Annotated in this window: 97 protein-coding genes, 4 pseudogenes and 1 riboswitch (2 of these 102 cut by a window edge); of the genes and pseudogenes, 37 read left to right on the forward strand and 64 right to left on the reverse strand. The window is 58.1% G+C overall.

Going from position 1 to position 115,343, the window contains the following annotated elements:
- The 6 genes from scpA to C1713_RS06675 form a co-directional block, all read right to left on the reverse strand.
- On the reverse strand, nt 1-1,025 hold the beginning of the coding sequence (scpA, locus tag C1713_RS06645; RefSeq protein ID WP_009753793.1) for a methylmalonyl-CoA mutase. 1,174 nt of this gene lie to the left of the window's left edge; 1,025 of the gene's 2,199 nt are visible here — the first part of the coding sequence; the start codon lies at nt 1,023-1,025; its stop codon lies beyond the left edge, outside the window.
- A complete protein-coding gene (locus C1713_RS06650) occupies nt 1,025-3,208 on the reverse strand; it encodes a methylmalonyl-CoA mutase family protein (RefSeq protein WP_102493400.1) in 2,184 nt (727 codons plus the stop codon). The genes scpA and C1713_RS06650 overlap by 1 nt, the downstream gene beginning before the upstream one ends.
- A 436-nt stretch (nt 3,209-3,644) precedes the next feature.
- Nucleotides 3,645-3,872: riboswitch (cobalamin riboswitch) on the reverse strand.
- 98 nt (nt 3,873-3,970) lie between these two features.
- Complete coding sequence (locus C1713_RS06655; RefSeq protein WP_009753791.1) at nt 3,971-4,780, reverse strand: G5 and 3D domain-containing protein; 810 nt, start codon at nt 4,778-4,780, stop codon at nt 3,971-3,973.
- 325 nt (nt 4,781-5,105) lie between these two features.
- On the reverse strand, nt 5,106-5,861 hold the full coding sequence (gene pflA, locus C1713_RS06665) for a pyruvate formate-lyase-activating protein (RefSeq protein ID WP_102493401.1): 756 nt from the start codon (nt 5,859-5,861) through the stop codon (nt 5,106-5,108).
- The gene (gene pflB / locus C1713_RS06670) at nt 5,848-8,097 is read right to left on the reverse strand and encodes a formate C-acetyltransferase (protein WP_102493402.1); all 2,250 of its coding nucleotides are present in this window, start codon (nt 8,095-8,097) and stop codon (nt 5,848-5,850) included. The genes pflA and pflB overlap by 14 nt, the downstream gene beginning before the upstream one ends.
- A 285-nt stretch (nt 8,098-8,382) precedes the next feature.
- A complete protein-coding gene (locus C1713_RS06675) occupies nt 8,383-9,549 on the reverse strand; it encodes an MFS transporter (RefSeq protein WP_102493403.1) in 1,167 nt (388 codons plus the stop codon).
- 115 nt (nt 9,550-9,664) lie between these two features.
- On the opposite strand from C1713_RS06675, the gene C1713_RS06680 reads away from it, so the two are divergent.
- The 9 genes from C1713_RS06680 (at nt 9,665) to C1713_RS06720 (ending at nt 15,507) form a co-directional block, all read left to right on the forward strand.
- A complete protein-coding gene (locus C1713_RS06680; protein ID WP_050341710.1) occupies nt 9,665-10,222 on the forward strand; it encodes a flavodoxin family protein in 558 nt (185 codons plus the stop codon).
- A gap of 59 nt (nt 10,223-10,281) precedes the next feature.
- Nucleotides 10,282-10,548, forward strand: coding sequence for a DUF4160 domain-containing protein (locus C1713_RS06685; RefSeq protein ID WP_039981324.1), 267 nt, complete (start codon nt 10,282-10,284; stop codon nt 10,546-10,548).
- 10 nt (nt 10,549-10,558) lie between these two features.
- Nucleotides 10,559-10,903, forward strand: a complete 345-nt coding sequence (locus C1713_RS06690) for a DUF2442 domain-containing protein (protein ID WP_009753784.1) — start codon at nt 10,559-10,561, stop codon at nt 10,901-10,903.
- Nucleotides 10,904-10,914: 11 nt separating this feature from the next.
- Entirely contained in the window at nt 10,915-11,283 is a 369-nt protein-coding gene (locus C1713_RS06695) for a nitrous oxide-stimulated promoter family protein (protein ID WP_009753783.1), read from the forward strand.
- Nucleotides 11,280-12,227 (forward strand): asparaginase, encoded by a 948-nt coding sequence (locus tag C1713_RS06700; protein WP_102493404.1) that lies wholly within the window; start codon nt 11,280-11,282, stop codon nt 12,225-12,227. Before C1713_RS06695 ends, C1713_RS06700 begins: the two co-directional genes overlap by 4 nt.
- A gap of 284 nt (nt 12,228-12,511) precedes the next feature.
- A complete protein-coding gene (locus C1713_RS06705) occupies nt 12,512-13,444 on the forward strand; it encodes an NAD(P)/FAD-dependent oxidoreductase (RefSeq protein ID WP_102493405.1) in 933 nt (310 codons plus the stop codon).
- A gap of 36 nt (nt 13,445-13,480) precedes the next feature.
- Entirely contained in the window at nt 13,481-13,711 is a 231-nt protein-coding gene (locus C1713_RS06710; protein WP_006690279.1) for a glutaredoxin family protein, read from the forward strand.
- 10 nt (nt 13,712-13,721) lie between these two features.
- The gene (locus C1713_RS06715; RefSeq protein ID WP_009753780.1) at nt 13,722-13,958 is read left to right on the forward strand and encodes a glutaredoxin family protein; all 237 of its coding nucleotides are present in this window, start codon (nt 13,722-13,724) and stop codon (nt 13,956-13,958) included.
- Nucleotides 13,959-14,115: 157 nt separating this feature from the next.
- Nucleotides 14,116-15,507: a GntP family permease gene (locus C1713_RS06720; RefSeq protein WP_102493406.1), complete on the forward strand. Its 1,392-nt coding sequence runs from the start codon at nt 14,116-14,118 to the stop codon at nt 15,505-15,507.
- A gap of 346 nt (nt 15,508-15,853) precedes the next feature.
- Here C1713_RS06720 and C1713_RS06725 read toward each other — a convergent pair whose 3' ends face one another.
- Nucleotides 15,854-17,113, reverse strand: coding sequence for a diaminopimelate decarboxylase family protein (locus tag C1713_RS06725; RefSeq protein WP_102493407.1), 1,260 nt, complete (start codon nt 17,111-17,113; stop codon nt 15,854-15,856).
- 181 nt (nt 17,114-17,294) lie between these two features.
- Here C1713_RS06725 and C1713_RS06730 point away from each other — a divergent pair, with 181 nt between their 5' ends.
- The 6 genes from C1713_RS06730 (at nt 17,295) to C1713_RS06755 (ending at nt 22,620) form a co-directional block, all read left to right on the forward strand.
- Nucleotides 17,295-18,470 carry an ABC transporter substrate-binding protein gene (locus tag C1713_RS06730; protein WP_050341725.1) on the forward strand — a complete coding sequence of 392 codons (1,176 nt, stop codon included), beginning with the start codon at nt 17,295-17,297 and terminating at the stop codon, nt 18,468-18,470.
- Between the two features lie 66 nt (nt 18,471-18,536).
- The gene (locus C1713_RS06735; protein WP_102493408.1) at nt 18,537-19,421 is read left to right on the forward strand and encodes a branched-chain amino acid ABC transporter permease; all 885 of its coding nucleotides are present in this window, start codon (nt 18,537-18,539) and stop codon (nt 19,419-19,421) included.
- A gap of 12 nt (nt 19,422-19,433) precedes the next feature.
- Nucleotides 19,434-20,384: a branched-chain amino acid ABC transporter permease gene (locus C1713_RS06740; protein ID WP_006690286.1), complete on the forward strand. Its 951-nt coding sequence runs from the start codon at nt 19,434-19,436 to the stop codon at nt 20,382-20,384.
- On the forward strand, nt 20,384-21,154 hold the full coding sequence (locus C1713_RS06745; RefSeq protein WP_102493409.1) for an ABC transporter ATP-binding protein: 771 nt from the start codon (nt 20,384-20,386) through the stop codon (nt 21,152-21,154). Before C1713_RS06740 ends, C1713_RS06745 begins: the two co-directional genes overlap by 1 nt.
- Nucleotides 21,155-21,156: 2 nt before the next feature.
- Nucleotides 21,157-21,900, forward strand: coding sequence for an ABC transporter ATP-binding protein (locus tag C1713_RS06750; RefSeq protein WP_102493410.1), 744 nt, complete (start codon nt 21,157-21,159; stop codon nt 21,898-21,900).
- Between the two features lie 75 nt (nt 21,901-21,975).
- Nucleotides 21,976-22,620, forward strand: coding sequence for a CBS domain-containing protein (locus C1713_RS06755; RefSeq protein ID WP_009753773.1), 645 nt, complete (start codon nt 21,976-21,978; stop codon nt 22,618-22,620).
- Nucleotides 22,621-22,678: 58 nt separating this feature from the next.
- Here the strand turns inward: C1713_RS06755 and C1713_RS06760 are convergent.
- Nucleotides 22,679-23,251, reverse strand: a pseudogene (locus tag C1713_RS06760) (FAD:protein FMN transferase); the annotation flags it as partial.
- A gap of 211 nt (nt 23,252-23,462) precedes the next feature.
- Nucleotides 23,463-24,074, reverse strand: a pseudogene (locus tag C1713_RS06765) (FAD:protein FMN transferase); the annotation flags it as partial.
- A gap of 96 nt (nt 24,075-24,170) precedes the next feature.
- On the opposite strand from C1713_RS06765, the gene C1713_RS06770 reads away from it, so the two are divergent.
- The 6 genes from C1713_RS06770 (at nt 24,171) to C1713_RS06805 (ending at nt 31,345) form a co-directional block, all read left to right on the forward strand.
- Nucleotides 24,171-24,551 (forward strand): GtrA family protein, encoded by a 381-nt coding sequence (locus tag C1713_RS06770; protein ID WP_102493411.1) that lies wholly within the window; start codon nt 24,171-24,173, stop codon nt 24,549-24,551.
- Nucleotides 24,552-25,033: 482 nt separating this feature from the next.
- A complete protein-coding gene (locus tag C1713_RS06780; protein ID WP_102493412.1) occupies nt 25,034-26,881 on the forward strand; it encodes an FAD-binding protein in 1,848 nt (615 codons plus the stop codon).
- A gap of 1 nt (nt 26,882) precedes the next feature.
- Nucleotides 26,883-27,839: a succinate dehydrogenase/fumarate reductase iron-sulfur subunit gene (locus C1713_RS06785; RefSeq protein ID WP_006690293.1), complete on the forward strand. Its 957-nt coding sequence runs from the start codon at nt 26,883-26,885 to the stop codon at nt 27,837-27,839.
- Entirely contained in the window at nt 27,839-28,708 is an 870-nt protein-coding gene (locus tag C1713_RS06790) for a CoB--CoM heterodisulfide reductase iron-sulfur subunit B family protein (protein ID WP_006690294.1), read from the forward strand. The genes C1713_RS06785 and C1713_RS06790 overlap by 1 nt, the downstream gene beginning before the upstream one ends.
- A 354-nt stretch (nt 28,709-29,062) precedes the next feature.
- The gene (locus tag C1713_RS06795; RefSeq protein WP_050341740.1) at nt 29,063-29,830 is read left to right on the forward strand and encodes a DeoR/GlpR family DNA-binding transcription regulator; all 768 of its coding nucleotides are present in this window, start codon (nt 29,063-29,065) and stop codon (nt 29,828-29,830) included.
- A gap of 627 nt (nt 29,831-30,457) precedes the next feature.
- On the forward strand, nt 30,458-31,345 hold the full coding sequence (locus C1713_RS06805; protein WP_102493413.1) for a radical SAM protein: 888 nt from the start codon (nt 30,458-30,460) through the stop codon (nt 31,343-31,345).
- Between the two features lie 87 nt (nt 31,346-31,432).
- Here the strand turns inward: C1713_RS06805 and C1713_RS06810 are convergent, their stop codons facing one another.
- The 29 genes from C1713_RS06810 to C1713_RS06950 form a co-directional block, all read right to left on the reverse strand.
- On the reverse strand, nt 31,433-34,090 hold the full coding sequence (locus C1713_RS06810; protein ID WP_102493414.1) for a cation-translocating P-type ATPase: 2,658 nt from the start codon (nt 34,088-34,090) through the stop codon (nt 31,433-31,435).
- Between the two features lie 46 nt (nt 34,091-34,136).
- Nucleotides 34,137-35,432: a PepSY-associated TM helix domain-containing protein gene (locus C1713_RS06815; RefSeq protein ID WP_102493415.1), complete on the reverse strand. Its 1,296-nt coding sequence runs from the start codon at nt 35,430-35,432 to the stop codon at nt 34,137-34,139.
- 103 nt (nt 35,433-35,535) lie between these two features.
- Nucleotides 35,536-36,081, reverse strand: a complete 546-nt coding sequence (gene hpf, locus C1713_RS06820) for a ribosome hibernation-promoting factor, HPF/YfiA family (protein WP_006690299.1) — start codon at nt 36,079-36,081, stop codon at nt 35,536-35,538.
- A 191-nt stretch (nt 36,082-36,272) separates the two neighbouring features.
- Nucleotides 36,273-36,473 carry a cold shock domain-containing protein gene (locus C1713_RS06825; RefSeq protein ID WP_006304954.1) on the reverse strand — a complete coding sequence of 67 codons (201 nt, stop codon included), beginning with the start codon at nt 36,471-36,473 and terminating at the stop codon, nt 36,273-36,275.
- Nucleotides 36,474-36,696: 223 nt separating this feature from the next.
- Nucleotides 36,697-39,435 carry a glycosyltransferase gene (locus C1713_RS06830; protein WP_102493416.1) on the reverse strand — a complete coding sequence of 913 codons (2,739 nt, stop codon included), beginning with the start codon at nt 39,433-39,435 and terminating at the stop codon, nt 36,697-36,699.
- Nucleotides 39,432-40,349, reverse strand: a complete 918-nt coding sequence (locus C1713_RS06835) for a tetratricopeptide repeat protein (RefSeq protein WP_102493417.1) — start codon at nt 40,347-40,349, stop codon at nt 39,432-39,434. Before C1713_RS06835 ends, C1713_RS06830 begins: the two co-directional genes overlap by 4 nt.
- On the reverse strand, nt 40,336-41,697 hold the full coding sequence (locus C1713_RS06840) for an O-linked N-acetylglucosamine transferase, SPINDLY family protein (protein ID WP_420852650.1): 1,362 nt from the start codon (nt 41,695-41,697) through the stop codon (nt 40,336-40,338). The genes C1713_RS06835 and C1713_RS06840 overlap by 14 nt, the downstream gene beginning before the upstream one ends.
- 88 nt (nt 41,698-41,785) lie before the next feature.
- Entirely contained in the window at nt 41,786-44,503 is a 2,718-nt protein-coding gene (locus tag C1713_RS06845; RefSeq protein WP_102493418.1) for an O-linked N-acetylglucosamine transferase, SPINDLY family protein, read from the reverse strand.
- Nucleotides 44,500-47,733 (reverse strand): O-linked N-acetylglucosamine transferase, SPINDLY family protein, encoded by a 3,234-nt coding sequence (locus tag C1713_RS06850; RefSeq protein WP_102493419.1) that lies wholly within the window; start codon nt 47,731-47,733, stop codon nt 44,500-44,502. The genes C1713_RS06845 and C1713_RS06850 overlap by 4 nt, the downstream gene beginning before the upstream one ends.
- Entirely contained in the window at nt 47,730-49,208 is a 1,479-nt protein-coding gene (locus tag C1713_RS06855) for a glycosyltransferase family 2 protein (protein ID WP_102493420.1), read from the reverse strand. Before C1713_RS06855 ends, C1713_RS06850 begins: the two co-directional genes overlap by 4 nt.
- On the reverse strand, nt 49,205-53,122 hold the full coding sequence (locus C1713_RS06860; protein WP_170950790.1) for a glycosyltransferase: 3,918 nt from the start codon (nt 53,120-53,122) through the stop codon (nt 49,205-49,207). Before C1713_RS06860 ends, C1713_RS06855 begins: the two co-directional genes overlap by 4 nt.
- A 114-nt stretch (nt 53,123-53,236) precedes the next feature.
- Entirely contained in the window at nt 53,237-54,568 is a 1,332-nt protein-coding gene (locus tag C1713_RS06865; protein ID WP_102493422.1) for a flagellin N-terminal helical domain-containing protein, read from the reverse strand.
- Nucleotides 54,569-54,834: 266 nt separating this feature from the next.
- Nucleotides 54,835-55,179 carry a flagellar protein FliT gene (locus C1713_RS06870; RefSeq protein WP_102493423.1) on the reverse strand — a complete coding sequence of 115 codons (345 nt, stop codon included), beginning with the start codon at nt 55,177-55,179 and terminating at the stop codon, nt 54,835-54,837.
- Nucleotides 55,169-55,585 carry a flagellar export chaperone FliS gene (gene fliS, locus C1713_RS06875; protein ID WP_102493424.1) on the reverse strand — a complete coding sequence of 139 codons (417 nt, stop codon included), beginning with the start codon at nt 55,583-55,585 and terminating at the stop codon, nt 55,169-55,171. The genes C1713_RS06870 and fliS overlap by 11 nt, the downstream gene beginning before the upstream one ends.
- Nucleotides 55,586-55,603: 18 nt before the next feature.
- A complete protein-coding gene (fliD, locus tag C1713_RS06880; RefSeq protein ID WP_102493425.1) occupies nt 55,604-57,247 on the reverse strand; it encodes a flagellar filament capping protein FliD in 1,644 nt (547 codons plus the stop codon).
- 18 nt (nt 57,248-57,265) lie between these two features.
- Nucleotides 57,266-57,691 carry a flagellar protein FlaG gene (locus C1713_RS06885; RefSeq protein ID WP_102493426.1) on the reverse strand — a complete coding sequence of 142 codons (426 nt, stop codon included), beginning with the start codon at nt 57,689-57,691 and terminating at the stop codon, nt 57,266-57,268.
- Between the two features lie 84 nt (nt 57,692-57,775).
- Complete coding sequence (gene csrA, locus C1713_RS06890) at nt 57,776-58,000, reverse strand: carbon storage regulator CsrA (protein ID WP_009753750.1); 225 nt, start codon at nt 57,998-58,000, stop codon at nt 57,776-57,778.
- Nucleotides 58,000-58,443 carry a flagellar assembly protein FliW gene (gene fliW / locus C1713_RS06895; RefSeq protein ID WP_050341782.1) on the reverse strand — a complete coding sequence of 148 codons (444 nt, stop codon included), beginning with the start codon at nt 58,441-58,443 and terminating at the stop codon, nt 58,000-58,002. Before fliW ends, csrA begins: the two co-directional genes overlap by 1 nt.
- A gap of 15 nt (nt 58,444-58,458) precedes the next feature.
- Nucleotides 58,459-59,046 (reverse strand): DUF6470 family protein, encoded by a 588-nt coding sequence (locus C1713_RS06900; RefSeq protein ID WP_050341784.1) that lies wholly within the window; start codon nt 59,044-59,046, stop codon nt 58,459-58,461.
- A 32-nt stretch (nt 59,047-59,078) separates the two neighbouring features.
- Complete coding sequence (locus C1713_RS06905) at nt 59,079-60,413, reverse strand: flagellin N-terminal helical domain-containing protein (protein ID WP_009753747.1); 1,335 nt, start codon at nt 60,411-60,413, stop codon at nt 59,079-59,081.
- A gap of 10 nt (nt 60,414-60,423) precedes the next feature.
- Nucleotides 60,424-62,148 (reverse strand): flagellar hook-associated protein FlgK, encoded by a 1,725-nt coding sequence (gene flgK, locus C1713_RS06910; RefSeq protein WP_102493427.1) that lies wholly within the window; start codon nt 62,146-62,148, stop codon nt 60,424-60,426.
- 47 nt (nt 62,149-62,195) lie between these two features.
- Nucleotides 62,196-62,687, reverse strand: a complete 492-nt coding sequence (locus C1713_RS06915) for a hypothetical protein (protein ID WP_009753745.1) — start codon at nt 62,685-62,687, stop codon at nt 62,196-62,198.
- A 6-nt stretch (nt 62,688-62,693) separates the two neighbouring features.
- Entirely contained in the window at nt 62,694-63,182 is a 489-nt protein-coding gene (locus C1713_RS06920; RefSeq protein ID WP_102493510.1) for a flagellar protein FlgN, read from the reverse strand.
- An 11-nt stretch (nt 63,183-63,193) separates the two neighbouring features.
- Nucleotides 63,194-63,475 carry a flagellar biosynthesis anti-sigma factor FlgM gene (flgM, locus tag C1713_RS06925; RefSeq protein WP_102493511.1) on the reverse strand — a complete coding sequence of 94 codons (282 nt, stop codon included), beginning with the start codon at nt 63,473-63,475 and terminating at the stop codon, nt 63,194-63,196.
- Between the two features lie 148 nt (nt 63,476-63,623).
- A complete protein-coding gene (locus C1713_RS06930) occupies nt 63,624-64,043 on the reverse strand; it encodes a flagellar protein (protein WP_102493428.1) in 420 nt (139 codons plus the stop codon).
- A 116-nt stretch (nt 64,044-64,159) separates the two neighbouring features.
- Nucleotides 64,160-66,283, reverse strand: a complete 2,124-nt coding sequence (locus C1713_RS06935; protein WP_102493429.1) for a heavy metal translocating P-type ATPase — start codon at nt 66,281-66,283, stop codon at nt 64,160-64,162.
- The gene (locus tag C1713_RS06940) at nt 66,271-66,942 is read right to left on the reverse strand and encodes an HMA2 domain-containing protein (protein ID WP_102493430.1); all 672 of its coding nucleotides are present in this window, start codon (nt 66,940-66,942) and stop codon (nt 66,271-66,273) included. The genes C1713_RS06935 and C1713_RS06940 overlap by 13 nt, the downstream gene beginning before the upstream one ends.
- Nucleotides 66,939-67,250: an HMA2 domain-containing protein gene (locus C1713_RS06945; protein WP_061945956.1), complete on the reverse strand. Its 312-nt coding sequence runs from the start codon at nt 67,248-67,250 to the stop codon at nt 66,939-66,941. Before C1713_RS06945 ends, C1713_RS06940 begins: the two co-directional genes overlap by 4 nt.
- A gap of 82 nt (nt 67,251-67,332) precedes the next feature.
- Nucleotides 67,333-67,533 carry a 50S ribosomal protein L9 gene (locus C1713_RS06950; protein WP_050341801.1) on the reverse strand — a complete coding sequence of 67 codons (201 nt, stop codon included), beginning with the start codon at nt 67,531-67,533 and terminating at the stop codon, nt 67,333-67,335.
- A 378-nt stretch (nt 67,534-67,911) separates the two neighbouring features.
- On the opposite strand from C1713_RS06950, the gene C1713_RS06965 reads away from it, so the two are divergent.
- Complete coding sequence (locus tag C1713_RS06965) at nt 67,912-69,045, forward strand: YibE/F family protein (RefSeq protein WP_245871015.1); 1,134 nt, start codon at nt 67,912-67,914, stop codon at nt 69,043-69,045.
- A gap of 52 nt (nt 69,046-69,097) precedes the next feature.
- Here the strand turns inward: C1713_RS06965 and C1713_RS06970 are convergent, their stop codons facing one another.
- The 6 genes from C1713_RS06970 to C1713_RS12435 all read right to left on the reverse strand — a co-directional run bounded on the left by C1713_RS06970 (nt 69,098) and on the right by C1713_RS12435 (nt 76,949).
- Nucleotides 69,098-71,419, reverse strand: coding sequence for a glycosyltransferase family 2 protein (locus C1713_RS06970; protein WP_102493434.1), 2,322 nt, complete (start codon nt 71,417-71,419; stop codon nt 69,098-69,100).
- Entirely contained in the window at nt 71,416-73,272 is a 1,857-nt protein-coding gene (locus tag C1713_RS06975; protein WP_245871016.1) for a glycosyltransferase, read from the reverse strand. Before C1713_RS06975 ends, C1713_RS06970 begins: the two co-directional genes overlap by 4 nt.
- Before the next feature lie 73 nt (nt 73,273-73,345).
- Entirely contained in the window at nt 73,346-74,233 is an 888-nt protein-coding gene (locus C1713_RS06980) for an NAD-dependent epimerase/dehydratase family protein (protein ID WP_102493435.1), read from the reverse strand.
- Between the two features lie 64 nt (nt 74,234-74,297).
- Nucleotides 74,298-75,632: a lipopolysaccharide biosynthesis protein RfbH gene (gene rfbH, locus C1713_RS06985; RefSeq protein WP_102493436.1), complete on the reverse strand. Its 1,335-nt coding sequence runs from the start codon at nt 75,630-75,632 to the stop codon at nt 74,298-74,300.
- Nucleotides 75,629-76,714: a CDP-glucose 4,6-dehydratase gene (rfbG, locus tag C1713_RS06990; protein ID WP_102493437.1), complete on the reverse strand. Its 1,086-nt coding sequence runs from the start codon at nt 76,712-76,714 to the stop codon at nt 75,629-75,631. Before rfbG ends, rfbH begins: the two co-directional genes overlap by 4 nt.
- 91 nt (nt 76,715-76,805) lie before the next feature.
- Complete coding sequence (locus C1713_RS12435; RefSeq protein ID WP_138774481.1) at nt 76,806-76,949, reverse strand: alcohol dehydrogenase catalytic domain-containing protein; 144 nt, start codon at nt 76,947-76,949, stop codon at nt 76,806-76,808.
- 267 nt (nt 76,950-77,216) lie between these two features.
- Here C1713_RS12435 and iolG point away from each other — a divergent pair, with 267 nt between their 5' ends.
- Nucleotides 77,217-78,242, forward strand: coding sequence for an inositol 2-dehydrogenase (iolG, locus tag C1713_RS06995; protein ID WP_102493438.1), 1,026 nt, complete (start codon nt 77,217-77,219; stop codon nt 78,240-78,242).
- 129 nt (nt 78,243-78,371) lie between these two features.
- Nucleotides 78,372-79,211, forward strand: a complete 840-nt coding sequence (locus C1713_RS07000; protein WP_245871018.1) for a helix-turn-helix transcriptional regulator — start codon at nt 78,372-78,374, stop codon at nt 79,209-79,211.
- An 80-nt stretch (nt 79,212-79,291) separates the two neighbouring features.
- On the opposite strand, the gene C1713_RS07005 is transcribed toward C1713_RS07000, so the two are convergent.
- From C1713_RS07005 to C1713_RS07015, 3 genes and pseudogenes are all read right to left on the reverse strand, one after another.
- Nucleotides 79,292-80,809 carry a CoA-acylating methylmalonate-semialdehyde dehydrogenase gene (locus C1713_RS07005; protein ID WP_102493439.1) on the reverse strand — a complete coding sequence of 506 codons (1,518 nt, stop codon included), beginning with the start codon at nt 80,807-80,809 and terminating at the stop codon, nt 79,292-79,294.
- 213 nt (nt 80,810-81,022) lie between these two features.
- Entirely contained in the window at nt 81,023-81,349 is a 327-nt protein-coding gene (locus tag C1713_RS07010) for a PTS lactose/cellobiose transporter subunit IIA (RefSeq protein ID WP_102493440.1), read from the reverse strand.
- A gap of 118 nt (nt 81,350-81,467) precedes the next feature.
- Nucleotides 81,468-81,716, reverse strand: a pseudogene (locus C1713_RS07015) (sugar phosphate isomerase/epimerase); the annotation flags it as partial.
- 134 nt (nt 81,717-81,850) lie between these two features.
- Between C1713_RS07015 and C1713_RS07020 the strand changes: the two are divergent.
- From C1713_RS07020 to C1713_RS07050, 6 genes are all read left to right on the forward strand, one after another.
- Entirely contained in the window at nt 81,851-82,588 is a 738-nt protein-coding gene (locus C1713_RS07020) for a sulfite exporter TauE/SafE family protein (RefSeq protein WP_102493441.1), read from the forward strand.
- Between the two features lie 33 nt (nt 82,589-82,621).
- Nucleotides 82,622-83,560 (forward strand): Gfo/Idh/MocA family oxidoreductase, encoded by a 939-nt coding sequence (locus C1713_RS07025; RefSeq protein ID WP_102493442.1) that lies wholly within the window; start codon nt 82,622-82,624, stop codon nt 83,558-83,560.
- A 474-nt stretch (nt 83,561-84,034) separates the two neighbouring features.
- On the forward strand, nt 84,035-85,423 hold the full coding sequence (locus C1713_RS07035) for a sugar porter family MFS transporter (protein WP_102493443.1): 1,389 nt from the start codon (nt 84,035-84,037) through the stop codon (nt 85,421-85,423).
- A gap of 164 nt (nt 85,424-85,587) precedes the next feature.
- A complete protein-coding gene (locus tag C1713_RS07040) occupies nt 85,588-86,262 on the forward strand; it encodes a helix-turn-helix domain-containing protein (RefSeq protein ID WP_102493444.1) in 675 nt (224 codons plus the stop codon).
- Nucleotides 86,263-86,467: 205 nt separating this feature from the next.
- A complete protein-coding gene (locus C1713_RS07045; protein ID WP_102493445.1) occupies nt 86,468-87,301 on the forward strand; it encodes a sugar phosphate isomerase/epimerase family protein in 834 nt (277 codons plus the stop codon).
- 253 nt (nt 87,302-87,554) lie between these two features.
- Nucleotides 87,555-88,565 carry a Gfo/Idh/MocA family protein gene (locus C1713_RS07050; protein ID WP_102493446.1) on the forward strand — a complete coding sequence of 337 codons (1,011 nt, stop codon included), beginning with the start codon at nt 87,555-87,557 and terminating at the stop codon, nt 88,563-88,565.
- 68 nt (nt 88,566-88,633) lie between these two features.
- On the opposite strand, the gene C1713_RS12070 is transcribed toward C1713_RS07050, so the two are convergent.
- The 4 genes from C1713_RS12070 to C1713_RS07065 form a co-directional block, all read right to left on the reverse strand.
- Nucleotides 88,634-88,786: a hypothetical protein gene (locus tag C1713_RS12070; RefSeq protein WP_170950791.1), complete on the reverse strand. Its 153-nt coding sequence runs from the start codon at nt 88,784-88,786 to the stop codon at nt 88,634-88,636.
- Between the two features lie 117 nt (nt 88,787-88,903).
- On the reverse strand, nt 88,904-89,182 hold the full coding sequence (locus tag C1713_RS07055) for a type II toxin-antitoxin system YafQ family toxin (protein ID WP_102493447.1): 279 nt from the start codon (nt 89,180-89,182) through the stop codon (nt 88,904-88,906).
- Entirely contained in the window at nt 89,175-89,444 is a 270-nt protein-coding gene (locus C1713_RS07060; RefSeq protein ID WP_102493448.1) for a type II toxin-antitoxin system RelB/DinJ family antitoxin, read from the reverse strand. Before C1713_RS07060 ends, C1713_RS07055 begins: the two co-directional genes overlap by 8 nt.
- Nucleotides 89,445-89,508: 64 nt before the next feature.
- Nucleotides 89,509-90,279, reverse strand: coding sequence for an AraC family transcriptional regulator (locus C1713_RS07065; protein WP_102493449.1), 771 nt, complete (start codon nt 90,277-90,279; stop codon nt 89,509-89,511).
- Between the two features lie 24 nt (nt 90,280-90,303).
- Here C1713_RS07065 and C1713_RS12675 point away from each other — a divergent pair.
- The 4 genes and pseudogenes from C1713_RS12675 to C1713_RS07085 form a co-directional block, all read left to right on the forward strand.
- Nucleotides 90,304-90,387, forward strand: a pseudogene (locus tag C1713_RS12675) (hypothetical protein); the annotation flags it as partial.
- Nucleotides 90,388-90,443: 56 nt separating this feature from the next.
- On the forward strand, nt 90,444-90,788 hold the full coding sequence (locus C1713_RS07075; RefSeq protein ID WP_102493450.1) for a sugar phosphate isomerase/epimerase family protein: 345 nt from the start codon (nt 90,444-90,446) through the stop codon (nt 90,786-90,788).
- Between the two features lie 86 nt (nt 90,789-90,874).
- Complete coding sequence (locus tag C1713_RS07080) at nt 90,875-92,266, forward strand: MFS transporter (protein WP_102493451.1); 1,392 nt, start codon at nt 90,875-90,877, stop codon at nt 92,264-92,266.
- 89 nt (nt 92,267-92,355) lie between these two features.
- On the forward strand, nt 92,356-92,928 hold the full coding sequence (locus tag C1713_RS07085) for a cytidylate kinase-like family protein (RefSeq protein ID WP_338063641.1): 573 nt from the start codon (nt 92,356-92,358) through the stop codon (nt 92,926-92,928).
- 291 nt (nt 92,929-93,219) lie between these two features.
- Here C1713_RS07085 and C1713_RS07090 read toward each other — a convergent pair whose 3' ends face one another.
- The 7 genes from C1713_RS07090 to rpoB all read right to left on the reverse strand — a co-directional run bounded on the left by C1713_RS07090 (nt 93,220) and on the right by rpoB (nt 106,099).
- Nucleotides 93,220-93,792 carry a hypothetical protein gene (locus C1713_RS07090; protein WP_102493452.1) on the reverse strand — a complete coding sequence of 191 codons (573 nt, stop codon included), beginning with the start codon at nt 93,790-93,792 and terminating at the stop codon, nt 93,220-93,222.
- Nucleotides 93,758-93,940: a hypothetical protein gene (locus C1713_RS12075; RefSeq protein ID WP_170950792.1), complete on the reverse strand. Its 183-nt coding sequence runs from the start codon at nt 93,938-93,940 to the stop codon at nt 93,758-93,760. The genes C1713_RS07090 and C1713_RS12075 overlap by 35 nt, the downstream gene beginning before the upstream one ends.
- A gap of 122 nt (nt 93,941-94,062) precedes the next feature.
- Nucleotides 94,063-95,652: a solute:sodium symporter family transporter gene (locus C1713_RS07095; protein ID WP_102493453.1), complete on the reverse strand. Its 1,590-nt coding sequence runs from the start codon at nt 95,650-95,652 to the stop codon at nt 94,063-94,065.
- A gap of 193 nt (nt 95,653-95,845) precedes the next feature.
- On the reverse strand, nt 95,846-96,457 hold the full coding sequence (locus C1713_RS07100) for a cytidylate kinase-like family protein (protein ID WP_420852648.1): 612 nt from the start codon (nt 96,455-96,457) through the stop codon (nt 95,846-95,848).
- 41 nt (nt 96,458-96,498) lie between these two features.
- On the reverse strand, nt 96,499-97,839 hold the full coding sequence (locus tag C1713_RS07105) for an MFS transporter (protein ID WP_245871020.1): 1,341 nt from the start codon (nt 97,837-97,839) through the stop codon (nt 96,499-96,501).
- Between the two features lie 469 nt (nt 97,840-98,308).
- The gene (rpoC, locus tag C1713_RS07110) at nt 98,309-102,313 is read right to left on the reverse strand and encodes a DNA-directed RNA polymerase subunit beta' (RefSeq protein WP_170950801.1); all 4,005 of its coding nucleotides are present in this window, start codon (nt 102,311-102,313) and stop codon (nt 98,309-98,311) included.
- A 45-nt stretch (nt 102,314-102,358) separates the two neighbouring features.
- The gene (rpoB, locus tag C1713_RS07115) at nt 102,359-106,099 is read right to left on the reverse strand and encodes a DNA-directed RNA polymerase subunit beta (RefSeq protein ID WP_102493457.1); all 3,741 of its coding nucleotides are present in this window, start codon (nt 106,097-106,099) and stop codon (nt 102,359-102,361) included.
- 367 nt (nt 106,100-106,466) lie between these two features.
- Here rpoB and C1713_RS07120 point away from each other — a divergent pair, with 367 nt between their 5' ends.
- Genes C1713_RS07120 through C1713_RS07130 form a run of 3 tightly spaced genes read left to right on the forward strand, consistent with a single transcriptional unit; the run spans nt 106,467 to nt 108,995 of the window.
- Nucleotides 106,467-107,519, forward strand: coding sequence for a methionine ABC transporter ATP-binding protein (locus C1713_RS07120; protein WP_050341812.1), 1,053 nt, complete (start codon nt 106,467-106,469; stop codon nt 107,517-107,519).
- Nucleotides 107,488-108,141, forward strand: a complete 654-nt coding sequence (locus tag C1713_RS07125) for a methionine ABC transporter permease (protein ID WP_040572534.1) — start codon at nt 107,488-107,490, stop codon at nt 108,139-108,141. Before C1713_RS07120 ends, C1713_RS07125 begins: the two co-directional genes overlap by 32 nt.
- Nucleotides 108,142-108,176: 35 nt before the next feature.
- Nucleotides 108,177-108,995, forward strand: coding sequence for a MetQ/NlpA family ABC transporter substrate-binding protein (locus C1713_RS07130; RefSeq protein ID WP_050341816.1), 819 nt, complete (start codon nt 108,177-108,179; stop codon nt 108,993-108,995).
- 167 nt (nt 108,996-109,162) lie between these two features.
- Here C1713_RS07130 and C1713_RS07135 read toward each other — a convergent pair whose 3' ends face one another.
- The 6 genes from C1713_RS07135 to C1713_RS07160 form a co-directional block, all read right to left on the reverse strand.
- Nucleotides 109,163-110,263 (reverse strand): DUF2939 domain-containing protein, encoded by a 1,101-nt coding sequence (locus tag C1713_RS07135; RefSeq protein WP_102493458.1) that lies wholly within the window; start codon nt 110,261-110,263, stop codon nt 109,163-109,165.
- Between the two features lie 144 nt (nt 110,264-110,407).
- Nucleotides 110,408-111,754 (reverse strand): adenosylmethionine--8-amino-7-oxononanoate transaminase, encoded by a 1,347-nt coding sequence (gene bioA / locus C1713_RS07140; protein WP_102493459.1) that lies wholly within the window; start codon nt 111,752-111,754, stop codon nt 110,408-110,410.
- A gap of 112 nt (nt 111,755-111,866) precedes the next feature.
- A complete protein-coding gene (bioA, locus tag C1713_RS07145; RefSeq protein ID WP_102493460.1) occupies nt 111,867-113,213 on the reverse strand; it encodes an adenosylmethionine--8-amino-7-oxononanoate transaminase in 1,347 nt (448 codons plus the stop codon).
- A gap of 129 nt (nt 113,214-113,342) precedes the next feature.
- A complete protein-coding gene (gene bioD, locus C1713_RS07150; protein ID WP_102493461.1) occupies nt 113,343-114,023 on the reverse strand; it encodes a dethiobiotin synthase in 681 nt (226 codons plus the stop codon).
- A 17-nt stretch (nt 114,024-114,040) separates the two neighbouring features.
- Nucleotides 114,041-114,649 (reverse strand): biotin transporter BioY, encoded by a 609-nt coding sequence (locus C1713_RS07155; protein WP_102493462.1) that lies wholly within the window; start codon nt 114,647-114,649, stop codon nt 114,041-114,043.
- Between the two features lie 204 nt (nt 114,650-114,853).
- Nucleotides 114,854-115,343 carry the end of a purple acid phosphatase family protein gene (locus tag C1713_RS07160; RefSeq protein WP_102493463.1) on the reverse strand. Its footprint extends 821 nt past the window's final position, so only the last 490 of its 1,311 coding nucleotides appear in the window; its start codon lies beyond the right edge, outside the window — the gene reads right to left on this strand; its stop codon occupies nt 114,854-114,856.

The raw sequence follows: 115,343 nt of genomic DNA on the forward strand, positions 1-115,343 counted from the left end.
GCTGTGAGTGACCACCCCGAGGTCTGGCTGTGCGTGCGGAGCGCCATCGATTTGTTGTTCTTCGCGCCGAAGGACTTGACAATCTTCGCCCAGAGAACGCGCGCCGCACGCATCTTGGCAACCTCCATAAAGTAGTTCTTGCCGATCGCCCAGAAGAATGAGAGACGCTTCGCGAAGTCGTCAACGGCAAGTCCCGCCTTGATGCCCGTGCGGATGTACTCAAGACCGTCCGCGAGCGTGTAGCCCAGCTCGATGTCCGCCGGCGCACCAGCCTCCTGCATGTGGTAGCCGGAGATGGAGATGCTGTTGAACTTCGGCATATACTTCGTCGTGTACTCGAAGATGTCGCCGATGATGCGCATGGACATCTCCGGCGGGTAGATGTAGGTATTGCGCACCATGAACTCTTTCAGAATATCGTTCTGAATCGTGCCCGCCATGATCTTCTTATCGACGCCCTGTTCTTCGCCCGAAACGATGAAGAACGCGAGGATCGGCAGCACTGCGCCGTTCATCGTCATGGAAACGGACATCTGGTCGAGCGGAATGCCCGAGAACAGGATGTTCATGTCCAGCATGGAGCAGACCGAGACGCCTGCCTTGCCCACGTCGCCGACCACGCGCGGATTGTCCGCATCATAGCCGCGGTGCGTCGGGAGGTCAAATGCGATCGAGAGTCCCTTCTGCCCGGCGGCGAGGTTGCGCCGATAGAAGGCGTTCGACTCCTCGGCCGTCGAGAACCCCGCGTACTGGCGCACCGTCCACGGACGGAACACGTACATCGTGGAGTAGGGCCCGCGCAGGCAGGGCGGAATCCCGCTCGCAAAGTCGAGGTGGTTCATGTGCGCATAGACATCGTGATCGTAGAACGGTTTCACGGGGATGCGCTCCATCGTCTTGTGTGTGAGTGCCTCAAACGTCCGTCCCGTACCGCCTTCGAAAAGGGCGCGCCATTCCTTGGAGTCTGCGGACGGGCTTTCGCCGAGGCTCATGCCCGTGAAATCCGGGTTCGTAAAGCCTGCCATTACGCAATCATCCCTTTCTGTTTCTGGAGACCCTCAAGGATCTCATAGCAGTTCGCGCGGACGGAGATATATTCGTCAATGCCCGCTTCCTTGTATGTCTCAAGCAGATCCTTCGGCGCGGCGCCCGCGAGAAAAACGCGTGCCTGCGGCAGCACCTTGTGGAGCTTTGGTGCAAGGGCAGGGACGATCTCGGGATAGGTCGCATCCGTAGAGCAGATGACGACGGCATCCGCACCGCTTGCACGCGCCGCCTCCGCTGCCTCATCGACGGTCTTAAAGCCGTCGTTGCCGAGTACCTCGAATGCACCGACCTGCAGGAAGCCTGTGGTAAAATCTGCGCGCGCCTTGTGCTGCGGGATAGGGCCCATGTTCGCGAGGAAGATCTTCACATTGTCATCCTTCGCTGCCTTATAGTCCTCTGTGCGCCGGCGCAGCGCCTCAAAGCGTTCGCTCCAGCGATGCGGGGCAATCGCCGCGACCGTCTCCGCACCTTTCCCCGCCGTGAGCGCCGCCATCAGCTCGGCAATCGTCGCCCCTGCAAGCGCCGCCTCAACAGCATTCTGAACGGAACCATCTGCCTTGAACGCCGCAAGTGTCTCGTCGCGGTGCTTTGTGTCGATGTCGGAGAGATATGCTTCGATATCTTTCGTGCGCTGTGCCTTGAGCGCTGCCGTATCCTCGGCGCGTGTCTCGAGCAGCGTCTCCGTCATGTTCGGATACATGTTGTTGCCGACAATACGGTCACGGCGCAGGTCGGCATTCTTAAAGCGGTCGGCGAGCACCTTCGCGATGCCCTCCTGAACCGTGCCTGCACGCAGTGCCGCAGCGATGCCGCCCTCTTTCTCGATGCCTTGGAACGCCGCCCAGATTTTTTCCTTCATCTGGCGCGTCAGCGTCTCAACCGCCCACGAACCGCCGGCGGGGTCGATCGGCTGCAGGAGACCGAATTCCTCCTGGAGCATGATCTGGACGTTGCGCGCAATGCGGCGCGAAAACTCATCGCCCTTGCGGATGGGTTCATCAAACGGCGCACTCTCAAAGGAGTCGATGCCGCCGACAACGCCTGAGAAGATCTCCGTCGTGTTGCGGAGCATGTTGACATACGGATCGTAAACGGTCTTGAAGAAGAGTGCGGGGCGCGCATGGATACGCATCTTCTGCGCCTCGGCATTCCCGCCGAAGGCCTTCACGATCTGTGCCCAGAGCGGGCGCACAGCGCGCAGCTTAGCGATCTGCAGGAAGAAGTTTGCCCCCATTGAGAACGCAAAGGCAATCTGCGATGCCGCCGCATCGATCGTGAGGCCCCGCTCACAGAGGGCGCGCAGATACGCCGTCGCCGCGGCGAGAACTGCCGCGACCTCCTGTACATCGTTCGCTCCGCCGCTGCTGTAGACATCGCTGCGCACGAATACCGTACGCAGATGCGGTGCGTTCACCGTCGCCCAGCGCGCCGCCGCCGCGAGACTGTCATAGTATGAGTCAAGGGACGCAGGCAGTTTTCCGTCTGTCACAAGAGCGCCGATGGGATCTGCACCGACAATGCCACGCACATTCTTCATATCCTCGCCTGCTGCACGGCGTGCCGCCGCGACGAGCGCAAGCAGAGGCACGGCGTTCGCACCCGCGTAGACGTAGAGGGGGAACTTCGCGAGGTCAAGTCCCGTGAGGAGCACGTGCATGTCCTCGACCGTCGTCACACTCGTCCCCGTGTCGCCGACCTTCTCCGCCTGACGCGCATCCACACCGGCGCGCGACGCCGTATCGAGCACAATGTGGTAGATCGTTGCGCCCTTGTCGTTCTCATGGCGCAGGAGCTCGTTGTTCTCTGCCGGGAGCGTCTCGTCACACGCCTGCGCGATGCCCCACGGCTTGCCGATGTAGCCCGCCGCATCCACGCCGCGGAGATAGTCCCCCATGCCGGGCATAACTCCCTTCGGCAGGATGTCCTCCGTATGCTTCCGCGTGTACATGGGGTCAAAGGTGATCCCCTCATAGGTCTTCGTGAACATCTTCTTTTCGAACGGCGCGCCCTTCAGGAGTGCCTCACAGGCGGCTTTCCACTCCTCATCCGTAGGCGGCGTGAATTCATCGAGCGGAACATCGGGGAAATCCTCAACATCCGCCGATTTCTTCAGAAGCTTCTGAAGTTCCTCGTCGCTCGACCGCTCTTTTTCTTCCGGCATATTACGTCCTCCTTTAATTTATTCCGGGAAGGCTCTGTCAGTTCAATGGATAAACTGACATTATGATAAAGCAACCAATGCAAGTTTTGCACACGATTGCTAACCCTAAAAAAAATCGCCCTGAGCTTCCACCCTCAGAGCGTTCCCTCATCACGAGGGAAAAACGAGAACTGAAAAGATGAGCAATGTTTCCCCAAGGAGCAATGCTCCTTCATCCCGGGGAAATCTCTGCGCATGTTCCCATACGTGCGCACAGATCTCCGCAGGATCGCGCAGGGAATCGAGCCTTGCATAGAAAAAGCCCATCCCGCAGCAGCAGAATGGGTCTTTTTCGGTATCGTCACTCAGTTCTCGTGTCGTTTGGTCGCGGCTGCGCCAAACTTTATATCAAGCGAACGAATCCGCAAAATCTCCATCCCCATCACTCGCAGGTCAATCGGTGATTGTTAATCAAGCAGGTCTCCTGGCTCCAGTTCATCGCTCCTTCGCATCTTCCCGGGGGGCTTCCCCAGTGACTGCCGGCTCGCGCTGGCGTGCGAATTTGCTCACTGTTACAGTGGCGTGACCGCTCCGGCTTACGAGATCATATCTCCCTACCGGATTCCCTATGAAGCATTAAGGCTTTGCACAGCAAAACCTCTACACTTGATCCAATTTCTATATGTAATTTTTATGGTACGATAGAATAGTACCACTGAAAGCACTTCTTGTCAATAAAAAAGAATCACTGTGTGAATAATTCCACAGTGATTCTCTCTTTTGTTACTCGAGGACGTAGACCTCAACCGAGCGCCGGCCGAACTGGATTGCCTCGTCATAGCTCTCCATGCAGAGGTCAATCGTGTTGCCGACGATCGCCCCGCCCGTATCCGCAGCGATTGCCTCGCCGTAGCCCGGGATATAGAGCCGCGAGCCGAGCGGAATGACGTTCGGATCGACGGCGACAACACCGCGGCGCGCCGCCATGCCGGTCGCCGTAATGCCGCTGCCGCCCCCGTCACTCGGGAGATAGGCGGATGCGTGCATTGTATAGGCTGCACGATAGCGGGGAATCCCCCGACTTACGCGTTCGGCCTCGCGCTCACGCGCGCGCCGCTGCTCCGCCGCCTGCTCATTCTCTGTGAGCTGTATTGCAAGGTTTGCGGTGACTGGTGTATCAACACCGGGGTTCACATCAACCTCGTTCATATTGTAGCCATACTCTGCCACAACGTCGCCGACGGTATGTCCGCTCGTCATAACCTGCTGCGTATCGCCCCAGAAGGAGATGGTGACGGGCACGGCGCGCCGTACGGAGATGTCCGTACGCGGCGGATCCTTGCTCTCCTGCACCTCGTAGGTGTCCTTCTCGCCGAGCGTAACGCCAAGTTTTGCAAAAATATCGTTAGGCTGCGTCTGCACCGTCATGTCGTTGATCGTCTCTCCATCGACATGCACACTCACGCGGTGCATATTCTTCGGCAAGCCGTTCATCGTGAAGCCGCTGGACATCAGCATCATGCCCGCCAGCGCCGCACAGAGCACCGTGTTCTGCTTCTTTCTCACAAATGTTCCTATGCTTTTCCACTGCATAGAATCCCCCCTTTGTTGGAGGTATTTTCCCACTTTGACCTGAATTTTTCATGAAGAATGGGATGTGAGTTAAAATTGAAAGCGATTTTCCGAGTTTGCGCGCCACTTTGCTAAAAAATGCAGTACAGAGCATCGTGCTCCATACCGCAGTTTTTTTATGGAATCGCTGATAAAATGAAGTCCGTCAGATTGGCGTAGATTTTTTCGTCCGAACGAGGTGGAAAACCGGACGCAGAGTGGTGCTCTGTGGAGGATTTTCCGCTGAAGTGCGGGCAAAAAAGATGCGCTAAGATGGCGGTGCTGAATTTATCAGTGCTTCCATTATTTATCCTCTGCGCGGCAGGTCATTTCCCCCGCACAGGATTGCCTCGGCGCGCGCGATCTCCTCTGCCGTCGGCACGGGCGTATCCCCGAGCGGGTACGGCAGATGAAGTGCCTCATATTTGTGCCGCGCCATCGCATGATAGGGCAGCACCTCCACGCGCTCGACCGTTCGCAGCGTCCCGATGAAGTCCGCCAGCCGGTGCAGGTCATCGGCATCCGTCGTCCACCCCGGCACGAGCACGTGACGGATCCACATGCTTTTCCCCTGCTCCGATAGGTACCGCGCGAGTGCCAGTACCGGTGCATTGGACGTGCCCGTCAGCGCACGATGCTGCGCGGGGTCGATGTGCTTGATGTCGAGGAGAAAGAGATCGGTGAGCGGCAGCAGCGCCCGAAACGCGCTGAAGAATGGCTCATCCTCGGTAAAGGGGCCGCCCGCCGTGTCGATGACCGTGCTGACCTGCTGCTCCTTCGCCAGGCGAAAGAGCTCCGTCACAAACGGAAGCTGCAGCAGCGGCTCGCCGCCGCTGACGGTGATGCCGCCGCGCTCCTTCCAGTATGGACGATAGCGCAGTGCCTGCCGCAGCACATCCGCCGGCGTTCGCTCCTCGCCGCCTCCTAGCCCCCATGTCTCGGGGTTGTGGCAGTACTGACAGCGATAACAGCAGCCCTGCACAAAGACGATGAAGCGGATGCCGGGGCCGTCGACCGAGCCGAAGCTCTCCGTGGAGCTGATCCGACCGTTACATCCGGTCATGGAAGGTACGCGAGATCACATCCTGCTGCTGCTCACGCGTCAGGCTGATGAACTTGACGGCGTAGCCCGAAACGCGGATGGTGAAGTTCGCATAGGCGGGATCCTCGGGATGCTCCATGATATGCTCGAGAGTCTCGCGCCCAAACACATTCACGTTCAGATGATGTGCCCCCTGATCGAAGTAGCCGTCCATGGCGCTCACAAGGTTCTGCACGCGCTCGTCCTCGTTGTGGCCGAGCGAGGCTGGTGTCATACTCTGCGTATTCGAGATGCCGTCGAGTGCCCAGTGGTACGGCAGCTTTGCCACGGAGTTGAGCGAGGCAAGCAGCCCACAGCACTCCGCGCCGTAGCTCGGGTTTGCGCCCGGCGCAAGCGGCGTCCATGCCCTTCGTCCATCCGGCATCGCGCCCGTGTACTTGCCGTAGACGACGTTCGACGTGATCGTGAGGATCGAGGTCGTCGGTTCGGAATGACGGTAGGTGTGGCGCGCCTTGATCTTCGAGAGGAAGGTCTTGAGCACCCATTTCGCAATCTCGTCCGCGCGGTCGTCGTCGTTGCCGTAGCGCGGGAAGTCGCCCTCGACCTCGTAGTCCACGACGATGCGGTCATTGTAGATCGGCTTTACTTTCGCGTACTTGATCGCGGAAAGCGAGTCAACAACATGCGAGAAGCCCGCAATGCCCGTTGCGAACGTGCGGCGCACATCCGTGTCGATGAGCGCCATCTCTGCCGCCTCATAGTAATACTTGTCGTGCATATACTGAATGATGTTCAGCGCGTTCACGTAGACGTGCGCGAGCCAGTCCATCATGCGCTCGTACTTGATGATGACGTTGTCATACTCAAGGTACTCCGTGCGGATCGGGCGGTAGGCAGGACCGACCTGCACGCCGCTCTTTTCGTCCATACCGCCGTTGATCGCGTAGAGGAGACACTTTGCAAGGTTCGCACGCGCACCGAAGAACTGCATCTCCTTGCCCGTCTGCGTCGCGGAAACGCAGCAGCAGATCGAGTAGTCGTCCCCCCACTCGGGCTTCATCACATCGTCGTTCTCGTACTGGATCGAGCTTGTACGGATGGAGATGCGCGCCGCATAATTCTTGAACGTCTCGGGCAGGCGCGAGGAATAGAGGACGGTGAGATTCGGCTCGGGAGAGGGGCCCATGTTCTCAAGCGTATGAAGGAAGCGGAAGTCATTCTTCGTGACCATGTGGCGGCCGTCCATGCCGATGCCCGCCATCTCAAGCGTCGCCCAGATCGGGTCGCCCGAAAAGAGCTCATTATAGGAGGTGATGCGTGCGAACTTCACCATACGGAACTTCAGCACAAGGTGGTCGATCAGCTCCTGCGCCTCTTCCTCGGAGAGGAGGCCGCGTGCGAGATCACGCTGAATGTAGATGTCGAGGAAGGTCGAGATGCGTCCGACGCTCATCGCTGCGCCGTTCTGCGTCTTGATCGCCGCGAGGTAGCCGAAATAGAGCCACTGCACTGCCTCACGTGCATTCTGCGCCGGCTGCGCGATGTCGAAGCCGTAGCTCGCCGCCATCTCCTTCATGCCCTTCAGCGCACGAATCTGCTCCGCGACCTCCTCGCGCTGACGGATCACATCGTCGCTCATGATGCCGTCGCCATAGTTCAGGAGATCCTCCTGCTTGAACGCGATGAGGTGATCGATGCCGTAGAGCGCGACGCGGCGGTAGTCGCCCACGATGCGCCCGCGCCCATAGGTGTCGGGCAGTCCCGTGATGATGTGGCTGCGGCGTGCCGCGCGGATCTCGTCCGTATACGCGTCAAAAACTGCCTGATTGTGCGTCTTATGGTACTTTGTAAAGATCTCGTGAAGCTTCGGGCTGACCTTGTAGCCGTAGTTCTCAAGAGCCTCCTCCGCCATGCGGATGCCGCCGTACGGCATAAATGCCTGCTTCAGCGGTTTGTCTGTCTGGAGGCCAACCACCTTTTCAAGGTCTTTATGTGCGGGATCGATATAGCCCGGGCCGTATGCCGTCAGCCCCGAAACGACCTCCGTCTCCATGTCGAGAACGCCGCCCTTGGCACGTTCCTCCTTCTGGAGTTCCTGCACGCGTGCCCACAGACGATTCGTCGCATCCGTCGGCGGCGCAAGGAAGGACTCGTCGCCGTCATACGGTGTATAGTTGCGCTGGATGAAGTCACGGACATTGACCTCCTCCTGCCACACGCCGCCTGTGAATCCATCCCAATGTTTGCTGTGCAGCATAATATACCTCCTGTTATTTATTATTGAGAAAATCCCTCATTCGGTACTTTTATGATACTTGAATCGCATTCACTTTTCAATATCTTTCAGAAGATAAACGATATCAATATTTTTCATGAAAATCATAAAAAAATCATATAGGTTCTGCAGCAAAAAGGCAGACAGCATCCGCCGTGCAAATTTCCCGACGCAGGCAGTTGTATGCCTGCCCCACGAAAGGCTGCTGCGGAGTATCGTCGCCGTCCGCTATGGCCGCAGCATTCCTCATGAGCTCATAAGATAGAGCTATTCCCGCTCCGACCCCGGCTCCGGCGTCACGAATGCGAGAAGAGCCGCCAGCGGCAGTGCGATGACAGAGACGAGGAGCGCAGGCGCGAGCCCGATGTGGTCGCCGAGTGCCGCCGTCGCCGCGACACCAAGGCTGCCGAGGCCAAACGACATGCCGAGCATCATCCCCGACGCCATGCCCGCGTTCTCGGGGAGTGCCTGTTGTGCCCAGATGATTGAGCTCGGCTGCGGTGCCATCAGCATAAAGCCCGCCGCAAAGAGGACGGCACCGCCCAGTACGTCCGCGCTGACATGGGTGAAGTAGTAGGCAGACGGCAGGATGCCGAGGAGGAGCGCCCCCACGATGATTCTGCGCCCCGAGAGAGAATCGGCGAGGTTGCCGCCGACGAGTCCGCCGACCATGCCGCCGACCATGAAAATCATGAGAAAGAGCCCCGCTGCGTGCGTATCCTCGCCGCTGCGGACGAGGAGGAGCGGGAGGAACGTCCCGAATGCACCGTGTGTCCAGCAGCGCAGCCCCATCGCGAGGTTCAGCGTGATCGTCGTACGGGCAAAGAGAACGTGCGAGAGCTTCGACGGATGTGCGGGTGTGTGTTCGGGCAGCGAGGAGACGGCGCAGAGCCCCGAGTGCAGAAACAGCACAGCGATCAGGATCGTCGGGAGGAGCAAAAGAGGCAGAGCACGCAGCGGAAAGAAGTCGAGGAAGGCGACGAGGATCAGCGGGACAAACGCCATGCCCGCGTTCCCCCCTGCGATGAAGTAGCTCATCATCCCGTTTCCGCGCCCCTCCGCCGCTGTCCGTCCGATGAGCATGGAGGAGAGCGGATGGTAGGCCGCAACAGCGATGCCCGTCACGGCGACAACGAGGAAGAGAAGTGCCGTATGCGATACGTACCCCACCAGACACATGGGAGCAGCGGCGGCAGGCACGAGCCACGGGAGGAGCGGGCTGAAGTTCCGCCGATCCATCACGCAGCCGATGACGGGCTGGAGCATATTCGTCGTCACCGACGAGACCATGACAAGCACGCCGCACATCGTCAGGGACAGACCGAACTGCGTCATGAGCAGTGGGAGCAGGATGGGCAGAAAGTTTCCATAGAAATCCACCATCCCATGTCCCGTCGAGAGCAGTGCCGCCGCATGACGTATCTCATATTTCATCTCATATTGCCTCCTGTGATTGATTTCCTTGCACAATACGCAAAAGTATGTTGTAATAATTCCAACAGAATATAATTTTAGCAAACCGCAGGGAAATGTAAAGGAGTATTGTCACATGAGAAAATGGGCCGTCATCTATTCGTCCGCCTCTGGAAACACCAAAACGATTGCCGAGGAGATCGCCGGGACGGCAGGGGCTGACCTCTTCCCCATCCAGAACGCGCCGACGGATCTCTCCGCCTACGAGGTTGTCGCCCTCGGCTACTGGATACGGCGCGGCGGTCCCGACGATCGCATGAAGGCATACCTGCCGCAGGTCGCAGATGCGCGCGTTGTCCTCTTCCAGACGCACGGAACGGACGTCGGCTCAGAGCACGCCGTCACCTCCTTTGCGCGTGCCGCCTACCTCCTCGGAAAGGGCTGCGAAATCCTCGGCACATTCTCCGCGCAGGGAAAGCTCGCGCCCGCCCTCATCGAGCGACGCAAGAAATCCGATCCCGACGACACCCACAACAGCCCCGAGGCGCAGGAGCGCTGGGTGCGTGCCGCCGAGCATCCAAACGAAGCGGATCGCGCTGCCGCACGTGAATTCGTCCACAAAATGGAGCACAAAATGGATCTGCTCGAAAAATTCCGCCGTGCGCAGGAGGAAAAGAAAAGCGCACACGCTTGAATGCTTTACAGCCCCACGCTACCGCTTTATACTATTGATATAGAAAGATGCATTTTCTTATGCCCGAACTCAGTCGTTTTATGGGTATGGTCATCAAGATGATCTTTTTCGATGATGACCGCCATCACAAACCACACGTTCATGTATTCTACGGTGACTTCAAGGCATCCGTCGCCATCGACGGAGAACTCCTTGCTGGCAAACTGCCGGACAAGCAGTTAAAGCTTCTCACAGCATGGCTCTATATCCACGAGGATGAACTCTATGCTGCATGGAACAACGCCGTACGCGGGATGCACTTTGACAAGATCGAACCGCTCAGATAGGAGACACATCATGTATATTCGAGATGGGATTGCCTATGCCTCAGAGCCTTATGAGGATCTGACCATCACCGGTTTTCGCATCATTGACGACCTTTACATGGTCGTCACATTTTCAACAGGCGAGGAGCGTATTTTCGATGTTTCGGGACTTCTACGCTATCCTGCATTCGCGCCGCTGTCCGATCGCAGCGTATTTGATACAGCACGCTTGGAGCACGGATTTCTCACATGGCAGAATGGAGCAATTGACATTGCTCCTGAGGCAGTTTATAAGGAAAGCTACCCTTACAGTACACACACTGCCAATCGTCTGCCAAGCAGCAATACCCTCCCGCCTCTGGCATATTCTAGCTAAGGTTACGCTACATGGATACCGAAAAAAAACGCGCGATGGAAGCCGAGGTGATGTCGATGATGATCGGCATCTACTGCCGCGGACACCATCACGCGAATCGCAGTGCTGCATCTGAGAGCGAGCCCTCGCTCTGTCCCGACTGCCGCCGCCTCCTCACCTATGCCCGCAGCCGTATCACGGCATGCCCGCGCATGGATGTCAAGTCGTTCTGCTCTGCCTGTCCCGTCCACTGTTACAGCCGAGAAATGCGGGAGAAAATCCGTGAGGTGATGCGCTGGAGCGGACCTCGCATGCTCCTGCATCACCCGCTCATGACCCTGCATCACATGTGGATTGACTACCGTTCACGACGTCGCGAGAAAAAGGAGCAGCATCCATGAAAAAAATCCTGCTGATCGCCACGGGCGGCACCATTGCTTCGCGGGAAACGGAACACGGTCTGCGTCCCGCACTCTCCGCAGATGACCTGCGCGCTGCGATGGGCGTGAAAGACGCCGCCGTGGATACACTCGACCTCCTCGCCCTCGACTCGACCAACATCGCCCCGCCGCACTGGGAGCGGATCGCCCGGTACGTTGCCGACTGTCGTCAGGCACACGACGGCATCATTATCTCACACGGCACAGATACTATGGCGTACACCGCCGCTGCCCTCTACTATATGCTCGAGCATATCGACCGCCCTGTCGTCCTCACGGGGGCGCAGCGGCCACTCGGCACGGCGGACTCGGATGCGGGGGCAAATCTGCGCCTCGCTGCACGCGCTGCGCTCAGCGGACATGCGGGCGTCATGATCGCGTTCGGCGGACGCATCATTCACGGCAACGCCGCAAAGAAAGTTCACTCCCTCGCCGACGATGCCTTCCGCAGCATCGGGCGTACAGAGATCGACCTCGATGCCGCGCCCGTCCCGCCATCTGCCCCCTTCTGTCTGCATGGGACACTGGAGCGGCGCGTCGCCGTCCTCCGTCTCTACCCGGGGATGTCCCCCGACGCCGTCACAACCTGCATCAAGGCGGGCTGCCGCGGCCTCATCATTGAGGGCTACGGCCTCGGCAGCGTCCCCACAGGGGATGCGGAGGCGAGCTTCCTCCCCGCCCTGCAGCTCGCGCGCGAGGCGGGCTGCACCGTCGTCCTCACAACGCAGTGCATTGAGGGCGGCGCGGACATCCGCCGCTATGAGGTCGGCGTGCGGGCGGCAGAGCTCGGCGCTCTCTCGGGCGGCACACTCCCCATCGAGGCACTCTATGCCCTGCTCCTGCAGCGTCTTGCCGAGAGTCCCGCGGGGACGCCGCTCACCTCTCTCGATGTAGCTGAGAAATAAAAAACGCTTACCCTAAAAAATTATTGAAAATTTTTCTCAAATACCTATTGATTTTCTTTCTCACATGTGCTATATTCTATACAAGCTTTCGTTGAGGAAACATCCTCGGATGTTTCCAAAGCTCTCCTAAAATATAATACACAGCAAAGATAGTCCACAGTGGAGTGTGGGCTATTTTTGTGTCATCTTTTAACAATGACTCTTCAAAAGCAGAAATCCCCTATTGACAGCCATGCTATAATAAATCAAAAGGTCAATATCGTGGATCACAGGGAGATGAAGCTATGGCAAAAGAACATATCGAAAAGGATATTATCATCATCGGCGCGGGCATGGCGGGGCTGACTGCCGCACTCTATGCGGGGCGCATGAATCTCAGGACGCTCGTCCTCGAAAACGCGCTCGTCGGTGGTCAGATCGCCACGGCGGCGGATATTGAGAACTTCCCGGGCTTCGAGCGCGTGAGCGGGATGGAGCTGATCGGCACGCTCGAAAAGCAGGCGATGAATTTCGGTGCGGAGATCGACGAGTTCGACCGCATTGAGCGCGTCGATCTAAAGAGCACGCCGAAGATTGTGGAGACCGAAACACGCGTCTACGAGACGCCCGTCGTCATCATTGCCTCAGGCATGAACCGCCGCAAGCTCCCCCTGCCGCAGGAACCTCACTACTTCAATCGCGGTGTGCACTACTGCCATATGTGCGATGGGCACACGTATCAGGGCAAGGTGATCTCCGTCATGGGCGGCGGCAACGCGGCAGTCGATGCAGCGAACTTCCTCACGAAGTACGCCAAGCACCTCTATCTCATCCACCGCTCCCAGCTGCGCGCGGATAAGACCTCACAGGATGCGCTCTACGCCAATCCAAAGGTGACGGTTATGCTCGAGACGGAGATCACACATCTGAATGGCGAGGATCGCCTCACGTCCGTCGATCTCCTGCACAAGGATACGGGCGCGAAGGAGACACTGCCGGTCGATGCGATTTTCGTCAACATCGGCGTTATCCCGAACACGGAGCTCTTCAAGGGGCAGCTCGCCCTCACGGAGGCGGGCTACATCCCGGCGGGTGAGGACTGCCGCACGGAGATCCCGGGGGTCTTTGCCGCCGGCGATATCCGCGTCAAGGAGATCCACCAGCTGACGACCGCCGCCGCCGACGGCACGACCGCCGCCCTCCACGCGGAGAAGTATCTCGCGGCTTTGAAGAAGTAATGAACGATTTGATATAAACAACAAGGAGGAATTCCCATGATTCAGGTTTTCTCGTTCGACGCGTGCCCGTGGTGCACGAAGGCAAAGAAGTATCTCGACAAGAAGGGCGTCGCCTACAAGGTGCGCGACATTGAAAAGGAGCCCGCCGCCTACGACGAGCTCGTGAAGCTCACGGGCGAGGCTGCATGCCCCGTCATCCTCGCCGACAACGGCGAGTACGTGCGCGGCTTTGATCAGCCCGCCATCGACAAGCTCATCGGCGCATAAGGAGGGCTTCATGGTAAAGGTTTACTCCATCACGGTCTGCCCGTGGTGCACGAAGGTGAAACACTACCTGAAATATCGCGGCATTCCCTATGAGGAGCATAACATCGAGCACGACCCTGCCGCCCTCGCGGAGTGCAAGGCGCTCTCCGGCGACACGATCGTTCCCGTGACGACGGCGGACGGCAAGGACTTCGCCCTCAGCTATGACCGCGAGAAATTGGACAAGATCCTCGGAATCACAGGATAAACAAGATAAGCAAAGACGACGGATGCAGGAAATTGCATCCGTTTTTTATTTTTTCACACTTGCCAAACGCTTCTAATAGGATTAAAATAAAAGTGCATTGATATTTTATTTGAACGGGAACCGTTTTCTCGGTTTCTCGCAGTAAGGAGGTATTGCTATGACCGGATTACCGCTGATTTTCGCTTTTTGGCTGGCGATCGTCATCATGATCGTCATGATCTCAAAGCTGCGTATTCATCCGTTCATCTCCATCATGCTTGTCTCCCTTGGGCTGGGACTTGCTGCCGGCATCCCGCTTGTCGATCACAAACTCGATAACGGAACGGTGCAGCATGGTCTTGCCACTGTCATCGGACAAGGCTTCTCGGGGACCTTCACAAGCATCGGCATCGTCATCATCCTCGGTGCGATGATCGGCACAGTGCTCGAAAAAACGGGCGGCGCATTGAAGCTCGCAGACATGATGATCCGCCTCGTCGGCAAGAGCAAGCCTGTCCTTGCCGTACAGCTCATGGGCTGGGTCGTCTCCATCCCCGTGTTCTGCGACTCGGGCTTCGTCATCCTGAACCCCATCCGCAAGGCACTCGTCCGCCGCACGGCAGTCTCCGCCGTCGCCATGACATTTGCCCTGAGCTCGGGACTCTTTATCTCACACGTCTTTATCCCGCCGACCCCCGGCCCTATCGCTGCGGCAAGCACACTCGGCATCGGCGACTATCTCCTGCAGGTGATCGGACTTGGTCTCCTCTGCTCGATCTTCCCGCTGATCGCAGGCTACTTCTATGCACGCTGGATCGGCACAAAGGTACAGTCGAAGGACGAGGCGCAGCCCGACGAGGTGACGAAGAGCTACACAGCGCTCATCGCCTCCTACGGCAAACTCCCCTCCGGATTCAGCACACTTGCCCCGATCGTCGTCCCCATTGCGCTCATGGCGCTGTCTTCCATTGTCACTATGGCGGGCATGACCGGTCTCTCTGCCGAGGTAATCAGGTTCCTCGGTACGCCGATCATCGCCCTTGGCGTCGGCATGGTATTCGCAACGATGCAGCTCTTTTCCGTCGGACGGTCGGAGGAGTTCTACGCCATCTGCAATGACAGCCTCATGACCGTCGGCCCCATCCTCTTCATCACGGCGGCGGGCGGCGTGCTCGGCAAGGTAATTGCGACCTCCGACATGGTGAAATACATCTCGGCACACGCAGATGTGTTCGGCGGTCTGGGCATTTTCTTCCCATTCCTGCTCTCTGCGGTGCTCAAGACCGCGCAGGGCTCGTCCACCGTTGCCATGATTACGACGGCGGGCATCATTGCACCGCTGCTCACGGTGCTCGGCTTCGATACGCCGCTGCAGGCGACGCTCGTCTGCATGGCGATCGGCGCAGGAGCAATGACCGTCTCTCATGCGAACGACTCGTACTTCTGGGTTGTCTCCGAGTTCAGCGGGCTCACCCCCGATCAGGGCTACCGCGTCCAAACGATGGGCACGCTCGTCCTCGGCATCGCCGCCATGGTCGAGATCGCCCTCCTGAGTATGGTGCTGCGCTGACGCATAGAGAGAAATATTTACATAAAAAGGCTGCTGCACGAAGCTTCGAATTTCGTGCAGCAGTCCTTTTTTTGCCCCTTCCACCGCTTACGCGGTCCCCCTTCCCCGTGATAACGGGGAAGGCTTAGGATAACGGTATATAAGCGTTACGTAGAGGCGTAACTGCAATACTCCTAAGCAAACCTTAGTGGAGCAAGCGGATATAGTGCGCGGTACGCCCCGACGGATTTCGCCCGTTCAAGCGAAGCGCGTTAAGAAATTCGTCGGTATTTAAGCGTACAAGCGCACGACCGCTTGCGAACGAGGTGTTTGCGTGGAGTGTGCAGTCCTAGACCCCTTCACCGTCTCACTTCATCAGTGAGCCCTCATATTTCAGCGTAGCAAAATAATCGTCGATGGTCTGCGGGCGTCGGATTAGCTCGATGGAGCCGTCCATGCGGCGCAGCAGCTCCGCGCAGTGGAGCTTTGCGTTGTAGTTGAATCCCATCGCACTGCCGTGCGCCCCCGTGTCGTGGATGATGAGGATGTCTCCGATGTCGATTTTCGGCAGGGCGCGGTCAATGGCGAATTTATCGTTGTTCTCGCAGAGCGAGCCCGTCACATCATAGACGTGGTCGGCAGGTGCATTTTCCTTGCCGAGGACGGTAATATGATGGTAGGCGCCGTAGATCGCAGGGCGCATGAGGTTCGCCATGCAGGAGTCGAGGCCGATGTACTTCTTGTACGTGTCCTTCTCATGGAGCACGGTGGAGACGAGCCAGCCCGCATCACCCGTGATGCCGCGTGCACTCTCCGTACGGATGCCGACATCGCCGAGCCCGGCGGGGCGCATGATCTCATTGTAGAGCCTTTCGATGCCCGCACCGACGGCGTCATAGTCGATGCCGTCCTGCTCGGGGCGGTACGGGATGCCGAAGCCGCCGCCGAGGTTGACAAACTCAACGTGGATGCCGAGTTTTTCCTTCAGCTCCGCCGCCAGCTCGAACATGAGACGCGCCGTGAGGAGGAATGCCTCCGTGCGCAGCTCGGCAGAGATCACCATCGTGTGCACGCCGAACCGCTTCACGCCCATCTCAAGGGCGCGCCGATAGCCCTCGAACATCTGCTCACGCGTGAGCCCGTATTTTGCCTCGACGGGCTTTCCGATAATATCGTTGCCCTCGACGAGGTTGCCGGGGTTGTAGCGGAAGCAGAGGAGGTTCGGCAGGCCGGCGTGCTCCGCCATATAGTCAAGGTGACTGAGGTCATCGAGGTTGATGACGGCACCGAGCTCGATCGCCTTCTGGAACTCCTCATACGGCGTATCGTTCGAGGTGAGCATGATCTCCTCGCCCTTGACGCCCGCTGCGGCAGAGATGATGAGTTCGGGGGTGCTGCTGCAGTCCGTGCCCGCTCCGTCCTCATGCAGAATCTGAACAATGCGCGGATTCGGCAGTGCTTTTACGGCAAAGTGCTCACGGAAGCTCGGCGCCCATGCGAATGTCTCGCGCAGACGGCGGAAGTTCGCACGGATCTTTGCCTCGTCGTAGAGATGAAACGGGGTCGGGTACCGCTCGATGAGACGCAGCGTCTCCTCCTTCGTGAGCGGAAATTTCTTCTCATTCATATTATTCTCCCTTGGTGTAAATCCCTCTTCCCCCATAGCTGTGAGAAAGATATATATATGAAGTTCCGTTATTATAGCAATGAAAAATCCTCTCTGTCAAATGTATCCCTTGACGAACGGCGTGCGCTCCCGTATAATGTGGACTATGTTTTTCATAGGCATTATCTAAGGGGGTATATCCATGAGATTCGGAGGAAAAGCCTTGCGTCTTGCCGCTGCACTCGTCGGCACAGCTCTTCTTGGCTCGGCACTTGCCGGCTGCGGAGGAAATACGGCGAACTCGGACGAGATCCGCATCGGCGCAAACTTTGAAATGACCGGCAACACGGCGAACTACGGCACATCGACGCTCGAAGGGCTGAAGCTCGCGATCAAAGAAGCCAATGATGCCGGCGGCATCAATGGCAAAAAGATCACCCTCGTTGAGGCGGACAACAAGTCCGAAGCGGCAGAGTCCGTCAATGCAGCGACAAAGCTGATCTCCGACGATCATGTCCGCGCCATCGTAGGCCCTGCGACAACCGCAAACGTCATCGCCGAGTCACAGATTGCGGCGGACAACAAGATCCCCGTCATCGCCCCGGATGCAACGGCAGTGGACGTCACGGTCGAGAAGGGTCAGGTAAAGCAGTGGATCTTCCGCAGCTGCTTCATCGACCCGCAGCAGGGCGATGTCATGGCGAAGTTTGCCCTCGATACACTGAAAGCAAAGACGGCGGTCATCTACCTCGACAATTCGACGGACTATTCCAAGAGCCTCGCACAGGTCTTTGAGAAGGTCTTCACCGCCGGCGGCGGCAAGGTGCTCATGACCGAGGCATTCCTGGGCAAGGATCAGGACTTCAAGGCGACGCTGACGCGTCTGCGCGAAGCGAATGCAGATGTGATCTTCGTCCCCGCCTACTATGAGGAAGTCGGCAAGATCGTCAAGCAGGCGCGTGAGATCGGCATCACAGCACCCATCATCGGCACGGACGGCTGGGATGATCCAAAGGTCGCCGCACTCGCAGGAGCGGATGCGCTGAACAACACGTACTTCAGCACACACTACTCCGACAAGGATGAGTCAGTGCGCCCCTTCATCGATGCCTATCAGAAGGAATACGGTCACATGCCGAACGTCTTTGCTGCCCTCGGCTATGACGCCGGCAAGCTGCTCGTTGATGCGCTGAAGCGTGCAGGCTCCGACGATCCCGAGGCGCTGCGCAAAGCCCTCGAGGAGACAAAGGACCTCATCGTCGGCACGGGCACGATCACGATGGATGCAAACCATAACCCGATCAAGCAGGCAGTCATCCTCGAGAATAAGGATGGCGACCGCGCGGTGGTCGCAAAGATCATGCCGAGCGCAAACTAATCTGCACAGAAACGTTCAAAGAGCCGCATCCTGCGGCTCTTTTCATCATCTCAGGGAGGTTTTTCTATGGAGGTACTGCAACAGATTCTGCAGCAGCTCATCAACGGGATTTCGCTCGGCAGCATCTACGCGCTGATCGCTCTCGGCTATACGATGATCTACGGCATCATCAAGCTCATCAACTTCGCCCATGGCGATATCTACATGGTCGGGGCATACCTCGGCTTCTACGCGATCACGCTCGGGATCCCCGTTGTGCCGGCGATTCTCATCTCCATGGCGATCACGTCTCTGCTCGGTGTCGTGGTGGAGCGGCTGGCCTACCGTCCGCTGCGCCACGCGCCGCGCATCTCCGTGCTCATCACGGCAATCGGCGTGTCCTTCCTCCTCGAGTACGTGATGATGGCGATTGTCTCACCGACGCCGCGCACGTTCCCCGCCACACTCAGCGACGTGTCGTTTGACCTCGGCGGGCTCATCATCAGCGGTCAGCAGATGCTCATCATGGGCGTCACCCTCCTGCTGATGCTCATCCTCACCTACATCGTCCGCTCGACAAAGATCGGCAAGGCGATGCGTGCCGCCTCCTACGATACGGAAGCGGCACAGCTCATGGGGATCAATGCGAACCGCATCATCTCGATCACGTTTGCCATTGGCTCGGCGCTCGCCGCTGTTGCGGGCGTACTCATCGGCATCTACTACAACTCGATCGATCCGCTCATGGGCATCATGCCCGGCATCAAGGCGTTCGTCGCGGCGGTGTTCGGCGGCATCGGCATCCTGCCGGGCGCCGTCGTCGGCGGCATCGTTCTCGGCATTGTCGAGGCGTTTATCTCGGGGCTCGGCTTCTCCATGTTCCGCGATGCGGCGGCTTTCGCCATCCTGATTCTCGTCCTGCTCATACGCCCTGCGGGCATCTTCGGCAAGAATGTTAAGGAAAAGGTCTAAGGAGGGGTGACGATGAATCCATCAACGAAAAATGATCTCAAAATGCTCGTCTTTGCCCTCATCATTTACGCCGTCATCATGGGGCTGACGAGTGCGGGGATGCTGAACGCCTTCTGGCAGCTCAATCTCATCTTTGCGGGCATCAACATCATCCTTGCGGCGAGCCTCAACCTCATCAACGGCTACACGGGACAGTTTTCCCTTGGGCACGCGGGCTTTATGGCGATCGGTGCGTATGTCGGCGTCGTGCTCACAACGAATTTCCACCTGCCCTTTGCGGCGGCACTTCTCGCGGGCGGCGCTGCGGCAGGACTGCTCGGCGCGCTGATCGGTCTGCCGACGCTGCGTCTGCGCGGCGACTATCTCGCCATCGCGACCCTGGGACTTGGCGAGATCGTCCGCATCATCATCATCAACGTTCCCTATGTCGGCGGTGCGGCAGGATTCAAGGGCATCCCGCACCTCACGAACTTCACATGGGTGTTCTTCCTCATGCTGGCCACGCTCTGCATCATCAAGAACTTTGTGAACTCCCGCCACGGCCGTGCCTGCCTTGCCATCCGCGAGAACGAGATCGCGGCGGAGTCCATGGGCATCAACACGACGAAATACAAGGTGCTTGCCTTTACCATCGGCGCATTCTTTGCGGGCGTGGCGGGCTGCCTTTTCGGGCACAACATGTACATCCTCAGCCCCGCATCCTTTACCTTCATGCAGTCGTTCAATATCCTCATCATGGTCGTCATGGGCGGTCTCGGCTCGATGACGGGCTCGATCGCGGGCGCACTTGTCGTGACCTTCCTCTCGGCGGCTCTCGCGAGCTTCCCGAATGCGCGCATGATCATCTATGCGCTCGCGCTCATCCTGCTCATGTTCTACCGTCCGCAGGGTCTCTTCGGCTACGTTGAGATCACGGCGATGCAGCCGCTGCGCCGCTTCTTTCGGAAGGGAGGAGAAGCATAATGGCAAAAAACCTGCTCTCAGCAACGGATGTCTCCATGGTCTTCGGCGGACTCAAAGCGGTCGCCGACTTTAACATGCACATCAAATACGGTGAGCTGATCGGACTCATCGGACCGAACGGCGCCGGCAAGACCACTGCGTTCAATCTCCTCACGGGCGTCTACCATCCCACGACAGGCGAAATCCTATTCAAGGACAAGAGTATCGTCGGACTATCTCCCTACCAGATCACGGCACGCGGCATCGCCCGCACGTTCCAGAACATCCGCCTCTTTGGTGAGCTCTCCGTCCTCGACAACGTCAAGATCGCCTATCACTGCCACATGAACTACGGTCTCATCGAGGCGATACTGCGCGTCGGACGCTATCGCACGGAGGAGGATAAACTCACAGAGGAGGCACATCGTCTGCTCGAGATCTTCCATCTCGACGGCATGGCGCAGGAGAAGGCGAAGAACCTCCCCTACGGAGCACAGCGCCGTCTCGAGATCGCGCGTGCCCTCGCGGCACAGCCGTCCCTCCTGCTCCTCGACGAACCGGCGGCAGGCATGAACCCGCAGGAAACGATCGAACTCATGGAGATGATCCGCTGGGTGAAGAGGGAGTTCGGCATCACGATTCTCCTGATCGAGCACGATATGTCACTTGTCATGGGCATCTGCGAGCGCATCTACGTGCTCGAGTACGGCGCAATTATCGCAAACGGCACGCCGGACGAGATTCGGAAAAACCCCGAGGTCATTCGCGCGTATCTGGGGTCGGAGGAATAATCATGGCAAACGAAGCAACACAGCCGCAGAACGGCATCCCCATGCTCCGCATCGCGGATCTCAACGTCTACTACGGTGCAATCCACGCACTGAAGGGCATCTCGCTTGAGGTGCATCAGGGGGAGATCGTCACCCTCATCGGTGCGAACGGTGCGGGCAAGTCCACGACGCTGCGCACGATCTCGGGGCTGATCGCTCCGAAGAGCGGCGCCGTCGACTTTGAGGGACAGGGCATCGCGGGGCTCGGCGCCCACGACATCGTACGCCGCGGCATCTCACAGGTGCCCGAGGGGCGGCGCATCTTTGCCGATATGACCGTCCTCGAGAATCTCGAACTCGGTGCCTTCATCCGCAATGACAAGGACGGCATCGCGAGCGACATGGAGATGGTCTTTACGCGTTTTCCGCGTCTGAAGGAGCGCATCTCCCAGCAGGCGGGCACGCTCTCGGGCGGTGAGCAGCAGATGCTCGCCATGGGACGCGCACTCATGAGCCGTCCGCGTCTCCTGCTCCTCGATGAGCCGTCGATGGGGCTTGCGCCGCTCCTCATCAAGGAAATCTTCTCCATCATCGTTGACATCAACAAGGCGGGCACGACCATCCTGCTCGTCGAGCAGAACGCCAATATGGCGCTCTCCATCGCAAACCGTGCCTACGTTCTCGAGACGGGACGCATCACGCTCTCGGGCTCCGCAAAGGATCTCGCGGCGAGCGAGGAGGTACGCAAGGCCTATCTGGGCGGATAAGAAAAGAAGGAAAACACGCCCTAAAGCGCGAATATTACAGTAATATACAAATTCATCCCTGCAAGGAGGAGCATTATGTTTGTTGCCAACTGCATGACCAAGAACCCCATCACCATTGCCCCCGATGTGGGGATCGACGAGGCGGCAAAGATCATGGACAAGGGGCATTTCCGTCGCCTGCCTGTCGTCGAGCACGGAAAGCTCGTCGGCTTCTTCACAAACCGCGACCTCCTGCGTGCCTCGCCTTCGGCAGCAACCACGCTCGACCGCTTTGAGCTGCGCACCCTGCTCTCGAAGATCAAGGTCGCTGACGTCATGCAGAAGAACGTCATCACCGTGACCGACACAACGACGATCGAGGAAGCGGCGCTCATCATGGCGCGCGAAAAGATCGGCGGCATGCCCGTCCTCTCCGAGATCGGCAAAGTCGTCGGCATCATCTCCTCCACGGATATCTTCCGCGCCTTCGTCACCATCATGGGACTCGACAGCGGCAAGACGCGCCTGACCATCGCGGTCACCGACCGCAAGGGCGTCCTCCGCGACATTGCCACCATACTCGCCGATCTTGACATCAGTATCGACAGCATGGTCACCATCCCCCAGCCGAGCGGCACCTACGACATCATCATCCGCGCCGACATACCGGATGTGGAGACAGTCAGGGAGCGTCTCGCGGCAAAGGGCTTCAACGTCAGCCACGTCACACAGATCGGGTGACCTTCTCTGCAGCAAAGGCCTGCCTTCGGAATACGCTTCCGAATGGCAGGCCTTTTTGTCACTCGATCACATGTCCATCTGTCCCAATCAAGATGAGCTGTGCACCCGGAATCTCCGAGAGGAGGCTGCGCCCACGCTCCGCGCCCATGACGAAGATTGCCGTCGAGAGCATATCCGAGAGCTGTCCCTCATGCCCTGCCCACGCGGTCTCCTCCATCGCATTCTGCGGCAGAATGACGGTGACGGACGCGAGTCCCGTCTCTGCGGGACAGCCCGTGCGCGGGTCGACGAGATGGTGATACCGCCGCCCCTCGCAGAGGAAATACCGCTCATCGTCGCCCGATGTGGAGAGCATGGCATCCGAGAGCTGCGCCGCCGCAGCGAGATCGCTGCGGCTTTCCCCGCGCGGATTGCGGATGCCGATATGCCACGGCTCCCCCTCCGCATTCACGCCGCACGCGAGAATCGAGCTGCTGCCGAGATCGGCAAGAGCATTCACTGCGCCGCCTGCCGCCCAGCTGCGCGCGATGCCGTCGAGCGCCAGCCCCTTGATGAGTGCGCCGCGGTCGATCTTCATCCCCGCGCGCAGAAGCCGCACCTCCGTGTGATCTCCATCATCAGCGGCACGCATCCGACTCCAGCGCGGAGGCCGCGATGAGGAATGACGCGCGCGGCTGGGTACTCATGGAGGCAGTGATCCTCGGCTGCATTGTGCTTTCCGCCGCCGCCGTGCTCGGAATCTTTGCCCGCAGTGCGCTGCTCGCAGAGCAGTCCGCCGCGCGTATGGATGCGGCGTTCTTGGCGCGGCAGGAGCTCTCTGGAATGGAGNTGATGAGTGCGCCGCGGTCGATCTTCATCCCCGCGCGCAGAAGCCGCACCTCCGTGTGATCTCCATCATCAGCGGCACGCTCTCGCAGCTCAAGCGCATGCCAATCGACGTGTGCGCGCGCCGCGGCGACCTCCTCCGCCGTCGGCGGATACTGCGCGGCGCGCGCCGCATCCCACAGCTCCGTCAGCGTGCCCGAAGTGATATCAAACGCGCCGTCCGACTGGCGCGCCATCTCCTGCGCAAGGGCAAGCGTCTCATAGAGCCCGGACGGCACCTCCGTCCATTCCCCCGTTCCTGCCGCCGCCTCCACACGGGCGAGCACCGCACCGTCCGCATCCTCCTCCGTCGCCGTGAGCACCGCCATCCCGTCCCGCAGCGCCGCCTGCGACGTGATCTCATCCGCACGCACGGTCAAACGTGCCACCGTCCCCATCACGATCCGCGTCTCCTCCGCCGTCACATCCCCCCCGCACCCGCCGAGGAAGAGTGCCATGCCGAGCAGAAGAACAAGGGGCGACTTGAACAACCGGAAAAACTTTTGTATCATATATAGGATTCCTTTCTTCAGCGGCGATATCGTATGATCATCCTTCTGCACCAATATATCGAAGCAAGAGAGCACCATGTTCCTAAGTGAACCTTAGCAGAGCAAGTGCCTCTGTGCAGCATGCAGAAACAGCAGACGATATTCACGCCGCAGTTCAATCCTCCGAGGTGACCCATGCCATCCAGATTTCATGAAATTCTCCGTTTCCTCCTCGTCGGGGGCGGCTGCTTCCTGCTCGACTACGGGCTGCTCTACATCCTCACAGAGTATGCAGGGCTCTACTATCTCCTCTCGTCGGGGATCTCCTTCAGCATCTCCGTCTTTGTCAACTATCGTCTCTGCCTCATCTACGTCTTTCATGGCGCATCCGCCGAAACGCGCCGCGCGAAAATCCTCTTCTTCGGCTCGAGCATCGCAGGACTTGCCCTCAACCAGCTCCTCATGTGGGTACTCGTCGACGGACTCAGCGTCTACTACATGCTCGCCAAGATCATTGCCGCCGGCATCGTCACCGTGTGGAACTACGTCCTCAAACGCCGTGCCCTGCGCAGCTAAGGAAGTACTGATATCTTGGGAAGCACTGATAAATTCGGCACGACCATCTTGACGCATCTTTTTCGCCCGCTTATCGTTAGCAAATCCTCCACATAGCCCTCGCTATGCGTCCGGTTTGCTGCCTCAATCGGACAAAAAATCTACGCCAATCTGGCATACCTCATTTTATCAGCGATTCCCTTGTATTCTAACAACATCCCGCGCGCTGCGCAAGCACGGGAATGCCGGCATACTGTCAGTTCTGATGCAGCAGCACACACGCAGCCTCCGTTCACAGCACACCCGCCACCGAATAGCCCCCTCCCCCGCTTCGTCAGGGGAGTTTTTTTGTGCCATTTTAGCCCTTATACTCCGCAATATTCAGTAAAGTACTTCTTTTATCCAAAAAGAAGGAGTTCTTTCTCCAAGAACGAAATAGGAACCTATTATAGGATTTATTTATAATTGAAATAGATTCTATGTATCATTAGGAGGGAAAAGCAATGGCAATGGAAATCTCACGCCGCACCTTTATCAAGGGAACAGCAGCGGCGGGCGTTGTCCTCATGTCCGGTGCCTATCTCGGCTGCGGGGGAAAGAACATCCCGGAGCAGGTACGGCGCGGCGACGTGACCTATGACGTGCTCGTCATCGGCAGCGGCGGTGCAGGGATGCGTGCAGGACTCGCGGCAGCTCAGAACAAGGATCTGAAGGTCGCTGTCCTGACGAAGCTCGTCCCGACGCGCTCGGCATCGACGATGGCGCAGGGCGGCATGAACGGCGTGACGGGCGTCACCGACCCTAAGGACAGTATCGAGTCGCACACATTCGACACGATCAAGGGCGGCGACTATCTCTGTGATCAGGACGCAGTCGAGTATTTCGCGGAGAACGCGGGCAAAACCATCTTCGAGATGGACTACATGGGCTATCCGTACAACCGTCAGAAGGATGGTCACTTCCATCAGCGCAAGATGGGCGGCTCATCCTATCCGCGTGCAGCATACTTCGAGGATCGTGCGGGACACGCCATGGTGCACGCACTCTTCGAACAGTGCCTTGCACACAATATTGATTTCATCTCCGAGTGCCAGATGCTCGAGATCAGCATGACGGACGCCGGCAAACTCGCGGGCATTGTCGCGATGGATATGCGCTCGGGCGACCTCATCGGCATTCCCGCGAAGACGATCATCATTGCCACAGGCGGCTACGGCCGTGCCTACTGGGTGCGTACCTCCAATCCGTACAGCTCGACGGGCGACGGCATCGTCGCAGGCATGAACGTCGGGATCCCGTTCAAGGATCCCGAAATGGTGCAGTTCCATCCGACAGGTCTCTCCGTCAACGGCGTTCTGCTCTCCGAGTCCAGCCGCTCCGAGGGCGCACAGCTCTTCAACAAGAACGGCGAACGCTTCATGTCGAAATATGCCCCGGAGAAGATGGAGCTCGCGACGCGCGACATTGTCGCACGCGCCATCGCTACGGAGATCGAACAGGGACGCGGCATCGGCGAGGGGCTGACCGCCGGCGTCTACCTCGACTTTACAAAGATCCCGCCCGAGCGCATCCACGAACGCCTCGGGCAGGTCTACGGCCTCGCAAAGCGTTTTGCGGGCGTTGATATTACGAAGGAGCCTGTCCTCATCAGCCCGACCTGCCACTACTCCATGGGAGGCCTTGAGATGGCCGACTACAAGACGGGCGCGACGCGCATCCCCGGCATCTTTACGGCGGGCGAGTGCAGCTGCGTCTCCGTCCACGGTGCGAACCGCCTTGGGGCAAACAGTCTCTCCGAGGTGCTCGTCTTTGGCAAAACGGCAGGCGAGGGTGCCGCCGCTTACGCCAAGGAACACAGCTACGAGGGCACACAGGATCAGCTCGCCGCAGCGTGCACGAAGTGGAAGGATCACTTTGACAAGGTGACCGCACGTCCGCACACGACGAACCGCACGGTTCCCGAGATCCGCGATGCCATGGTCAACACGATGTGGTACAAGGCGGGCGTGTTCCGTGACGGTGCGCAGCTCGAAGCGGCCTCGAAGGAACTGCGTGCACTCGAAGAGGATTACAAGAACTGCTATGTCGGCGACAGCTCCCATGTCTACAACACAGCATTCGAGCAGTATGTCGAGCTCGGCAATCTCCTGCAGATCTCCCATGCCATCGTGCAGGGCGCGGCGGCACGCAAGGAGAGCCGCGGCGGACACTCGCGCCGCGATTTCCCAAAGCGCGACGATGTGAACTTCCTCAAGCATACGCTGATCTACAAGCAGCCCGACGGGAAGTACACGGCGGAGTACAAGGACGTCGTCATCACGAAGTATCCGCCAAAGGAAAGGAAGTATTGACATGGACGCAACACTCAAAATCCATCGCTATGTCGAGGGCAAATCGTGGGTGGACACGTTCACCGTGCCGCGCTCCACAGGACTTACTGTTCTCGGCGCACTGACCTACATCAAGGAGCAGCAGGATCCGACGCTCTCCTTCACCTGCTCCTGCCGTTCGAGCATCTGCGGCGCATGCGCCGTGCGCGTCAACGGCAACGCCGAGCTCTCCTGCGAGGTGCTGATTGACGACCTCACGGCACGCTATCAGAGCGATGAGCTCACGATCGAGCCGCTCGGCAACTTCCGCGTGATCCGCGACCTCATCGTCGACTGGGATCCAAAATACGCGCGCCTCAAAAAGGTAAAACCCTCCCTCCATCCGAAGGACGAGTTCACGGTGGAAACGGGCTGTCTCCAGTCCCCCGAGGACTTCAACAAGTACAAAAAATACGCAGGCTGCATTCTCTGCGGATCCTGCGTCTCCGAGTGCAACAAGAACACACTGAATCAGGACGACTTCCTCGATCCCTTCGCCTTCGTCAAGGCGGAGAAGCTCGTCGCCGACTCGCGCAGCAAAAGCCCCGAGGAGCATCTGAAGGCCGTCATCGAGGCCGGGCTGTGGCGCTGCTTCAACTGTCAGGAGTGCACAGCAAAATGTCCGAAAGGGCTCGACCCCGCCGGTGCCATCGAGAAGCTGAAGGCGGAAACCTTTAAGCATCACCTCGACGACAACGTCGGTGCGCGCCACGCAAAGGCGATCTACGATGACATCCAGACCTCCGGCACGCTTGACGAGTCGAAGCTCAACATCAAATCCGAGGGATACCTCATGTCGAGCCTGCGCCTGCCGATGGCACTGCGCCTCATGAACGTCGGCAAGATGGATCCGCTCGCCAAGCATCCCGTCAACCCCGAGATCAAGACCATCGACGCCATTGTCAAGGCGGCGGAGAACGCCGATAAGGAGGACGCATAATGAAATACGCACTATTCCCGGGCTGCGTCCTCGACGGCGCGGCAGCCGAGGCATATACCTCGCTCAAGAAGGTCTGCGAAAAGCTCGGCATTGAGATCGAAGAAATCCCGAACTGGACGTGCTGCGGCGCATCCCACGGGCAGGGCGTGAACGACCTCGCCATGCTCGCCATAAACGCACGCAACATCTCCATCGCAGAGAATATGGGACTCCCCATCCTCACTGTCTGCAACACCTGCACGCTGCAGCTGCGCACGGCAAAATACCGACTCGACCATGAGCCGGGGCTGAAGGACAAGGTGAATGCCATCCTGGAGGAAGCAGGTCATCCGTACGCATATCAGGGGACGAGCGACATCACGCATTTCCTCTGGGTCCTCGATGAGCATCCCGAGGTGCTCGACGGGAAGATCACGGACGCACTGCAGGGGACAAAGGTCGCCTGCTACTACGGCTGCCACATTCTGCGTCCGAAACCGCAGATGCACTATGAGGAAGGCGACTATCCCGAGTCCTTCGAGCGTCTCGTACGCCGCCTCGGGGGGGAGCCCGTCTGGTTCGATGCGGGGCGCAAGTGCTGCGGCTTCCACGCACAGTTCACCGCCGAGCACGACGTGCTGACCGTCACGGGACAGATCGCCGCAAGTGCGGCACACGCAGATGCCGATCTCATCGCCACCCCATGCCCGCTCTGCCAGATGCAGCTCGATATGTACGGACCCGAGGGACGCGACGCGGTCCGCGGTGAGACCGACATGCCCATCCTCCACCTGCAGCAGCTCGTCGGGCTCGCACTCGGCATGACACAGGAAGAGATCGGTTTCAATCGCCACGTCTTCGGACGCGATAAGCTGAAAGTCGGTGCGTAAAACATCTTCTTTCGATTAGTAAACAGAATGGTTTTTTTCGAATAAGAATTCCTCCGATCAGATACGTCCTACTACGATATCAACATTGTATACAGGACAATGGAAATCATCGTGATCGGGGGATTTTTCTTGTTATTCCCATATAATCATAATTTAATACTACGAAATGCAGGAATTTGTTTATTATAATAGAATATAAATGATGATTTCACTCCTATAAATTTAATTCAATAGATAAAATTGTCTTGCTATTTTGTCTGTTTTGCGTTACACTGAATGCAAAGGATGGACGCTACATTGAATCGCAGATATATGAGCGTTTCTATTTTCATCTGCGTAAAGGGAGTGAATATCATGTTTCTGGAGGAGCGTCAAGAGCTCATCGTCCGCATGGTGGAGCGTGACGGCAAGGTTAAGGTCAAGGAGCTCAGCGCCAAATTCAAAGTCACCGAGGACTGCATCCGCAAGGATCTCGGGTCACTGGAGCGGCAAGGACGCCTCAAGCGCACCTACGGTGGTGCCGTGAAACTGACCCAAAGCGTTCACATGATCGAGGTAAGCCGTCATCGTCACATGGATGTCGAGGCAAAGCGGCGCATCGCGCAGGCAGCTGTCTCTCTCATCCATGACAAGGATATGGTCTTCCTCGACGTGTCCACGAGCAACCTTGCCATTGCAGAACTGCTCATGAAGAGCGACCGTGATTTGACCGTTGTCACGAACATGGTCGATGTGCTCGGCGTCCTGGCACGCAATCCCCGCATCGAGCTGATCTTTGCAGGCGGGCAGATCAACCGCGGACGTGACGGATTCTGGGGCGGTATGACGCAGGACTTCATCGGAAAGCTGAAGCCCGATATTGCCTTTGTCGGCGCCGTCGGCGTCAACGTTAAGGCAAACAGTGTCTCCACCTACGACATCGACGACGGACTCAACAAGGCAACCATTATCGCACGCAGCAAGCGTTCCTACGTACTCGCAGAGGCGCGCAAATTCGCTGCGGACGGCAACTATGACTATGCACCGCTCAATTCCCTGTCGGGGTTTGTCACGGATACGGAGCCACCATCCGATATTCGTGCCGCTGCCGCAGACCTGGGGGTTGATGTCGTACTTCCGTAATATCTCTCATTGATCGGACAGAACCGAGACGGACTTGCCGTCTCGGTTTTCTTGTGCGAAAATATAGGAAACACTGATAAAATGAGGTCTGCCAGATTGGCGTAGATTTTTTCGTCCGAACGAGGTGGAAAACCGGACGCAGAGTGGTGCTCTGTGGAGGATTTTCCGCCGAAGTGCGGGCAAAAAAGATGCGTCAAGATGGTTGTACCGAATTTATCAGTGCTTCCTATAGTTACGGTGCGTGCTCCTCGCAAACACTTCGTTGCACAGGCGGCCGCACACTTATCTGCCTAAATACCTGCGGATTCCTAAACGCGCTTCGCTTGAATTGTGCCCCCACCACCGCAAGCGGCCCCCTCCCCCGTGATCACAGGGGAGGCTTTGAAGAACGGCCATAATAGCTTCCCCCGCCGATGCGAGTATGGAAACGGCAATATAGCTTCCCCCGCCGATGCGGGGGAAGTGCCGAACGCAGTGAGGCAATGGGGGGCGCCCGTAACGCATGCGACTTTCTATCGGAAGAATCTCAGCACGCTGCAGAGTAAGTGAGCATGATTGAAAGGGCGAGAAAGTCACGAGAGAACAACTTCATAGCCCCCAACACATACAACATACAAGGAGAAACGATTGATTGATTTGCTGAAACACTGTACGCTCTGCCCGCGGCGCTGCGGCGTCGACCGCACGGCAGGCGGGCGCGGGTTCTGCGGCGCAGGGCGGCTGGCGCGTGTTGCGCGCACGATGCTGCATACATGGGAGGAGCCCTGCCTCGTGGGAGCGCACGGCGCAGGGGCGGTGTTCTTCGCCCACTGCACACTCCGCTGTGTCTACTGTCAGAACTACGAGATCAGCCACGAGGGACACGGCAGAGAGATGACGGAGGAGGAGCTTGCGGCGGCGTTTCTCACGCTGCAGGCGCAGGGCGCCGCAACGCTCGATCTCGTGACGCCGACGCACTACACGCCGCAGATTCTCACCGCACTCGCGCGTGCACGATCAGAAGGGCTGACCCTCCCTGTCGTCTGGAACACGGGCGGCTATGAGACGGAGGAGAATATCGCACGCCTCGCGGGAGTAGTGGATATCTACCTGCCCGATCTCAAGTACAACGCGGAGGAGAGCGGACGGCTCTACTCTGCCGCCCCCGACTATACAGAGGCCGCATTTGTCGCGCTCCGTGCCATGGTCGAGCAGGTCGGCGCACTGCAGTTTGCCGCGGACGGACGGCTCCTGCGCGGCGTCCTCGTCCGTCATCTCGTCCTGCCGGGACACCGTCACGAGAGCATCGCCCTCGTACGGCGTCTCTGGAAGGCGTTCGGTGAGTGCATACAGCTCAGTCTCATGCGGCAGTATACCCCGCTCTATCGCGCGGCGGAGTTCCCGCCGCTCCACCGTCGGCTCACGACCTTCGAGTACGAGTCCGTCGTCGATGCCGCACGTGATCTTGGCATGACGCAGGTCTACGTGCAGGGTGCGGAGGCGGTCGGCACAGAGTACGTACCCGACTTTAGATAATGGATTCTTGTGCCCCTACCCCTGTGATCTCTCCCCCTCCCCGTGACCACGGGGGAGGCTTTCGTTTAGGGAATCACTGATCCCCCCTCACCGCAGGCCGCGTACCATCGCCTTGCGGAGGAGGTCGACGGGGAGCATCGTTGCGGCGAGGAGGAAGGCGAGCACCCAGCCGCCTGCATGGATGGGCGTGCAGCTGAACATTGCACCGATCCACGCGCCGACCTCATGCGGGAAAAGCGGTGCATTGATGATGGCCGCCATGATGAGGACGATGCCGCCCCAAACCCGCAGAAATCCCGGATTTGCCCCGAGATCGCGGAAGATGCCGAAGCCGCTCGACCGCACATTGAACCCGTTCATCAGCGAGGCCAGCACGAACAGCAGGAAGTACGCCGTGTACTGCTCCGCCTGCCCTGCAAAGCATGCGGCAAAAACTGGCTGTGTGAGGAAGGCAAAGCTGAGCAGCACCAGCCACGTCCCCATCCAGAGAATCTGTGCTGCCATCGCGGGGCTGATGATGCTCGCGTCGCGGCGGCGCGGCTTCTCGTGCATATAGCTCTCATGGGCGGGCTCGTTGCCGAGCATGATCGCCCCGAGACTGTCCATGACGAGGTTGATGAAGAGCAGATGCGTCACGCGCAGCGGCTCCATGATGCCGAAGAACGGCGCGAGTGCGCTGACGACAACGGCGGCAATGTTGATGACGAGCTGAAAGCGGCAGAACTTCAGGATGTTGTTGTAGATCGTGCGTCCATAGAGGATCGCGTCCTTGATTGAGCGGAAATTATCGTCGAGGATAACGATGTCGCCCGCATCCCGCGCCGCCTCTGTGCCGCTCCCCATTGCAAAGCCGACATCGGCGCGCCGCAGGGCAGGCGAGTCATTGACCCCGTCTCCCGTCATGCCGACGACGAGATTCATCTGCTGTGCGAGGCGCACGATGCGCGACTTGTCTGTCGGCAGGGCACGCGCAATCACGCGCAGCTGCGGCAGGACGCGCTGCACGGCAGCATCGTCCATCTGCGCGAGGTCGCTGCTCGTCAAAACGAGCTCCCCGTCCGCACGCAGGAGACCTGCATCACGTGCGATCGCGACCGCTGTCTCGCGGCGGTCGCCCGTCACCATGACGACCTGGATGCCCGCCGCCTGCACCTCGGCGATCGCCGCTCGCGCCTCGGGGCGTACATCGTCGCGAATCGCGGCAAAGCCGATGAGCACGGTGTCCGCATTCACCTCATTCGTGCAGAATGCCGATGCAGAATACCCGAACGCAAGGACGCGCATGGCGCGCGCGGCGTAGGCGTTGATCGTCTCCGTCAGGGCGCCGGCATCGTAGGGCACGACATTTCCCGCCGCATTGAGTGCATACTGTGCGCGGGCAAGGAGCACCTCAGGGGCGCCCTTATAGACGACAACGCCGCGCGCGGGCAGCTCTGCCTGGCTGAATTTATTCACCGAGTTGAACGTCTGCCGCTGCCCCGTACGCGCGTTTTCATCCGCCTGCAGAGCACGATAGTATTTCTCCCCCAGGGCATACATGACCGCCTGATCGGTCGGATTCCCGCCGACGACAGTCCCGCTCTCATCGTACATGGAGGCAGTGTTTCTGCCGATGGCAAGCCGCAGCTGCTCCGCGAGCGCCGTCTCTCCCGCGAGGAGATCTGCGCCGTACACCGCACCGTCCGCCGTAAAAAACTCGACCACCGAGAGCCGCCCGCCCGTGATCGTCCCCGTCTTGTCGCTGAAGAGAATGTTCAGCGCACCCGCCGTCTCGATGCCGACGGCGCGGCGCACGAGCACGCCGCGTGAGAGCATGCGGCTCGTATTCTGCATCAGGACGATGGAGATCATGAGCGGCAGCCCCTCAGGTACAGCACAGACGATGATGAGGATGGCGAGTGAGACCGCCTCGATCACGTCCACGAGAACCTGTCCCCAGCCGAGGAGGACATAGGCCTCGATGCCGCCCGCGCGCAGGGTGAAGAACATCATGTAGAGCGCGACGATCACGATGCCCGAGATATAGCCGAACGCCGAGATCTGATCGGCGAGCTTGGCGAGCTTGACCTGCAGCGGAGACGCGGGTTCACGCGCCTGCATCTCCGACGCCATCTGTCCCATCATGGTCGCAGTACCGACGCGGCACACCTGCAGTATGCCCTCGCCGTCAAAGACGACGCTCCCGCGAAAGAGCGTCGTGCCATCGACAAAGGTATCCCCCGTCGTCTTCTCCGGAAATACGGCAGCCGCATCGGCGCGCTTATGGCACTCCTCCGTCTCGCCGTTCAGTGCTGCGTTGCTCACACGCAGGTCACCTGAAATGAGTACACCGTCGGCGGGGATCTTGTCGCCCCCCTGCAGGATGACGAGGTCGCCCACCACGATCTCATCCACGGGCAGGACGTGGAGGCCGCCGTCGCGGCGCAGTTTTGCCCTGTCCTTTGCCGTGCGCGCGCGCAGCGCATGGTATTCGCCGTCGCTCGTCAGGCTCGTCCGCGCGGTCACCGTTGCCACGATGAGCACCGTGACAATCGTACCGACCGGTTCATAGATCTCCGCATAGCCGACGAAGTACATCGCGACCATGAGTGCGACCATCACGAGCAGGATGCGGATCATCGGGTCGCGGAATGTCTCCAAAAACGCCTGCCCGAAGGTCAGCCGCGCCGGCTCCGGCAGGACATTCACCCCATGGATGCGGCGCGACGCCTCCGCCTCTGCCGTTGTCAGTCCTCTATGCGTCAACGCTGTCCTCCTCCCCGATGCAGCGCCGCCTCACAGCGTCAAACGATCATCTGCGCACGGCGCGTACGAAATACACGATAAGGTACGCACTGAGTACAAGTGCCAGACCCTCGCCTGCCCATCCGCCGTAAATCGGCGCGATGAAGATCACAAGGCTCACCAATGCGACGCGTGCGGGCTCCTCCCACGACGCATTGGAGCGTTTCTGCACGGCGATCTCAGCGGCCGCCGCGATGCACCTCTGCCAGCGCGTCAGCCAGAGCACAATGCCCGTGACAATCATCGCCGCCGTCATGAGGATCAGCAGCCCCCAGAAAATCTTTACGGCAAAGAGCTCATGATTGTGGATGTGAATGTTCAAAAAGAACGGCGCCGCCTTCATCCACGCCGGCACGGGGACGGTAAGCGGCGTGCCGCCGCCCGCCGGAAGATAGACCTGCTCGCCCAGCACAAAGTCCGTCGCGCGCACAGGCGGATCGGCGGTCTGAAAGACGTAGAAGGGATATGACGCTGTCGGCAGCTGCATGGAGATCACATCCCGCGCGGGACTGCTCTCCTCTGCGAGTGCCAGTGCATCTGCGGGACGGAGCGTCTCCGCCTGCTGCTCCTGCGCGGCAAAATGCTCCATCGCCGCAATATGCGCCGTGCGGTGATAATCCCGCATCCCGACCGAGTAGAGGACGATCACAATCCCGCTCACGCACATGACCGTCGCCCATGTTCCCGCGAAGATCGACGTGATCTTGTGCCAGTCCGACCAAAACACGCGGCCGGTCCTGCGCCGGTGTGTACCGAACGCCATGCTCTTCATCATCGGCAGATAGAGATAGATGCCCGTCACAATGGAGACGACCGAGAGGGCGCACATCAGAGCGAGAAAGTCACGCCCGCCCTCCTCCAGCCCCATGCGGACATGAAGAATGTGCATCGTGTGCATAAAGGTCTGTACACCCTCGGAGCGATAGATGCGTTCCTTTCGGTCAAATGTCGTATGCGTACGCACATCGTACATGATCTGCTCGCCGCCCATGCGCATGTGGGAACGCCCTGCCGCGCCGCCGCGCTCCACGACGCGGAAATAGAGCGTCCCATCCGTGTCGTCCGGCGTCACTGCCAGGATATCCTTCGTCGGATACGCCGCACGCACCGCAGCCTCTCCTTCGGGCAGTGCCTGCCAGAGCTTCGCCATCGGCATGGGCTCCCCGCTCTGCGGCATATTCACCGTGTTCCACGCATTGATCTCCCCGCGAAAGAGGAGCGGCAGCCCCGTCAGCGTCAGCAGCAGCAAAAAGAGCGCACAGATCAGACTTACCCACTGGTGAACGGCATAGATTCTTCGCATCGTTTCCTCCTATCTCAATGGCTGCATTATAGCACATCTGTCGAAAAAGGACAGCAAAAAGGACGACCGCAGCCGTCCTTTTCCTCAGAATCCGATCGCGCGATCAGCCCTCTTCGACCTCGATCAGCGCATACTTTCCATCGTGACGCCCGTAGACAATGTTGACCTCCTCCGACTCCGCGTTGCGGAACACGAAGAAATGATGGTTGAGGAGATTCATCTGCATGATCGCCTCCTGCACATCCATCGGCTGGAGCGTGAAACGCTTCGTCTTGACAACGGGGTAGAGCTCATCCTCCTCCGGAATCGGCTGGGCAAACGTCTCGACCGCCTCTGCCTTGAACCCGCCCTGACGGAAACGCCGCGCAAGCTTCGTTTTCTGTTTGCGAATCTGACGCTCAAGCTTCTCGATGACCAGATCAATGGAGCTGTACATATCCTCTGAATGCTCCTCGCCGCGCAGCAGGATACCGCGTGCGACGGGGGCAGTCACTTCCACCTTGTGATGCTTCCCTTCCACAGAGAGCAGAACCGCAATCTCACCGACATTATCGAAGTACTTCGTGATCTTGCCGACGCGCTTTTCCACATAGTCGCGCAGGGCGGGGGTAACCTCGACATTCTTTCCTCGAATCGTGAATGCAGCCATGAAACACAGCCCCTTTCTATCTACGGGAGCAGGAACTCCCTCTTTTACCTGTTTAGTTCGACATAAAGGAGAAAATACCTGCAAAAAAATCGCGCTCACTTCGTTAAATTCAGATTTTTCCCAGGATTTTTCTCATCCATCGTCAAAGGAAAAAGCCCGCTGTGTAAGCCGGGCTTTTCAGATCTTTTGTCTTATTCCTTTTTGACCACATTGTCCGCCTGCGGACCGCGTGCACCCTCGACAATGTCGAACTCCACTTCCTGTCCTTCGCTCAGCGTCTTATATCCCTCACCCTGAATCGAAGAAAAGTGGACGAACACATCATCGCCGTCCTCGCGGGAGATAAATCCATATCCCTTGTCCGCACTGAACCATTTTACTTTTCCCGTCATGTCGGCTCTCCTTTCCATGATAGAATCATCGTGCAAAAAAGGCAGAATCCTTCCCCATTTACACATAACCTGTCTTTATTATAAAAGCCGCCGAAACATCTGTCAATCATTATCCAAAGTCACAGCGAAGAGCAATTATTCATACTCTTTGACATGCCGCAGATGCATAATCAAAAAGCTGCTGTCTTTCCCTGTGAAAAACAACAGCTTTTCTATCGTTATGTTACAGATGGGGAAAAAACTCCGCCACACGCCGCAGGCGCTCCCGTTCCAGCTCCTCCCTGCGGTCAAAGAGTTCCCGATAGACATTCATGTATTCATCAAGATGCCCTGCGAGAAGCCGATGCTCTGCCACATAGCGGTAAGCATTCTCCGCGAGCGTGCGCCTGAGATCAGCGCGGCGGATCAGGAGATCGAGCTTCTGTGCGAACTCCTTCGGACTGCGGTAGATCAGCCCCGTCTCTCCGTCGCGCACCGTCGCCGCGTAGACCGTCGGCGCGGCAAGCACCGCCGCACCGTTTCCTGCCGCCTCGATGAACTTGAGGTCGGATTTGGCGCGGTTGAACTCCGTATCATTAAGCGGCAGGAGAGCGATATCTGAGGCGTGGAGTTCCTCCACATAGCGCTCATAGGGGGCAACGACAGATCCATCCTGCGTGCCGCCGACGTATGATTTCTGCTCCGTCCGCAGCTGCTGATAGAATGTGTAGTCCGACACCACGCGAAAATACAGGCGATCTCCATGCTCCTGAATCGCTGCATTGATGCTTGGCATCAGGGGTTCCCAGTCCGCGCGGCGATTCAGCGCACCGAAGAAAATCGTCACCTGCGATGCATTCCCCTCATAGGTGCGCGCGAACGGCAGCTCTGCCAGTTGATTTTCAAAGAGATAGACATAAGGATTAAATTTCCGCAGATAATCGGCCAAATACTTCGTTGAGGTCTGTACCGCAGAAACGGCGCGGAAGAGAAAATAATGATCACGCGCCGCCGCTTCATTCACATTAGGATGATCGTCCATCTCCTGCAATACGATGCTGCCATGTGATGCAGCCTCTGCCAGCATCTGCCGCACGTTGGCTGTAGGCATGAGGTTGGCACGCTCAAATAGGATGATGCTGTCATGCATGCTTGTCACATCATACAGTTCAAGCGGCGTATCTTTCGCACTCATACACCCCGTAAGCGAAACGCTGCCGCGCGCGGCGAGCAGATTCAGTGGAGCATCCATCCGCACAGGGGCGCATTCCTCCACACGATTCATCAGAATGATGGAAAATGGAGGCGTCTCCTGCTCGTATGCCTTCCGCAGCGCTGCGGGAACCTGAGGAAGCAGAGTGGCAATCCTGCTGTGCTCCTCTCTAAGCCGTGCAAGGACGGACAGATACTCCTCGTGCTCTGTCAAAAACATGCGTTTATGCCAGTATTCTTCGATCAGGCGGCGCCACTCCACACGACTGCGCACGATGACATCTGCCTGTGCGCCCTCCTGCCCTTCATGGCGGCGGTAGAGACTGAGCGGACGCGCAAAGATGACCGCATCGCCGCACTCCATGAGCTCCAGCCACATGACGCAGTCCGAGATGGTCAGATAGCCGCGTGCCTCCGCCTGCCAATAGTGATGTCTGAGATCACGCCGGCGAAATAGCACGGCGGACGGCTCCCCGAGGAAGTTCGCACAATCCATGAGGATCGCACGCCCGACGGCTGTACCACGGTAGCACTCATACGTACCATAAAGAGGGACACTGTCCTTCCATTGGCCTTGATAGTTTCCATCACCGTCAATGACACCGCGCACCGACGTGACCAGTGTCGTGTCCGGCTCGCGCAGGAAGGCATCCATCATCCGCGTGATCTTGTCGGGCAGGAGGATATCATCATCCATGCACCACTGTAGATACTCCCCCTGTGCCAGATGCTCGAACGGCATAAAATTCTCCGCCTTTTTCCGCGCCGCGCGATTGCGCACATAGCGGATGCGCACATCGTCCTCGTACGCCTGCATCAGCTCCGCCGTCCGCTCATCCGTGCTGTTGTCACAGACGATGATCTCGATGTTCGGATAGGTCTGTGCGCGTGCAGATTCGAGTGTCTCACGGAAATAACGGGGACGATTATACGTCGGAATCATGATGCTGACGAGCGGCGCACACAGCGCCGCACTGCGACAGGTAGCGCGCACGAGGGCAGGATCCCACGCTCCGCCAATGCCGTCCAGCGCTCTCTGCCAGAGCATCTCCGGCACACCGACGTCTAGCCCCCATCGCTCCAGAAGTGGTGTGCGCATGGCAGTCAGCGTCAGATCCCAGAGCTCACACTTTCCCGCCGCACGATGCGACACATAGGCAGGCACACGCAGGAGGGTATAGCCTGCGCAGCGCAGGCGGAACGAGAGATCAATATCGGCGCCGCTGCTCCCCTCAAATGCTTCATCAAACTCGCCGTACTGACAAAATAACGTACGGCGCATGAGGAGTGCAAAGTGTTCGAGAAACAGGCTCTCCGTCGGGTATGGCAAATTCGTTCGTACCCACTGCTCCACCTCTATTTTCTGTGCGCTCATCCGTTCCGCATTCAGATACTGCCATGAAAATACGGTATGGTCCGTAAATGGACCAACCGCAGCGATCTGCGCATCGGGGAGAAGCACCTCCGCCATTTTTTCCAGACCGACTGCGGTGAGGATTACCCCCTCCTGCAGGAAGAGCAGCAGATCGCCCGACGCCGCCTCTGCCCCGCGATTGTTCCATGCAGCAGGATATTCCTCCGCCACAGGGAGAACACGGCAGGGCAGATCATGGAGCTCCGCCCGCACGGCGTCCGCCGCTCCCTGCGGAACGGGGACGATCATCTCCGCCGTAAGATTTGCCGCAGACGCCGCCGCAAGGGCGGACTCCGCCGTCTCCCGCAGATATTCCCCCGCCTCCGTCAGCGTAAGGATAAGGCTGAGCGCGCTCATGATTTCAGCGTGCGCAGAAGCATGAAGTCCGTCTGCCCCATCTTTGCCGCGACCTGGAGAGTCTTTTCCCTCTCGCCCATCTCATGCAGAAGCAGTGCCATATTGCGCAGCGTCACATCACAGCCGGGATCAAGCTCAAGCGCCGCCGTCAGGAGCTCCCGTGCCCCCGCATAGTCATCCTGCACGTATGCCGCACCCGCAAAGGCATTGAGTGCCGCCATCTTCTCGGCGGGGCGGATGGGCTGCGCTAGGATCTGTGCGGCCTGCGCCTTAGCGCTGCCGGAGGACTGAGCTGCCGGTGCGGCCGGAACGGATACGCGCGCGATCGGCGCCGCAGCGGATACAGCCGGCGCAGCGGATACGGTCTGTGCCCCCGGTGCAGCCGGTGCGGGGGCAAGTCCCAGAAGTGCCGCGAGATGGGGGTACGCCGTGCGCGTCTTGTCCTGCGCGAGACGTGCGTCGAGCCCTGCACGCTGCTCGATCTCCGCACGCTGTGCAGCGGTAAGTGCGGCCGCATGTACCGCAAGAATATTCTCATAGAGCTTCAGTGCGTCGTCTGTCCGGCGCTCACGCTGGCAGATGCGTGCCAGCAGGATGCGCATATCGACATTGCCCGGATCCACTGAGAGGGCATTCGACACCCAGTCCGCTGCGCGTTTGTAGTCGCCCAGTTCAAAGTAGGCACGTGCCACATCAGCATAGCACTCCTTCGGCGGCTCTCCCTGAGCAAGGGCATCGGCAAAGGCATTGATCGCCTCTGCGTACTTCTCCTTCTTTACATACGCATGAATCTGCTCTGCCGTAATGATTTTCTTCTCTGCCATCGTCATCGTCCCTTTCATCTGCCGTTTCTCTTCCCGCCGCGCACGTTTTTTGCGTGCACGTTCTGCGCGGTTTCTCTTACGTTTTTTCATGAAGACACCGCTCCCATATCATCTGATACGCTGCTTCCATCGCACGCACATAGCCCATGCCGTTCATCAGCGGAGAGGCGCGCATCATGTGCGGAACAGCCGTCTGCAGTGCACTGAGGAGCTCCCTGTCACGCGCCAGCAAAATGGCTCGCTCGATATACTCCTCTGTGCTGCCCGCAATCAACTCGGAAAGGCCTGCATTGTGCAGGAGGCTCACACCGAACCGTGCACCATGACGCGCCCCTGCCCGCACAACGATAGGAAGCCCCATACAGAGTGCCTCACACGTCGTCCCACCACCCTGATACGGAAATGTATCCAGAATCACATCCGCATCCAGATAGTCCGCGAGGTAGTCCTTTGACCCCGGCCGCAGCTCAAGCCGCGCCGGATCGATCCCCGCCCGCACGGCGCGCTTCTTCATCCGCGTCAGCGTCTCCTTCAGCGGATGCACATTCTTCAGCAGGAGCCGCGCCGTGGGCACAGCGCGCAGGATCTCCCCCCACACCGTCAGCATCGCATCCGTGATCTTTGCGAAGTTGTTGAAACTGGCAAAGACGACGTTCTCATGCGGGGTGCGCTGCAGGTGCTCATAGGGACGGAACCGCTCCGACGGGGTAAAGCATAGATGTGTCTGCGGCAGACGCAGAATCTGCTCTGCGAAATTGGCCTCTTCCCCGGGCGGATCACAGAATGGATCACCCAGGAAGTAATCCATCGCAGAAAGCCCCGTCGTGTTGAAGTATCCGATGCCCGAGAGCTGCACAGGCGCAGGGGCATGCGCCGCGATCATCAGTGTCTTTCCGCCCGCCGAATGTCCCGCCAGATCAAAGAGGATGTCGATCCCATCGGCATGGATATGTGCCGCCGCCTCCTGTGGGCTGCACTTCGACAAGTCTTGATAGCCGTCCGCTATCCCAGCAACCCAGTCCGTCACCTCGCTGTGCTGCCCCCCGACATCGTAGAGATGGACGGAGAAGCGCGCTCGGTCGTAGGCGGAAAAGAGCTGTACGGCAAAGTTCAGGACAATGTGGTCCGTCATGTTCGGCGAAAGATAGCCGATGCGCAGCTTATCACGATGATGCGACGCGTGGGAAAACTGCGGTAATGTCCCGAGCATCTGTGCGTATACTGCATGGGCATCGTGCATCATCTCATCCGTAATGCCGTCCACATAGTGGAGGTACATGAGATAGTTGCTCAGTGCAGCAAGGCGATCTCCGTTGTTCTCACGCGGCAGCTCCCACGCCAGCCGCAGATGCGGCAGTGCGGCGGGGAGGTCGGCCAGCCAGTAGAGCAGCTGCCCCATACGCTCGTGCAGTTCCCATGCCCGCTCCTGCGGGAGCATATTGTCCCGTTCGATGTCCCGCAGTATCCGCAGTGCTGTTTCCAGATGTCCCGCTCCCATCGCCTTTTCCACAGGGGCAAAGACACGGCTAGCGGGACGTGTTCTCGCTCTCCCACGCGTTCCAGATGGCACGATAACATTCCTCCATTTCGCGGATGTAGCGTTCCTGATCCATGACGGGTGACGCCTTCATCCGATCACGGAGCTCACGATGCAGGGCATCGAGGAGGTCGAGATTCCCCGCCAGCGCCACGGCCGTCTCGACATAGTCCGAGAGGCTGGTCGACGCGAGATCGGAGAGCCCGATGTTCGCCAAGAGACTGTAGGTAAAGCGCGTGCTGTGCCGTTCCGTATAGTAGGAGACGACGGGAACGCCCATATAGAGCGCGTCGCAGGTCGTCCCGCCGCCTGGCCACGGAAAGGTGTCGAGCGCAATATCCACATCGAGATAGCGCCACATATAGTCCTTGGTTGCACATTCAAACTGCACGCGGCTCATATCAAAGCCGAGCCGCTGCAGTCGCTCGTAGGCCGACTGCACCACCCCTGGTTTTGCATAGGCGTTGTTTTTGAGAAGAAGTCGCGACTGCGGCACACGTTCCATAATCTCCTGCCACGCACGCAGCATAGGATCATAGAATTTTTGGTACTGGTTGAAGGAGGCGAACTGGATATAGCCGCGCCCCCGCGCCGGCGTTCCCGTTGATGCGGGGAGATTCGTATACCCATTATAGCAGAACTGACTCGTCAGGCGCAGGAGTTTTTCCACATAGAGCTCCTCGCTTCCGCTGCCCTCGGGGTCGCAGTAGTGATCCGTCACGAAGTAGTCCACGGCCCGGAGCCCCGTCGTTGCCATGTAGCCAAGCCCCGAGAGCTGGACCGGTGCCGGTTTCCACGCGAGGGCAGCAAGCCCTGTATTTCCTGTATGTCCTGCAAGGTCAAAAAGGATATCCACCTCATCCTCATGGATCTCACGCGCAATACGCACGGTATCCTGCTCATACGAGGTGAGATCACGCCATTTTGTCACGAGCGTCTGAAAGAAGTTCGTATACTGATCTGATTTTCCAAGACTATATACGTAAACGTCAAACGCATTTGCATCATACCCCGCCAAAAACGGCCATATAAAGTACTGCATGACATGCTGCCGAAAGTCCCCGGAGATATAGCCGATACGAATCTTATCCTTTTTTCGTCGGCCCCGATGCGTGTAGGGCCGCACATCAGCAAAGAGCGCGTCATAGCCCAGGCTCTTCTCATAGACCTCCTGCGCACTGATATCGGCCGCATTGAGTTTCATCAGCCCCGCACCGTAGTAGGTAGCACGTAGGAACAGTGTCGGAGCTTCATGCGCATAGGCGATTGCATACTGCGAAACCTGTTCCGGGTCACAATCGGCGGAAGACTGATCCGCATAGGCCTTCAGAAGAGTCGTACGAACCTCTGGCACAACAGAGAGCCCTTCTTCGATGCGCTTTAGTCCATGCTGCACATACGCAAAGGCCCCCACCAGTGTTCCCGGCTCAACGCCTGAAACCGAGAGGTAGAGCCGCGCCCCCTCACGATCCGTGGGAAGCCCCTGTGCGGACATTGCCCACCGTGCCGCCAGCGGGGCTGCACCACCAAAGTGATAGCCCCATGCAAGGCTCATACGCTGCTCCGCAGAGAGTGCATCATGCCCATCTAATTGGTGGGCAACGGCGAGCACGACACTCCAGTTCTGCACCGATGCAGCACGGGCGAGCTCGTCTCTCAATGCAGCAACAGATCGCCCGTCTCCCTCTGCAAGAACTCGTTCATAGGCACGCTCCAGTGCAAATTGAAGCGTCCCCGCATCGCAGAAATCAAACAGCCGCCAGCGCAGCAGTCCATGACACGCTGACAATCGTTCACGGTCAGCGCACAGAGCCAGGCACGCAGCTGCCGCTCCTTGTACGTCGCATCGTGGGGGAAGCTCCAGTTGACACAGCAGTTTTTTTGCATAGCGATCCCGCACAAGATGCTCTGCCGTAATCAAGGGAATCCCATGCGATGCCGCATGGCAGACATCGACGAGATCGACCGACAGGCCAAGCGCGACATCCAGTGTATCGTATGAGAGCTCATCCACGAAGTCAAGGGACGACCCCGCACTGCCGCACGCGGCGATCTGCTCGATGTTCTCCGCGCCCAGTGCCCCCGCGATGGACGCGGGCAAAACGAGATGCACATCGCCGATCGCGGGCAGCAGATACGACAGTAGTTCCAAAAAATGGGAGGATTCGCCTGCCGTCATGCTGCCGCTCACGCCGATGGTTGGGATGCCCGTATCGAGCAGCGGGGGGCGATAGGTATATGCTGTTTTTTCCTCGATCTGCGTATAGCAGTAGGGGAAAACCTCCTGTCCCTCAACCATCGGAAGACGCACGGCAAGCCCTGCGGGAATATGCTCCGCCAGCGACACGATATGCTCTGCCGGCCTCTGCTGGATCACCGCAGCATGATGTGCGCTGACCGCATCGAGTGAAAGATCGACGAGCAGATCGAGATGATCGCGACGAATGCGCTCCGCCGCTTCTTCGGGCGTACACGTACCAACCTCACGTACCGTCGCCTTCTCAGCAAAACGTGACGAATCGCCGCCCATCTCTGTATGATAGGCATAAATTTCATAGCGAAAGGCATCGTACGCTGTGAAGAACATGGGCAGCCATTCGCGCAGTCGCCCTTCACCCAGATCGGCGGAGAGATAGCCCAGTCGAATCTTCTGCAGGCCGCTCCCTGCCTCCACTCGCGCCTTCTGCTTTTTCTTCTTTTTCATCATAGCCCCTGTCCAGCATTTCTCAATGCCATGATATAAGCCTCTTCCAGTGCGCGCATATAGTCCCTCTGATCCATGAGTGGTGATGTCTCCATCTTCCTGCGCAGCGTGCGGTGCATTTCGTCCAGACGATCCAGATCCTCCGCCAGTGAGACGGCGCAGGAGATGTATGCCGCGACAGATGTGACCGCCAGCTCCTCCGCACCGACGAGATGCAGCATCGCATCGGAAAAGCGCGTACTGCGCCGCGTGCCGTACATCGTCACCACGGGCACGCCCATATAGAGCGCGTCGCAGGTCGTCCCACCGCCCGGCCACGGATAGGTATCGAGCGCAATATCCACATCGAGATAGCGCTCCATATAGTCCGTCGTCGCAGGTTCCAGTACGATGCGGTCAAGATCAAATCCCAGCCGCGCAAGGCGTTTCTCTGCCTCCCGCCGCATCGCAGCGGCAAAGAACACCTGCGACTTCAGCAGCAGTTTGGCCTGCGGTACGCGTTCCAAAATCTCCCGCCATACACAGAGCATCTCGTCGGTCCACTTGCGGTACTGGTTGAACACCCCGAAGAGGATCGATCCACGCTGACGCGCGGGCGTCCCCGTCGGCGCGGGCAGCCCCGCGCGCGGCACATAGACAAACTGGCTCGGCAGACGGATCAGCTTCTCGGTGAAATACCGTTCACTCTCACCACCAATGGGGTCGCACAGCGCATCCGTGAGGAAGTAATCGACGGCAGAAAGCCCCGATGTCGCCATATAGCCGAGTCCCATCATCTGTACGGGAGCGGGACGGCGTGCGAGCACGGGCAAGGCGCCGCCCGCCGCGTGTCCCGCCAGATCGACGAGAATATCGACCTCATCCGCATGAATCTGCGCGGCGATCTCCTCCGCCGTGCGTCCGCCCATCTCCCGCCACTGATCCGCATGTGGACGCAGCCCAGCCGTCACCTCATCCGGCTGCTCCGCCGTGCTGTATACATAGACCGCAAAGCGCGTGTGATCATACATCGTCAGAAAGGGCTGCACGAAATGCTGCAACACATTGCGGCGAAAGTCCGGCGAAATATAGCCCACGCGAATTTTTGGATGCGCGTATGATTTCCCGTAGGTATACTGCGGCACGTGAGCGAGGAGCTCACCGTAGGCACAATGCGCCCGAAAGAGCTCCTCGTCATCCACATCCTGTGCATTCTTCGCCAAAAGGAAGGAACTATACAGCGCCGGATCGGACGGCTCCTCCTCATAGGCGCAGCGATAGTACTCCGCCGCCCGCACAGCCCCCATCCGATAGGCAACGGCGGCACGCAGCCGCATGAACTCATGGCGCAGCGCATTGCTCCCCGTCTTCAGATACGCCTCCGCGAGAGCCATCGCGCGCGGCAGATCCCCCTGCCGTTCTATGGCGTAGGTGTGAAGATAGCGGAGCATATCCTCCGCTGCGCCATATGCCATGGCATCCTCCGCGAGCTCCTGCGCCGCAGTATACTGCTCTGCCCGAAGGAGGGCAAAGAGCCGCTCCCGCAGAGCCTTACTATCCTTATAGATACTATCGTCATGATCATCAATGGACTTTAGCTGTTCACTGTGCTGTTCATAGATTGACCATACCTGTTCGTATGCCGCGCCGACCGCCGCGCCGTATCCTGCCGCATCCATCACGGGTGACTGCGCCAACATCCCACGCAGTCCCGTATGCAGGGCATCCAGCGTCTGTCTATCCCCGGCGAGAGAAACGGCCAAGGCGATATACTCCTCCTCCGTATGAGCAACCAGCGCCTCTGCCCCGATGTTCACGAGGAGGGATGCGCCGAAACGACTGCCGAGTGTTTCCCCTGAAAGCGTCACCACGGGCACGCCCATATAGAGCGCATCACAGGTCGTCCCGCCGCCGGGATAGGGGAATGGATCGAGCGCAATGTCCATGCGGTTGTACGCCGCGAGATAGTCCGGAGAATTTCCCTCTGCATCCACACAGCTCGTGGGAATGCCTGCCGCGGCAATCCGTTCCAGCACCTCCGCGTGCGCATCATCCTCGGAAAAAATGTCCGCCTTGAGAAAGAGCTGGCTCTCCGGCACACGGCGCAGGATCTCCGCCCATACGCGCAGGACACGGTCATTGACCTTGGTAAAGTTATTAAAGCTGCCAAACACAATGCCGCGGCCGGCGGCCGGCGGATGCACGGCGGCGGGAGCGGGGCGGAGCGGCTGCCAGCAGAAATGCGTCGCGGGGAGAACGAGCAGTTCCTCGGTAAAGCCCTGCTCTGCATCTCCTGCGGCAAGGACGGGATCGGCGAGGAAGTAATCCACCGCTCTGAGTCCCGTGGAGGCGAAATAGCCGATGCCCGAGATCTGGACGGGCGCGGGACGATAGGCGAGAATCGGCAGCGTACTGCCCGCCGTATGCCCCGCAAGGTCAACGAGGATGTCGATCCCGTCGCGATAGATCGCATACGCTGCCGCCTCCGGTGTGAGGCGTAACAGATTACGAAAGCCCTGCACCGAACGCTTGACCTGCTCCGTATAGGCGTCCTCCGCGCCGAGCGCATAGACGGTCACCGCAAAGCGCGCAGGGTCGAGCGCCGTCATCAGCGCATACGAAAACGAGAGCACCACATGCTCTCTGACATCGGGAGAGAGATAGCCGATGCGAAGCCGCTGCCCTCGTCGGTGTGCACGGTGATCAAGCCCCTGAATCGCAGCAAAGAGACTGCCGTATTCCTCTGCCGCCTTCCGCTCCTCCGCGGGCGCAGCAGGAAGATAGTGACGGTTAAAGAGCACATTGCTCGCGTTGAGTGCACGCAGCGCGAGATTTGGCGCGGCATCGCGCGCACGCGCATAGAACGCGACGGCCTTATCCGCAGCACCAAGAAAACGCGCGCACTGCCCCGCGAGATTATAGACTTTCTCCGCGACCTCCGCAGACATGGGCGCATCGAAAAGAGGCGTCAATACGCGCAGCGCCGCTCTGCGCTCTCCCATAAGGAGGTGGATGCGTGCACGCAGAAAGATCGTATAGGGCTCGTGCGGCGCACGCGCCCTGCACTCCTGCCACGCCTTCATGGCACCCTTCGCATCCCTCTCCTCAATGCAGAGCGCCGTCAGGAGACTTGCCGCCTCCGCCGGCTCATAGCGACGCAGCTTCTCGATGCTGCGCCGCGCTTCCCGCACGGCCCCGCGCTCAAGCGCCGCAAAGATACGGTCACGCAGTGCCTCAAGCTTCTGCCCGTTCATTGCCGCACCTCCGCCAGCCGCGCAATTCTCCGCAGCATCTGCTGTGCTTCGGGTGCCGCGAGGACCTCGGTACAGGAACGCGGCAGGAGGACGGAAAGAGCCCCCTGCTGCTCTGCAGAAAATCCTGTTCCACAGGCTGCACCGACCGCAGCAGCACACTCCATTTCCTCGATGAGCGATGCCGCCGCCGCATTCGCATCCCCCGCGAGCAGGAGGCGGCGGCGCGGCGGAAACTTTGCCGTACTACGCCGATCATAGTAGAGCGCTGCGCGGGGAACGTCCGCGCCTGCCAGCACCGAAGCGAGAAATGCCGCATCTGCCTCACGATCATAGATCCCGTTCAAGATCTCGATCATGGCGGCATCGTCTGCGCCGACCGCCGCCATGATCCGCAGAAACGCGGCGAGGAGTGGTGCATGACGCGGATTCAGGCGGAGTGCATGCTCTGCCGATAGGATCGCCTCCTCCCGTGCATTGCGCAGCAGTGCCGCCTCGCCGAGACGCATATACGCCGTTGGAAGAAGCACGGCAGAGAAGTCCCCCTCACGATAGTGTTCCTCATGCAGATGGATCCCCTCCGCATAAGCAGCACATGCCGTCATGATATACGACTGATCCCACGCATACGTCCCGTAGATCAGCGGATAGTCCGCCTTTTCCGGAAGAGCCGCACGCGCCGCATCATACGCCTCTCGAATCTCCGCATCCGATGCCCCCATCAGAATGAGAGACTGCAGGAGGACCGCATGGGGGCGATTCTCCGAACCGACCGGCCGATCCGCACTGTCCCGTGCAAGGCGTGCATAGTGTGCCGCCTGCGGATAGTCCTCAAGCGTATAATAGCAGTCCATCAGATGGTATTCGTCGAGTTTCGCGTACTCTCCGCGTGCACGGCGCGCAAGGAGGAGCTCCAGATCGCGCTGCGACTTGCCCTTGATGATGCGCGGCGAGTAGCCCGTGTGATAGAGTGTCAGACCGGGCGCGATCATCATCTGCCGCGCCGTATCGCCGCTGAGATTCTCTATGTGTTCATGAATGCTGCCCACAAAGCGGATGTGCGGTGCACGGCGGAAGATCCGCTGCACCTCGGCACTCGTCCCGAGAAGCGCCCCCGTATCCACGTCGATATTGACGAGATGCACGATGAAGCCGTCAAGATACGGATGTGCGTCGTACTCCTCAAGCAGAGGGCGCACGCGCGGATTGCTCTCCTCCGTAAAATACTCATCGGCATCGGGGAAGACGATCCAGTCGCCCGTCGCCGCATCGAGCGCAAAATTTTTCGCTGCGGAAAAATCGTTGATCCAGTCGAAACGGAGCACACGCGCGCCGCCCGCACATGCAATCTCCACACTCTGATCCGTCGAACCCGTATCGACGACAATCATCTCATCAGCAAAACTGCGCATCGAGGCGAGCCAGCGCGGAAGGTTCTCCGCCTCATTCTTTACAATGACACACGCTGAGATTTTCATCCGATCCACTCCATCAATTCCCTCGCCTTGCGATGTGCAGGAGCCGTCGCCAGTGCCTGCATGAGATACTCACGTCCCGCGTCCGTGTCATCCATGCGTATCGTGCAAAGCCCCGCACCATAGAGAGCATCCGCATCCTGCTCCTGCTGCGCACAGAGTTCCCATGCCGCACGCGCCGCCGCATGGCGTCCCGCCGCCATATAGGCATCGGCAGCAATACGCAGTTCCTCCACGCCGTATGATACCACAATGCGCAGGAAACGCTCCGTCTGCGCCGTATCCGCATGGCGTACAAACGCCTCGCGCACGAGATGAAGTCCCTCCGCGCGCTGCGGGCGCGGGACGGCATCCGGTTCATCGTAATGCCGCCAGAACTCCTGCATCTCCCGCGGCAGAAGGCCGCGCAGCCGCTCATAGAGACGCGGACTTTCCGCGTGCGTGGATTGTCCGAGGCGGAGCAATACCTCGGGCATCTCCCGTACGTCTCCCGCAAGCGTTTCAACGATATGCTGTCCCAGTTCTGCGGGCGCATCCGAACGCATCCACCGATAGGGGAGAGGCATTGGGAACTCCGTGCCCGTCTCTTGCCGATACATATCGCGTGCCGCCTCGCCAAAGTGCAGCCAGCCGTAGCTGTCAGCAAAACGGATAAGATACGAAAGGCTCTCCCGATCTCTGCCGAGCCGCTCGCGGAGTGCTGTGAGCAACGCGCCCGTATCCATATCGCGATGCAGCTCGACCAATGCATCCATGGTCTCCTCCATCGCCGTTCCGAGCGAGAACGCGCGCGCAAGCTCCTCCTCAGCCGCCGTACGCGCTCCCGCCGCGGCAAGAATACGCGCGCGTGCCGCCGACACCGCACCTGCCCATGCAGCGAATGCCGATGTTTCGCCGCCCGTATCCTCGGGCTGCGCATAGAGCTCCATCGCACGCGTCAATATAGGAAGTGCATCCTCTCCCGCTGCATCCAGGAGAAGGCCAAGCCGCCCATAAAAGTCCGGCAGATGCGGAAAGGCCTCGCATGCCGCATGCGCCGCTGCGATCTGCTCGGCAAGAGGAACATTCTCCTTCTCCATCGCATCGAGCAGGAGGTGATGGAGGTGACTTTGCGCGCCGACGGACGTGACATTTTCCTCCAAGGCCGCACGCACATAGAGCAGCGCCGATGCGTACTGTCCAAGACCATAATAGATATCGGCGAGATAGCGATAGTCCCCCGGACGAAGGCCCTCCTCGCTGATGCGCCGCTCCATCAGGGCAAGGTTGCGCGCGTGCTTGGCACGGATCCGCCCTGCCGAGTACCCCACGTGGCGGATGGCGAGGGCGACGGGCTCATGATAGAGCTGCGGCGCACCGTCCTTCTTCTGCAGTGCCTCATGCACCCTTCCCTCGTAGAAAAGCCCACGGCCCATCCGCAGGAGGCGGATGTGCGGCGCACGCCCGATCTCATGGTCATCATCATCCTCATCCACATGCACAATCGGCAGAAGGACAGCATCTTTATGCGGCATCACGACATCCATCATCGCTAGATAAGAGCGCAGTTCGGAGGGGTCAAAAAAGCTCTCATCCACATCGAGCACGACTGCCCAACTTGCATTCGCATGTGCCAGCACGGCATTGCGCGCAGCGGCGAAGTCGTCCTGCCAGAGGAAATCATAGACCTTCGCACCTGCGCTCTCCGCACATTCCCGTGTACCGTCCGTCGATCCCGTGTCGAGGACGATGCGTTCATCCGCATAGGCCGCGGCATTTTCAAGCCAGCGCTCCATATCCTGACGATCATTGCGCGCAAAGACGCATGCTGCAATGCGGATCTCATGTGTGTGGGCATCGATACGCTGCCAGATCTCTGCGCGGCGCTGCAGCTCCGCTCTCATCTCATCCGTAAAAAGGGACTGTTCCGTTCCCGTGGGGGACGCCAGCTCCAGTGCCGGCACAGCCGCCGCTGCCGCCTCACGATAGCAATGAAATGCCGCCAGAGCCTCCGCATACTCCGCATGCATCTCGGGCAGCTCCGGAAACGCCTGCACGGCCTTTTCCGCAAGAGCCAGATACGCATCCCGCCGCATTGGCTGCATCCCATAGATGCGCAGCAGAATACGCCAGCAGCGGCTCGCATAGACGATGCAACGCCGTCCGAGTGCCACATCCTTGCGTGCGTACTGCTCTGCATGATAGACGTCGCCCAGATTATCATAGGTCTCCGCGAGATAGCCCAAGATCCGCTCCGGCTCCTTGGTCGTCTCGAGTTCCGCCAGCAGGATACGCAGATTGCGCTCTCCCTTTTCACGTGTAAGCACAGCAGAGTAGCCAGTATGCACGAGTGTCAGCAGGGCAGGAGCAACGGCATTCGTTTTTGGCACAGTGCCATCTGTATCACGCAACTCTTCATGAATACGGCCAACATAGCATCGTCCTGTACGGCGGCGAAAGATGCGCGGCGCATAGGAATCCAACAGCACTTCGCCCGTCACTTCGTCGATATTATGCCAAGGGATGAGAAGCACCTCAGCACTCTCGGCATCCGCCGCCGTGACCGCCGTGCGGAGATTTCCTTTTGTCTCATCTGAAAAGTACTCATCTGCATCGATAAAAACAATCCAATCCCCTGTGGCATGGGAAAGTGCAGCGTTGCGCGGCGCAGCAAAGTCATCCGCCCAAGAAAATTCGTACACAGCAGCTCCGCAGGTCTGCGCGGCTGCCACAGTGTCGTCATGCGAGCCCGTATCAACGACGATGATCTCATCCACAGCATCCCTGATGCTTTCGATTGATTTTTTCAGGTGGACGGCGTCATCGCGCACAATATAGCAAGCACTGATGCGAATATCCTCTGCGTTTTCAACAGTATTTCCCTGCATATATGCCCTTTCTCTCTCCTGCCAGTGCTTTGCCTGTACTTCATTCCCCAGATGCGTATCGATCTGAGCGAGACGCGCTGCCACACGCGCAGCCACCATGGGGTTAAAGAAGCTCGAATCGTGAGTTTCGGAAAAGCCATGATCAAATTTATATAGTGCCGTCGTCAGACACTCTGCCGCCTCAGGATATCGTATCAGTCCGCAGAGAATCATCCCGCGCTGCGCATAGAAATCGGGAAGATCTGGGTACTTCGCAAGAGCCTCATCAGCAAGGGCAAGCATTTCCGAATCAGAATAGTGCAGCGCACGCATCGACTCGATCATCTGATGATAGATCTTGCTCCCTGTCCCGACAAGAATCACATCACTTGCCAATACCTTACGTGAGAGGGAAAGAACACGTGCATAATCCTGCAGCCCAAAGTAGCAGTCCGCCAGATAGGCATCGTGCATCGTCGTATGCCCATGCCGGGCCGCATCCTCCTCCAGCATGGCAATATTGCGTTTTATCTTCTCCGATCCTCGCTCTGATAGATATCCCGTATGACCAAGAGAAAGATCCTCATCTGCATAGACGAGAATCCACCGCTCTCCGTCGTCGCGTACCAGCTGCTCGTGAATCATTCCCTCGTAGTGCATTCCCGGCATACGAAAGATACGCGGGGATCTCTCATAATCGGCATCTTGCCCAATGGTACTTCGATAACTGTATAGACCGACCATGACGATATCCCATTGCATCTGATCATGCACAATCTCTGTGATCGCCTGACGCACTTTATATGGGTGCAGAAAATATTCGTCTGCGTCCAGGAAGATAACGATATTTCCCGTTGCATACTGCAGCGCCTTATTGCGGGCAAGAGAAAAATCATTCCCCCATACGAAGTCATGAACCTCTGCCGAAAACGCAGTACATACGTCCCGCACCGCAGAGCTGCCCGCCGTTGAAACAACGATGATCTCATCCACGGCAGCTCGTACAGAGGCAAGAGAACGGCGCAGCTCCTCCGCTTCATCCTTGACAATATAGCACGCAGATATTCTCATCCGGTACACCCTCTCTCTACGCTCCATTATACGCGATACAGGAATTTTTGGCAAAAAAAGAACCCCTCCCCGAGGGGAGGGATTCCTGAGTTCCGTATAAATCGTCGAAACGAATTAGCGGAGGAGCGAGAGGACAGCAGAGCTGTTCTGGTTCGCCTGTGCGAGCATCGACTGAGCAGCCTGGAGAAGAACGTTGTTCTTCGTGTACTCCGTCATCTCCTTTGCCATATCCGCATCGCGAATCGTGGACTCGGAGTTCTGGACGTTCTCGGACTGCGTCGTGAGGTTCGAAGCCGTGTAGCGGAGACGCGTCTGGACAGCGCCGATGTTGGCCTGCTCGTCGAGCGCCTTCTGGAGAGCGGAGTCGATCGAGTTGATCGCTGCATTCGCCTTGTCCTGCGTCTGGACGCTGATGACAGAGCCATCCATGCCCTTCATGCCGAGTGCGAGCGAACGCATATCCGTCATGCTAACCTTGATCGCCTGGTTCGACTTTACGCCCGTCTGGAGGACAAGAGCGTTGTCCACGGACTTGTTCTCGGAGCGGATACGCTCGTTGAATGCATCGAGGCTCGTGTTCGCCGTCTTGCGGAGAGCACCCGTGTTGTCCGTGATGCCGATCGTGAATGCCGAGATCTGATAGGACGTACCAGCACCGGCAGAGTTGATCGAAAGTGCCGTCTTGTTGTCTGCCGTGTAGACACTGTTGCCGGACTTGTCGAGACCGATCCAAGCACCAGCCGTCACATTCGTGGTATCAACAAGCGCCGAGCCCTTGAGGGAGTCCGTGCCGTTGTATGCCGTCTTCGAGATGATATCCGACAGTGCATTCGTGCCGACCGAGAACGTCGTCGTGTAGGTCTTGCCCTGGCGGACATAGGAGACCGTGACGTTATCCGTCGACTGGATGTTGAGGCCTTCGTTCTGGCGGCTCTCAAGTGCCGTCAGTGCCGAGCCCCATCCAGCAGCCGTGCTCAGCGCGTTGTTCGTCAGCGTCGTGCAGGTTGCCGTGCCGATGCTGTTGCGCGAACCATCGACGAGGTACTTGCCGTTGTACGTAGCAAGCGCATTGTCGTCGATCTGGTCAACCATCTGGTTGATCTCTTTCTGGATCGTGCGACGATCCTCGTCCGTGTTCGTGTCGTTCGCAGCGTTGATGGCCTTTTCCTTCAGGGTCTTGAGGATCTCGACCGTGCTTGCGACAGCGCCCTCGGCCGTCTTCATCATGCTGTTGCCGTTCTGCGTGTTCTGCTTATCCTGATCGAGCGAACGGATCTGGACGCGCATACGCTCGGAGATGGCATAGCCCGATGCATCGTCGCCGGCATCGTTGATCTTCATGCCCGAAGAGACCTTCTGCAGGCTCTTCGCAAGAGCCGACTGGTTGCGGTTCAGGATGTTGAGCGTGTTGACCGCCGACATGTTGTTCTTAACTACCATTGCCATGTGAAAATTCCTCCCTGGTGTGTTTCCGGATGATCCGGAATCTTAACTTTTACGTGCGGACATCCATGCCCGCTATATAATATGCAAGTGACGCGTCTATCCTGGTTGGCTGCTAGCTGGCCGTCCATGGCAGCCGCACCGCTTGCGTATTACCCTGTTACATATAATATATCGTCAAAGCGGCGACATACTTAAGCGACTTTCATAAAAAATTTTACTTTTTTTATGATCGTTTGTCAAGGGTCGTTGGGAAGAGGCCCCGCACCTCAGTGACGCCGGTTGAGATAGCCGCCCACAGGGCTGCCCTCGCCCGTATCGTAGCTGTGCACGGCCGCATTGCGGCGGCGCGAGCGGTTCAGCCACGCGCGTGCCTTGTACTGAATCTGCATCTCGAGCGGACGGAGCTCCGCATCGAGTGTCGCAAAATCCGCACTGCCCCGATAGGGATCGGCAGGCAGAGCCTGCAGCATCTCGATGACCTGCCCGCGCTGATCGACGAGATCGAGGAAGGTATCGACCTCCTCCTCGTCGATGAACTTCATGAGTTCATGCGTCAACATGCGGTACTTCTCCCACAGGGAACGTGCCTCTTCGTAGGCCTTATCCGGCATAGACGCCGCTCCCTTCCGCACTCTGCGCGCCCTTCTCCTCGCGTGCCTTCTTCATCGCCTGCGCCCACGCATCGCGGAGCTCTGTGATGATGTCCGTCGCCTCCTTGATGGCGTCGAAGTTGTCATCGAGATTTCCTTCGACCAGGCGGTCGTACGCATAGTTGTAGAGCGGCATGAGCTGATGCGAGATCTCGTAGTCCATATTGAGGGTGACGCGGAACTCCGAGATGATGTTCTGTGCCTTCTGCAGCGAGGTGTTGGCCGCCTCATAGTTCTTTTCGGCGAGTGCGTCGGCCCCCTCCTTGATGAACTTCAGGCAGCCGTTGTAGAGCATGAGCGTCAGCGCCTCGGGCGTCGCCGTCATAATCTGCTGCTTCTTATAGGCCTCCGCGGCACTGTTGACCATGTGGGAATCCTCCTAGCATCACTGTCCGGAGAAGAAACCGAACTGCGAGGAGAGCTTCGAGATGGCTTCCTCCATCGCATTGTACTTCTTGTAGAGCTGATTCTCAAAGGAGCTCATGAGCTGCTTGAAGTCGCTCATCTGCTTCTCGTAGTTTTCGATGAGCTTGCCGAGTTCGCTGCGGTCGGACTTATCCGCCGTTATGCCCGCGTGGCTCTTGAGCGACTCCATGCGCTTGCCGAGGCGCTCGGCGAGACGCGTTGCAACACCGTTATCGCCGTAGTTGTCGTCGTCGTCCGTATGGGAGAAGATCTGGTTGACCGCATCCGGTTCCGCTGAGATCGCCGTGCGGAGCTTGTTCTCATCGAGCTTCAGATGTCCGCTCTGATCCTTCGAGGTGATGCCGATCGCCGCGAGGTTGTTGTAGCGTCCCGGCGCAGAGCCGACACGATTGGTCACGGCATCGCGCATATCGCTGATGATCGAGCGGAGGTAGCCGTCGCGGTAGAGCAGCCCCGACTTGGCGCGCTCATTCCACTTCTCCACCTGCTCGTGGGACATCGAGGCTTCCTGGTCCTTCGTCAGAACCTCGTAGTCGGGATACTTATTGTTGTTGTAACGCCCGTGGAGATCATCGAGCAGCTTGTTGTAGTCCTCGACGAACTTCTTGACGTTCTCGACGAGCTTCTCCTGATCCTGTGCGATCGTCACCTGTGCCGTCGTGCCGGCGGGCATTGCCTTCTTAAAGGTATAGGTGACACCGTTGACCTGCAGCTTATTCTCCTGCAGATCCGTGTAGGTGCGGCCGTCGACCTTGACGCTCGCGTTCGTTCCCTCCACCGAAAGAGTGGAGGTCGTGCCCGCCGCCGTAAACGAGAGCGGTGCGCTGATCGACCCGCCGCTGACCTGTCCGAGCTTCAGATTGTTCAGCAGCGCCGTCGTATCCGCCGCAGATCCTGCCCCCGTATCCACGGAAAGGCTGACCTTGTTGTCGCTGCCCGACTTCGTGTTCACGATGGAGAAGGCGTCGGACACGGCGTCGTAGCTCGCCGTGATGTTAAGCGCTGACTTCTTTCCGTCGCTGTCGATAAAGCGTGCATTGTTGATGCGCGTCGCGAGATCGTTGAGCGTGAGGTTCTTCGTAAAGATCTCCTCTGCCGTGAACTTGACCTCCGCCGTGCCCGTCCCGTTCGAGAGCTTGAAGCTGAGTGCCGTATCACCGTTCGCCATTCCTGCGGGCATCGTGCCGCCCGCGAAGGCAACGTCCTTCAGGGCAACGCTTGCCGGTGCCGCAGTATTCGTACGCGCCACCTTCTGCCCCGCCGCCGTCATCAGATAGGCGTTCGAGGCTGCCTGCGTGACCTCCACGGTATGCGACATCACACCGGCATTTGCATTCGCCGTTGCCGTCACCATATCCGAGAGCGAGCTCGTCGCCGTCATCGGCTTCGTCCGCGAGCTCAGGCGCATATCCGACATGCTGCTGCGGAACGTATTCACCGCGCTGTAGACATCAGCGAAGGCCTCTTTGCGCCACTCCGTCTCGACTTCCTTCTTATAGAGCCGGTCATACTTCTTCTGCTCGGACATCATGCCGACCTTGACCAGTGATTCTACATCAATCCCCGAACCCGAAAGTCCGTAGATACCTCTTGCTCCTGCCATGATTTCCTCCTTATCGCCTTACGCCGTCTTGTCCAGGAATGCGCCAAGCCAGTCGCGCACCTTGATCATGTGCTCGACCAGCGATTCCGCCGGAATCTCGCGCAAGAGCTCGCCCGTCTTCTTGTCCAGCATGCGTACCGACATGACGTTGATCTCTTTGTGATACTGGAAATTGAGGTTTACGTCGATGCGCCGCATGATCTCGTTGAGCTGCTTCGTAATATACGCCGCCTGCTCTTCGTTGATGGGCTTCTTCTTTTCATGGGCAGCGGCGGCATCGGCTTCCTGCCGTGCCTTCTCTGCAGCCGCTGCAGCTGCATTAGGAGACGCTGCCGCCTCCGTTTTCCCGTCCCCCGGCAGGGAACGCTGCGCTCCTGCGCCGTCCTGCATACTGCTGACGGCGACCGCCGCCAACATGTAATCCTGAACACTACCTACAGCCATAAGGCATCCCTCCATGTGCTACGGTGTACGCATCTCGCGCCCCCGTCTGTCCTTCCTTGGGACATGTTATTTACTGATATATTTTTATGATGAACGCGTGGGCAGCGCTTCGAGATCGATCATCTGCGGTGCTGCGGCACGCTGGTTCTCCTCCTGAATGGCGCGGTAAATCTCACCGCGATAGATCTTGACACTGCGCGGCGCATCAATGGCGATGCGCACGTTGTCCCCCTGAACCTCCACAATGTTGATGACGATATTGTCGCCGATCATGATCTGCTGTCTGGGCTTCCGTGTGAGTACGAGCATTACTTTTCCTCCTGATCCTGCGGGAAGAGCCGATGCTTCGTCGTATACGGGCTGCGGTCAAGCACGATCTGTTTTCCCTTGCGGGTTCTGGCATTGATGACAATCGGCGCGATGAGATTCGCCGTCAAGTCGCGGATGTTGCTGCCCGAGAGCGTCAGCACTGCGTAGATCAACACATCATCCGGCGAGTTGAGTGCGAGCTCGCGCTCCACATCGTCGTCAATCGTGACCTCGTAGTCCGGGAAGAACGAGTGCGGCATCGCCATCAAGAAGGCAAGATCCGGTGTCTTCACCGACTGAAGAAATGAGTATGGGCTGTCGTCCCCATAGGGAATGATGAGGAACTCGTGCTCCTTTTCAAACGCGGGAATGCCTGCTGCAAAATGGATGACGGCATCCTCAGCGACCTCAATCTCACCGAAACGGCTGGTCATAATCTTCATCGTCAGAGACTCCTGTTACGCAAGTATATCATATTTTCCTTCGCTGACCCACGCGCGGATGCTGCCCTTCTGCTGCAGATAGATCTCGATATTGCCGCGGTTGTACTCGACGCGCGCACGGCTCGTGACATTCCAGTGCGGCGTCGTGCGCCCGACGGCCGGCTCGCCGGCGACCTCGCCGACGGTGAAATGCACCTCAGGATCAGGGATTGCCTGTGCGACAAGCACGCGGTTCTGGTCAGCGATACTCATCATATCGCGGTAAATCTGCTCGATGGCTACCTGACGTCCCGGTTTTGGCCCATCCTCGGCAAGCGACCACGCCATCTGCGTGTGCTTCGAGGTCCCCTCCTGAACCCCTTCAAAGCCCCGCTCCATATTCTCGCGGGCAAAATCCGAATCGCTGGTGTAGCCATAGCTATGCCGGCTCGGATAGCTGTCAATGAAAAGCTTCGGCTGGGTCGAGCCACGATTGGAGCGTGCCGTCTGCGTCTCCTGGTCATACTGCGGCTGCTGAATGCCAGAGTCCAGTGTATTCTTCTGCGACTGTATCCCGATCATCGGGAGTGTATGACGCACATTGAGGTAGAGCATCAAGGGCATCCTTTCCCATCACTGCTTCGGTTCAGCGGCTCTTACCGCAGGTAATCCACAAGCGAAAGCGGCAAAATACGCGCACCCATCGAGAGCGACATGCTCATGACTGTCTGCTGCTGCATCATCTTCATCGCGAGCTCCGCGACGTCCGCCGACGAAACATTTGTGATATCGCGCGTGATGTTTTCCTTATAATCGGTGAGAACATCGGTCATATTCTTGTAGAGCTGGGTGCGTGCGCCCGTCTCCGTATGGGCCTGCAGCGTTACCTGGTTCGCCGCATCGGCGAGCGAGATGCCGTCCGAGCTAAGCCAATGCGGGTCGGCAGATTTCGTCTTGGCGTACACGGTCAGCATACTGTTCACCATCGCGGTCCCCGAGGGCTCGTTGCCCGAATTCTCGTCATCGAAGAGGTCACGCCCAAAGATATCGAGCCCCGTCTTGTTCACCGTGTCTGCCGTCGGTTCAACCGATCCATTTTGCTTAACCATCGAAATGTAGCGAAAATCGCCGTTGTAGGAAACGATCTGCTGGCGTACGGTCGAGAATTTCATCGTCACACCGCCCACACCGACCGACCATCCGGGATTGAGTACCTCTCCTGTATTCTTAAAATTATTCTTGATAAAGTTCGGGCCTGCGCCGCCATTCCCGATGGATGTCGCCTCGCCGGCCGCGGCAGCTTCTCCCACCGTCTTATACCCCTTGGCGAGCAGAGCCTTATACCCTTCCTGCACAAATTGCCGCGAGTAGACTGCGCCCGTCAGGGTGTTCATATAGTAGTTCTCTCCGTCACTGCCGTCGAGGGAGATCATCTGATGCAGGAAGTTTGCGCTCTTGTCATTGCTTGCGTCATTAAAGAAGGCTGCCTGCCGGTCATCGAGCGTTTTGGCAACACCGCGAAGCAGCGGCTTGTTCTCATCTGAGATGGAGAACGGTTGACGCAGATCTGCCTGCCCCGAGAAAATATAGCGGTCGCCGAGCTGTGTATTGCCGAGAGAAACGATCTGTTGGATCTCTGCTTTCATCTCACGTGCAATCGCGGGCCAGTCGCCGCCGTTCTCATCCTTATCGTCGTTCGCGCCCTGAATGGTCTTCGCCTTGAACGTCTTCTGAATGTCTTCCATCGAACTGAGGGCTGTCTGGGTTGTGTTCATCCATGAGATGCCCGCCTTGACGCTCGCCTGATAGCGGTCATTTTCGCCTTCGGAGACGTTGTAGCGCAGATAGCGCGAATAGTCCACGGAGTTGTCGGAGGGGCGATGAAGCTTCTTCCCATCGCCCTGTTCCATGAGCTTTGCTTTCGTGTAGTCCAGCTCATTCAAGTCTTTCTGATAGCGCTGCACCATGTAGTTACTGCTGATACGAATCATCGTTCATCCCCTACCTTCCGACGACACCCGTGCTGTTGATGAGGCGATCCAGGATCTCGTCCATCGACGTCAGGACACGCGAGCATGCGCCGTAGCCCGTCTGGAACTTAATCATATTCGTCAATTCTTCGTTCCAGTCTACGCCTGCCGTCGACTGCCGCCACTGGTTGATCTGCACCATGAGGTCATCCTGCTGCTTCATCTTCTTGTCGAGGTTCTCGGCATCCGCACCGAGATGGCTCATCACCGTGTTATAATATTGGTTAATCGAGACCGATCCGATCGGGCGGTCATGCGTCACAGAAAATCCTGTGAGGTTCATGATGTCTGCCGGATTCATGGTGTTTTTCACATCCATGTTAAACAGCTTGCTCAGTTCAACAGCCAGTGATCCGTCTGCTGTTCCGTTGACATTTGCAAAATCATACGTCATACCGCCGGCAGAGATCGTCGCATTCTTGATTTGACGTGCAGCGACGAGGTTCTGTCCACCCTGCGCCATAAGCTGCTCACTGACCTGCAGCTCATTGATAATCTGGATGGAGCGCAGTTCATCGGGGGTCGCGGCCGTTGCCATTGTCACTGTGGCCGACGTCGGAGGAGGTCCACCGCTTGTCGTGCGTGTGATATTTACGCCATAGGCCTCGAGCCACCTGTCGCCCGTCGTCGGATGCACATGCCATACGTAGTTCATCTGGTCGTATGTGCCCGACGGGCTGGTGAACTTATTCCGACCGAAAAAATTCAACCACGACGTCGCATCCGCATCAATCCCCGCCCCCAGCTTGTGTACGCCGTTAAACGTCGTAAGGAGCGTCGCCGAGATGTCGGCAAGATTGTCGATGTACTTCTTGTCCTGAACGATCGTATCCTGCAGTGCCCGCAGGACACCGCCCTGCGGGACATAGCCGATACCGCCCGCCTCCTTGATACGCAGCGTATAGTCGTTGATACCATAACGCACGTTGTCGATCGGCGGGCTCATCTCGATGGTGAGGTGACTGTCGCGCTGGACGAGTGTCATGCCGTTCGAGACGACGGTGTATTGGCCGTTTGCCTCCTCATAGACATTGACGTTTGTGATCTCCGAAAGCTTGTCCACAAGGAGATCGCGCTGGTCACGCAGATCATTTGCCTTGCCGCCGTTGTTCTCGGCGAGCATGATGTTCTGGTTGAGGACAGCGATCTTTTCCGCGATACTGTTTGCCTTGCCGACCTGGATGCGCATTTCATCGTACTGCGCCTTGATCTGATCCTGCAGCTGACGTGCACCCGTCTTGATGCGGTCCACGAGGTTGTTGCCCTTCGTCAGTACCGCTGTACGCGACGCTGAATCGCTCGCGTAGTCAGAGAGGTTGACCAACGCGCTGTAGAACTGCTGCATCGCGTTAAGAACGCCCGTCTCCTTTGCATCGTTAAAGACGGCCTGTGCCTTGTCGTAGTTCGTCTTGTACGTCTTATAGAGATTCTGCGTCGAGGTCTCCGACCAGAACTGCTTGTCCGCGTAGATGTTGCGTGCACGGTTCAGCGCGACGACATCGACACCGCCGCCGACGTAGACATTCCCGTAGAGGGACGGCCGCTCCTGATAGTTCGTCGCCGCCGAGTCCACGCGCTGACGTGAGTACCCCTCTGTCGAGGCGTTGGTAATGTTGTGACCGGTCGTATCAAGCGAGAGCTGATTGTTCTGGATACCCCGCACCATCGTATTGAGCCCGGCAAATGTTGACCGCATATTCCCTCACTCTTTTCCCTGTTTGGAAGTCCTGATTATTCCATCCGTTATACATCTGCGTCGAACATGGCGATCTCGCGCCGCAGTCCGACGGGCGGCCCTGCCACAGGCTGAGAGCATCCGTAGGTATCATCCGCCATCGTGCCCGAAACGACGTTGAGCTGATAGCGGATAAACTCTGCACTCTTTTCCAGCAGCTGCTCTGCCGTTCGCACGCGCTCACGCAGTCTCTCATGCCGTGTCTGCACAGCACGCATGGCACGTACTGCAGCGAAGTGCTCCCGTGGATTTGGCTCGCGTGCAACGGCGTCCGCCATGCTGTCTTCCTGCACCTCCGCGAGATACTCTTCCTGCCGCCGTGCGAGTGCACGTACCGCAGAGAGGCTCCGCTCAGCTGTCGCTGTTGCCTCGCTGATCCCCGCACCAAATGCACTGTGCTGGAGCGCGGCGACAAGCGCATCATAGGAGGCAAGTGCCTCCTCCGCGGCCGCGAGCTGCTCCTTCAGGAGCATGAGTGCCGCGCGGGTCTCATTCGTCATGGCCGTTCACGCCTCATAGTCCAGGTTCTTGCGCAGATGCCGCACCTGCTCCGTGCCGCCGCTCCCGTACACGGGATCGACCACGGCGCCGCCAATGCGTCCGAGCTGGCGGTTCACTGCCATGAGTGCCCCCTCGATGAGGAGGGCATTCCCATCGCGCAGTTCCTTCGTCTCCGCGACGACTTTGCTCAGCCTGCGACTTGCCGCAAGCACACTGCGATGTACGGCATCGCTCGGAGCGAGGAGCGCCAGCTCCTCCATATTCGTCTCGGCGCTCACGCCCGGCGTTCCCTTTGCAATGTTGGCGAGATGTGCGAGCCGATCCGTTTCAAGCCGCTCCACCGCACGCGCGAGAAAATCTTCCTCGGCGGTCAGTTTTTCGAGTGCCTCCATGTCGAGTGCGACGAGAATCTTGCGTTTCTTTTCCTGCACGGCACGGATCTTCTCATACTGACGCGAGAGCTCCTCGAGCGTCGCCGTAAATGCATTCCACATGAGCTGCTCCATCAATAGCGCATGGCGAGCATCTTTGCCGCGATCTCCGCCGAGGCCGGTGCATAGCTGCCGTTCTCGACACGTGCGGAGACCTCTGCAACGCGCTCCTTGCGGACATCGCTCATGCCGCGCAGCTGCTGCAGGATATCGCCAAAGCTCTGTGCCTCACCCGAAAGCTCGAGTGCATCCGGTGCCTGCACGGCTCCCGCCGCATCCACACGGCGCGTTCCCGCTGCCGGTGCACCGGCGTAGAGTCTGCTCACTGCTGCGATTGTCTGATTTCTGATTAACATATCGTTCACCACCTGTGTATCTCCGAACCGATCGCTGCGCGGCCTTCGCGTTCCCGCTGCGAAATGGGTTCGGAATCCTTTCACCTTCTTTATCGAAAAAAAAAGATACGTACTTAAGATTTTTTTCTTAAGTACGTATCGGGAATTCTTACCTCCCGCCGAGGGTCACATAGCCGCGGCGACCGCTGCCGCCTTCCGAGGTGGTGCGCATGCCCGAGGCACTCTGCTTGCTGACAGCTGCCTTCAGCTCATCACGCATCTCCTTCTGGCACTTATCGCAGTACTGCCCCTTCTGGATGGGCGAGCCACATTTTTCACACGGGTAAAAGAGCTCCACATTGCTCGAAAGAAACCGTCCTTCCCGGATCATTCGACGGATGACAGGCTCCTGTATGCCTGTTGCCTCAACAATCTCTGGGATCTGACTCTTCGGATGGTCACGCACGTAGTCGATGATCTCCTTCTCCCACTTCTCTTCCTTCTCGCGGCAGTCCGCGCAGATGCGGGAGTTATTGATTGAAACGAACACCTTCCCGCAGCTCGAGCAGTTCTTCATCTTTCCTGCCATCGGTCAAACTCTCCTCTCAAAACAGCGGATCGGCATATCGTAGATCCTATCTCATCTTCACATGTCATATTCTACAACAGTATGAGAGAAAAATCAACAAACAAAGATTCGGCTTTCTACTTTGTCATCTTCCGTGCAAACATACCGCCCTCGGGCGTCAGAATGCGGCAGCTGTTCAGCACCACCGCGAGCGTCGCTGTATTGTGGATCGCGGCCGCCGCGAGCGGGCTGATCGCGCCGAGTGCGCCGAGCAGCATCGCCGACGAGTTGACGAGCAGCGTCGCCTTGAAATTCTGATGCACGAGATGCATCGTCCGCCGTCCGAGGCGCAGCGCCTCCACGAGGCGGATTGGATCCTCCCCGTGAATTGTCACCGCCGAGGACTCGGCCGCAATATCCGTCTGGCGTCCGCCGAGGGAAACGCCGACATCGGCAAAGGCGAGTGCGGGCGCATCGTTGATGCCGTCGCCGACCATCATCACTGTCCCGCGCTGCTTCAGCTCGTTCACATAGCGCGATTTGTCCTCGGGCAGAATCTCCGCATGATAGGAGTCCACATCCATATCGCGCGCCACCTCTGCCGCGACCGCCTTAGAATCGCCCGTCAGCATGACGATCTCATCCACACCGCAGCGGCGCAGCTGATTCAGCGTCTTCTTCATCTTTGGACGGATGGGATCCTCAATCCCGATCACACCGATGAGGCGCGTGTCGCGCGCAACAAAGAGCACATTTTTGCCGGATGTCGACGCGGCGAGATCCTCCGGATCCGTCACGCCGTTCTCCTGCAGAAAACGGCGGCTGCCGACGCGGATCGTTCCGCCCGTAAAGCCCTCAAAATCCGGCACCTCAGCGAGCATTCCGCGCGCCACGATGGTCTTAGAGGAGCGGTGCTGCGGTGCCTGCCACGCCTTTTCCTCCACATACTTCTGGATTGCCACGGCGAGCGGATGCACGGAGTGCTCCTCAGCGGATGCCGCGAGCAGAATCATCTCCTTCTCCGTCACCCCTGATGCCGTACGGATGAACGTGATCTCTGGGATGCCGACCGTCAGTGTGCCCGTCTTGTCGAGCACGACCGTATCCGTGCGTGCCAGCGCCTCAATGTAGTTGCCGCCCTTGACGAGGATCCCGCGCTTGGCCGCTGCCGCAATCGCCGCTGACATCGCCGTCGCCGTCGAGAGCTTCAGGCCGCAGGAGAAGTCGATGAAGAGCAGGTTCAGCACACGTCCCCAATCGCGCGTCGCCCCGTAGACAATCGCCGCCCCGAGGAAGGACACGGGCACGAGATAGTTCGCCATCTGATCGGCAAAATTCTGCACGGGTGCGCGGCGCGTCTGTGCCTCCTCGACGAGGTGGACGATGTGTGCAAGCGACGTATCGCTGCCCACCTTCTCCACGGCGATCACAAGCTCGCCTGCCTCGACCACGCTGCCCGCGTAGACCGGAGTGCCCTCCTTCTTCATCGCAGGGGCAGACTCGCCCGTCACGGACGCCTGCGTCACCGCCGCATTGCCGCGCAGAACGCGGCCGTCGATGACGATTTTCTCTCCCGCGTGCACAGCGATCGTATCACCAGGGCGTACCTCCTCCACGGGCACCTTGCGTTCCATCTCGCCATTCGGTGTCTGCTCCACGAGCCAGACATCGCGTTGGCCGAGGGACAGGAGCCCTGAGATGTGCGAGCGCGCCTTTTCCGCCGCGTAGCTCGTCAGCATCTCCGCCCCGTTGCTGAGCGCGAGGAGCATGAGGCTCGACTCGGGTTTCCCCGCGAGCACCGAGGCGATCACCGCCGTCGTCGTGAGCGTATCCGCATTCGGCTGCCGATCCTCGATCAGACCGCCGATGCCCGTCTTGATGAAATTGCGCGAAATCGCGAGCACGAGCAGCGAGCGCAGTACCTTCACCGAGGCAAAGAGCTCGGGTGCACCGCGCCGCAGCAGCTCCATCGCCGCAAAGCTCGCGAGTGAGATCACTGCATCGCGGCGGAACTCCGCCAGCCGCTCCGTCGGCGTCACTGCCTTCTCTGCCGCCGCGCGCACGGCACGCTCTGCCGCTGTGAGGACGCGCGCCGTCGGGAGCGTCCCCACATGCCAGAGATCCACGTATTTCTCATGAGCGGATACCGCCACCACTGCAGGGAAGCGGCGCAGGCGCGCTGCGAGCTGCTGTGCATCCTCGCGCGGCAATGCCGCCGAGAGACGGATCCGCTTGTGCATCACTCGTGTCATACCTTCCATCCCCTCATCAGCGACAGCGCCCACCAGAGCATCTGCGAGCCCGAGGGCGTATTATTGGAAATCACCAGCTGACGTATGCCGCGCATAATGAAAATCCCGGCGACAAGCGAACTCAGATCGAGGGCTCCGCCCGTATTCCGCTGGATCCATGCACTGAGCGACTCCACCGAGCGGCGCACGCTCTTCGCGAGCGTCGCAGGCGGCTGCACCTTGCCCTCGGCAAAAATCGCGCACAACCCCTCCGCCAAAACGAGGACATGCGCCTCATCCTCGGGCGCATAGATGAGCAGAATGCTGCCTGACACGGTATTCGTGCGCACGGCACGGATGAACGGCAGGCGCAGGAGGCGATCCTCCAGCACCCGGGCAAAGGCTTCCGTCAGATACGGCGTACGATAGCGGCGCCGTCCCGGCGAGGCGTGGACACAGGAAAAGGCCGCCGTCGGCACCGCGCAGGAAACCGGCATGGCAGACGGCGCCTCCGTGCGCGCCAGCACATGTGGATGTGTTCCATGTGAGCGCTCCGATGCGGCGAACAGTCCGCCGCCCAGTCCATGCAGGATATTGCCCTCAGCAGGGCGCCCCCCTGTGCCGAGAATCATCTGACGCGCCATATTCGCCAGTGATGCGCCGAGCATCAGTCCGGACAGATACGTCATGATGCCCGCCTCCTCGCATGCGTGCGCATATAGTCCTCCACGCGGCGCAGCTCTGCATTCGCACGCAGACGCTCCGGCTCATACGTGATGAGAATCGATCCTGTTGCAATATTGGTATCCACACACTCGATCTCGGCGAGTGCGTTCAGCCGCTCATGCACCTGCTGTTCGAGTGAAGCATTGTTCACGAGCTGCTTGCTGTAGAGACGCACGCGTCCCGGCATATAGGAAGCGACATCCGTCGAGCGGATGAACAGATCCATCGCCGAGTGCGGAATCGCATTCTTGATCGTATCGAAAATACTCATTGAAACCCCCTTCTCTTTATCCATATTTGTCGAAAAAGGGCTGCGCGCAGAGATGCGCAGCAGCCCCCGTGGCGTGGAAAACTTACTTCTCCGATGCAGCCTGTGCCGCGATCAGATCCTCGAGCTCCTCCTTCTGACGCTGGAGCTCAGCGAGCGAGAGATCCGCCGTGCCGGCCTCGAGTGCCGCCAGCTGCTGCGTGCGCTCCTGCATGAAACGATAGCCAAAGATACCGGCAACAGCACCAACTGCAAGGCCAATCCAAAAATCCGTCTTCGAGAACATCGTGTCTCCTCCTTTTCCATATCGCTTTCCCGCGTCTGCCGAGACCTCCTCTGCAGCCCGTCGAAAGCTCCTTTATCCTCCTTGGCGCCTTGTCCCGCCATAGGGCAAGCATCTCACGAATCCATAAGAAATGAATCCGAATAAAGAAAGACCGCCCGCTGGCAGCCTTGACGGATTCCTCCGTGAGACGATGATAATTCCTGCGCCGTGAGGTATGACGAAGTCGCCATCCTCTCTGGAATCATCTTGTTGTTCTCAGTATATGTGAGAATGATGTATCTGTCAATAGTTCTTACATAATCAGGAATAACTATTGAAATCACTTTTTCTTCGTGCCATAATATGTGTAAATACTGTAACAATTCAAAGGAGTTCGTCATGAAACATGATCCCAGCCGTCTGCCCCGCCTCCTCATCGCAGTGCTCTCCCTCGTCCTCCTCTATGCTGTCCTCACCCATCTCCCGGCGGGTGAGGACGGTGACCCGCCGACCTATAAGGCAGAAATTCTCCACGTGGAGAATGCTGCGGGCGGCACAACCTCCTTTGCGCCTGACAGTGCCGCCTATGAGGTGCGCATCCGCCTCGACTCAGGTCCTGCGGCAGGGACGGAGGAGACCATCCTCCATCACACCTTCAATAATCCTGCCTTTGACATTCACCCGGAGGAGGGGGAGCACATCCTCGTCCGGTCGGCAGGTGAGAGCTATGCCATCGTCGACTACGACCGGATCCCCGCCATGCTCCTCCTCCTCGCGCTCTTTGCCGCCCTCCTCATCTGCTTCGGCGGTATGACGGGCGCAAAGGCACTCCTCGTCCTCCTCTTCGCCGTCCTACTCATCGCGAAGGGGCTCATCTCCTTCATCCTCTATGCCCCCTCGCACATCATCCTCTGGACGCTCCTCATCGGCAGCATCATCACCCTCGCCACCCAACTCATCGTCAGCGGGCGAAACGTCAAGGCGGCGGGCGCCATCATCGGCACCATCGGCGGCATCCTCGTCGCGGGCATCCTCGCCGTCATCGCCATCCACGGCACCTACCTCACAGGCATCGCCGAGGAACAGGCGGGCATGCTCAAGGCACTCTACCTGCAGGCGGTGGACTTCCGCGAGCTGCTCTTTGCGGGCATCGTCCTCGGTGCCCTCGGTGCCGTCATGGACGTTGCCGTCTCCATCGCCTCCGCCCAATACGAGATGAAACAGCTCGCCCCCAAGACGAAATTCGACGCTCTCGTCTCCTCGGGCATGAGCGTCGGCCGCGACGTCATGGGCACCATGGCGAACACCCTCGTCCTCGCCTACATCGGCGGTGCGCTCCCGCTCATCCTCCTCATCTCCGCGCAGCCCGATCTCCCGCTCCGCCACGTCCTCAACCTCAACATGATCGCCACCGAGATCGTCCGCTCCCTCGTCGGCAGCATTGGCCTCCTCTGTGCCATCCCCATCACCGCCTACACCACCGCCTTCCTCATCACCATCCGCCCGCGGCGCAAAAAAAGAGCGGAAGTATAACTCCGCTCTGACACACATTCCTCGGGAAGATCCACTATGGACCGGCAATTCCCTATAGGTCTAGTATCCCCGCCGTGACATGTACGGCATCCGCCACATTCTCACAGTCAAACCGCCTTGCGTCCAGCGTCATTTCCTGATGCTTCCTAGAGTATCCATATTGATAGTCACTGAACAGTTCTGCCTTCTGCACCTCCAGTGCTCTTGGCTCTTTGCAGATCGCCGCATAAAAGGCCTGTACCTGACGATGCTTCTCCTCGCCGCACAGCGATGCGGCATAGAGAAGCAAGCCGGCATATCGTTCAAAATGCAGATCCGTCACGGATAGCTTGGCCCCAAAATAGTCAAACATTTCGTCGATTGGCAACGCGTCCTCCGTGACATCAAGATCCCGTAGCCGTGCTATCGTAATGAAGAATCCCAGCTTATCGGCAGTATAGACGTAGGGAACCCGATACTCACCGCGACGCATAACATACTCACTGACCTGATCGGTAACCTTTGTTCTGCGTACATCGCTAAACGCAGATGCTGTAATATCCACATCGTATAAAACCGTTCCCGCCCCGACGGAGCTTCCTGCCATTCCTGCGGTTGTCAGCGGGCAGTTCAGATGCACAACCTGCTTGTTCAAAAAGAGGCTGGCCGTTCCCATATACGAGTCTTGTCCGATCCCATCAAGAATCCTGCCCGTACTGCGATAAAGCCGCAGAAAATACTCTCGCCGAAATCCCGAGTTGATATAACACAGCGGCAACCGATAAAATACTTCATCAATATTATCTACAATCCTCTGTCGATCGGCGGATAACTCAAAGTACTGATAGGGCGTCTCTTCACCAGCGTCATAGAGAGGGAATTTAATGATACTGCGTCCATGAGGTAAAAGCCCCGGCCATGTATAGAGCCCTCGCTCCCACGAAAAGAGCATCATTTGCGGATGGGAGGTCAGTGCCTGTTGCAGATACGTCAGTGCCCAAGGATAAACACCATCGTCTGAGCCAAGCGAAAAAATGAATGTTCCACGCGCATGGAGAAGCGCATATTCAAAGGATTTATCCAGGGCAAGCACTACTGGTGTGCGGTAGTAACGAATCCGCGCGTCATTGAGCTCCTCGCAGAGCTCACGTATTCCATCATAGCCGTCATCTGAATTATCACTGACAACGATCTCATAGCTGCCCGTGAACTCCACTGCCAAGCAGGTCCGCAGCGTATGGCGGAGCGTATGCACCGAGTTTCTGGCAGGGATGACGATGGAAATATCGCAGCGCGGAGCTGCCGTAAGCAAATCTTCGGCAGATTCACCATAGAGATAGCTAATATACTTCAGATAATCGCCCATCCAAGCAAAACTCAAGCCGTCCGCGAACCCCGGCGGCAGGCAGTGCGAAAGGCGCTGAATCGCCCCCCCTAGGACCTCATCTCCATGGAGCTGATCCATACGGCCGTCACGGGCGAAAACAATCAGCGGAGCATTCTGCGTAATGCTGCGTGCCAGCAGCCGAAGCACCGCCGGAAGAGCATCGACCGACGCACCAGACGGAAGCTGGCACAGCCCGACGGAAATCGCAATACGGCTACCATCTGCCCGAGCCGCCTGAATGCATTTCAGCGCATAGCTCTGCACATCCTGCGCGGGCTGTCCATCGGAACAGACGCGCAGGACAATCGTATGCTGTCCAAGGATGCGAAGTGCCTCCGCCAACACCTCCATATCGCCGTGCGCGTCCGAGGCATCATCGACAAGGAGGAAGGTATAGCTGCTACCATCCGTGAGCATGCGCGCCAGATACCCAAAATTCCCACAGTAATGGGGACGCGTAAACGGCTGGCCGGCATCTTGAAGGATATGCTCCTCATACTGCTCCAAACAGGCTGTCCGTCTGCACCATGCCAGCATCAGAACCGCAGAAAGCAGTGTATTACGGGTCACATAATACTGCACCGCAAGATCGTGCAGCTCCTTATCCGACAGCGTACCACGCAGAAACGCAGCTTTCATCTCAGCGAGTTCCACCATGGGCTGCTGCGGCAGTTCCCCACTGCTGTAAAACGCTGCGATAAACTGCAGTTGCCTCCATTCGGGTGATCCCTCCCGATAGGTACGGCTCTTGAGCATAAACAGATCGGAAAGTCCCTCCTGGGGATAAAACTCCTGTGCAAGATCATCAACGGCATCCCGACATCGCTCTGCCGATTCTCCATGTGCCATCATCAATGCGATCTCGGCACACAGATAGGGCAGTCGCTGCGGATAAATATGACGAAATGGTTCAATGGCAGCTTCTGCCTTTTTCCGCAGTACATCATCGCCCGACGCAATCCACGCTTGAATCTGACGTACTTCCCTCAAGTATTCCTGCTCTGTCATGAATGCCCCATCCTTTTCGCAGGCTCCCCACGTTTCTCAAAGATAAGATACACCATCCGCACCGAAAGATTTCGATCCACATCCTCCGGCAGGCGGGCTCGGGCAGAAAAGAACTCCCGCAACAGTGCGGCAGCAGCCCCATCTTCTTGGAATGCGACCGCCATCATGCGATAGTGACGCAGTATTTCATGACGCTCGAGTGCCTTGATCAGGTGCCGATAGGAAACGACAGGCGTTCTTCGCACCTCATCAATACCGGTGTAGAGACTCCGCCCGCCCTCATATAGAAGGGATATAACCTCGTCGGCACAGCTCGGGTTGCGCACCGGAAGAATCAATCGCCCGCCATCAGCAAGACAGTCATAGAGACATTCCAGCGCAGAGATCACCTCATCCGAAGGGAGCTCATCCAGATAGCGTCCCGTGCTGATGATCTCGTATACCTGCCCGTCCTCTTTTACATCGTCAACACATGACATCATGCGGGTCTCATCAAAAATATACGACGTATCCTTCAGATAACGACGGTCAAAAACGGCTGCCGTCATGTGAGGAACACAGCCGTGCTGACGATAGGCGTTGACCACGCTGCACGCCAAATCGCCGAAACATGGCGCAAGTATGAGTACGCGATCATCGTCGCGAAAATGCTGCTGTGTCCACAGTACGTCCATATTGGCAAAGCCACCGCGCGACTCCCACGCATCGACGCCCCATTTTTCATAGTAGACACGGCGCATCGCATCAAGCGCATTCCCTGCCTCCTTATTACGCCCCGCTCCGAGTGTCACCCCTCCAAAATGGTGCATAAAGGTATCTTTCATGAGAATCTGTCGCCACCCCGTCCGGCGAAGCAGCGTTGACATATCATCATCGATAAACTCTCCGCGCGTATATATTGGGTCGAGGAGACCAATGCGATAAAGATCTGTCCGCAGGATGGCCAAGAACGGCATCAGCTGACTGCGCTCCTCCCAGCGCCTTGGATCCAGCTCATTGTACGCAGCGGCGAACGCCTGCATCTCCTCCATCCCATCAAATGTATTCGGATAGGAGACAGGCACCCCCTGAAAACAGGCAATACTCTCCTCATTGCAGGTCGGAACAGCCATGGCGATGCGAGCATCTGACTGCACACATGCGAGCAGATGCTCCAGCCAATGCGGTGTCGCCACGACATCATTGGAGAAGCCTACACAGTACCGTCCCCCGATGATGTGCTGTGCCACATTTACGCCGAAAATATTATATTTCAGATTGATGCATTTCGCGTGTGGAAGGCGCTCAAAATATTCGCGGGTTCCGTCATCCGAGCCATTATTGATAAGGATCAGTTCGACCTTCCCATCGGAAAGATTCGTGTGTGCAAAGATGCTCTCGACCGCTTTTTGGGTATATTCCAGCTTGTTATAGCCAAACAAAATGATGCTCACATCGCACGCGGCGCCCCGCTCTTCCGCCTTATGCAGGGCTTCCGATGCCGCCATTTGCTCTTTCAGATGTGCGGCACGTCGATCCGGATAGGGAAGAATCTCTGTCGCATAGTGCCACAGCCGGCGCATTTCGAGGGCAAAGGGACGAATCTCGTAGTGTGCGATCCGTCTGCGATGCATCGGTCTATTCTGCAGATCATCAATCGAGGCCTGAATGTTCTTCCCATACAGATGAACATGCCCGAGCACATGGTCGGTGTCCTCCGTCTCCCGCGCAATGACAGCAGCAGCCTGATGCAGGAGAGACAACACCTCCGAGGCGGTAGGCGCAGTCTCCTGCCGCTCCATCGCGCCACAGAGATACTCCGCCGCCTCCACGACACTGTCCAGCAGCTCCGACATCTGCGTATGATCCATCATTCTCACCTTTCTGCTCTACGACGGCGTCCCACACACGGCACTCCCCATGTCGATGTTGATACGATGAAATGAGCTATTCGATTCCATAGCCCATGCGCAACCCATCGGCAAAACACGTTGTCGGCTTCCACCCCGTATCATGGCACAGCTTCTCCACCGATGGCTGCAGGGAAACAGCTCCCTCCCTTGCACCGTAGGAGACTTCCGCCTGCGCAGCAGCTGCGCGCTGCACCTCCGTGACAAAATCGCGCAGAGGCCGATAGCCGCCATGAGCAACGTTATAAATCTCCCCTGCGTGCCCCCGCTCTGCAAGTGCGAGGAGTGCATCCGCCGCATCCGCTGCATAGAGGTAGTCCCAGTTCTGCCCCCCCGATGAAGAAAGTGCAAAGTTTTGTCCTGCGCGCAGCGCCCGCACAAGTTCCGGTAGCATGCGCCCGTCCTGCTCGTATTTCCCGTAAAGGCTGAACACGCGCCCCCAGATCCATTCTATGCCGAGATCTGCCGCACGCGTGCGCGAAAGAGCACAGGCAGCAAGTTTTGCCGCACCATAGGCATCCGTGGGATGCGGACATGTCTCCTCCGTGATGAGCTGCGTCTGCCGCCCATACTCCGCCTGCGAACCAGTACAGATGAAGCGGGTGCACCCAAGGCGCACCGCCGCCTCTAGCGCATCAATCGCAGCGCGGATATTGCCGTACTGGGCAGCGAAATCACGGCGCGCCCCCTGCCATGCGAGATGAAAGAACACATCACAGGGCGCAGGAATGATCGCATCGAGCTGTGCATAAGCCGAGAGATCGACAGGTACCACAGTCAACCGCTCCGATGGTGTAAGGCGTACATTATGCGGTGAGTTCGGACGTACCACAGCATAGACATGTGCATCCGTTTCCCGCACGAGCCGCTCGGTGAGATTGCCGCCAAAAAAGCCGGCCGCTCCCGTGACAATGTATCTCCGCACGATGGACTCACCTCTTTCTGATCTGCGTCAGGATCCTTTTAGGGAAGCTCTGATAAATTTGGCACTACCGCGCCGCGTGCACAGCATCCCGTATGACCTGTGCCATATAGTCGATCTTCGCATCCGTCAGTCCGGGGTAGACGCCGAGCCAGAACGTGTCGTTCATTATGCGGTCGGTCGCCGCGAGCGTCCCTGCCACACGATAGCCCTCGCCCGAGGCGCGCATGGCATCAAAACAGGGGTGCTTCGTCAAATTCCCCGCGAAGAGCATACGCGTCTGGATGCCCCGCCCCTCGATGTACGGCACGATCTTGGCGCGGTCCACGCCGTCACGGCAGGTCAGCAAAAAGCCAAACCAGCTGGGCTCTGCATGCGCCGTTGCCTCCGGCAGGACAAAGGCATCGCCCAGATCGGCGAGTGCCGCGTGGAGCCGCGCAAAGTTATGCCGGCGACGCGCGACAAAGGACGGCAGTTTTTTCAGCTGGGCGACACCGACGGCCGCCTGCATATCCGTCACCTTGAGATTGTAGCCGAAATGCGAGTAGACGTATTTGTGGTCGTAGCCGCGCGGGAGCGCACCGTACTGCGCATCAAAGCGATGCCCGCAGCGGTTGTCCTGCCCCGATGCGCAGACGCAGTCGCGTCCCCAGTCGCGCAGGGAGCGCACGATGCGGTGGAGGAGCGGATCATTCGTATAGACCGCGCCGCCCTCGCCCATCGTCATGTGATGCGGCGGATAGAAGCTCGACGTACCGATATCGCCGATCGTGCCCGTATAGCGCGTCTCTCCGTCGATCGTATACTGCGAGCCGAGTGCGTCACAGTTGTCCTCAACGAGCCAGAGGCTGTGCTTTTGGCAGAACGCCTTGACCGCCGCCAGATCAAACGGATTGCCGAGCGTATGCGCGATCATGACGGCCTTCGTCCGCGCGGAGAGCGCCCCCTCAAGGAGTGACACATCCACATTGTACGTCGGCAGACTCACATCGACAAAGACGGGCACCGCACCGTACTGGATGATCGGCGCGACTGTCGTCGGAAAGCCCGCCGCCACCGTGATGACCTCATCACCGCGCCCGACGGCACGCGCCCCGAGGAGCGGCGACGTGAGTGCCATAAAGGCGAGCAGATTCGCCGACGAGCCCGAGTTCACGAGCGAACAGTGCTTCACCCCGAGATAGGCCGCAAGCCCGCGCTCGAATTCCTCCGTATAGTGCCCCGCTGTCAGCCAGAACTCAAGCGCACTCGCAACGAGATTCTCCATCTCCTCATGATCGTAGACGCGCGCCGCGTACGGTAGACGATCCCCCGGGGAGAAATTCTCCTTTGGTGCATGATACTTCTCACAGTACGCCCGTACAAGCGCGAGAATCTCCCCACGCATCTCCTGCTCACTCATCCGATTTCTCTCCCTGCTCTATGATCCCCCGCGAAAAATGCCTCGATCTGTTCCTCGGTCACCGCGCGCATATCCGCGCCCGCTTCCCATGCCTTTGCCCACTCCACCGTTTTCTCCACGGCCTCGGCGATATGCCAGCGCGGTTTCCACCCGAGTTCACTCTTTATTTTCGAGCAGTCGAGTTTTAAAAAATGCGCCTCATGTGGACCGCCGTCTGCATATGCCTCCCACCGTACGCCCGCGCCCCACGTCCGGCAGAAGAGATCGGCGAGCTCTCCCGTCGTCACGCAGTCCGCATCGTCGGGGCCGACATTCCATGCCCCGACCAGAGCGGCATCCTCCACCTGCCGTGCCGCGAGCATCAGATACACGGAGAGCGGCTCTAAGACATGCTGATAGGGGCGCGTCGAATGCGGATTGCGGATGTCGATCACCTGCCCGCGCACCGCTGCGCGGATACAGTCGGGGATGATGCGGTCGGGTGCAAAGTCGCCGCCCCCGATCACGTTGCCCGCGCGCGCCGTCGAAAGCCGCACCCTGCCATCCGCGAAAAAGCTCTGCCGATAGCTATGGGCGGCGATCTCCGCACAGCTCTTGCTCGCCGAATACGGATCATAGCCCAAGAGCGGCTCATTCTCGCGGTAGCCCCACGGCCACTCCTTATTCTCATAGACCTTATCCGTCGTCACCATGAGTGCAGAACGAACGGTGTCCGATGTGCGGATACATTCAAGGACATTGACGGTCCCCATCACATTTGCCGCAAACGTCTCCACGGGCTGACGGTAGCTCGCCCGCACAATCGGCTGCGCCGCGAGGTGAAAGACGACCTCCGGCCGCGCCGCAGCAAACGCGCGTCCGAGTGCATCGGCATCGCGCACATCGCCGCGCAGATCGCGCAGCTCCTTCAAAACGCCAAGCCGACGGAGCGCCTCCCGTCCGCCCTCCGTCGGCGCATCGAGTGCAAAGCCCGTCACCTCTGCCCCCGCCCGGAGGAGCAGGAGGGCAAGCCACATGCCCTTAAAGCCCGTATGTCCCGTGAGGAGGACGTGTCTGCCTTTGAAAAGCCCCAAATCTTTCATATCTCACACCTCGTTACGGTTATTCCCTGTCATTATAACAAAGTTCCACATAAAAAACACCTCCCACAAAAATTCGGCTCTATGTCAATAGTTATGGACTACATACGCCACGCCCCCATTGCGCATCCGCCCCCACCTCCACCGCAACGCCCGCAAATTCATGCCCAAGAATCACAGGTGGATGGATCTTCGGAGGTCCATGTCGGAATGTGCGCAGATCGCCGCTTTCATCGATGCACCCCCATTCACTTCGTTTCTCCCATTATAACAGAGCGTGAAAACCCACACAGAAAATATTTTAGGCATCACTGATAAATGGAGAGAGAAGAAAAACGCAAGATTTTATAGCCTCTTGAAAAATATAGACGATATACGCAATAAAATATTCAAATGTACCCAAAAAATTACCAAGATATTTAAGTCTTTCTCGTGCAGATTGTGCTATACTTCTATAAGAAAAAGAAGGAAACACTCCTCTACACAGAGAAAGGCGGTTATCCACATGATCAAAGTCGGTATCATTGGCGCCGGTCGTATCGGCCACGTCCACGGCGAGAGCATCTCGAAGTTCGTCAAGAACGCGACGGTGAAGTCGATTGCGGATCCCTTCATGAACGAGAAGATCGAGGCGTGGGCAAAGTCCATCGGCGTGGAGACGATCACGAAGGACTATCACGACATCCTCAGCGATCCCGAGATCGAGGCGGTACTGATATGCGCCTCCACGGATCAGCACGCTCCCGTCTCCATTGAGGCGCTGCGCGCAGGCAAGCACGTCTTCTGCGAGAAGCCCATTGACCACGATGTCGAAAAGATCAAGGAAGTGCTCGCTGTCGTCAAGGAGACGGGCAAGAAGTATCAGGTGGGCTTCAACCGCCGCTTCGACCACAACTTCCGCGCAATCCACGAGGCGGTCAAGGCGGGCAAGGTCGGCAAGCAGCAGATCATCAAGATCACGTCGCGCGACCCCGAGCCGCCGCCGATTTCTTATGTCAAGGTATCGGGCGGCATCTTCATGGACATGACGATCCATGATTTCGATATGGTACGCTATCTCTCCGGCTCTGAGGTCGAGGAGGTCTTCGCGGTCGGCTCCGTCACCGTTGACCCCGAGATCGGCAAGGCGGGCGATGTGGACACCGCCGTCATCACACTGAAGCTCGCGAACGGCGCAACAGCGGTCATCGACAACTGCCGCGCGGCATGCTACGGCTACGATCAGCGCGCCGAGGTGTTCGGCACGGAGGGAGCCATTGCGATCAGCAACGACTCCGACTCGAATGCGGTGTTCTCCGGCAAGGACGGTGTCATCGCCGAGAAGCCGATGTTCTTCTTCCTCGAGCGCTACATGGCGGCGTATGCACGCGAGATCGACGAGTTCGTCGAGGCAATCGTGAATAACACGGAGACGCCCGTCAACGCGAACGACGGACTGCAGCCCGTTCTCATTGGCCTTGCGGCAAAGAAGTCCTGCGAGGAAGGTCGTCCTGTCACCCTCGCCGAGATCAAGAAGGCATACAATCTCTAACCCTCTCTCATGGAGTTTCATAGAAAAGCCCTCACATCGAGGGCCTTTTTCTTGCGTTTTTATCTCTTTATTGATAATATGTAGTCATATTTTGGTGATATTTCATAGCAAACACGAAAGGAGGGCATGATGCTTCAATATTTTCCCAAGCGCAACTACCGCCCGACATTTCAAAAAGGAGCATCGCCCTCCCTTTCCTATATTTGCAACGTGGGACCGGAGGCATCGTATATGCCGCGCAGCCTGCACGAGCATCCATATCTGGCAGAGATTTTGCTCCTCTACAGCGGCGCGGGCATCTACATGATCGACGGGCGCCGGTACACGGCGCGAAAGGGCGACCTCATCCTCTACAACAGCCATGTCGTGCACGATGAGCACGGCGGCAGCGGCAGTGCGCTCGGCACCTACTGCATCGCTGTCAGCGGGCTGTGTGTGGACGGGCTACCGCAGGGACACATCCTGCCGGCCTCGCTGTCCCCGATTCAGTCAACGGGGGATGATTTTGATGAATTTATGGCACTCTTCGGAGCCATTGAAAAAGAGGCACCTGCGCACCCGGAGACCGCTCACTACCTCACGCTTTCCCTCCTGACGAAAATCTCTGCCCATCTGGCGGAGCACGGGAAAAAGGAGGAAGCTGCCGTCCCATCAACCGTGCGTGCAGCGCGCGCCTATATCGACCAGAACTACAAGGACGCCATCTGTCTGGAGGACATCGCCCGCGCCACCCACACCAATCCATATTATCTTGCGCATCTGTTCAAAGAGGAAGTCGGGCTGCCGCCGATGAAGTACGTCGCACTCCGCCGCATCGGCGAGGCGCAAAACCTCCTCATCAATACAGAGATGACCGTGACACAAATTGCGGCGCATGTCGGCTACAACAACTCCAACTATTTTCAGTCTGTCTTTAAGCGTGCCATGGGCATCACACCACGGGAGTACCGTGTGCGCTGGGTACGCTGAGCAGCACTCGCATGCAAATATCCCCCGCACAGCATTTGTGCGGGGGATATTTGTATGCCGAGGGAAATGACTCCACGGGATTACTGCTCCGTGCTGCCCTCCCACGTTCCAACAACGCGCTTTCCTGCCTCCTCGTCAAACCAGTGAGAGGTGACGGTCTTGGCGCGCGTGAAGAAGAGAACGCCGTCCCTGCCGAGGACATGGAGATCGCCAAAGAAGGAATCCTTGTTGCCCGAGAACGGATAGTAGGCGCTCGGTACAGGAATGCCGACATTGACGCCGACCATTCCACCGTCCGTATCCATGACAAACTTACGCGCATAGTACCCGCTGCTCGTAAAGATGCACGAACCGTTCGCGAACGGGTTCGCGTTCATGATGCGAATCCCTTCCTCGTAGTTCTTGACGCGCTTGATACAGGTGACAGGACCGAAGATCTCCTGATCGCCGACCGTCATGCCCGGCTTTACATGGTCGAGGATCGTAGGACCGACAAAGAATCCATTTTCGTAACCAGCGACCTTCGTCTTGCGCCCGTCAAGAACGAGCTCTGCCCCCTCGTCAACGCCCTTCTGGATCCAGTCACTGACCTTTTGCTGATGTCCTGCGTTGACCACGGGACCAAGCTGCGTCTCCTCCTTGTATGCACAGCCGATTTTGAGAGCCTCCGCCTTTTTCTTCAGCAGTGCGACAAATGCGTCCGCAATGCTCTCCTCGACACAGACCACAGGCAGCGCCATGCAGCGCATGCCCGCACAGCCGTACGTCGAGTTGATGATGGCGTTCGTGGACGCCTCAAGGTTCGCATCCGCGAGCAGCAGTGCATGATTTTTTGCCTCGCACTGCGCCTGTACGCGCTTGCCGTGTGCTGCAGCTGTCGAGTAGATATGCTTGCCCACGCCCGTTGTGCCGACGAACGTCACCGCCTTGACACGCGAGTCTGTGAGGAACACCTCGCCCTCCTTGCGGCTCGTCGTCACGATATTGACAACGCCCTTCGGGAAGCCGGCCTCCTCATAGAAGAGCTCAAGCATACGCATAGAGGTCAGCGGTGTCTGGCTGCTTGCCTTTAGCACAACTGTATTGCCGCAGACGATCGCAAGCGGTACCATCCACCCCCACGGAATCATCGCAGGGAAGTTCATCGGCACGATGCCCGCAACGACGCCCAGCGGGAAGCGGTACGAAGTCGTATCGTAACCGCCCGTCACCTGCATTGCACCACTCCCCTGGATGAGCAAAGGAGCAGCGCACGCCTCCTCCGTCGGCTCGATCGCCTTCTGTACATCACCGCGTGCCTCGTTCAGCGTCTTGCCGAGCTCCTTCGCACAGAGAACAGCCAGCTCCTCCTTATGGGCATAGAGCACATCGCGCCAGCGGAACATATACTGCACACGCTTTGCCATCGAAAGCTGCGACCACGACGCAAATGCACGCTGTGCCGAGGCAATCGCTGCCTCGCACTCCTCCACCGTGCAGCTCGGAACCTCTGCCATCACTTCCCCAGTACTGGAATCCGTGATCGAGATATACTTGCCGCTCGTGGACTGCTTCCACTCACCATCCACACAGTATCCCATCCGCTTTACTTCGGTCATAATATGCTCCTTTCGCATATATAGAACTGAAAACAAATATCAGATAATACGAAGTATAGTTCACCAAAACATTATTGTCAAGAACTCAAAAGTGTATCATCCATAAGATTTTTTGAAACCATAGATAAAATGACGTTCGTCAGAATATATCTTCACATGAACAAAAATGCCGCATGGGAAACTCCCACACGGCACCAGCCTATCTGTATGTACTTACTTCGCTGCAACCTTCTCATAGAGATTGACGATTTCTTCCGCCATCTCCTTCATCGCCATGCCGGTCATGACATAGTCCTGCGCGTGCGCGACGAGAACGTTAAACGGATCCTTGAGTGTGCCGTCCGCCTCCTTCTTGAGGAGTTCGTCGGTCTGGAGCTGATGCGCCTTGAGGAACTGTGCATCCGCATCCTTGAGCGCGCCGCGCGCCTGTCCATAGCTGCCCGCACGCGCAGCCTTCAAAGCCTCTGTAACCTTTGCGCGGCCATCGCCCGCTGCAGCGATGATCGAGAATGCGATTTCTTCCAAATGTGTCTGTGCCATGAGTTTGTCCTCCACATATCTATTATGGTCTGTAAATATCGTCTGTTATGCGCCGAGCAGTTCGTGCTTGATGCGCTCAAGCGCCTCGGGCGCCTGTTTGTCCATCTTCTCGGGGAAGCTGTTCCTCGGTCGGTCCCGACCAACGATAGACCACGATGAAGGAGGAGATTTCAACCCCTGTCTCCTTGAGTGCCTTGCGATACTCTGCCTCCGTCTCCTCGGAGAAGAGCGGGTGCTTGTAGAACGGGTTGATGCGCGGATGCGGGGACTGCTCGATGTACTTGTAGCCCCAGTCCGCAACCTTGTGCACCATGTCGTTGATGCTCATCTGCTTGGCGAGAACATCAACATCGAATGCGATTTTCATGGAAACAACCTCTTCTGATGATTTTGTGGTAAAATCATGATATAGAGGTGGACAACTCTTGCCTAATAAACTATCATCGACTAAAATGTTTGTCAAGAAGGGTTTTTTAGAATATTTTGGCGGAGGGGATATCTGTGGACGAAATCATCGCGATTGTATTCCTGTCACAACTGGTGGGCTTCGTCATCAAGGGGCTGGCGGGCTTCGGCAATCCACTCCTCACGAATCCGCTGATGGCGATGCGGCTGGACAACGTGGTCATCACGCCGACCAACATCCTGCTCGACCTCCCCGTCAATGCGTGGATCTCGTGGCGTGCACGCCATTCCTTTCAGATTCGGCAGGTGCTGCCCGTGCTCATCGCCATCCTGCTCGGCGTCATCCCGGGCACACTCCTGCTGAAACTGGGAACTCCGTGGATCATCAAGGCTCTGCTGGGCGTCTTTATCATCGGCCTCGGCGTCGAGATGCTTCTGCGCGACCGCACGCGCAGTATGACACCGCGCAGCTGGCTGCGCAATCTCCTCTCCTTCGCTTCGGGGGTGATGTCGGGGCTCTTTGGCATCAATATGCTCTTCCTCGCGTACATCGAGCGCGTGAGTGCCGATCGCGAGGCATTCCGCGGCAGTATCTGCTTCATCTTCCTGATCGAGAACGCATTCCGTGCCGTGACCTACTTTGCAAACGATATCTTTACGCTGTTCACGCTGACACTGACCGCCGTCTCGATTCCCGCCGCCATCCTCGGCGTGTGGATCGGCACAATGATCGACCGGCGCATGGGCGAACGCGCCTCGAAGCGCTTCATCATCTTCATCTTCATCCTCGGCGGGCTGTCCATCCTCATCAAGTCGCTGATATTCCGCGCGTGACGGAATCACAAGATTTTAGCGGACTACAAGGAGATGTTCGCAGCAGAGGCAAAGCGGGAGGACGGCATCGAGGCAGTCTCCATTGCCACGCCGAATTTCACGCATTACGAGATTGCAAAGGCGGCGCTCGAAGCAGGCCTGCATGTCTACTGCGAAAAGCCCATGTGCTTCTTCTCCAACGAGGCACAAGAGCTGGAGCGGCTAGCGAAGGAGAAGAACCGCATCATGTTCCTCTCCTACGGCTACTGCGGGCATCAGATGATCGAGCAGGCGCGCCGCATGGTCGCTAGCGGCGACCTCGGCTCCATCCGCATCCTTAATATGCAGTTCGCACACGGCGCACACAACGTCGCGATCGAAAAGAAGTCGGCAGCGACGGCATGGCGTGTCGCCCCGAAGAAGGCGGGTCTGTCCTACGTCCTCGGCGACGTTGGGACGCACATGCTCTATCTGCAGGAGGCAATCGTCCCGAACATCAAGATCCGACGCCTTATGTGCTCGGCACAGAGCTTCGTCGAGGGACGCGCACTTGAGGACAATGCCATGACCATCATGGAGTACGAGAGCGGCGCCATAAGCTACATCTGGTCGAGCTGCGTCAACGCGGGCTCCGAGTTCGGTGCGCGTTTCCGCATCGTCGGCGAGAAGGCGTCAATCGCATGGGATGCCGAGCATCCGAACCAGCTCCAATACGAAGTGCAGGGCAGCATGCAGGGCGCGATGCAGCGCGGTGCGGGTTATCTCTATGCCGAGGCACGTGCGGACGACCGCATCGGCGGCGGTCACCCCGAGGGACTCTTCGAGGCGTGGAGTAACCTCTACACAAAATTCGCACGCGCAATCGACAAGAATGTAAAGGGCGAGCCAATCGACTTCTGGTATCCCGACGTCCATGCGGGCGCCGAGGGCGTGAAGTGGGTCGAGAAATGCGTCGAATCCGCAAAGGACGAAGGCGCTTGGGTGACGTACTAAATATTGCGTAAGCATCGGTCTGCCGCATGGTGAAAAACATCATGCGGCAGATTTTTTTATTCCCAAAACTACAAATTTTTCACAAACTTTTGCATGAATATATAAAAACATAACCAAAACATATCGTTTTTGAATCGAAAACAGGCAGAAACATGAAAGCGTACGCAGCAATAATCTCCTATACTTAACACAAGGCAAAACCTCAACGGCGCGCAGCGGATCCACGCACCGAGGTTTTACAGGAAGCATAGGGAATCACTGATAAAATGAGGTCTGCCAGATTGGCGTAGATTTTTCGTCCGAACGAGGTGGAAAACCGGACGCAGAGTGGTGCTCTGTGGAGGATTTTCCGCCGAAGTGCGGGCAAAAAAGATGCGTCAAGATGGTTGTACCGAATTTATCAGCGCTTCCATAGATAAGGGCTTCATATTATCCATACTTCCTACCGCATTCATTTATAGGGAGGATTGCAGCATGGCAGAACAAACGCACAAGCAATACCTGAGGCGCGTCACATACGTCTCAACCTTCGGCGGACTTCTCTTCGGCTACGACACCGGTGTCATCAACGGTGCGCTCGCCTACATGTCCCGCCCCGATCAGCTCAATCTGACGCCAGCCGTGGAGGGCTTCGTCGCGAGCGGGCTGCTCTTCGGGGCGGCAATCGGCTCGTTCCTCGGCGGACGGATTGCGGACGCTCAGGGACGCCGCAAGATGCTCCTCGTCCTCGCCGTCATCTTCTTCTTTGCGGCACTCGGCTGTGCCGTCTCCCCGACCGCACCCATCCTCATCGCCTGCCGCTTCGTCCTCGGACTTGCCGTCGGCGGTGCCTCCGTCACCGTTCCCGCCTATCTCGCCGAGATGTCGCCCGCCGACCGACGCGGACGCATGGTAACGCAGAACGAGCTGATGATCGTCACAGGTCAGCTCCTCGCCTTCGTCCTCAACGCGATCCTCGGCGTCACCTTCGGTGAGACGGGTCACATCTGGCGCTACATGCTCGCGATTGCGTCCCTGCCCGCCATCGTCCTCTGGTTCGGTATGCTCACCATGCCCGAAAGTCCTCGTTGGCTGGTGCTCAACGGACGCATCAGCGACGCATTGGAGGTTCTCAAGAAAATCCGCTCGGAAAAAGTCGCGATCTCCGAGTTCAACGAAATTCAGGACAACCTCGAAGCCGAAAAGCATATCAAAAAGGCCTCCTACAGCGACCTCGCGACCCCATGGATCCGCCGCATCGTCTTCATCGGCATGGGCGTCTCCATCTGTCAGCAGATCTCAGGCGTCAACTCCATCATGTACTACGGCACGCAGATCCTCACCGAGGCAGGCTTTTCGACCGAGGCTGCACTCATTGGCAACGTTGCAAACGGTGTCATCTCCGTCCTCGCCACCATCTTCGGTATTTGGATGATGGGCCGCCACGGACGCCGCCCGCTCATCATGACGGGACAGATCGGCACCATGGCGTGTCTGCTCGCCATCGGTATTCTCTCTGCGATGCTTGAGGGTCAGGCGGCTCTCCCCTACGTCGTACTGTCGCTGACCGTCACCTTCCTCTTCTTCCAGCAGGGCTTCCTCTCCCCCGTGACGTGGCTGCTGCTCTCCGAGCTGTTCCCGCTGCGTCTGCGCGGCATGGGCATGGGCTGCGCCGTCCTCTGCCTCTGGCTCACGAACTTCTGTATCGGCTCGGCGTTCCCGTACTTCCTCTTCACCTTCGGCCTGTCCTTCACGTTCTATATGTTCGCGGCTGTCGGGCTGCTCGGACTCGCCTTCGTTTTCAAATTCGTACCCGAAACAAAGGGACGCTCGCTCGAGCAGATCGAGCACGACTTCCGCCACCACGGGGAAGCGACGGCATAAAAACACCGTTAGCAGAAGCCCCTCTTCTAACGCTTACACAGTTCCCCTCTCTCGTTTCAACGAGAGAGGCTTTTTGTTGCAAAAGGACAAAAGCAAAAATCTTTCATTCGACAGATTTTTTTTGCTATACTGATATTATTCAATGGAAAGCGAGGTGCTGTGCCATGACGATCCTCTACTACAAGGCGGCAAAAAAGCTGCCGCCCCCGCCGGCGTTTGGCGAGGCGCTTCGTCTCATCTACATCGGCTACAACGACCGCGAGGAAACCCTCATGCCCTCCGCCTTCCACCGGCATGAACACAACCTCGAACTCCAACTGATCTGTCAGGGGCGCGGACACATCCGCATCGGCAGCCGCATGTATGACGTGCAGCGCGGCGATGCCATCACCCGCTCCATCCTCAGAGCACTCCTGCAGATCCTGCTCTTCCAGCTCCCGCACGAGCCGATCGCCCCCGTACGCGAAAAGGATTGCCTCTTCATCGCGCTCAAGGACTACATTGACCGTCACTTTATGGAGGAACTATCCGTCGAAACGCTGAGCGCACGTGTCCACATGAGCACCTCGGGGCTTGCCCACCAGTTCAAGAAACGCTTTGGCTTCGCGCCCATCCAGTACATCATCCGCCGCATCGGGGAGGCACAGACTCTCCTCGTCACGACCGACCTCTCTATCACCGAGGTGAGCGCACGCATCGGCTATGACAACATCAGCTATTTCAACAACCAGTTCAAGAAGTTCACGGGGCTGTCCCCACAGAGCTACCGCAAATACAAGGTCGGCATGAACCAGTACAAGCAGCTCGGCGAAATTGCAGGGCAGGAGCGTCGCCGCTAGTGTGCAGAAAGCAGCATGCAGAATTTCCCCTGCAGCCTCCCTTTTGCAGAAAAGTGCAAGTCCCATGGCTTGCACTCTTTTTTTTTACGAAAAAACAGGCAGAAACGGGAAAGCGCGAACGCTGCACCTGCGCTACAATAGAATCACGATAAGAAGTGGACAGCTTATCATTGGTTTTCATCATCTGAAAAAAGGAGCACGGACTATGAAGATCAGCATGAATCAGGCGACTTGCCTGGAGAAATCCAGTCTAGCGAAAGACATGGAACTCTGCGAAAAGTACGGATTCGACATGATCGAACCGCGCACGATGGACGGCATCCCGAACTATCTCAAGAACCACACGATCGAGGATCTCGCCGCCGACCTCAAGAGGCACAAGCTCGAACCGCTTGCCTTCAACACCCTGTGCTTCTTCAACAACCGCAGTCCCGAGGACTACGCAAAGGTACTCGACGAGCTGCGCCAGATGTGCGAGTGGGGCAAGGTGATCGGCTGCAAGACGGTCATCACAGTGCCGACCGTCGAGCTGAAGAAGGTCACGATGCAGGAGATCCACGACTCCGCCGTCAAATGCCTCAAGGAGATGGGCGCGATTGCGGCAGAGTACGGCATGCGCATCTCGGTCGAGTTCCTCGGCCATCCTGCGGCATCCATCAACACCTTTGCACAGGCATACGAGATCATTCAGGACGTGGACATGGATAACATCGGCATCACCGTCGACTGCTTCCATTTCTACGGCATGGGTTCGCGCCTTGAGGATCTCGCGCAGGCGGACGGCAAGAAGATCTTCATCGTTCATCTGAACGACACGGAGGACTTCCCCATCGGCGCCCTGCTCGACGAGGATCGCGTCTGGCCGGGCACGGGCTGCATCCCGCTCGACGACATCCTCCAGACGCTCAAAAAGATCGGCTGGGCGGCGGATGCCGTATCGCTCGAACTTTTCCGTCCCGAATACTACCAGATGGATCCCGAGGATGTCTACCGCATCGGCAAGGAAAAGGTCGACGCCGTGATCAAGCGCAATTTTTAGGTTCTATACCAAACGGGACGTGCGTGCTCCACGCAAACGCTTAGTTACACAAGCGGTCGCGTTCTCGTTCGCCTAAATACCGGCGCACTTCTTAAACGCGCTACGCTTGGACGAAAGAAGTACGCCGGGGGCGAGTCGAACGCTTTTCTCCGCTTGCTCCACTAGGGTTTGCTTAGGAGCATCGCAGTCCGCATTCTTCCGTAACATGTATGATAGAACCAATTTCTAACAAAAAAACGAGGAGGAACTACCTATGCTAAAGGTTGGAGTCATCGGCTGCGGCGGCATGGGCCGCGACCACATCAAACGTCTCGTAGAGCGCACACAGGGTGCGACCGTCACCGCCGTCGCCGATATGGTCGACGAGCTGATCGACATGGCAGCCGCCATCGCAGGACCGGACTGCAAGAAGTTCAAGAATGCGGACGACCTCATCAACTGCCCCGATGTCGACGCCGTCTTCATCGTCACTCCGGGCTTTGCGCACAAGGACGCACTGCTCTCCGCCATCCGCGCGGGCAAGCGCATCTTCTGTGAGAAGCCCCTCTGCACGACCGCCGAGGACTGCCTCGCCGTCATCGATGCCGAGGTAAAGAGCGGCAAACACCTCATTCAACTCGGCTTTATGCGCCGCTATGACAAGGGCTATCTGCAGATCAAGGAGGCGCTCAAGTCCGGCGCATACGGTGCGCCGCTCATGGTGCACTGCACGCATCGCATCCCGCTCGTGCCCGACAGCTACACCACCGAGATGGCGGTGCACGACACGGCGATTCACGAGATCGACGTCATTCACTGGCTCATCGACGACGACTTCGTCTCCGCGCAGGTGCTTTTCCCGCGCGTCACGGGCGCAGCGGCGGCACATCTGAAGGATCCGCAGATCATGCTCCTGCGCACGAAGAGCGGCATCTGCGTCGACGATGAGGTCTTCGTCAACTGCAAGTTCGGCTATGACATCAACTGTGAAGTCGTCTGCGAGGACGGTGCGCTCAAGATGGCGCAGCCCTCCTACCCCGATGTGCGCAAGGGCGCAAAGGTCGCGACCACGATCGACACCGACTGCTTCGTCCGCTTCCACGATGCCTACGACGCCGAGGTGCAGGGCTGGGTGAGCGATGCCGCCGCCGGCGTCATCAACGGACCTACTGCATGGGACGGCTACCTCGCCGCCATCACGGCGGATGCCCTCGTCCGCGCGCAGAAGAGCGGCGCCATCGAGGAGATCAAGCCCGCACAGGAAAAACCTGCTTTCTACAACTAAAACTTACACATAAAAACGGCACGGCAGAATGCGTTCTGCCGTGCCGTTTGGCTTGTCGTTCCGACGACTCACATCACCCCGCGTGCCTCACGGTCAATCAGATCACGCATGATTGTAGGATAGAGCTTGTCGAGTTTGTAGAGCGCGAGAACAACGATGGCGACAATCCAGTTATTTGGTAAATCCTCTTGCCCGAAAGTACTTCCATTCGCCGTTGACATCAGCGCGGACTACATCACAGGCGTCACGGTGACAATCGCCGGCAGCAAGACGCTCATTTGAAACACAACACATACCAAAAGCCGCGCCAGAAACGCATCTGCCGTGGCTTTTTACCATCAAAAAAGATCGCTGTGTGATCCCGTCCGAATCAGTTTCAAAATAAGATTCTCTCGCTCAATTCGATAGACTAAGAGCCAATCCGGCTGGATGTGGCATTCCCGCATCCCCTTATAGTTCCTCGAATTGACAAGAGCATGATCGCGATAGGCTGGAGGCAGTTCCTCCTCCCTGCATAGGAGGTCGATCACCGCTTCCAACCTCTTTCGGTCACAGCCGCGTCTCAGCGCCAGCTTATAATCCCGTTTGAACTGCCCTGTGAAAAGCGGTCTAAGCATCCAGTGCCTCCATCAGTTCCGAGACACTGTCAAAAGGACCGTACAGTTCCTCACCCGCTTCCGCAGCCTGCATCGCCGCATACGTCGTCTCATTCGGCTCATCCAACCGCACGTCGAAGGGCAGACCGCGGCGGCGCAGTGCCTGCCTGTAAAAAAGCCCCGTTGCCGTACTGAGATCAAGTCCAAGCTCTTGAAAGAGATTCGCGGCCTGTTCCTTGAGTTCCGTATCAATATGCAGCGTCAATGTCTCTGTATGCGCCATTGCAATTCCCTCCTTTCTTTCAATTATATCTGTATCGAAGTTTTTTTGCAATGACATATCCCTCTCAGAACTCCAGTGCTCGAAACGCGGTCGGCGTCATGCCGTTCACCGCCTTGAATGCGCGGGCGAAGTGGGAGGCACTGTTAAAGCCGCAGGCATCCGCGATCTCCTCGATGGAGTCCTCCGTCGCCTGTAGGAGTCGCTTGGACTGGCGGAGACGGTATTGGAGCAGATACTCGTGCGGCGTGCAGGAAAGATGCTTCTTGAAGCAGCGGATGAGATGGGACGCACTCATGCCGCAGTGTGCCGCAAGTTCCTCAAGCGCAATCGACTGTGCATAGCCTCGCTGAATATACTTGAGCGCAGGGGCGAGCAGCTCCGTCGCCGGCTCCGGACGATCCGTCCGCCCCGCCGCGAGTGCCGTCAGGATACGGTCGATGCGATGGGAGTGCAGCGTCTCCCCCTGCATCGTGTACTGCCCCGCCGCGAGGATGTTACGAAAGGTGCGCTCAAGCGGCGCTATGCTCTCCCCCGTATAGAGAAGACCATGACGCTGAATGAGGTGCTCCGTATAGGCGGCACTGCCAATCCCTGCAAAGTGGAACCAGAGGAAGTCCCCTGCCTCGTAACATCCATAGCTGTGCGGCTGCCGGCAGTCGACGAGGAGGATTTCATCCGCGTGAGCGCGCGCCGTCTCTCCGCAGTTCTCAGCATAGAATACACCCGTCCGCACGAACATGAGCAGGCTTGAGTCCAGATGCGTGCGCTCGACGCGATAGCTGTCGGTGCAGTGGAAATGCCCGAACTCCGGCGTATAGGTGACCTCGGCTCGCATCTTCTCTCTGTCTCGCAGTTCATCATGGGCGACATCAGTGGCGTCGACGCGATGAAGACCACCATCTTCCCCGAGCGTCCGAAGGCAAAGGTCGAAAACGAGGATATCATCTCCTTCATGATGGAGTACGCAAACGGTGCAAAGGGCATGATCTCCTCCTCTGTCTGGATACGGGACATCATGTCTACGGCGGCGGCGAGCCAATCGCTTTCTTTAAGAAGCACGCAGACCGCATCCCCTACATCCACATCAAGGACTGCGACCTCGCGGTCAAGAAGAAGATGGACGAAGAGAAATGGTCGTTTGCCAAGGCGGTCACCGAGGACATCATGGTCGAACCCGACAAGGGCAGCATCGATATGGCAGCATTCCACGCTGCTCTGGTCGAAAAGAACTATGATGGCTGGTGTGTCGTCGAGCAGGATCTCTTCCCCGTGAAATTTTTCGATCTTCCGCTGAAACTTGCCAAGATCGGCCGCGAAAACCTCCGCAAGGCAGGCTTTCAGTAAAAATCTCCCTCGATAACAGAGCAGGGGCTGTTGGAGCGTTTCAACAGCCCATTTTTTCTCAAACAAACAAATCAGGAGGAAGTATCATGACCGATGCAAAAGCTCCGGCGGAAAGGCTCTCATGGCTGACCCGCATCTCCTACGGCCTCGGTGACACCGCGCAGAACGTTGTCTGGGGCGCAATGAGTATCCTCACCTTCTTCTATACTGACTACGCGGGCGTCGATCCCGCCATCGTCGGTATGGTGATGCTGCTCTCACGATGCTTTGACGGCGTCTCCGACGTCATTATGGGATTTATTGTTGAAAAAACGCACTCACGCTGGGGCAAGGCGCGTCCATGGATTCTTTGGATGAGCGTCCCCTTCGCCATTTCTATTGTCCTCATGTATATGGTGCCACAGGGCTCATCCGCCGTGCAGTTTGCCTATATCTTCGTCACGTACAACTTCTGTACCACAATCTGCTACACGGCAATGAACCTCCCCTACGGTGCACTCTCGACGATGATGCCGCCGCTCTCAAAGGAGCGTGACATGCTCTCTGTCACGCGCATGGCGCTCCCCCCACTCGGCAAGATTCTCTCCGTCTCCGCCACGCTGCCGCTGATTAAGCTCTTCGGCGACACGCAGGCCGCATGGATCGAGGTCATGGGTATATGTGCTGTCGTTGCCCTCTTCCTGTTTCTCCGCTGTTTCTGGAAATGCGAGGAGAAGGTCGGCATCGCCGTGGAGACAGTAAAGGAAATCAAGGAGAAGATCCCCGTCAAGAAGGCACTTCACGCGCTCGCCTGCAATAAGTATTTCTGGATGGCGACGGGGCTTTGGACGATGCAGGCGTGCATCGCACTCTTTACGGGCACCGTTCTCCCCTACTACTGCAAATATGTCTTTATGGACGCCTCCATCTACTCCGTCCTCTTCCTCGTCGAGACGCTCACGACCATTATCGCCACCATTATTTTCTGTCCGCCCCTCCTGCGCAAATTCGGCAAGCGCAACATGTCGCTTTACGGCATCGTGCTCGCCTTCCTCGGGCATCTCATCTTCCTCATCAGCCCCTATGACTATAATTTCCTCTTCTTCAGCTGCTTCATCCGAGGTCTGTGCTTCGCACCGCTCAACTCCGTCATCTTTGGCTTCTTCGGTGATGTTGTGGACTACACACAGTGGAAGTTCGGCATCCGTCAGGAGGGACTGATCTTCTCCGGTGGATCGGTCGGCAACAAGATCGGCGGCGGTATCGTCAGTGCTCTCATGACCGGACTCATGAGCTATGCGGGCTACATCTCCTCGGCGACCGCCTCCGCCGTTCAGCCGCAGATCGCCGTCGACATGATCGTTCTCCTCTATTCCTACGGGCCGCTCGTGATATGGGCCATCGTCATCCTCATCCTCTGGGCCTACAAACTCGACAAACTGTATCCCACCATCATGCGTGATCTGATTGCACGCAATGCCGTCCGTGCGGAATCGTGAGCAGAAAGAGGTAATCCCGATGAAGAAAAATACCATCAATCATCACCATCAGCCGTCAGTACGGCAGCGGAGGCCGAGAGCTCTCGCGCATCCTCGCAGACAAAATGGGCGTCAAGCGCTACGATCGCAAAGTCGTCGCCATGGCAGCGGAACAGGTCGGCGCCGGCGATCCGCTCGAGGAGATCATCAGCCGCTCCTACAATGTCAGCGAGAACTGTCTCGGCAATCTCGGCGATGCAGCGTTTGACCGCGTGCCGTCCTACAATCAACTCTACAGCGAGCAGGGGAGGATCATCCGTGCCATCGCTGACGAGGGCAACGGCGCTGTCTTTCTCGGCCGCTGCGCCGACGTCATCCTCGATGGCATGCCGGAGGTCTATTCCTTCTTCATCTGCGCCGATGATGCATTTCGGACGAAACGAGCGCAGACGCATTACGGCGGCATGAGCCTCAAGCAGCTCAACGAGATCGAGAAGGCACGCAAAAGCTACTACTCCTTCTACACCGGCAAGGACATGGGGGGATCCGCAAAACTATCATCTCACCATCAATACAAGCCGCGTACCGCTGGAGAAGGCCGCCGACCTCATCCTCAGCTACGTCGAATTCTGTCAAGGAGAGTAAAGGAAGCGCTGAGAACGCAGCCTCTCCAATTGGTGTAGATTTTGTCCTGCCACGGAGACAAAGGCAGTGCGAAAAGAGGCACCAAGAGACGCAAGCTAAATGATCGACACATCCCTAAAGTCCCATTGAGAACAAAAACGCCCCATCCTGTAAAAATGCAGGATGGGGCATTTGTTGCACTGGTCAACAAAAACTGGACGCAAATGTAATTTTCCTATTTTTTGAATCGTTGTTTCTTCTTTGGCAATTTTTACGAAGAGCAGACAAAAATAAGACACCCTGACGAAAAACTCCGTCAAGGTGTCTTATTTTTGGATTGTACAATTATATCAGGACAGCATATAGATCATCTGGGACAGCCCCGTCTCGGGATCCTCCGAGATCAGCACAAAGTCATGCTCCTCATAGAACCTAATCAAGCCGACTGCTTCCGTCTTCACATCGACCATAACGATTCTGCCGCCAATCGCATCGTGGGCTTTGCGCGTAATTGCCAATGCAAGTCTCAAAATTTCTTTTCCTGTTACGCCGCATTCACACGCATCATTTTTTGCTAATTGTCCGATAAGCATAACGGGAAGTGCAGGGATTCTTTCTCCGTGCATCTTTCCTGAAAAACCGTCAAGCCTTTTTATTTGCCTGATTGATAGTTCCTCCGACAAATACAGAATCTGCGGGGCGATCGAGAAAAAGGCTGCGATTTCGATTTGATTGTTCTCTAAGGCAGAATCATCGACAAAAAGATATGTCCTGCTTTTCGCCAGTTCTTCAAATTGTACGGCTCGGTTTCTCAAAAAGTGTTCTATATCTGTATCTCTTTTACAGGAGAATCGAGAGAACGCATGATTGAGAATCTGGGTGTCATAATTATTTTGTAGGGATTTCAGTGAATCGAAGGGCATTTCTCAGTCTCTCCCTTCCTTCTCTCATCTCCTTGTCTGGATCCGGAAGCTCAAATGTATGCTTTGGAGGATTGGTAATCGCATCCAAGAACCGATCCATATCCTCCGGCCGCACGCGTATCTCCCGGTCAAAGCTGATGGTAGCCATATCAACCCCCCCTATTGCGCTTTCCTGTCTTGGATTTATTCTAGCATATATTTTTTTGCATAGCAAACAAAAAGCCGTCCCGAGAACCCGAAACGGCTTTTTGTAGATGCGTACAGCTGCGCCTACCGCCCAATCCCAAGCGGGGAGAAGATCGCATAGACGGTGAAGATACCGAGGACAACGACGACGGCGACGTACTTACGATACTTCCACGGCGTGAGGTCAACCTTGTTCGCGTTCGGCGTGAACGAATAGCCGCCCGCAAGCGGTGCGAACTTTGTCGATCCCCACATGACGAGGATGTCGAGGAAAAAGAGTACGCTGTGGATGTAGAGGAAGTTCAGATCGCCGAAGAGGAACTTCGCGATGATGTAGACGACGATGTGGAAGGTAAAGCAGATCTTCGCCCCCACCGCCGAGACGTTCTTGTTGAAGAAGCCAAACAGGATGATAACGATGAGCGGGATATTGTAGAAGCCCACGTACTCCTGCAGGAAGTTATACAATCCCGTCGGCGCATTGATGAGGAGCGGCGCCAGCCCAATGGAGACGAGGGCAATGACGATGTTCGTGATCCTGCCCACGCGCACAACACTCCGCTCAGAGGCATCCTTGCGGAAGATCCCCTTGTAGAAGTCCAGTGAGAATAGGGTCGCGGCGCTGTTGAGTGCGGCGACATACGTACTGAGAATCGCACCGAAGATGATCGCACCGAAGATGCCGTACATCCACGGCGGCAAAATTGCCTTCACGAGCGTCGGATAGGCAGCATCCGGCAGGGGCAGCGAGCCGTCGAACATGACGAAGGCGATGATGCCCGGCAAAACGAGGAAGAGCGGCCCAAAAAGTTTGAAAATCGCAAGCGTCAAAACGCCCTTCTGCCCCTCGGCGAGGTTGCGCCCCGCGATGGTCTTCTGTACGATGAACTGGTTCGTATTCCAGTAGAACATCGTGTTAAAGAGCAGCCCAAGCAGCAGTGTCGGCCATGGCACCGCCTTCGAATCGATTGCTCCGATGGCATTCAGCTTCTCCGGTGCTGCCGCCGCCATGCGCGAGAATCCATCGACGATGCTGCCGTCGCCGAGCATATAGAGTCCGATGAACGGAATGCTGATGCCGCCGACGAGGAGTCCCACGCCGTAGACGCTGTCACTCACCGCACTGATCCCCATGCCGCCCATGAGGAGGTAGGCAAGACCCACGATGCCGACGATCGCAGCCGTCACCATGATGCCTTCATACTGCGAGATCCCGAGCAGCTCACTCACACTGAACAGCTGGTTGAACACGAGCGCACCGGAGTAAAGGATGGTTGGCAATAGGATAAAGGCATAGCTCGTCTGAATCAGGAACGAGATGACGAGTCGGAACTGATTATCGTAGCGCAGCGCGAGAAATTCCGGAATCGTCGAGACACCGTGCCGCAGATAGTTCGGCAGGAAGACAAAGGCAAGCGTTAGGATCGAGAAACAGGCGATGATCTCCCACGCCATGACCTCCATGCCGACTGCATACGCAAGCCCGCTCTGTCCGACAATCTGCTCCGTCGAGAGATTTGCCATGAGCATTGTGCCCGCGATGACAAGCCCGCCGAGACTGCGACCGCTGAAGAAATACCCATCGGTATTCTCCTTGTTGATGTTCCTCGTCCGATACCATGCAAAAATCCAGATACCGGCGACTATCACGAGGAATGAAAGAATTGGAATCATTGCTACCCCCCCATAACAGAAAGAACCCGCCCTTAATGTTTCTATAAAGCAACTATTAAGAGACATAAATGTTATCATAAGATAACCAAGGGTTATTATACATATTTCATTTCGCTTAGCAAGACCCAAAGAATAAAAAAAGGGCTGTATTACGAGAATTTCATTTTCCCGTAATACAGCCCGAATGCTTCTATTATTTTCCGCGACGACGCAGCTCAACATAGCTCAAGATAAGCTCTGCCGCTGCTTCCAGTGAGAGCTGGCTCGTATTGATGAGGAGGTCGTAGTTCTCGGGATCTCCCCACGTCTGTCCCGTATAGTACGCATAGTACTGCTTGCGGATGGCATCCTCATCATCGAGTTCCTCGATGTAGTGATTGCCGTAGTGCGTCTTCGCACGCTCCTTGCGGAATGCATTATCTGCATAAATGAAGAAGGAGAACGCATCGGGGTTGTCTTTCAAAATATAGTCTGCACAGCGTCCGAGAAAAACAGCACTCTCCTTCTCGGCGATCTTCAGAATCACCTTTGCTTGCTCGATATACATACGGTTGTGCTGTGGCACACGCACGTAAGCATAGTCGCCAAGGTTTCCGAGGCAGTTCTCCGGCGAGTTATAGGAACGCTCGATAAGGCTTTCAAAATCCTGTGCATCCTCAGCATCTGTCACATTTTCCGCCGCCATAGCGACAATTTTTCGATCATAGCGCTTAACGCCCATTTTCTTCGCGAGAATCTCTGCAACCTCGCGCCCACCGCTGCCATACTGGCGCGTGATGGTGATGAGAGTTTTCTGATCCATCATATCGCTCCTTTCAATACAGCAGGACGCGCCCTGCTGTGTGGTTACATTTCACCGCGCGCCTCGCGTGCAACAAGATCGCGCATGATCTCGGGATACTTTTGATCCAGCTCATAGAAGTAGAGTACAACAATCAGAACGATCCACACAAAGATCGGCCCCCACATGTAGATGCTGACGATCATATCAATGACCTGCTGGCTCTGCATGACTGAGCCAGCGGAGGACGAAACATAGCCTGCATAGGAGAGGAGCCCCGTGAGGAGTGCGCTCGTAAGCCCGGAGCCGACCTTCGTACCAACCGAGCCACCGGAGAAGATCAGACCTTCCTGGCGGAGACGCGTCTTCCACTGGCCGTACTCTACAGCATCACCAATAAAGCCGAAAATGACGGACTGAATCGGTGCGAAACCAATGCCGCGAACGACACAGCTAAATACAACCCAGCCAAAATCCGTAGGATTCAAAAGGAAGATGACATGACCGATAAAGCAGATGAGAACACCGCCCAAGGACATGTTGCGCTTGCCGAAGCGGCGCAGGAGCCGCGGGCTGAACACCGCCATAACAAAGATCGTGACCAGCGTCTCCAGGAGATAGAGGCTGCCGTAAATCGTATCATCGGAAAAAATGTATTTGCAGTAATAAGGGAGAATCGTCCCCGTAATCGTGAAGATAACGTTCTGCATCATCCAGATCGTCATACCCGCCCAGAAGTACGGATTGACAGCGAGAGCCTTGAGCGCCTTGCCAACCGGAATTTTCGCCGCCTTTGCACGAGCCTCGATCACAACGGTCTCTTTGCAGCGTGAGAAGCAGAAGATCAAAAGCACCAGTCCAACGACAGCCCAGATGCTCATGACCTCAACCCATGCCATCTGCGTATCGCCAAAGACCTTGACCAGCGGAAGTGTTGCCGAGACCGAGAGAATACGGCCCCAGGGTGAGAGACACATACGCGTGATCGAGAGCATATCACGTTCCTTTGAAGCACGTGTCATCATCGCCGAAAGTGAGCCATACGGAAGATTCAGCGCTGTATAGCAAACTGTCGTACAGAGATTGTATGTAACAAACAGATAGGCAAACTGCATTGCTGAGGATCCCTGCGGAACTGTATAGATAAGTACAATGGATACCGCAAACGGTACGCTCATCCACAAAATCCAAGGGCGGGACTTACCCCACTTGGAATTTGTCTTCTCAACAATAAATCCCATGATGACATCAGACACACCATCAAAACAGCGGGACAGGAGCATAACCATACCGACCATCGCAGGATCGATCCCTGCATAGTCCGTATAGAAAAATGTCAGAATGCCCATCGCTCCCCATACGACGTTTTGGGCTGTGTCACCAAGGCCGTAAGCAATACGGGTCATCCACGGAAGACGACCTCCTGCAGCCTGTGTCTGCGAATTGCTCATCGCAATTCCCCTCCTCACTTAGTAAACAAAAACCGAATTGCATGTTGATTCCTTCTTTCCCCCCTTCAGGAATCATGTTTGTCTTTTTGTGATATATTATTTCTATATCTATATTTTATATTTTTTCCCATTTAACAATCTCTATTTTCTTGTCTTTTCTTCAACATATGCTCATGATAAAGCCCTGATAAATAAAGTGGTTTCCATTTCTTTTCCATTTTTTATTCATCAATACTATATTTTCTTGCTTTTATGGAACTTATCGAGATTTTTTACCTTATTTTCTGATATATCGAGATAATCTTTTGGTTTTATATTGTGCACTTGTTCCAACACAAACAAAAAGACCCCAATAGAATCTCTATCGGGATCTTTTGAGTAATATTGTTCATGCAGATAAAGAGCCAAAAGCGCTCATCTCAGATCAGCTGCTCAGCTTCTCCAGCCGTGAGAGGTCGACTTCTTCAACGGGCTCCTCGGCGGGCGCCTCGGATTCGGGCGGCTCAGGCACCGGCTGCGGTGCATGGTCGACGATCTCGAGGTGGCGGTAACGGTTCATGCCCGTACCGGCCGGGATGAGTTTGCCGATGATGACGTTTTCCTTAAGGCCGACGAGCGGGTCGATCTTGCCCTTGATCGCAGCGTCGGTGAGGACGCGCGTGGTCTCCTGGAAGGACGCCGCCGAGAGGAAGGAATCCGTGGCGAGCGATGCCTTCGTGATGCCGAGCAGGATGGGCTTTGCCACAGCGGGCTCGCCGTCCTCCTCGATCGCCTTGGTGTTCGCCGCCTCGAATGCGTTGATCTCGATGTACTCGCCCGGGAGGAAGTCGGTGGTTCCGGCCTCCTCGATCTTGACCTTGTGCAGCATCTGCCGTACCATGACCTCGATGTGCTTGTCGTTGATCTCAACGCCCTGCGATTTGTAGACCTTCTGTACCTCGTAGACGAGGTAGCGCTGGGTCGCCTGCAGGCCGCAGACGCGCAGGATGTCGTGCGGGTTCACGGAGCCCTCGGTAATCTTGTCACCGGGCTTCATGACCATGCCGTCACGCGCGGCCATGCGCGCACCGAACGGCACAGAGTACTCGCGCGGCACGCCGCCCTCGGGCGTGATCGTGACTGTGCGCATCCCCTTGCCCGTATCGTCGATGGCGACGACACCTTCGTTCTCTGCGATGATGGCATTGTGCTTGGGCTTGCGTGCCTCGAAGAGCTCCTCGACGCGCGGAAGACCCTGTGTGATGTCGTCACCTGCGACACCGCCCGAGTGGAAGGTACGCATGGTGAGCTGTGTGCCCGGCTCGCCGATGGACTGTGCGGCAATGATGCCGACCGCCTCGCCGATCTCGACCTCCGCCTGGTTGGCGAGGTCGCGGCCGTAGCACTTCATGCAGACGCCGAACTGCGACTTGCATGTGAGGACGCTGCGGATGGAAACGCGTTTTCGGACGCCCTCGATACGTTTGGCAAGTGCCTCATCGACGGAGTCGTTGATGTGGGCAATGGTTTCACCCGTCGCCTCATCCACGATGTCCTCGGCGAGCACGCGGCCGACGATGCGGTCGGCGAGCGACTCGATGACGCCCGCGCCCTCCATGATGGCCTCGACTTCGATGCCGCGCACATTGTTGTTGCGGATGTGGATCTCGTGGAGCTCGGAGGAGAGGATCGCCTCGACCATTTTGTCAGTGAGGATCACGCCCTCCTCTGCGAGAACGGTGCCGTCGTCGAGGACAGCCTCACGCACGACTTCCTTTCCGCTGAGCTCGCGCACGATGGCAGCGTGTGCCTTCTTGCGCTTTCTCGCATCCGGCTCTCCGAGTGTGATGCTCTCCGTAACCATGGCGTTGCTGACCGCCCCCTCCGCGTTGACGGAGGAACCGCGCACCATGATCTCGCGGATGTCGCGTTCGCCGATGGTCTCGAGGACCTCGTCGTCGAGCGTCGTATCCTGTGGGTAGAGGATCTCCTTCGTCTCGGGATCGTAGATCGCCGCCGCAAGGAGGCGTCCCATGAGGCTGTCGACGAGGAGTTCGAGTGCGTCAAACGCAGACTCTGCCATGCGCGCACGCACCTGCAGGAGGTTGATCGCAGAGACGTCACAGTCCTCCTCGCGGACGATGACATCCTGTGCCACGTCGACGAGACGGCGCGTGAGGTAGCCCGAGTCCGCTGTACGGAGTGCCGTATCGGCAAGACCCTTGCGCGCACCATGCGAGGAGATGAAGTAGTCGGAAACGGACAGGCCCTCACGGAAGTTCGCCGTGATCGGCAGGTCGATGATCTTACCCGATGGGTCAGCCATCAGTCCGCGCATACCCGCGAGCTGACGCATCTGCTGCTTGTTGCCTCGGGCGCCCGAGTCCGCCATCATAAAGATGGGGTTAAAGGGATCCATGTTGTCCATCATGGCGTCCGCGACGTCGTCCGTCGCCTGTGTCCAGAGCTGAACGACCTTCTTGTAGCGCTCGTCCTCGGTGATGAGACCGCGCGAGAACTGACGCTCAACCTTGTTGACCTTCGCCTGCGTGTCCGCGATGATTTCCTTTTTCTTCGGCGGCACGATGACGTCGGAGACGGCGACCGTCATGCCTGCAATGCAGGCGTAGTGGTAGCCGAGGTTCTTCACGTTATCGATGACCTCAGCGGTCTTGGTCGCGCCGAAATGATCGTAGCAGTTCGCGACGAGCTTGCCGAGCTCCTTCTTGTTCATGAGGACGCCGAGGCGCCACTCGCCGGTCTCCGCATCCTGCGCGTAGTGGCGCAGCTCCTCGGGCAGGATCTCGTTGAAGATGAGGCGGCCGAGCGAGCTGCGGACGAGGCCGTAGCCCGCGATCTGCACGCGGATCTCCGCCTGCAGGTCGAGCACCTTTTCCTGATACGCGAGGAGTGCCTCGGCGATGCCGGTGAACACCTTGCCCTCGCCCTTTGCGCCGGGTCTCAGCTTCGTGAGATAGTACGAGCCGAGCACCATGTCCTGCGAGGGGACGATGATGGGCTTGCCGTCCTTCGGCGCGAGGATGTGGTTTGCGGCGAGCATGAGGACGCGTGCCTCCGTCTGAGCCTCCGCCGAGAGCGGCAGATGGATGGCCATCTGGTCGCCGTCAAAGTCCGCGTTGTACGCCGTACACGCGAGCGGATGCAGCTTCAGGGCACGCCCCTCGGTGAGCACCGGCTCAAAGGCCTGGATACCCAGACGGTGCAGTGTCGGTGCACGGTTGAGGAGCACGGGATGCTCCTTGATGACATCCTCGAGCACGTCCCAGACCTCGGGGCGTGCGCGCTCGACCATGCGCTTTGCCGACTTGATGTTGTGGGCAGCGCCGTCCGCCTGCAGTTTTTTCATGACAAAGGGCTTGAAGAGCTCGAGCGCCATCTCCTTCGGCAGGCCGCACTGATGGAGCTTCAGCTCCGGGCCGACGACGATAACGGAGCGTCCCGAGTAGTCGACACGCTTGCCGAGGAGGTTCTGACGGAAGCGCCCTTGCTTGCCCTTGAGCATATCCGAGAGCGACTTCAGCGCACGGTTGCCGGGGCCTGTGACGGGGCGGCCGCGGCGGCCGTTGTCGATGAGCGCGTCCACCGCCTCCTGCAGCATGCGCTTCTCGTTGCGCACGATGATGTCGGGCGCACCGAGGTCGAGCAGACGACGCAGGCGGTTGTTGCGGTTGATGACGCGGCGGTAGAGGTCGTTGAGATCAGAGGTCGCGAAGCGTCCGCCGTCGAGCTGCACCATGGGGCGCAGGTCAGGCGGAATGACGGGCACGACGTCCATGATCATCCACGAAGGCTGATTGCCGGACTTGCGGAATGCCTCAACCACCTCAAGGCGGCGGATGGCACGCACCTTCTTCTGTCCGGAGGTCGTCCGCACGTCGTTTTTCAGCTGTGCGCTCATCTGCTCAAGATCCAGCTCCTCGAGGAGCTCCTTGATCGCCTCCGCACCCATGCCGACGCGAAAGGTATTGCCGTACTTTTCGAGTGCATCGTGATACTCGCGCTCGGAGAGCAGTTCCTTTTTCTTGAGATCGGTTTCGCCCGCATCGAGGACGATGTAGTAGGCGAAGTAGAGCACCTTCTCAAGCGAGCGCGGGGAGACATCGAGGATGAGTCCCATGCGGCTCGGGATGCCCTTGAAGTACCAGATATGGGAGACGGGTGCGGCGAGCTCGATGTGTCCCATGCGCTCGCGGCGCACCTTTGCGCGCGTCACCTCGACGCCGCAGCGATCGCAGACGACGCCCTTGTAGCGGATGCGCTTGTACTTTCCGCAGTGGCACTCCCAGTCGCGCGTCGGTCCAAAGATGCGCTCGCAGAAGAGGCCGTCACGCTCGGGCTTCAAGGTGCGGTAGTTGATGGTCTCCGGCTTTTTCACCTCGCCGTGCGACCATGCACGAATTTTATCGGGAGAAGCGAGTCCAATCCGCATCGAGTCAAAATTGTTTACATCCAGCAACAGCTGCCACTCCCTTCCTTATAGATCGTCCTCATGAGGATTGTCGATGTCGTCCAGTCCGCCATGGAGAATCGCATCCATGTCGTCCGCCGCGAGATCCTCGTCGGTGCCGAGGTCAGCGATGAGATCCTCATCCGCAGACTCCTCAGCCTCCACGTTCTCCTCGTAGTCATCCGCAGGAGGCGGTGCGGCACCGTTCTCGTCCACGCCCTCCACATCGAGATCGAGAGAACGTGCCTTTTCGTTGATGTCCTCGTCCTCCTCGTCGCGGATCGCGATTTCCTTCGCGTCCTCATTGAGTACCTTGATGTCGAGGCCGATCGCCTGCAGCTCCTTGATGAGCACCTTGAACGACTCGGGTACGCCCGGCTCGGGGATGTTGTCCCCCTTGACGATGGATTCGTATGCCTTGACACGGCCGACCACGTCGTCGGACTTCACCGTCAGGATCTCCTGCAGGGTGTACGCCGCGCCGTATGCCTCGAGTGCCCAGACCTCCATCTCGCCGAAACGCTGTCCGCCGAACTGCGCCTTGCCGCCGAGCGGCTGCTGCGTGACGAGCGAGTACGGCCCCGTGGAGCGCGCATGAATCTTGTCGTCAACCAGATGATGCAGCTTCAGCATGTAGACGCAGCCGACCGTGACGCGGTTCTCGAACGGCTCGCCCGTGCGGCCGTCGTAGAGCACGGTCTTGCCGTCGGAGGGAAGTCTCGCCGCGCGGATCGTGCCGAATACGTCGTCGTCGCCCGCGCCGTCAAAGACCGGGGTCGCGATGTGGATTCCGGCCACGTCGGGCACGGGCATCCCGTTTTTATCGAAATCATAGCCCGCCGCGCGGAGATCGCCCTCCACCGTTGGATCGCCGTCCTTGATGCGCTGGCCGAGGATGCGGCACGCCATGCCGAGATGCGTCTCCAAGACCTGACCGATGTTCATACGCGACGGAACGCCGAGCGGGTTCAGCACGATATCGACCGGCGTGCCGTCCGGCAGGAACGGCATGTCCTCCTGGCGCATGATGCGCGAGACGACACCCTTGTTCCCGTGACGGCCGGACATCTTGTCGCCGACCGAGATCTTGCGCTTCTGTGCAATATAGACGCGCACGAGGCGGTTGACGCCGGGCGGCAGTTCATCGTTGTTCTCACGGGTAAAGATCTTCACGTCGATGATCTTGCCCGCCTCGCCATGCGGCACGCGCAGCGAGGTATCGCGCACCTCGCGTGCCTTCTCGCCGAAGATCGCGCGCAGCAGGCGCTCCTCTGCCGTCAGCTCCGTCTCGCCCTTGGGCGTGACCTTGCCGACGAGGATATCGCCGGGGCGCACGTCCGCACCAATGGAGATGATGCCGTCCTCGTCGAGATCCTTGAGCGCTTCCTCCGCCACATTCGGGATGTCGCGCGTGATCTCCTCGGGGCCGAGCTTCGTGTCGCGCGCATCGCACTCATACTCCTCGATGTGGATCGAGGTGTAGAGATCGCGCTTGACGAGATTCTCGCTGAGGAGGATGGCGTCCTCGTAGTTGTAGCCCTCCCACGGCATATAGGCAACAATAATATTGTAGCCAAGGGCGAGCTCGCCGTTGTCCGTCGAGGGGCCGTCGGCGATGGGCTGCCCCTCCGTCACGCGGTCGCCCGCGTAGACGAGCGGCTTCTGGTTGATGCAGGTCGCCTGGTTCGAGCGGATGAACTTCTGCAGTTTATAGGTATCAAATGCGCCCTCGTCCGAGCGGACGGTGATCGCATCTGCTGTAACGTCCGTGACCTCGCCGGCGTGCTTTGCGAGCACCATAACGCCCGAGTCGCACGCCGCCTTGTACTCCATGCCCGTACCGACGAGCGGTGCCTGCGTCCGCAGGAGCGGCACTGCCTGACGCTGCATGTTCGCGCCCATGAGGGCACGGTTCGCATCGTCGTTTTCGAGGAACGGGATCATCGCCGTCGCGATGGAAAAGACCTGGCGCGGCGACACGTCCATATAGTCCACACGCTCGCGCGGATGCAGTCCCGTCTCCTCGTGGAAACGTGCCGTCACGCGCTCGTTGACAAAGTACTCATTCGCATCGAGCGGCTCATTCGCCTGCGCGATGATGAGATCGTCCTCCTCGTCCGCCGTGAGGTAGCGCACATCCTCCGTCACGCGGTGATGCTCCTTGTCCACGCGGCGATACGGCGTCTCCATAAAGCCGAAACGGTTCACACGTGCATAGTTGGCGAGCGAGCCGATGAGTCCGATGTTCGGACCTTCCGGCGACTCGACCGGGCACATGCGGCCGTAGTGCGAGTTGTGAACGTCGCGCACCTCAAAGCCCGCGCGCTCGCGCGAGAGACCGCCGGGGCCGAGTGCCGAGAGGCGGCGCTTATGCGTCAGCTCGGAGAGAGGGTTGTGCTGATCCATGAACTGCGAGAGCTGCGAGGAGCCGAAGAACTCCTTTACCGCCGCCACGACGGGGCGGATATTGATGAGCCCCTGCGGCGTGATGCTCTCCGTCTCCTGGATCGACATGCGCTCGCGCACGACGCGCTCCATGCGCGAGAGGCCGATGCGGAACTGGTTCTGCAGCAGCTCGCCCACGGCACGCACGCGGCGGTTGCCGAGATGGTCGATGTCGTCCGTATTGCCAAAGCTGTCCATGAGGCCGAGGAGGTAGCTGATCGCCGCCATGATGTCCTCGCGCGTCACCGTGCGGTACTGATAGTCGCGCGTCGGTGCGCAGAGCATCCGATAGATATCGCCGTCGGGCTTCTGTACCTGAAATGCGATGAGCTCGCCGTCGCCGAAGAGCGCCGTCTCGCGCTCCTCGCTGACCGCATCCACCATCGCAGGCGTGATCGGCTCGCCCTTCGGGAAGACGATCTCGCCCGTCTCCACGTCCACAACGGGCTCGGCGAGCACCTTGCCCAACAGGCGGCGGCGCCAGCCGAGCTTCTTCGTCAGCTTGTAGCGGCCGACCGTCGCGAGGTCGTAGCGGCGCGGGTCAAAGAACAGCGTCTCGAGAAGCTGACGCGCATTGTCCTCGTTCGCGGGCTCACCCGGACGCAGACGGCGGTAGATCTCGATGACCGCGCGGCTGCGCGTCTTGACTTCGTCCGTATCGCGCTCGATCGTTGCGAGCATGCGCGGATCGTCGCCGAAGAGCGCACGAATCTCCGCGTCCGTCTCGTAGCCGAGGGCGCGGATGAGATAGGTCACGGGCATCTTGCGCGTACGATCGATACGCACGGAGACGATGTCGTTTGCATCCGTCTCCAGCTCGATCCACGCGCCGCGATTCGGGATCATCGTCGCGTTGTAGAGCTCCTTGCCCGTCGTATCGATTTCCACACCGTAGTACGTACCGGGCGAGCGGACGAGCTGGCTGACGATGACGCGCTCTGCGCCGTTGATGATGAACGTCCCCGTATCCGTCATGAGCGGAAAATCGCCCATGAAGACCTCCTGCTCCTTGATCTCGCCCGTCTCACGGTTCACGAGGCGCACGTTGACGCGCAGGGGCGCGGCGTACGTCACATCGCGCTCCTTGCACTCGTCGAGATCGTACTTCGGCTCACCGAGCGCAAACGATTCAAAGGAAAGGATGAGATTCCCGGAGAAATCCTGAATGGGCGAGATGTCGCGGAAAATCTCCGCAAGCCCCACCTCGAGAAACCACCGATAGCTCTCGCGCTGGATGTCAAGAAGATGCGGCATCTCCATCACTTCTTTGATCCGCGCGTAGCTGTAGCGGGTTCGACGGCCGACCGACACAGGATTGAACATGAACGCTGTCACCCTTTCGCTGGAATATCCTCTGGCATCTGAGCGCCGCTCTCAGAATTGAACAGACACAAAAAGAACAAGGCAGCCATGTGAGTACCTTGCTCTCTTGTCCTTTCTAACCGCACAGCATACTGCGCGGCGTCCTCCCCTGAAAAAAGGCGCACAAATCCCATACTTACGTCAATAGGTCATTGTATGATACTACATCGGAGATACCGTGTCAAGGGGGGGATTTTTCTATTTTTGCATTTTCCGGTAGGAGCACAGGCAATAGCGTACCGACACGACCTCCATCAAACAGCGAAGTCATTGACAAAGCGGCGCGTCTATGCTACGTTTAATCGGTATCAACGAAGAGAGGCTACAAATGATACAGCTAAAGAATATTGTCAAAACATACGCAGGCGATGTGCACGCTCTGCGCGGTATCGATCTCTCGATTGAGCGCGGCAGCATCTATGGCATCATTGGGCTGTCAGGCGCAGGAAAATCGACGCTCATCCGCTGCATCAATATGCTTGAGCGCCCGACGAGCGGCGCTGTCCTCGTGGACGGACGCGATCTCATGCAGGTCTCGGAGAGCGAACTGCGCGAGGAGCGGCGGCACATCGGCATGATTTTTCAGCACTTTAATCTGCTGTCCTCTGCGACGGTCTACGACAACGTGGCATTCCCGCTGCGGCTCGCAGGGAAGTCTGCCGAGGAGCTCCGCCCCAAGGTGACGGAGCTGCTCACGCTGGTCGGGCTCGGCGACAAGGCAAATGCCTACCCGAGCCATCTCTCGGGTGGGCAGAAGCAGCGCGTCGGCATCGCGCGCGCACTCGCAGGAGATCCGAAGGTACTGCTCTGTGACGAGGCAACCTCGGCACTCGACCCGCAGACAACGAAGTCCATCCTCGCGCTCATCCGCGACATCAACCGCCGTATGGGACTGACCGTCGTCGTCATCACGCATGAAATGCAGGTCATCAAGGATATCTGTGACCGCGTTGCCGTCCTCGACGGCGGCATCATCGCCGAGGAGGGCGATGTGGTGGACGTGTTCACCGCACCGCAGCAGCCGATCACGAAGGAGTTCATCAGCGTGCTCCTATCGAACGAACTGCCGACGGCATTTCGCGGAAATTCCATCGAAGAAGCGCCGAGCGAGGGGAGCTATATGCTCCTGCGCCTTACATTCCTCGGCGAGCGCGCGGACGATCCCGTGCTCGCGGAGATGATCCGCCGCTTCCCAACCATTGAGGTGACGATGCTCTTCGGTACACTCGACCAGATCAAGGAGCTGCCGTTCGGGCGTATGATCATCGGGATGCGCGGCGCACCGGAGGAGATACAGCGCGCCATCGACTATCTCTCGGAACAGCATTTGAAACAGGAGGTGATCGGCTATGTCCGCCGAAATGATTCCCCTGCTGACTAAGGCACTCGGAGAGACCGTCTATATGGTCGCGGTCAGTATGGTCATCTCGAGTGCGCTCGGCATCCCGCTCGGCGTGCTCCTGCACGTGACAGCGCGGGGCGAGATCCTCGATGCGCCGGCGGTGAACCGCTCGATCGGCGCGGTGGTCAACGCGATCCGCTCCATCCCGTTCATCATCCTGATGGTGGCAATCATCCCGCTGACTCGTCTCATCGTCGGCTCGGCGATCGGCACGACGGCGGCGATGGTGCCGCTCGTCATCGCCTCGGTCCCGTTCATCGGACGGCAGGTGGAGACCTCGCTGCGCGAGGTGCCGCACGGTCTCATCGAGGCGGCGCTCTCCATGGGGGCGACGCCGCTGCAGATTGTGACGCGCGTGCTCCTGCCGGAGTCCATGCCCGGCATCGTCAGCCAGCTCACGACGGTCGTCATCGCACTCGTCGGCGAGTCCGCCATGGCCGGTGCGATCGGCGGCGGCGGTCTTGGTGATCTCGCGATCCGCTACGGCTATCAGCGGTTCCGCCCCGACATCATGCTCGCGACCGTCGTCATTCTCATTGTTCTCGTCCAGCTCGTGCAGTTTGCAGGCAATACCCTCGCCGCACGGCTGAATAAGAAATAAATTCTTAGAGATCAATTTTTCAAAGGAGGTATTTTATGAAAAAACTGCTCGCTCTTGTGCTTGCCGTCACTGCATTTGCCCTCGCCGGCTGCGGCGGCAGCGCAGACAAACCCGCCGACAACGCCAAGGCGGAGAAGGTCGTCAAGGTCGGTGCATCGCCCGTTCCCCACGCGGAGATCCTCGAGGCGATCCGCCCCGAGCTCGAAAAGGAAGGCGTAAAGCTCGAGATCGTCGAATTCAACGACTATGTTCAGCCGAACATCGCCACGAACGATAAGGAAATCGACGCGAACTTCTTCCAGCACGAGCCATACCTGAAGAATTTTGTTGAGGAGCACCCCGAGCTGAAGCTCGTGAACGTTCTCGGTGTCCACATCGAGCCGATGGGCGTCTACTCGCACAAGATCAAGAAGCTCGACGAGCTGAAGGACGGCGCATCCGTCTCCATCCCGAGCGATCCGACGAACGGCGGCCGTGCGCTGCTGCTCCTCGCGCGTGCGAACCTCATCAAGCTGAAGGACGGTGCCGGTACGACGGCGACGGTGCAGGACATCGTCGACAACCCGAAGCACCTCAAGATCCAGGAGATCGAGGCGCCGCAGCTGCCGCGCACGCTGGATGACGTTGATATCTCCGTCATCAACACGAACTGGGCAATGCAGGCGGATCTCGTGCCGACGCGCGACGCCCTCATCATGGAGGACAAGACCTCGCCGTACGTCAACATCCTCGTCGTCCGCCAGGGCGATGAGAACCGCCCCGAGATTCAGGCGCTCGTCAAGGCCCTCCACTCTGAGACGGTCAAGAACTTCATCAACGATAAGTACAAGGGCGCGATTGTTCCCGCGTTCTGATCGTAAGAGCAAAGGAATCTAGCCTCATCGACGCGCTGCTATGCCGTTATACAAAGCCTTCCCCGTTATCACGGGGGAAGGGGGACCGCGTAAGCGGTGGAAGGGGCACAAAAGGGGTGTTGTACGAAGCGTTCAGCTTCGTACAACACCCCTTCTTTCATTCATATTTATGGTGTTGCGGGCGTCTCCGCACTTACCGCACCGCGGCGGATCATGTCGCCGACACGCAGATCATAGGAGAGCGCCATCTTGTGCAGTGTCTCCGCCCGTGCAAAGTCCTCGGGCGTCCCGACGTTGAGCCCCTTGACGAAACTCTCATACGCACCGATGAACGCCTCCGTCGCCGCCTTGCGCTGTGCAGCAAGATACTGTGCGCCGTGGGGAACATCTACGCCGTCCAGCTCCTTCTGATACTTCTTGAGCAGGGGAATCATATCCTCCTGCAGGAGATGTGTCAGCGACTTGCGGTACACCGTCGTATAGGTACTGCGTCCCGTCTCGGTCAGATTGCGGAACTCCCGCTGTTTCGAGCGGAAAACGCCGTTATAGCGGTCGACAATCGGGCGCGTCGCGTCGATGTAGCGCCCGAGGTTGCTCGCCGCCGCCTTCTGCACTGCCTCGAGATAGGAACGATAGTTCACGATGCGCACGACCTGCCAGCCCGTATCGCCGCGCTCCATGCGCAGCTGCAGGGGGAACTCTAGGTCGGTCCCCTCGTCGCGCACGGTAATGTTCGCCATTGCGGTGCTCCCGTCCCGCACAACGCTGTCGATGTGCAGGAGGGTCGTGTCGCGCAGGTGGCTGCACTCCATGAGATACTCAAAGTCGATGCCGAGCTGGCGTCCCTTCAGCGGGTCTACGCCCTCAGGGGTCGGCCACGTCCCGCTCCCGACCGCCGTCAAAATGCTCTGCGCCATCCCGCCTGCGACGCTGTCCTTGATGCTCTCGTAGAACTTTCCCGATTTATTTCGTTCTTTTTCCTTCAGATGTGTATCGCCCGAAAAGAGGACGTAGGTGAGATCGTCATATCCCGCCGCCGTTACAGCATTGATATTCACGCGCCGCTGAAACGCCTCCGCATCATGCGCGGTGAGCGCTGCCGCCGCCTGCTCGAGAGCGTAGGCGGGACGCTGTATGTAGTAGCCGAGATACCACGCGAGGACGGCGATTGCCAGGACGATCACCCCTGCTGCCGCGCGAAACTTACGCTGACTCGCCCTGCGTCGGCGTGCGAGGCGCACGCGCCACGCAAACTCATCCAGCGGCATTGCCACACCTCCCTTTGCACGAATTCGAATGATGCTATTATAGCATGGAATACGTCCCCCGTTCAATCAGTGAAAATTACTCTCTACGAAAAAGACTGCCGTACGAGGTTCATCGCCCCTCGTACAGCAGTCCGCCATCCTTCTTTATCTCCCCAGCACCTCATCCATCGACTGCTTCATCCGCGTGATCGCCGTGTCAAGATCATCGCGCCCGATGTTCAGCGGCGGATTGAAGTAAAGTACGTCACCGAGCGGGCGCAGGAGCAGCCCATGCCGGAGCGCACGGCGATAGATCGCATAGCCAAGGCGCCGCCCTCCGTCAAAGGGACGCTTCGCCGCGCGATCCTCGACCAGCTCAACCGCATGAATCAGCCCGATGTGGCGGATCTCACCGACGTTCGGATGCGCACCGAACGTCTCCGTCATGCGCGCAGTCAGCCACGAGGCCGTGTTCTCCGCCCGCTCCAAAATATTCTCCTCATCGAGAATGTCGAGCACGGCGAGCGCCGCGCTGCAGCCGAGCGGATTCCCCGCGTACGTATGACTGTGCATGAACGCCTTGCCCTCGCTCCAGTCGGCGTAGAACGCCTCGTAGATCTTCTCCTTGACGACGGTGATGGACATGGGCATGTAGCCGCCCGTCAGCCCCTTCGAGAGGCACATGAGATCGGGCGTAATCCCCGCACGCTCACACGCAAAGAGCCGCCCCGTGCGCCCGAATCCCGTCGCAATCTCGTCGGCGATGAGGAGGACATCGTATTCGTCACAGAGGGTGCGCAGCTTCCTGAGATATTCCTCGGGATAGATGCGCATCCCCGCACTCCCCTGCAGGAGCGGCTCGACGATCATCGCCGCCGTCTCGTGCCCGTGCGCGGCAAAGGCACGCTCTGCATGCTCAAAGCACGCACAGGAGCAGGTGCCGCGCGTCTCCCCATAGGGACAGCGGTAGCAGTCGGGCGCCTCGATATGGATGTTGTCCATCATCATCGGCTTGTACATCTCGGCAAAGAGATCCATGCTCCCCACCGAGAGCGCGCCGATCGTCTCGCCGTGATAGCTCTCCGAGAGGCACATGAAGCGAATTTTTTTCGTGCGCCCCGTCTGCTGGCAGTATTGGAAGGACATCTTGAGCGCCGCCTCGACCGCAGAGGAACCATTGTCGTTGAAGTGGAACTTCGTCAGACCCTCGGGCACAAGCGCCGTCAGACGCTCGGCAAGTTCGATCGCGCCGCGGTGTGAGAAATTTGCAAAGATCACATGCTCGAGGCGGTCGAGCTGCGCCTTGATGCGCGCGTTGATCTTCTCGTTGGAATGCCCCAGGAGATTTGCCCACCAAGAGCTCACAATATCGAGGTAGGACTTGCCGTGCACATCGCAGAGCCATGGACCCTTTGCGTGGTCAATGACCATCGGCGGCAGCTCCTCATAGTCCTTCATCTGCGCGCACGGATGCCAAATCCGGCGCAGGTCGCGCTCCTCAATTGTCGGCATAAAAATGACCCCTCCTACGAAAGCACTGATACACGCGGTGCTTTCCTAAACACACATTACACACAAAGCACGAAGTTTTTCATTTCGTGCGGCAGCTTCCTCTACAGAGTTCCTATGCCCCCAGCACCTCATCCATCGACGCCTTCATCCATGCGATGGCGGTGCTGAGGTCATCACGCCCGATGTTCAGCGGCGGATTGAAGTAAAGCACGTCGCCGAGCGGGCGCAGGAGCAGCCCGTGCCGGAGCGCACGGCGATAGATCGCATAGCCAAGGCGGCGACTGGGATCAAAGGGACGCTTCGCTTCGCGATCCTCGACCAGCTCAACCGCATGAATCAGCCCGATGTGGCGGATCTCACCGACGTTCGGATGCGCACCGAACGTCTCCGTCATGCGCGCAGTCAGCCACGATGCTGTCTCCTCCGCCCGCTCCAGAATATTCTCCTCATCGAGAATGTCGAGCACGGCGAGCGCCGCGCTGCAGCCGAGCGGATTGCCCGCATACGTGTGACCTTGCATGAACGCCTTGCCCTCGCTCCAGTCCGCATAGAACGCGTCGTAGATCTTTTCCTTGACGACGGTGATCGCGGTAGGCATATAGCCGCTTGTCAGCCCCTTTGAGAGGCACATGAGATCGGGCGTGATGCCCGCACGCTCACACGCAAAGAGCCGTCCCGTGCGCCCGAACCCCGTCGCAATCTCGTCGGCGATGAGCAGGACATCGTATGCGTCGCAGAGGGCGCGCAGCTTCCTGAGATAGTCCTCGGGGTAGATGCGCATCCCCGCGCACCCCTGCAGGAGCGGCTCGACGATCATCGCCGCCGTCTCGTGTCCGTGTGCGGCAAAGGCACGCTCCGCATGCTCAAAACACGCGCAGGAGCAGCTGTCGCGCGTCTCCCCATAGGGGCAGCGGTAGCAGTCGGGTGCCTCGATATGGATAGTGTCCATCATCATCGTCTTGTACATCTCGGCAAAGAGATCCACGCCCCCCACGGAGAGCGCCCCGATTGTCCCTCCGTGATACCCTTCAGAAAGGCACATAAACCGCGTCTTTTTCGTACGCCCTGTCTGCTGACAGTACTGAAACGCCATCTTGAGCGCCGCCTCTACAGCGGACGAGCCGTTATCGTTGAAATTGAACTTCGTCAGTCCCTCGGGCACGAGCATCGCCAGCCGCTCTGCAAGCTCAATCGCGGGACGATGGGAGAAATTCGCAAAGACGACGTGCTCGAGCCGCCTCAGCTGCGCCGTAATCCGCGCATCGATCTTCTCGTTCGTATGTCCGAGGAGATTCGCCCACCACGAACTGATAATATCGAGATAGCCCTTGCCGTGCACATCGTAGAGCCATGCCCCCTTTGCGTGATCGATCACCATCGGCGGCAGCTGCTCATAGTCCTTCATCTGCGCGCACGGGTGCCAGATATGGCGCAGGTCACGCTCCTCAATCGTCGGCATAAAAGCTCTCCTCCTGCGGAATCACGGATAAAACAGCCCCTCGGATTGGCGTAGATTTTCCGCCGAAGTGCGGGAAAATAGGCGTCAAGAGCCGCAGGCTGAATTGATCAGTGCTTCCCTAAACACACATTACTCATACAGCGCGGCAAGCGCATCCGCCCTCATCGGCAGTTCCGCCGCGCCGTGCGGCACACACGCCAAGACACGCGCTCCCGTGATCTCCTCGACCATCCGCACATTGTCCTCCTGCATCAGACCGCCCTGCCAATTGTTGAAGATAAAGCCCCGCAGGGGAATGCCGCGCGCATAGAGATGCTCTGCCGTCAGCACAGCGGCATTGATCGTTCCGAGCCCTGCATCGGCAACAACGAGCGCAGCGAGCCCCAGCCGCACGGCAAGATCGTCAAGGACGACGTGCTCATCGCCGTCCCAGCGCAGCGGGCAGATAATGCCGCCGCTCCCCTCCACCGTCAGATAGTCCGTGTGCTCCTTCGCGCGGCGGTAGTCCTGCGCCACCTTTGCAAAATCCATCGGGCGGTGCTCGATCTGCGCCGCGAGATGCGGTGAGACCGCATCGCGATAGACATAGGAGACAGTGACATCCGCCGCATCGAGCTCCGCGACACGCGCCACATGGAGTGCATCGCCCGGCAGGAGCGTGCCGTCCGCGGCGACCTCCGCGCCCGAGAGTGCCGCCTTATAGTAGCCCGCCGCAAATCCCGCGTCACGGAGACATTTCACAATCAGCCCCGTGACATACGTCTTGCCGATGTCCGTCCCCGTTCCCGTGACAAATAACGCCTTACCCACGTATGATGCGCCTCCTGTCAGACATCCATGCGATTCGTATGCACTGCTGCCCCCTGCACGGGAGCAGTGCTCTGCGTCTCCTGCGTCTCACGAATCCAGAGCCCCGCCTTGTAGAGGCGAATCCCGACGTACGCCGCCGCGACGCAGAGCAGGAAGTCCGGCAGAACCTGCAGCACGCCGCAGTACCAGACCGCCACCCAGAAACCGATCGGCGCGTCGATAATGTAGTTCGATATGAAGTAGAAATACGGGATGCCGAGGGCATAGAGCACCACCATGCCTGCTGCACACGCGGCAAGTGCACGCCGGAACGTCGGCACGCCGCGGCGCGCCAGCGCGCCCGTCACCCAGCCCTGCAGGATGAAGCCGACGAGATAGCCGAACGTCGGCTGAAGCACGTAGGCAGGGCCGCCGCCCGAGGCGAACACGGGAATCCCCACGAGCCCCATGAGTACATACGTGCCGATGGCGAGCGCACCGAGCCGCGCACCGAGCATCAGCCCCGCGAGCAGGGTAAAGAGGAACTGCAGCGTGTAAACATCCGTACCCACAGGGATGCGCACGAACGTCCCGACCGTAATAAGCGCGATAAACAGCCCGCATAGGATTACTTCACGTAACTTCATAATCTTCAGATACCTCCATAAAAACTGATAGACCCATAGACTTGCTTTATCTTACTCGCTATTTTATTTATTGTCAACCAGAATATTCTATGTAGGTTTACTAAAATTGTATATCGATTGCATATAAAAAAGACGGGACTGCTGCACGAAGCTGAAGCTTCGTGCAGCAGTCCCTCTTTGTCCCTTACACAACGGACGATCCCCTTACCGTTTCGTCACCTTCACACGATCCATCTCCGTGCCGTCGGACAGGAAACACGCGATCTCAAGCCGATCATCCCGGACCTCCATCGTGAGATAGTTATCCGTCTCCGGCTGCGGAAGCGTCACCTCGTCAAAGGCATGGTCGATCCAGAGATTTGGATAGCGCACATTCCCCGCAACACCCGTGAGGATGTAGAGTGGTCCCTTCTGCTCCGGCGTTTTGACAAACGCGTAGATATGCCCGCGATTGCGATAGGTATGCAGATGCGCTGTGAAAACAACATCGATGAGCAGCTCGTCAAAGACGGGCATCCACACCCGGCCGATCTCCTCATCAATACCCTCACTGCGCTCAGGGCGTCCCTGAATACGGTACTGCAATACATCCTTATGCATGAGGACGATATTCCACTTCTTGCGGTGTGCCTTCAGATCGCGGCGGATCCACGCGAGCTGCTCCTCGACCATCCCGCTCTTAAAGCCGTCGATC

Source organism: Centipeda felix, from assembly GCF_900186465.1.
Classification (GTDB): domain Bacteria; phylum Bacillota; class Negativicutes; order Selenomonadales; family Selenomonadaceae; genus Centipeda; species Centipeda felix.

Coding starts and splice junctions, on each gene's coding strand:
- C1713_RS06650 (WP_102493400.1), bottom strand. CDS start 3,208: ATGCCGGAAGAAAAAGAGCGGTCGAGCGACGAGGAACTTCAGAAGCTT.
- C1713_RS06655 (WP_009753791.1), bottom strand. CDS start 4,780: ATGCAGTGGAAAAGCATAGGAACATTTGTGAGAAAGAAGCAGAACACG.
- pflA (WP_102493401.1), bottom strand. CDS start 5,861: ATGACCGGATGTAACGGTCGGATCAGCTCCACGGAGAGCTTCGGCTCG.
- pflB (WP_102493402.1), bottom strand. CDS start 8,097: ATGCTGCACAGCAAACATTGGGATGGATTCACAGGCGGCGTGTGGCAG.
- C1713_RS06675 (WP_102493403.1), bottom strand. CDS start 9,549: ATGAAATATGAGATACGTCATGCGGCGGCACTGCTCTCGACGGGACAT.
- C1713_RS06680 (WP_050341710.1), top strand. CDS start 9,665: ATGAGAAAATGGGCCGTCATCTATTCGTCCGCCTCTGGAAACACCAAA.
- C1713_RS06685 (WP_039981324.1), top strand. CDS start 10,282: ATGCCCGAACTCAGTCGTTTTATGGGTATGGTCATCAAGATGATCTTT.
- C1713_RS06690 (WP_009753784.1), top strand. CDS start 10,559: ATGTATATTCGAGATGGGATTGCCTATGCCTCAGAGCCTTATGAGGAT.
- C1713_RS06695 (WP_009753783.1), top strand. CDS start 10,915: ATGGATACCGAAAAAAAACGCGCGATGGAAGCCGAGGTGATGTCGATG.
- C1713_RS06700 (WP_102493404.1), top strand. CDS start 11,280: ATGAAAAAAATCCTGCTGATCGCCACGGGCGGCACCATTGCTTCGCGG.
- C1713_RS06705 (WP_102493405.1), top strand. CDS start 12,512: ATGGCAAAAGAACATATCGAAAAGGATATTATCATCATCGGCGCGGGC.
- C1713_RS06710 (WP_006690279.1), top strand. CDS start 13,481: ATGATTCAGGTTTTCTCGTTCGACGCGTGCCCGTGGTGCACGAAGGCA.
- C1713_RS06715 (WP_009753780.1), top strand. CDS start 13,722: ATGGTAAAGGTTTACTCCATCACGGTCTGCCCGTGGTGCACGAAGGTG.
- C1713_RS06720 (WP_102493406.1), top strand. CDS start 14,116: ATGACCGGATTACCGCTGATTTTCGCTTTTTGGCTGGCGATCGTCATC.
- C1713_RS06725 (WP_102493407.1), bottom strand. CDS start 17,113: ATGAATGAGAAGAAATTTCCGCTCACGAAGGAGGAGACGCTGCGTCTC.
- C1713_RS06730 (WP_050341725.1), top strand. CDS start 17,295: ATGAGATTCGGAGGAAAAGCCTTGCGTCTTGCCGCTGCACTCGTCGGC.
- C1713_RS06735 (WP_102493408.1), top strand. CDS start 18,537: ATGGAGGTACTGCAACAGATTCTGCAGCAGCTCATCAACGGGATTTCG.
- C1713_RS06740 (WP_006690286.1), top strand. CDS start 19,434: ATGAATCCATCAACGAAAAATGATCTCAAAATGCTCGTCTTTGCCCTC.
- C1713_RS06745 (WP_102493409.1), top strand. CDS start 20,384: ATGGCAAAAAACCTGCTCTCAGCAACGGATGTCTCCATGGTCTTCGGC.
- C1713_RS06750 (WP_102493410.1), top strand. CDS start 21,157: ATGGCAAACGAAGCAACACAGCCGCAGAACGGCATCCCCATGCTCCGC.
- C1713_RS06755 (WP_009753773.1), top strand. CDS start 21,976: ATGTTTGTTGCCAACTGCATGACCAAGAACCCCATCACCATTGCCCCC.
- C1713_RS06770 (WP_102493411.1), top strand. CDS start 24,171: ATGCCATCCAGATTTCATGAAATTCTCCGTTTCCTCCTCGTCGGGGGC.
- C1713_RS06780 (WP_102493412.1), top strand. CDS start 25,034: ATGGCAATGGAAATCTCACGCCGCACCTTTATCAAGGGAACAGCAGCG.
- C1713_RS06785 (WP_006690293.1), top strand. CDS start 26,883: ATGGACGCAACACTCAAAATCCATCGCTATGTCGAGGGCAAATCGTGG.
- C1713_RS06790 (WP_006690294.1), top strand. CDS start 27,839: ATGAAATACGCACTATTCCCGGGCTGCGTCCTCGACGGCGCGGCAGCC.
- C1713_RS06795 (WP_050341740.1), top strand. CDS start 29,063: ATGTTTCTGGAGGAGCGTCAAGAGCTCATCGTCCGCATGGTGGAGCGT.
- C1713_RS06815 (WP_102493415.1), bottom strand. CDS start 35,432: ATGCGAAGAATCTATGCCGTTCACCAGTGGGTAAGTCTGATCTGTGCG.
- hpf (WP_006690299.1), bottom strand. CDS start 36,081: ATGGCTGCATTCACGATTCGAGGAAAGAATGTCGAGGTTACCCCCGCC.
- C1713_RS06825 (WP_006304954.1), bottom strand. CDS start 36,473: ATGACGGGAAAAGTAAAATGGTTCAGTGCGGACAAGGGATATGGATTT.
- C1713_RS06830 (WP_102493416.1), bottom strand. CDS start 39,435: ATGAGCGCGCTCAGCCTTATCCTTACGCTGACGGAGGCGGGGGAATAT.
- C1713_RS06835 (WP_102493417.1), bottom strand. CDS start 40,349: ATGAAAAAACGTAAGAGAAACCGCGCAGAACGTGCACGCAAAAAACGT.
- C1713_RS06840 (WP_420852650.1), bottom strand. CDS start 41,697: ATGCTCCCGCAGGAGCGGGCATGGGAACTGCACGAGCGTATGGGGCAG.
- C1713_RS06845 (WP_102493418.1), bottom strand. CDS start 44,503: ATGATGAAAAAGAAGAAAAAGCAGAAGGCGCGAGTGGAGGCAGGGAGC.
- C1713_RS06850 (WP_102493419.1), bottom strand. CDS start 47,733: ATGAACGGGCAGAAGCTTGAGGCACTGCGTGACCGTATCTTTGCGGCG.
- C1713_RS06855 (WP_102493420.1), bottom strand. CDS start 49,208: ATGAAAATCTCAGCGTGTGTCATTGTAAAGAATGAGGCGGAGAACCTT.
- C1713_RS06860 (WP_170950790.1), bottom strand. CDS start 53,122: ATGAGAATATCTGCGTGCTATATTGTCAAGGATGAAGCGGAGGAGCTG.
- C1713_RS06865 (WP_102493422.1), bottom strand. CDS start 54,568: ATGGCAATGGTAGTTAAGAACAACATGTCGGCGGTCAACACGCTCAAC.
- C1713_RS06870 (WP_102493423.1), bottom strand. CDS start 55,179: ATGCCGGATAAGGCCTACGAAGAGGCACGTTCCCTGTGGGAGAAGTAC.
- fliS (WP_102493424.1), bottom strand. CDS start 55,585: ATGGTCAACAGTGCCGCGGAGGCCTATAAGAAGCAGCAGATTATGACG.
- fliD (WP_102493425.1), bottom strand. CDS start 57,247: ATGGCAGGAGCAAGAGGTATCTACGGACTTTCGGGTTCGGGGATTGAT.
- C1713_RS06885 (WP_102493426.1), bottom strand. CDS start 57,691: ATGGCTGTAGGTAGTGTTCAGGATTACATGTTGGCGGCGGTCGCCGTC.
- csrA (WP_009753750.1), bottom strand. CDS start 58,000: ATGCTCGTACTCACACGGAAGCCCAGACAGCAGATCATGATCGGCGAC.
- fliW (WP_050341782.1), bottom strand. CDS start 58,443: ATGAAGATTATGACCAGCCGTTTCGGTGAGATTGAGGTCGCTGAGGAT.
- C1713_RS06900 (WP_050341784.1), bottom strand. CDS start 59,046: ATGCCCTTGATGCTCTACCTCAATGTGCGTCATACACTCCCGATGATC.
- C1713_RS06905 (WP_009753747.1), bottom strand. CDS start 60,413: ATGATTCGTATCAGCAGTAACTACATGGTGCAGCGCTATCAGAAAGAC.
- flgK (WP_102493427.1), bottom strand. CDS start 62,148: ATGCGGTCAACATTTGCCGGGCTCAATACGATGGTGCGGGGTATCCAG.
- C1713_RS06915 (WP_009753745.1), bottom strand. CDS start 62,687: ATGACGAATGAGACCCGCGCGGCACTCATGCTCCTGAAGGAGCAGCTC.
- C1713_RS06920 (WP_102493510.1), bottom strand. CDS start 63,182: ATGTGGAATGCATTTACGGCGACGCTCGAGGAGCTCTCGCGTCAGTAT.
- flgM (WP_102493511.1), bottom strand. CDS start 63,475: ATGTTAATCAGAAATCAGACAATCGCAGCAGTGAGCAGACTCTACGCC.
- C1713_RS06930 (WP_102493428.1), bottom strand. CDS start 64,043: ATGGCAGGAAAGATGAAGAACTGCTCGAGCTGCGGGAAGGTGTTCGTT.
- C1713_RS06935 (WP_102493429.1), bottom strand. CDS start 66,283: ATGGAAGGTATGACACGAGTGATGCACAAGCGGATCCGTCTCTCGGCG.
- C1713_RS06940 (WP_102493430.1), bottom strand. CDS start 66,942: ATGACGTATCTGTCCGGACTGATGCTCGGCGCATCACTGGCGAATATG.
- C1713_RS06945 (WP_061945956.1), bottom strand. CDS start 67,250: ATGAGTATTTTCGATACGATCAAGAATGCGATTCCGCACTCGGCGATG.
- C1713_RS06950 (WP_050341801.1), bottom strand. CDS start 67,533: ATGTTCTCGAAGACGGATTTTTGGATTGGCCTTGCAGTTGGTGCTGTT.
- C1713_RS06965 (WP_245871015.1), top strand. CDS start 67,912: ATGAAACATGATCCCAGCCGTCTGCCCCGCCTCCTCATCGCAGTGCTC.
- C1713_RS06970 (WP_102493434.1), bottom strand. CDS start 71,419: ATGACAGAGCAGGAATACTTGAGGGAAGTACGTCAGATTCAAGCGTGG.
- C1713_RS06975 (WP_245871016.1), bottom strand. CDS start 73,272: ATGATGGATCATACGCAGATGTCGGAGCTGCTGGACAGTGTCGTGGAG.
- rfbH (WP_102493436.1), bottom strand. CDS start 75,632: ATGAGTGAGCAGGAGATGCGTGGGGAGATTCTCGCGCTTGTACGGGCG.
- rfbG (WP_102493437.1), bottom strand. CDS start 76,714: ATGAAAGATTTGGGGCTTTTCAAAGGCAGACACGTCCTCCTCACGGGA.
- iolG (WP_102493438.1), top strand. CDS start 77,217: ATGATCAAAGTCGGTATCATTGGCGCCGGTCGTATCGGCCACGTCCAC.
- C1713_RS07000 (WP_245871018.1), top strand. CDS start 78,372: ATGCTTCAATATTTTCCCAAGCGCAACTACCGCCCGACATTTCAAAAA.
- C1713_RS07005 (WP_102493439.1), bottom strand. CDS start 80,809: ATGACCGAAGTAAAGCGGATGGGATACTGTGTGGATGGTGAGTGGAAG.
- C1713_RS07010 (WP_102493440.1), bottom strand. CDS start 81,349: ATGGCACAGACACATTTGGAAGAAATCGCATTCTCGATCATCGCTGCA.
- C1713_RS07025 (WP_102493442.1), top strand. CDS start 82,622: ATGTTCGCAGCAGAGGCAAAGCGGGAGGACGGCATCGAGGCAGTCTCC.
- C1713_RS07035 (WP_102493443.1), top strand. CDS start 84,035: ATGGCAGAACAAACGCACAAGCAATACCTGAGGCGCGTCACATACGTC.
- C1713_RS07040 (WP_102493444.1), top strand. CDS start 85,588: ATGACGATCCTCTACTACAAGGCGGCAAAAAAGCTGCCGCCCCCGCCG.
- C1713_RS07045 (WP_102493445.1), top strand. CDS start 86,468: ATGAAGATCAGCATGAATCAGGCGACTTGCCTGGAGAAATCCAGTCTA.
- C1713_RS07050 (WP_102493446.1), top strand. CDS start 87,555: ATGCTAAAGGTTGGAGTCATCGGCTGCGGCGGCATGGGCCGCGACCAC.
- C1713_RS12070 (WP_170950791.1), bottom strand. CDS start 88,786: ATGTCAACGGCGAATGGAAGTACTTTCGGGCAAGAGGATTTACCAAAT.
- C1713_RS07055 (WP_102493447.1), bottom strand. CDS start 89,182: ATGCTTAGACCGCTTTTCACAGGGCAGTTCAAACGGGATTATAAGCTG.
- C1713_RS07060 (WP_102493448.1), bottom strand. CDS start 89,444: ATGGCGCATACAGAGACATTGACGCTGCATATTGATACGGAACTCAAG.
- C1713_RS07065 (WP_102493449.1), bottom strand. CDS start 90,279: ATGCGAGCCGAGGTCACCTATACGCCGGAGTTCGGGCATTTCCACTGC.
- C1713_RS07080 (WP_102493451.1), top strand. CDS start 90,875: ATGACCGATGCAAAAGCTCCGGCGGAAAGGCTCTCATGGCTGACCCGC.
- C1713_RS07090 (WP_102493452.1), bottom strand. CDS start 93,792: ATGCCCTTCGATTCACTGAAATCCCTACAAAATAATTATGACACCCAG.
- C1713_RS12075 (WP_170950792.1), bottom strand. CDS start 93,940: ATGGCTACCATCAGCTTTGACCGGGAGATACGCGTGCGGCCGGAGGAT.
- C1713_RS07095 (WP_102493453.1), bottom strand. CDS start 95,652: ATGATTCCAATTCTTTCATTCCTCGTGATAGTCGCCGGTATCTGGATT.
- C1713_RS07100 (WP_420852648.1), bottom strand. CDS start 96,457: ATGATGGATCAGAAAACTCTCATCACCATCACGCGCCAGTATGGCAGC.
- C1713_RS07105 (WP_245871020.1), bottom strand. CDS start 97,839: ATGACCCGTATTGCTTACGGCCTTGGTGACACAGCCCAAAACGTCGTA.
- rpoC (WP_170950801.1), bottom strand. CDS start 102,313: ATGCGGATTGGACTCGCTTCTCCCGATAAAATTCGTGCATGGTCGCAC.
- rpoB (WP_102493457.1), bottom strand. CDS start 106,099: ATGTTCAATCCTGTGTCGGTCGGCCGTCGAACCCGCTACAGCTACGCG.
- C1713_RS07120 (WP_050341812.1), top strand. CDS start 106,467: ATGATACAGCTAAAGAATATTGTCAAAACATACGCAGGCGATGTGCAC.
- C1713_RS07125 (WP_040572534.1), top strand. CDS start 107,488: ATGTCCGCCGAAATGATTCCCCTGCTGACTAAGGCACTCGGAGAGACC.
- C1713_RS07130 (WP_050341816.1), top strand. CDS start 108,177: ATGAAAAAACTGCTCGCTCTTGTGCTTGCCGTCACTGCATTTGCCCTC.
- C1713_RS07135 (WP_102493458.1), bottom strand. CDS start 110,263: ATGCCGCTGGATGAGTTTGCGTGGCGCGTGCGCCTCGCACGCCGACGC.
- bioA (WP_102493459.1), bottom strand. CDS start 111,754: ATGCCGACAATTGAGGAGCGCGACCTGCGCCGGATTTGGCATCCGTGC.
- bioA (WP_102493460.1), bottom strand. CDS start 113,213: ATGCCGACGATTGAGGAGCGTGACCTGCGCCATATCTGGCACCCGTGC.
- C1713_RS07155 (WP_102493462.1), bottom strand. CDS start 114,649: ATGAAGTTACGTGAAGTAATCCTATGCGGGCTGTTTATCGCGCTTATT.